Annotated in this window: 90 protein-coding genes; 54 read left to right on the top strand and 36 right to left on the bottom strand. The window is 73.3% G+C overall.

Annotated elements, in window-relative coordinates; all coding sequences use genetic code 11:
* From AVP42_RS09690 to AVP42_RS09670, 5 genes are all read right to left on the bottom strand, one after another.
* Positions 1-1,017 (bottom strand): serine/threonine-protein kinase (locus AVP42_RS09690; RefSeq protein WP_067948475.1); only part of this gene is annotated, 1,017 nt, incomplete at its 3' end.
* Between the two features lie 47 nt (positions 1,018-1,064).
* A complete protein-coding gene (locus AVP42_RS09685; RefSeq protein WP_067948473.1) occupies positions 1,065-1,904 on the bottom strand; it encodes an exodeoxyribonuclease III in 840 nt (279 codons plus the stop codon).
* A 108-nt stretch (positions 1,905-2,012) separates the two neighbouring features.
* Positions 2,013-3,542, bottom strand: coding sequence for a cell wall-binding repeat-containing protein (locus AVP42_RS09680; RefSeq protein ID WP_082847143.1), 1,530 nt, complete (start codon positions 3,540-3,542; stop codon positions 2,013-2,015).
* A gap of 135 nt (positions 3,543-3,677) precedes the next feature.
* On the bottom strand, positions 3,678-4,193 hold the full coding sequence (locus AVP42_RS09675) for a DUF6328 family protein (protein ID WP_067948469.1): 516 nt from the start codon (positions 4,191-4,193) through the stop codon (positions 3,678-3,680).
* Positions 4,194-4,249: 56 nt separating this feature from the next.
* A complete protein-coding gene (locus AVP42_RS09670; protein ID WP_067948467.1) occupies positions 4,250-4,621 on the bottom strand; it encodes a hypothetical protein in 372 nt (123 codons plus the stop codon).
* 99 nt (positions 4,622-4,720) lie between these two features.
* On the opposite strand from AVP42_RS09670, the gene AVP42_RS09665 reads away from it, so the two are divergent.
* From AVP42_RS09665 to fgd, 4 genes are read left to right on the top strand one after another with little or no spacing between them, the layout of a single operon-like run.
* On the top strand, positions 4,721-5,509 hold the full coding sequence (locus AVP42_RS09665) for a coenzyme F420-0:L-glutamate ligase (RefSeq protein ID WP_067948465.1): 789 nt from the start codon (positions 4,721-4,723) through the stop codon (positions 5,507-5,509).
* A gap of 53 nt (positions 5,510-5,562) precedes the next feature.
* Positions 5,563-6,561 (top strand): TIGR03557 family F420-dependent LLM class oxidoreductase, encoded by a 999-nt coding sequence (locus AVP42_RS09660; protein ID WP_082847142.1) that lies wholly within the window; start codon positions 5,563-5,565, stop codon positions 6,559-6,561.
* Positions 6,558-7,367 (top strand): NTP transferase domain-containing protein, encoded by an 810-nt coding sequence (locus tag AVP42_RS09655; protein WP_082847141.1) that lies wholly within the window; start codon positions 6,558-6,560, stop codon positions 7,365-7,367. Before AVP42_RS09660 ends, AVP42_RS09655 begins: the two co-directional genes overlap by 4 nt.
* Positions 7,364-8,389, top strand: coding sequence for a glucose-6-phosphate dehydrogenase (coenzyme-F420) (fgd, locus tag AVP42_RS09650; protein ID WP_067948461.1), 1,026 nt, complete (start codon positions 7,364-7,366; stop codon positions 8,387-8,389). Before AVP42_RS09655 ends, fgd begins: the two co-directional genes overlap by 4 nt.
* A gap of 78 nt (positions 8,390-8,467) precedes the next feature.
* On the opposite strand, the gene ggt is transcribed toward fgd, so the two are convergent.
* Positions 8,468-10,318 carry a gamma-glutamyltransferase gene (ggt, locus tag AVP42_RS09645; RefSeq protein WP_067948459.1) on the bottom strand — a complete coding sequence of 617 codons (1,851 nt, stop codon included), beginning with the start codon at positions 10,316-10,318 and terminating at the stop codon, positions 8,468-8,470.
* A 141-nt stretch (positions 10,319-10,459) separates the two neighbouring features.
* On the opposite strand from ggt, the gene AVP42_RS09640 reads away from it, so the two are divergent.
* From AVP42_RS09640 to AVP42_RS09630, 3 genes are read left to right on the top strand one after another with little or no spacing between them, the layout of a single operon-like run.
* Positions 10,460-11,683 carry a hypothetical protein gene (locus AVP42_RS09640; RefSeq protein WP_067948457.1) on the top strand — a complete coding sequence of 408 codons (1,224 nt, stop codon included), beginning with the start codon at positions 10,460-10,462 and terminating at the stop codon, positions 11,681-11,683.
* A gap of 10 nt (positions 11,684-11,693) precedes the next feature.
* Positions 11,694-12,674 (top strand): ABC transporter ATP-binding protein, encoded by a 981-nt coding sequence (locus tag AVP42_RS09635; protein WP_067948455.1) that lies wholly within the window; start codon positions 11,694-11,696, stop codon positions 12,672-12,674.
* Positions 12,661-13,599, top strand: coding sequence for an ABC transporter permease (locus AVP42_RS09630; protein ID WP_067948453.1), 939 nt, complete (start codon positions 12,661-12,663; stop codon positions 13,597-13,599). The genes AVP42_RS09635 and AVP42_RS09630 overlap by 14 nt, the downstream gene beginning before the upstream one ends.
* A 9-nt stretch (positions 13,600-13,608) precedes the next feature.
* Here the strand turns inward: AVP42_RS09630 and AVP42_RS09625 are convergent, their stop codons facing one another.
* The 9 genes from AVP42_RS09625 to AVP42_RS09585 all read right to left on the bottom strand — a co-directional run bounded on the left by AVP42_RS09625 (position 13,609) and on the right by AVP42_RS09585 (position 21,699).
* Positions 13,609-14,166, bottom strand: coding sequence for a cyclopropane-fatty-acyl-phospholipid synthase family protein (locus AVP42_RS09625; protein ID WP_067948451.1), 558 nt, complete (start codon positions 14,164-14,166; stop codon positions 13,609-13,611).
* A 6-nt stretch (positions 14,167-14,172) separates the two neighbouring features.
* Complete coding sequence (locus AVP42_RS09620; RefSeq protein ID WP_067948449.1) at positions 14,173-14,799, bottom strand: MSMEG_1061 family FMN-dependent PPOX-type flavoprotein; 627 nt, start codon at positions 14,797-14,799, stop codon at positions 14,173-14,175.
* 78 nt (positions 14,800-14,877) lie between these two features.
* A complete protein-coding gene (locus tag AVP42_RS09615) occupies positions 14,878-15,360 on the bottom strand; it encodes a hypothetical protein (RefSeq protein ID WP_067948447.1) in 483 nt (160 codons plus the stop codon).
* A gap of 38 nt (positions 15,361-15,398) precedes the next feature.
* Positions 15,399-16,289, bottom strand: a complete 891-nt coding sequence (locus tag AVP42_RS09610) for an ABC transporter ATP-binding protein (RefSeq protein ID WP_231878597.1) — start codon at positions 16,287-16,289, stop codon at positions 15,399-15,401.
* Positions 16,286-17,371 (bottom strand): putative F420-0 ABC transporter permease subunit, encoded by a 1,086-nt coding sequence (locus tag AVP42_RS09605; protein WP_082847140.1) that lies wholly within the window; start codon positions 17,369-17,371, stop codon positions 16,286-16,288. The genes AVP42_RS09610 and AVP42_RS09605 overlap by 4 nt, the downstream gene beginning before the upstream one ends.
* Entirely contained in the window at positions 17,371-18,390 is a 1,020-nt protein-coding gene (locus tag AVP42_RS09600; protein ID WP_067948445.1) for a putative F420-0 ABC transporter substrate-binding protein, read from the bottom strand. The genes AVP42_RS09605 and AVP42_RS09600 overlap by 1 nt, the downstream gene beginning before the upstream one ends.
* 110 nt (positions 18,391-18,500) lie before the next feature.
* Positions 18,501-19,538, bottom strand: a complete 1,038-nt coding sequence (locus AVP42_RS09595; protein ID WP_067948443.1) for an NAD-dependent epimerase/dehydratase family protein — start codon at positions 19,536-19,538, stop codon at positions 18,501-18,503.
* 67 nt (positions 19,539-19,605) lie between these two features.
* A complete protein-coding gene (gene cofD, locus AVP42_RS09590; RefSeq protein WP_067948441.1) occupies positions 19,606-20,670 on the bottom strand; it encodes a 2-phospho-L-lactate transferase in 1,065 nt (354 codons plus the stop codon).
* 39 nt (positions 20,671-20,709) lie between these two features.
* Positions 20,710-21,699, bottom strand: coding sequence for a zinc-binding alcohol dehydrogenase family protein (locus tag AVP42_RS09585; protein ID WP_067948439.1), 990 nt, complete (start codon positions 21,697-21,699; stop codon positions 20,710-20,712).
* Between the two features lie 108 nt (positions 21,700-21,807).
* Between AVP42_RS09585 and AVP42_RS09580 the strand changes: the two genes are divergently transcribed.
* From AVP42_RS09580 to AVP42_RS09570, 3 genes are all read left to right on the top strand, one after another.
* Entirely contained in the window at positions 21,808-22,455 is a 648-nt protein-coding gene (locus AVP42_RS09580; RefSeq protein WP_067948437.1) for a phosphoribosyltransferase, read from the top strand.
* A gap of 9 nt (positions 22,456-22,464) precedes the next feature.
* Positions 22,465-23,343: an LLM class flavin-dependent oxidoreductase gene (locus AVP42_RS09575; protein WP_067948435.1), complete on the top strand. Its 879-nt coding sequence runs from the start codon at positions 22,465-22,467 to the stop codon at positions 23,341-23,343.
* A gap of 171 nt (positions 23,344-23,514) precedes the next feature.
* On the top strand, positions 23,515-25,575 hold the full coding sequence (locus tag AVP42_RS09570) for an elongation factor G (RefSeq protein WP_067948433.1): 2,061 nt from the start codon (positions 23,515-23,517) through the stop codon (positions 25,573-25,575).
* Positions 25,576-25,620: 45 nt separating this feature from the next.
* Here the strand turns inward: AVP42_RS09570 and AVP42_RS09565 are convergent, their stop codons facing one another.
* Positions 25,621-27,015: an aminotransferase class I/II-fold pyridoxal phosphate-dependent enzyme gene (locus AVP42_RS09565; RefSeq protein ID WP_082847138.1), complete on the bottom strand. Its 1,395-nt coding sequence runs from the start codon at positions 27,013-27,015 to the stop codon at positions 25,621-25,623.
* Positions 27,016-27,277: 262 nt separating this feature from the next.
* Between AVP42_RS09565 and AVP42_RS09560 the strand changes: the two genes are divergently transcribed.
* The 9 genes from AVP42_RS09560 to AVP42_RS09520 all read left to right on the top strand — a co-directional run bounded on the left by AVP42_RS09560 (position 27,278) and on the right by AVP42_RS09520 (position 37,687).
* On the top strand, positions 27,278-28,126 hold the full coding sequence (locus AVP42_RS09560; protein WP_067948429.1) for a nitrilase-related carbon-nitrogen hydrolase: 849 nt from the start codon (positions 27,278-27,280) through the stop codon (positions 28,124-28,126).
* Positions 28,127-28,239: 113 nt separating this feature from the next.
* Positions 28,240-29,676, top strand: coding sequence for a dihydropyrimidinase (gene hydA, locus AVP42_RS09555; protein WP_067948427.1), 1,437 nt, complete (start codon positions 28,240-28,242; stop codon positions 29,674-29,676).
* 9 nt (positions 29,677-29,685) lie between these two features.
* Positions 29,686-30,702: a TIGR03842 family LLM class F420-dependent oxidoreductase gene (locus AVP42_RS09550; protein WP_067948425.1), complete on the top strand. Its 1,017-nt coding sequence runs from the start codon at positions 29,686-29,688 to the stop codon at positions 30,700-30,702.
* Entirely contained in the window at positions 30,699-31,676 is a 978-nt protein-coding gene (locus AVP42_RS09545) for an ABC transporter permease (protein ID WP_082847137.1), read from the top strand. The genes AVP42_RS09550 and AVP42_RS09545 overlap by 4 nt, the downstream gene beginning before the upstream one ends.
* Positions 31,673-32,521 (top strand): ABC transporter ATP-binding protein, encoded by an 849-nt coding sequence (locus AVP42_RS09540; RefSeq protein ID WP_067948423.1) that lies wholly within the window; start codon positions 31,673-31,675, stop codon positions 32,519-32,521. Before AVP42_RS09545 ends, AVP42_RS09540 begins: the two co-directional genes overlap by 4 nt.
* Positions 32,521-33,333 (top strand): ABC transporter permease, encoded by an 813-nt coding sequence (locus AVP42_RS09535; protein WP_067948421.1) that lies wholly within the window; start codon positions 32,521-32,523, stop codon positions 33,331-33,333. Before AVP42_RS09540 ends, AVP42_RS09535 begins: the two co-directional genes overlap by 1 nt.
* Before the next feature lie 142 nt (positions 33,334-33,475).
* Positions 33,476-34,636 (top strand): ABC transporter substrate-binding protein, encoded by a 1,161-nt coding sequence (locus tag AVP42_RS09530; protein WP_067948419.1) that lies wholly within the window; start codon positions 33,476-33,478, stop codon positions 34,634-34,636.
* A gap of 128 nt (positions 34,637-34,764) precedes the next feature.
* Positions 34,765-36,084, top strand: coding sequence for an aspartate aminotransferase family protein (locus AVP42_RS09525; protein ID WP_067948417.1), 1,320 nt, complete (start codon positions 34,765-34,767; stop codon positions 36,082-36,084).
* Between the two features lie 67 nt (positions 36,085-36,151).
* A complete protein-coding gene (locus AVP42_RS09520; protein ID WP_067948415.1) occupies positions 36,152-37,687 on the top strand; it encodes a CoA-acylating methylmalonate-semialdehyde dehydrogenase in 1,536 nt (511 codons plus the stop codon).
* A 24-nt stretch (positions 37,688-37,711) separates the two neighbouring features.
* Here AVP42_RS09520 and AVP42_RS09515 read toward each other — a convergent pair whose 3' ends face one another.
* Positions 37,712-38,179, bottom strand: coding sequence for a CinA family protein (locus tag AVP42_RS09515; protein WP_067948413.1), 468 nt, complete (start codon positions 38,177-38,179; stop codon positions 37,712-37,714).
* A 67-nt stretch (positions 38,180-38,246) separates the two neighbouring features.
* Positions 38,247-39,035 carry an enoyl-CoA hydratase/isomerase family protein gene (locus AVP42_RS09510; protein WP_067948410.1) on the bottom strand — a complete coding sequence of 263 codons (789 nt, stop codon included), beginning with the start codon at positions 39,033-39,035 and terminating at the stop codon, positions 38,247-38,249.
* 49 nt (positions 39,036-39,084) lie between these two features.
* On the opposite strand from AVP42_RS09510, the gene AVP42_RS09505 reads away from it, so the two are divergent.
* Positions 39,085-39,951: a restriction endonuclease gene (locus AVP42_RS09505; protein WP_067948408.1), complete on the top strand. Its 867-nt coding sequence runs from the start codon at positions 39,085-39,087 to the stop codon at positions 39,949-39,951.
* 4 nt (positions 39,952-39,955) lie between these two features.
* Here AVP42_RS09505 and AVP42_RS09500 read toward each other — a convergent pair whose 3' ends face one another.
* Positions 39,956-40,921: a LysR family transcriptional regulator gene (locus AVP42_RS09500; RefSeq protein ID WP_067948406.1), complete on the bottom strand. Its 966-nt coding sequence runs from the start codon at positions 40,919-40,921 to the stop codon at positions 39,956-39,958.
* Between the two features lie 136 nt (positions 40,922-41,057).
* Here AVP42_RS09500 and AVP42_RS16985 point away from each other — a divergent pair, with 136 nt between their 5' ends.
* The 8 genes from AVP42_RS16985 (at position 41,058) to AVP42_RS09465 (ending at position 49,131) form a co-directional block, all read left to right on the top strand.
* On the top strand, positions 41,058-41,180 hold the full coding sequence (locus AVP42_RS16985) for a hypothetical protein (protein WP_255361433.1): 123 nt from the start codon (positions 41,058-41,060) through the stop codon (positions 41,178-41,180).
* A gap of 191 nt (positions 41,181-41,371) precedes the next feature.
* Positions 41,372-42,796, top strand: coding sequence for a threonine/serine exporter ThrE family protein (locus AVP42_RS09495; RefSeq protein ID WP_067948405.1), 1,425 nt, complete (start codon positions 41,372-41,374; stop codon positions 42,794-42,796).
* 99 nt (positions 42,797-42,895) lie between these two features.
* Positions 42,896-43,465, top strand: coding sequence for an orotate phosphoribosyltransferase (pyrE, locus tag AVP42_RS09490; protein WP_067948403.1), 570 nt, complete (start codon positions 42,896-42,898; stop codon positions 43,463-43,465).
* Positions 43,462-46,266, top strand: a complete 2,805-nt coding sequence (locus tag AVP42_RS17035; protein ID WP_067948401.1) for a septum formation family protein — start codon at positions 43,462-43,464, stop codon at positions 46,264-46,266. Before pyrE ends, AVP42_RS17035 begins: the two co-directional genes overlap by 4 nt.
* 1 nt (position 46,267) lies before the next feature.
* On the top strand, positions 46,268-47,242 hold the full coding sequence (locus AVP42_RS09480) for a ribokinase (RefSeq protein ID WP_067948398.1): 975 nt from the start codon (positions 46,268-46,270) through the stop codon (positions 47,240-47,242).
* A complete protein-coding gene (locus AVP42_RS09475) occupies positions 47,239-48,186 on the top strand; it encodes a nucleoside hydrolase (protein WP_067948396.1) in 948 nt (315 codons plus the stop codon). The genes AVP42_RS09480 and AVP42_RS09475 overlap by 4 nt, the downstream gene beginning before the upstream one ends.
* 11 nt (positions 48,187-48,197) lie before the next feature.
* The gene (locus AVP42_RS09470; RefSeq protein WP_067948394.1) at positions 48,198-48,377 is read left to right on the top strand and encodes a hypothetical protein; all 180 of its coding nucleotides are present in this window, start codon (positions 48,198-48,200) and stop codon (positions 48,375-48,377) included.
* Positions 48,378-48,423: 46 nt separating this feature from the next.
* The gene (locus AVP42_RS09465) at positions 48,424-49,131 is read left to right on the top strand and encodes a CoA pyrophosphatase (protein WP_067948392.1); all 708 of its coding nucleotides are present in this window, start codon (positions 48,424-48,426) and stop codon (positions 49,129-49,131) included.
* 9 nt (positions 49,132-49,140) lie between these two features.
* Here the strand turns inward: AVP42_RS09465 and AVP42_RS09460 are convergent, their stop codons facing one another.
* From AVP42_RS09460 to AVP42_RS09430, 7 genes are all read right to left on the bottom strand, one after another.
* On the bottom strand, positions 49,141-49,938 hold the full coding sequence (locus AVP42_RS09460) for an HAD-IIA family hydrolase (protein ID WP_067948391.1): 798 nt from the start codon (positions 49,936-49,938) through the stop codon (positions 49,141-49,143).
* 62 nt (positions 49,939-50,000) lie between these two features.
* Complete coding sequence (locus AVP42_RS09455; protein ID WP_067948389.1) at positions 50,001-50,345, bottom strand: UBP-type zinc finger domain-containing protein; 345 nt, start codon at positions 50,343-50,345, stop codon at positions 50,001-50,003.
* Entirely contained in the window at positions 50,342-51,988 is a 1,647-nt protein-coding gene (locus tag AVP42_RS09450; RefSeq protein WP_067948387.1) for an FAD-dependent oxidoreductase, read from the bottom strand. Before AVP42_RS09450 ends, AVP42_RS09455 begins: the two co-directional genes overlap by 4 nt.
* Positions 51,989-52,037: 49 nt before the next feature.
* Positions 52,038-52,697 carry a metal-dependent transcriptional regulator gene (locus AVP42_RS09445; RefSeq protein ID WP_067948385.1) on the bottom strand — a complete coding sequence of 220 codons (660 nt, stop codon included), beginning with the start codon at positions 52,695-52,697 and terminating at the stop codon, positions 52,038-52,040.
* Between the two features lie 5 nt (positions 52,698-52,702).
* Positions 52,703-53,608: a metal ABC transporter permease gene (locus tag AVP42_RS09440; RefSeq protein WP_067948383.1), complete on the bottom strand. Its 906-nt coding sequence runs from the start codon at positions 53,606-53,608 to the stop codon at positions 52,703-52,705.
* A 2-nt stretch (positions 53,609-53,610) separates the two neighbouring features.
* Entirely contained in the window at positions 53,611-54,396 is a 786-nt protein-coding gene (locus AVP42_RS09435; RefSeq protein WP_067948381.1) for a metal ABC transporter ATP-binding protein, read from the bottom strand.
* The gene (locus AVP42_RS09430; RefSeq protein ID WP_067948379.1) at positions 54,393-55,310 is read right to left on the bottom strand and encodes a metal ABC transporter substrate-binding protein; all 918 of its coding nucleotides are present in this window, start codon (positions 55,308-55,310) and stop codon (positions 54,393-54,395) included. The genes AVP42_RS09435 and AVP42_RS09430 overlap by 4 nt, the downstream gene beginning before the upstream one ends.
* A gap of 139 nt (positions 55,311-55,449) precedes the next feature.
* On the opposite strand from AVP42_RS09430, the gene AVP42_RS09425 reads away from it, so the two are divergent.
* Both AVP42_RS09425 and AVP42_RS16420 read left to right on the top strand, forming a co-directional pair.
* A complete protein-coding gene (locus tag AVP42_RS09425; protein ID WP_231878599.1) occupies positions 55,450-56,061 on the top strand; it encodes an RNA methyltransferase in 612 nt (203 codons plus the stop codon).
* Positions 56,062-56,117: 56 nt separating this feature from the next.
* Complete coding sequence (locus AVP42_RS16420; protein ID WP_067948375.1) at positions 56,118-56,792, top strand: TetR/AcrR family transcriptional regulator; 675 nt, start codon at positions 56,118-56,120, stop codon at positions 56,790-56,792.
* A 10-nt stretch (positions 56,793-56,802) separates the two neighbouring features.
* Here AVP42_RS16420 and AVP42_RS09415 read toward each other — a convergent pair whose 3' ends face one another.
* The gene (locus AVP42_RS09415) at positions 56,803-57,210 is read right to left on the bottom strand and encodes a DUF2256 and DUF3253 domain-containing protein (RefSeq protein WP_067948373.1); all 408 of its coding nucleotides are present in this window, start codon (positions 57,208-57,210) and stop codon (positions 56,803-56,805) included.
* Positions 57,211-57,301: 91 nt separating this feature from the next.
* Here AVP42_RS09415 and AVP42_RS09410 point away from each other — a divergent pair, with 91 nt between their 5' ends.
* Together AVP42_RS09410 and AVP42_RS09405 are read left to right on the top strand one after the other, a co-directional pair.
* Positions 57,302-58,321 carry a magnesium and cobalt transport protein CorA gene (locus tag AVP42_RS09410; RefSeq protein WP_067948371.1) on the top strand — a complete coding sequence of 340 codons (1,020 nt, stop codon included), beginning with the start codon at positions 57,302-57,304 and terminating at the stop codon, positions 58,319-58,321.
* A 32-nt stretch (positions 58,322-58,353) separates the two neighbouring features.
* Positions 58,354-58,722 (top strand): DUF4440 domain-containing protein, encoded by a 369-nt coding sequence (locus tag AVP42_RS09405; protein WP_067948369.1) that lies wholly within the window; start codon positions 58,354-58,356, stop codon positions 58,720-58,722.
* 4 nt (positions 58,723-58,726) lie between these two features.
* On the opposite strand, the gene argG is transcribed toward AVP42_RS09405, so the two are convergent.
* Positions 58,727-60,154: an argininosuccinate synthase gene (argG, locus tag AVP42_RS09400; RefSeq protein WP_067948367.1), complete on the bottom strand. Its 1,428-nt coding sequence runs from the start codon at positions 60,152-60,154 to the stop codon at positions 58,727-58,729.
* A gap of 236 nt (positions 60,155-60,390) precedes the next feature.
* On the opposite strand from argG, the gene AVP42_RS09395 reads away from it, so the two are divergent.
* The 4 genes from AVP42_RS09395 (at position 60,391) to AVP42_RS09380 (ending at position 64,633) form a co-directional block, all read left to right on the top strand.
* On the top strand, positions 60,391-61,830 hold the full coding sequence (locus AVP42_RS09395) for a S8 family serine peptidase (protein WP_067948365.1): 1,440 nt from the start codon (positions 60,391-60,393) through the stop codon (positions 61,828-61,830).
* A 94-nt stretch (positions 61,831-61,924) separates the two neighbouring features.
* Positions 61,925-62,740, top strand: coding sequence for an NAD(P)H-hydrate epimerase (locus tag AVP42_RS09390; RefSeq protein ID WP_067948363.1), 816 nt, complete (start codon positions 61,925-61,927; stop codon positions 62,738-62,740).
* 56 nt (positions 62,741-62,796) lie between these two features.
* Positions 62,797-63,345: a DUF3151 family protein gene (locus AVP42_RS09385; RefSeq protein WP_197466998.1), complete on the top strand. Its 549-nt coding sequence runs from the start codon at positions 62,797-62,799 to the stop codon at positions 63,343-63,345.
* Between the two features lies 1 nt (position 63,346).
* Positions 63,347-64,633 carry an adenylosuccinate synthase gene (locus tag AVP42_RS09380; RefSeq protein WP_067948359.1) on the top strand — a complete coding sequence of 429 codons (1,287 nt, stop codon included), beginning with the start codon at positions 63,347-63,349 and terminating at the stop codon, positions 64,631-64,633.
* Between the two features lie 58 nt (positions 64,634-64,691).
* On the opposite strand, the gene AVP42_RS09375 is transcribed toward AVP42_RS09380, so the two are convergent.
* Both AVP42_RS09375 and AVP42_RS09370 read right to left on the bottom strand, forming a co-directional pair.
* The gene (locus AVP42_RS09375) at positions 64,692-65,468 is read right to left on the bottom strand and encodes a hypothetical protein (protein WP_067948357.1); all 777 of its coding nucleotides are present in this window, start codon (positions 65,466-65,468) and stop codon (positions 64,692-64,694) included.
* A gap of 156 nt (positions 65,469-65,624) precedes the next feature.
* A complete protein-coding gene (locus tag AVP42_RS09370; protein ID WP_067948489.1) occupies positions 65,625-65,846 on the bottom strand; it encodes an Rv0909 family putative TA system antitoxin in 222 nt (73 codons plus the stop codon).
* Between the two features lie 151 nt (positions 65,847-65,997).
* Between AVP42_RS09370 and AVP42_RS09365 the strand changes: the two genes are divergently transcribed.
* Entirely contained in the window at positions 65,998-66,651 is a 654-nt protein-coding gene (locus tag AVP42_RS09365) for a GNAT family N-acetyltransferase (RefSeq protein ID WP_067948356.1), read from the top strand.
* Positions 66,652-66,768: 117 nt separating this feature from the next.
* Positions 66,769-67,344: a hypothetical protein gene (locus AVP42_RS09360; RefSeq protein WP_067948354.1), complete on the top strand. Its 576-nt coding sequence runs from the start codon at positions 66,769-66,771 to the stop codon at positions 67,342-67,344.
* A gap of 5 nt (positions 67,345-67,349) precedes the next feature.
* Here the strand turns inward: AVP42_RS09360 and AVP42_RS09355 are convergent, their stop codons facing one another.
* From AVP42_RS09355 to AVP42_RS09340, 4 genes are read right to left on the bottom strand one after another with little or no spacing between them, the layout of a single operon-like run.
* Positions 67,350-68,816: a cation acetate symporter gene (locus tag AVP42_RS09355; protein WP_067948352.1), complete on the bottom strand. Its 1,467-nt coding sequence runs from the start codon at positions 68,814-68,816 to the stop codon at positions 67,350-67,352.
* Positions 68,813-69,238 (bottom strand): DUF485 domain-containing protein, encoded by a 426-nt coding sequence (locus tag AVP42_RS16885; protein WP_231878596.1) that lies wholly within the window; start codon positions 69,236-69,238, stop codon positions 68,813-68,815. Before AVP42_RS16885 ends, AVP42_RS09355 begins: the two co-directional genes overlap by 4 nt.
* On the bottom strand, positions 69,235-69,978 hold the full coding sequence (locus tag AVP42_RS09345) for a LytTR family DNA-binding domain-containing protein (RefSeq protein ID WP_067948351.1): 744 nt from the start codon (positions 69,976-69,978) through the stop codon (positions 69,235-69,237). Before AVP42_RS09345 ends, AVP42_RS16885 begins: the two co-directional genes overlap by 4 nt.
* A complete protein-coding gene (locus AVP42_RS09340) occupies positions 69,975-71,201 on the bottom strand; it encodes a sensor histidine kinase (RefSeq protein ID WP_067948349.1) in 1,227 nt (408 codons plus the stop codon). The genes AVP42_RS09345 and AVP42_RS09340 overlap by 4 nt, the downstream gene beginning before the upstream one ends.
* 180 nt (positions 71,202-71,381) lie before the next feature.
* Between AVP42_RS09340 and AVP42_RS09335 the strand changes: the two genes are divergently transcribed.
* The 15 genes from AVP42_RS09335 to AVP42_RS09265 all read left to right on the top strand — a co-directional run bounded on the left by AVP42_RS09335 (position 71,382) and on the right by AVP42_RS09265 (position 84,028).
* Positions 71,382-71,759, top strand: a complete 378-nt coding sequence (locus AVP42_RS09335) for a DUF485 domain-containing protein (RefSeq protein ID WP_067948347.1) — start codon at positions 71,382-71,384, stop codon at positions 71,757-71,759.
* Complete coding sequence (locus AVP42_RS09330) at positions 71,759-73,372, top strand: cation acetate symporter (RefSeq protein WP_067948346.1); 1,614 nt, start codon at positions 71,759-71,761, stop codon at positions 73,370-73,372. Before AVP42_RS09335 ends, AVP42_RS09330 begins: the two co-directional genes overlap by 1 nt.
* 299 nt (positions 73,373-73,671) lie before the next feature.
* Positions 73,672-74,661, top strand: coding sequence for a DMT family transporter (locus AVP42_RS09325; protein ID WP_369798137.1), 990 nt, complete (start codon positions 73,672-73,674; stop codon positions 74,659-74,661).
* 67 nt (positions 74,662-74,728) lie between these two features.
* Positions 74,729-75,088 (top strand): GntR family transcriptional regulator, encoded by a 360-nt coding sequence (locus AVP42_RS09320; RefSeq protein ID WP_067948344.1) that lies wholly within the window; start codon positions 74,729-74,731, stop codon positions 75,086-75,088.
* Positions 75,085-75,990, top strand: coding sequence for an ABC transporter ATP-binding protein (locus AVP42_RS09315; protein ID WP_067948342.1), 906 nt, complete (start codon positions 75,085-75,087; stop codon positions 75,988-75,990). Before AVP42_RS09320 ends, AVP42_RS09315 begins: the two co-directional genes overlap by 4 nt.
* A complete protein-coding gene (locus AVP42_RS09310) occupies positions 75,987-76,760 on the top strand; it encodes a hypothetical protein (RefSeq protein ID WP_067948340.1) in 774 nt (257 codons plus the stop codon). The genes AVP42_RS09315 and AVP42_RS09310 overlap by 4 nt, the downstream gene beginning before the upstream one ends.
* 191 nt (positions 76,761-76,951) lie before the next feature.
* Positions 76,952-77,161 carry a heavy-metal-associated domain-containing protein gene (locus AVP42_RS09305; protein ID WP_067948338.1) on the top strand — a complete coding sequence of 70 codons (210 nt, stop codon included), beginning with the start codon at positions 76,952-76,954 and terminating at the stop codon, positions 77,159-77,161.
* Positions 77,162-77,298: 137 nt separating this feature from the next.
* The gene (locus AVP42_RS09300; protein WP_197466997.1) at positions 77,299-78,159 is read left to right on the top strand and encodes a hypothetical protein; all 861 of its coding nucleotides are present in this window, start codon (positions 77,299-77,301) and stop codon (positions 78,157-78,159) included.
* Entirely contained in the window at positions 78,156-80,447 is a 2,292-nt protein-coding gene (locus AVP42_RS09295) for a cation-translocating P-type ATPase (protein WP_067948334.1), read from the top strand. Before AVP42_RS09300 ends, AVP42_RS09295 begins: the two co-directional genes overlap by 4 nt.
* 19 nt (positions 80,448-80,466) lie before the next feature.
* Positions 80,467-80,847: a chorismate mutase gene (locus AVP42_RS09290; RefSeq protein WP_157356779.1), complete on the top strand. Its 381-nt coding sequence runs from the start codon at positions 80,467-80,469 to the stop codon at positions 80,845-80,847.
* Positions 80,844-81,812 carry an SDR family NAD(P)-dependent oxidoreductase gene (locus AVP42_RS09285; protein WP_067948332.1) on the top strand — a complete coding sequence of 323 codons (969 nt, stop codon included), beginning with the start codon at positions 80,844-80,846 and terminating at the stop codon, positions 81,810-81,812. Before AVP42_RS09290 ends, AVP42_RS09285 begins: the two co-directional genes overlap by 4 nt.
* Positions 81,809-82,027: a hypothetical protein gene (locus AVP42_RS09280; RefSeq protein ID WP_067948331.1), complete on the top strand. Its 219-nt coding sequence runs from the start codon at positions 81,809-81,811 to the stop codon at positions 82,025-82,027. Before AVP42_RS09285 ends, AVP42_RS09280 begins: the two co-directional genes overlap by 4 nt.
* Complete coding sequence (locus AVP42_RS09275) at positions 82,024-82,443, top strand: pilus assembly protein CpaE (RefSeq protein ID WP_067948329.1); 420 nt, start codon at positions 82,024-82,026, stop codon at positions 82,441-82,443. The genes AVP42_RS09280 and AVP42_RS09275 overlap by 4 nt, the downstream gene beginning before the upstream one ends.
* A gap of 228 nt (positions 82,444-82,671) precedes the next feature.
* A complete protein-coding gene (locus tag AVP42_RS09270) occupies positions 82,672-83,214 on the top strand; it encodes a hypothetical protein (RefSeq protein ID WP_067948327.1) in 543 nt (180 codons plus the stop codon).
* Positions 83,215-83,233: 19 nt separating this feature from the next.
* Complete coding sequence (locus tag AVP42_RS09265) at positions 83,234-84,028, top strand: alpha/beta fold hydrolase (protein WP_197466996.1); 795 nt, start codon at positions 83,234-83,236, stop codon at positions 84,026-84,028.
* Positions 84,029-84,042: 14 nt separating this feature from the next.
* Here AVP42_RS09265 and AVP42_RS16880 read toward each other — a convergent pair whose 3' ends face one another.
* Complete coding sequence (locus tag AVP42_RS16880; protein ID WP_231878595.1) at positions 84,043-85,029, bottom strand: NUDIX domain-containing protein; 987 nt, start codon at positions 85,027-85,029, stop codon at positions 84,043-84,045.
* 236 nt (positions 85,030-85,265) lie between these two features.
* On the opposite strand from AVP42_RS16880, the gene erm reads away from it, so the two are divergent.
* Positions 85,266-86,090, top strand: coding sequence for a 23S ribosomal RNA methyltransferase Erm (erm, locus tag AVP42_RS09250; protein WP_067948325.1), 825 nt, complete (start codon positions 85,266-85,268; stop codon positions 86,088-86,090).
* Between the two features lie 65 nt (positions 86,091-86,155).
* On the opposite strand, the gene purL is transcribed toward erm, so the two are convergent.
* The gene (purL, locus tag AVP42_RS09245) at positions 86,156-88,468 is read right to left on the bottom strand and encodes a phosphoribosylformylglycinamidine synthase subunit PurL (protein ID WP_067948477.1); all 2,313 of its coding nucleotides are present in this window, start codon (positions 88,466-88,468) and stop codon (positions 86,156-86,158) included.
* Between the last annotated feature and the right edge of the window lie 350 nt (positions 88,469-88,818).

The following is an 88,818-nucleotide window of genomic DNA, read 5'->3' as shown; positions in this document are numbered from 1 at the left end:
GACCGGCGCCGTCGGTGCGCCGCCGACCCGGGTCGCGGGCAGCACGCGCGTGTCGCCGAGCGACCCGGGCGGGTGCGTGAGCGCCGTCGCCGCGGTCGCCGCCGACGCGTCGCCGCCGGGGGAGGCGTCGGAACGCACGCTGATGTCGAGGGTCTGCGCCGCGAGCGCGACGTCGAGCGCCGTGGGCCGGTCGGCGGCGGCGCGGGCCGTCATCGCGGTGAGCAGGTCGACCCAGTCGGGGCCGAGCGTCGAGGGGACCTCGGGGTTGCGCACGAGACGTGCGCTCGCCGACTCGAGGGCGGGCCCCGGGAACGCCTGCACCCCGGTCAGCGCCTCGAGCATCACCAGACCGAGCGAGTAGATGTCGGCCGCGCTGCCGAGCGCCTCGCCGCGGACCTGTTCCGGACTGAGGTAGCCGGGCGTGCCGATGATGCGGCCGGTCGCGGTGAGGCGCGACTCGTCGAGCAGCCGCGCGATGCCGAAGTCGGCGAGCTTGGCGTTCCAGCGCCGCGTCGGCAGGTGCGCGGGGGCGAGGAGCACGTTGGCCGGCTTCACGTCGCGGTGCACGATGCCGCGCGAGTGGATGACGTGGAGGCCCTCCGCGAGATCGGCGAGCATCCGTGCCGTCTCCTCCCGGGCGATCGGGCCGGAGCGCAGGATCTCGCGCAGGTCCCGGCCCTCGACGAGCTCCATCACCAGGAACTCCCGATGGGTCACGGGATCCTTCGCGGCGTCGTAGAGGGTCACCAGCGACGGATGCGTCAGGCTCGCCAGCAGCGCCGTCTCCGACTTGCGCCGATCGGCGTCGTCGATGCCCTCGGTCGACGGCGAGAACACCTTGACCGCCACGCGCCGGCCGAGCGCGAGGTCGTCGGCGCGGTAGACCGCGGCCATGCCGCCGCGGCCGATGAGCCCGTCGATGCGGTATCGGTCATCGAGGACGGCGTCGAGCAGCGGATCCGCCGTGCCGGCGGCCGACGGCACCGGCTCGGGGAGGTGTTCGGTGGGGGAATCCATCAACAGGAAGGGTAGCCCCGATGGCTGGGAGCGCTACGGGGTTGCGTTCACCCGAAGATCATCGGAACGTCCTCGTCCTCCTCGGCGAGGTCGAGGTCGACGAGCACGGGCACGTGGTCGCTGGGGCCGTCGCCCTTGCGTTCGTTGCGGTGGATCGAGGCATCCGTCACCGCATCGGCGAACGCGCGGGAACCGAGGATGAAGTCGATGCGCATGCCCTCGTTGCGCGGGAACTTGAGCTGCTTGTAGTCCCAGTACGTGTAGCCCGTCGGCACGATGGGGCGGACGACGTCGACCACCCCGGCCTGCTCGAGCGCCGCGAACGCGGCCCGCTCGGCCGGCGACACGTGGGTGGTCAGGCCCTCGACGACGACCGGATCGCCGTTGTCGTCGTCGGTCGGCGCGATGTTGAAGTCGCCCATGAGCGCGAACGGGCGCTCGGGATGCGCCGCGGTCTCGGCCCGGGTGTGCTCGGCGAGTGCCGCGAGCCAGTCGAGCTTGTAGACGTAGTGCGGGTCGCCGAGCGACCGGCCGTTCGGCACGTACAGGCTCCAGAGGCGGACCCCGTCGACCGTGGCGCCGATCGCGCGCGCCTCCTTCGGCAGGTCGGGACCCTCCTGGCCCTTCAGGAAGCCCGGCATGCCGGGGAACTCGATCGCGACGTCGTCGATGGGTCGGCGGCTCGCGATCGCGACGCCGTTCCACTGGTTCAGGCCGTGGATGGCGAGCTCGTACCCCGCCGCCTCGAACGCCTCGTGCGGGAACTGCTCGCGCGTGCACTTGATCTCCTGCATCGCGAGCACGTCCACGTCCTCCCGCACCATCCAGTCGACGACCCGGCCGTAGCGGGTGCGGATCGAGTTGACGTTCCAAGTGGCGATGCGCATGGGTTCCAGCCTAGGGTCGCGCGGCGACGGCCCGTGCCGGCGGGAACGACGACGGGCGCGCCTCTCCGTGGAGGCGCGCCCGTCGCGATCAGGTGCGGACCGGCTCGATCAGCAGGCCCGGAACGGCTGCCAGTTGCCGTAGTACAGCGGCTGGTAGTAGCCCATGACGAACGCCTCGTAGACGCCCAGGTAGTCGATCAGGCCCCGGGTCTCCGCGGTCGTGCACGTGTCGGGCGTGATGAACAGCGGCGCGCCGACCCAGCCGGCCAGCGGCGCGGCCGCGAGCGCGTCGGGGAAGTTCGATCCGCTCGCGAGGAACGCGTAGATCGCCCAGCTCCCGTCCCAGACCGCGGTCGCGATGGCGTCCGCGGTCGCGTAGCGGGTCGCTCCGCCGAAGCGCTCGAGCCACTCCACGGAGGCGATCGACCAGATGCCCGACTCGATCCCCTTCGACACGGCACCGGTACCGCCCGCGATGCCGACGGACGCCGCGCCGAGGTTCGTGATGGCCGTCCGCGACGCGGCGTCCAGCGAGGTCGCGGTGCCGGGCAGGATCAGCACGGGGATGTCGGCGGCCGCAGCGGCGCCGCTCGCCGAGAGCGCGTCGGGGAAGTTCAGGCCCGAGGCCACCCAGACGGCGTCGGAGGTCCCGAAGGCGCCCGCGACGATCTTGCGGGAGGTGTCGTAGCGGTCGGTGCCCGCATAGCGCTGGAAGCTCGGGGCGAGCGTGCGCAGCGTCTTCTCCACGTTCGCCGACACCGCGCCGGTGCCGCCGGCGACGTAGATCTTCGCCGGCTTCAGCCGCTTCAGCTCGTCGAGCACGACCGTCGGGATCCCGGTGCCGGGCACGAGCAGGAGCGGCCCACCGCAGTGTGCGGCGGCCGGACCGGCGCTCAGGGCGTCGGGGAAGGCGAGGCCGTTCGCGATCCAGACGCACGCCACGCCCTCGTCGAACGCGGACTGCGAGGCGGCGACGGAGGTGGCGTAGCGGTCGGCTCCCGCGATGCGGTCCTTGAGGAGCGGCTCGAGCTCCTCGTTGATGCCGGTGCGCGCCTGGCCGTCGGCGACGATGACGTGCTCGGCCCATGCGACCACCTGGGCGTCGCGGTAGAACTCGGGCAGGCCCTTCGGCGTCGCGGCGGTGTCGTAGGCGAGGAGCAGGTACTCCCCGGCGGGAAGGCCGCTCAGGGTGTACGCGCCGTTCGCAGCGGTCGTGGCGGTCGCGACGAACTCGTAGTCGTCGATCCCGGCGTCGTACCGGTGCGCGTCGATCGCGCCCGTGCTGAGCGGATACCCGCCGACCCCGGCCGACCAGTACGTCAGGACGCCGCTGATGCTCGCGGTGCCGTTCGCCTCGGTGGTCGTGGCCTGGGCCGCCCGGAGACCGGCTCCGCCGGGGGTCGGGGAGGACTCGAGGAACGCGAGCGGCGAATCCGCGGCCACCTTGGCGCGGAGGCCCTCGGGAATCGCCGACGAGTCATCGACGGTCGAGTCGGCGGACGTCGCATCGACGAGGGGAGGAGCGGTCAGGTCGGCGGTCTCATCGGCGTGGGCCGGCGCGATGCCGGTTCCGAGGAGGGCCAGGGCGGCGACGAGCACGGCGGCGCGACGCATCCCGGCCATGGGCGCAGGGGCCATGGAGGGTCCGTTCGGGTCAGGGTTGGAGGGCGATCCGGACGGACCGCCAGCCAATGTTAGGGGTCGCGAGCCGCAGCACCGGAGTCCCCGAACGGGGGACGCGCGCGAACGCCGCGAGCGTGAGCGGAAGGCGCGTCAGCGCTGCTTCGGCTCGCGCTTGCCGATGCGCGGCACCACGATCCAGAAGACGAGCAGCAGCACGAGCGAGACGCCGCCCGCGATCCACCCGGCCTCCTGGTTCACGGCCACGTCGAAGATGAGCATCGCGACGCCCGCGGCCACGAGCGAGACCACGACGAGCAGCGCGAGCAGCAGCACGTTGGCGATGCGCACGACCCTTTCCTTCTGCTTCTGGCCGCTGAGCTCCCGGTGCAGGATCACGGGCGCGAGCCCGAGCATGGTCGCCGTCGTCGCGAGGACCACGAGCACCAGGTAGAGCGTGACCTCGTGCCGCTGCAGGTCGGCGAACTTGGGCTGGAAGGCGACCGCCAGCAGGAAGCCCGTGATCAGCTGGGTGCCCGTCATCACGACGCGCAGCTCCTGCAGGATGTCGTTCCACTTCCGGTCGAGGCGCTGCCCGGGCGTCTCGTTGCGCAGCTCCCGCGGATCGCCCTGCTGCGTCAGCCCGTCGGCCCCGAAATCAGTCGTCATGAAGCGGATGCTACTGCCGCGGCATCCGCTCGGCACAGGCCCTTGTACTCGGTACGTCAGCCCGAGATCGGGCGCACGCCCGACGAGCTGATCGACGCGCCGATCCAGAACGCCGCGATCATCAGGACGAGGCCGACGAGCGGCACCCAGAACGCGATGCGGCGCAGCACGAGCAGCACGATCGATCCGACGAGCGCGAGGAACCCGACGAGGACGACGCCGCCGACCGCGGTGAACGCGCCCGTGGTCATCACGTCGTAGTCGCACGTCGACGACGCGCCGCAGGAGTCGCCGCCGAACGCGAGCAGCAGGAACGCGAAGAACCCGAGGAGCAGGCCGCCGCCGACCAGAAGCACCAGCAGCACGATCGTCAGCACGAGGTCCCACACGATCACCGGGCGCCGCCCGGGCGCGGTCGTCTCGACCACTGGTCCACCTCCCGCGGCGCTCGCCGGCGGAGCGCCTCGTGCGCAGTCTGACAGCGCCCGCCGCCTGCTGCCAAGATGTGGGGAGGGCCGACGGGAGGGATGCACGTGCGGTACAGCATCGAAGGCGTCGAGGGGCTGCCCGAGATCACGGAGGGCGACGACCTCGCGGCGCTCATCGTCGAGGCGCTGCCCGAGCCCCTCGCCGACGGCGACATCCTCGTCGTGACCTCGAAGATCGTCTCGAAGGCCGAGGGTCGCGTGGTGCGCGCGGACGACCGCGAGCAGGCGATCACCGACGAGACGGTGCGCGTCGTGGCGACCCGCCGCACGGGCGACTCGGTCACCCGCATCGTCGAGAACCGCCTCGGCGTCGTGGGCGCAGCCGCGGGGGTCGACGCGTCGAACGCCCCCGAGGGCACGGTGCTGCTGCTGCCGGTCGACCCCGACGCGTCCGCTCGCTCGCTCGCCACCGGCATCCGTGCCCTCACCGGCGCCCGCGTCGGCGTGCTGCTGTCCGACACGCTCGGCCGGGCGTGGCGCGAGGGCCAGACCGACATCGCGATCGGCGCGGCCGGCGTGCACGTCTTCGACGACCTCCGAGGGCAGACGGACGCCACGGGCAAGCCGCTCGCCGTCACGATGCCGTGCGTCGCCGACGAGCTCGCGGGCGCGGCCGAGCTCGTCAAGGGCAAGGCCGCCGGCGTACCCGTCGCGGTCGTGCGCGGACTCGGACGCCTCGTCGGCGACCTCGACCTGCCGGGCGCCCGCACGATCGTGCGGCCCGCCGACCGCGACCTGTTCCGGCAGGGTGCCGACGAGGCGTACGACGAGGGCTACCGGGCCGGATTCGACGAGGCCCAGGCCGAGGGGCCGCTGCGCGGCGCCTGAGCGGATCCCGCCGATCGGGTGTCCCCGCCTCGCAGTCGGGGCAGGATGGAGGGGTGCCAGTCCGAATCGGCTACGCCGCGATGCTCGAGCAGTTCGCTCCGTCCGAGGCGATCGCGTACGCCGAACTCGCGGAGCGGCACGGCTTCAGCGGCGTCATGGCGACCGACCACTTCCAGCCGTGGCTGCCGCAGCAGGGGCAGTCGGGACACGTGTGGAGCGTGCTCGGCGCGGTGGGCGCGCGCACGACCGGCGACTTCGGCCCGGGCGTGACGACGCCGACGTTCCGCACGCACCCGGCGGTCGTCGCGCAGGCGAGCGCGACCCTCGCGTCGATGTACCCCGGCCGGCACTGGCTCGGCATCGGATCGGGCGAGGCGCTCAACGAGCACGTCGTCGGCGAGTACTGGCCCGAGGCGCACGAGCGCATCGCGCGCATGTTCGAGGCCGTCGAGGTGATCCGCAAGCTCTTCACCGCGTCGATCGCGGGCCGCGAGGTCCGGCACCACGGGCCGCACTTCCGGCTCGAGACGACCCGGCTCTGGACGATGCCCGAGGTCGCCCCGCCCATCCTCGTCGCGACGGCCGGGCCGGTCACCGCTCGCCGTGCGGGCAAGGTCGCCGACGGGCTCATCACGACGGGTGCGCCGTACGACCGGCTCGCGGCCCTCGTCGCGCGCTTCGCCGAGGGCGCCCGCGAGTCCGGACGCGACCCGAGCACGCTGCCCCGCGTGCTGCAGCTGCACGTGTCGTGGGCGCCGACCGACGAGGAGGCGATGCGCAACGCGCTGACCGAGTGGCCGATCGGCGGCATGCGCTTCTCGCGCAGCGACATCCGCTCGCCCTTCGAGTTCGAGCAGCTCGCCCGCACGGTGCGACCCGAGGACTTCGAGGGGCGCATGCTCGTGACGGCCGACCCCGACCTGCACCGGGCCCACATCCAGCGTCACCTCGACCTCGGCTTCGACCGCATCTACCTGCACAACGTCGGCCGCAACCAGGCCGAGTTCCTCGAGGTGTTCGGTCGCGACGTGCTCCCGGGGCTGCGCGCGTGAGCGGCATCGGGCGAGCGGATGCCGCGGGCTGGACCGTCGTCGTGCCCGTGAAGTCGCTGAGCGGGGCGAAGACCCGGCTCGCGCCCGAGCTCTCGCCGGCGGAGCGCGCGGCGCTCGCCCGCGCGTTCGCGCTCGACACCGTCGACGCGGCCGCCGCCGCCGAGCGCGTGACCCGTGTCGTCGTCGTGTCCGACGAGCCCGCGATCGAGCTCGCCCTGCGCGAGACCGTCGGCGTCGACGTGGTCCCGGAGGTGGGGCCGCGCGGCCTGTCCGCCGCGATCGCGCACGGCGTCGCCGTCGCCCGCGCCGGCCTGCCGGGATCTCGTGCGGAGAACGGGGCATCCGTCGGCGTCGAAGACCCCGTCTCTGCGCGAGACGCGCGCGGTGTGGCGGTGCTGCTGGGCGACCTGCCGGCGATGCGCAGCCGCGACCTGGATGCGGCGCTCGAGGTCGCGGCGCGGCATCCGCTCGCCTTCGTGCCCGACGCCGAGGGCACCGGCACCACCCTCGCGAGCGCCCGCGCCGGGGAGGAGCTCGTCGCACACTTCGGCGCCGACTCCGCCGCCCGGCACGCCGCCGCCGGATTCGTCGACGTCGTCGCGGAGCACCCCGGGGCCGTCGCGCCCGGGCTCCGCCGCGACGTCGACACGGCCGCCGAGCTCGCCGAGGCCGTCGCGCTCGGCACCGGCCCGCGCACCGCTTCGGTCGTGCGCACCCTCTCCGACCTCGCCGGGGCGCCCGCGCCGCGGCGTCCGTTCGACCCGCAGGCCACGCCGGCCCGCGCAGACAGGAAGGCAGCATCGTGACCCTGACCCTCGGATACAAGGCCAGCGCCGAGCAGTTCGACCCGCGCGAGCTCGTCGAGATCGCCGTCGCCGCCGAGGCCCACGGCATGGAGTCGGTGTGGACGAGCGACCACTTCCAGCCATGGCGGCACACCGGCGGGCACGCGCCGTTCTCGCTCACCTGGATGGCCGCGGTCGGCGAGCGGACCTCGACCGTGAAGATCGGCACGAGCGTGATGACGCCGACGTTCCGGTACAACCCCGCCGTGCTCGCGCAGGCGTTCGCGTCGCTCGGCGTCATGTACCCGGACCGGGTCATCGCCGGCTTCGGCACGGGCGAGGCGCTCAACGAGATCGCGACCGGGTTCCGCGGCGCGGGCGAGCAGGACTGGCCGGAGTTCCGCGAGCGGTTCGCGCGCCTGCGCGAGTCGGTGCGGCTCATGCGCGCGCTGTGGAACGGCGAGCGCGTGAACTTCGAGGGCGAGTACTACTCGACCCACGACGCCTCCATCTACGACAAGCCCGAGGGCGGGGTCCCCGTGTACATCGCCGCGGGCGGGCCGACCGTCGCGAAGTACGCCGGGCGCGCGGGCGACGGCTTCATCTGCACGTCCGGCAAGGGTGCCGAGCTCTACGTCGACCAACTCATCCCCGCCGTCAAGGAGGGTGCCGAGGCCGGCAAGCGCGACTACGACGCGATCGACCGGATGATCGAGATCAAGCTCTCGTACGAGGAGGACGAGGACGACGCGCTCGAGAACTGCCGGTTCTGGTCGCCGCTGTCGCTGTCGAAGGAGCAGAAGCACGACATCACCGACCCCGTCGAGATGGAGCAGGCGGCCGACGCGCTCCCGATCGAGGAGATCGCCGGCCGCTGGATCGTCGGCAGCGACCCCGACCAGGTCGTCGAGGAGATCGGGCAGTACCTCGACTGGGGCTTCAACCACCTCGTCTTCCACGCGCCCGGACACGACCAGCGACGGTTCCTCGAGCTGTTCGAGCGCGACCTCGCGCCGCGCCTGCGCGCCCGCGCGGGCGCGTGACCCCGACGGACGCCTGACCGCGGCGCCCGCCTGACCCCGACGGGCGCCTGACCGCGGCGCCCGCCGGGGCGCGCGCGGTCAGGGCGCCGGCTTCAGCACCAGCCCGGTCCCGCCGCCGCGACGCTCGGGCTCGGCGGCCGCGGTCATGAGCCCGTCGGCGTCGACCTCGATCGCCGCCGCTGCGCCGATCTCGGCGGCCGACGTGCCCGCCGCCCCGACGAGGGTGAGCTGCTGCCCGTAGGGCGCGAGCGCCGCCTGGTACGCCGCGATGAAGTCGGCCTCCGCGAGCGTCGCCGCCGTGTTGCGCTGCGTCGCGCGCGGTGCCGCGACGGCCTCGGGCATCGTCATGCCGAGGTCGATGCGGTTCACGAGGATCTGCGCGACGGTCGTGATGATCGTCGACCCGCCGGGCGTGCCGACGACGTAGCGCACCTCGCCGTCCTCGAGCACGATCGTCGGCGACATCGACGAGCGCGGGCGCTTGCCCGGCTCGACGATGTTCGGGTCGGTCGGGTTCGGCACGAAGCTGAAGTCGGTCAGCTCGTTGTTGAGCAGGAACCCCCGCCCGGGCACGGTCATGCCCGAACCGCCGGTCTGCTCGATCGTGAGCGTGTACGCGACCGCGTTGCCCCAGCGGTCGACGACCGAGAGGTGGGTCGTCGAGACGCCCTGATCGGCGGATGCCGCAGCCGCCGCGGCCTCGCAGCCGGTCGCCCCGAGGTCGCCGGGCGCGACGGGCTTGGCTGCGGCCTGCTCGGGGTCGATCGCGCACGCGCGCGAGTCCGCGAACTCCTGGCTGAGCAGCGTCTCGGTCGGCACGTCGACGAACGCCGGGTCGCCGACGTACGCGTTGCGGTCGGCGAAGGCGTGCGCCGTGGCCTCGAGGAACAGGTGCAGCGCCTGTCCCGTGTCATCCGCCGACAGGTCGAAGTTCTCGAGGATGTTGAGCGTCTCACCCACGGTGGTGCCGCCCGACGACGAGGGCGCCATGCCGTAGACGTCGAGGCCGCGGTAGTCGACGTGCGTCGGCTCCTGGAAGAGCACCTCGTACTCGGCGAGGTCGTCGGCCGTCATGAACCCGGGGTACGCCGGGAGCGTCGCGCCGTCGGTCGTGACGGGCTCCTGCACGACGGCGGCGATCTCGTCGGCGATGGGTCCGTCGTAGAAGACCTCGGTGCCCCGGAGCGAGATCTGCCGCAGCGTCGTCGCGAGGTCGGGGTTGCGGAACGTCGAGCCGACCTTCGGCGCGTCGCCGCCGGGCAGGAACAGCTCGGCCGTGTCGGGGAACTGCGCGAAGCGGGCCGCGTTGTCGAGCGTCTGCCGGCGGAACGTCTCGTCGACCTCGAAGCCGCGCGTGGCCAGCAGGATCGCGGGCTTCAGCACGTCGCGCAGCGACCGGGTGCCGTACTCGTCGAGCGCCGCCTCCCACGTCGCGAGCGTGCCGGGTACGCCGACCGACAGGCCCGACGACACGGCCGAGGCGAAGGGGTAGGGCGACCCGGTCGCCGGGTCGATGAACGCGTCGCTCGCCATCGCCGCGGGCGCCGTCTCCCGTCCGTCGATCGTGGTCACCTCGCCGGTCTCGGCGTCGAAGTGCACGAAGTACCCTCCGCCGCCGATGCCCGCGCTGTACGGCTCGGTCACGCCGAGCGCCGCAGCGGTGGCCACGGCCGCGTCGGCTGCGTTGCCGCCCCTGCGCAGCACCTCGAGCCCGGCTCGGCTGGCCTCGGCGTCGACGGATGACACGGCTCCGCCGGTCCCCGTCGAGGTCGCCGGCGAAGGCGGGGCCGGACGCCCCGCGGCGACGGCCGTGGCCGCGGGCGCCGCGGTGGCCGGCGTGGCGGCGACCGCGCCGACCAGCGAGACGGCCGCCGCGACGGCGAGGGCGGAACCGCGGATCGCGGTCCTGCGGTGGACGAGCTCGACCATGAGACATACCCCCCGAACTGGTGACAACAGTGGTCCGCACCTTAGACCCGTCCGAGGTCGGCGGCAACCGATGGCGGACCGGATCCTGTGGGTTCACCGCGCTCCGGCCGCGGCGGCCCCGGGCGGGCGTAGCCTGATGGCATGAGCCCACGCGCCACCGGGCCGAACCGCGCCCGCGTCCTCGTTCCGGCCATCGGCGTGCCGATCGCGATCGCCGCCGCCGTCCTCGTGCCGATGCAGGCGACCGCCGCCGTCGACCTGCCCGACAAGACCGTCGAGGAACTGCTCGAGTTCGTCGAGGCGAGCGACGTCGAGTCGCTCTCGGGCACGATCGAGCAGCGCTCCGAGCTCGGCCTGCCCGACCTCGGCGCGCTGACCGGCGGGAGCAGCGGGGGCAGCGCGGGCAGCGGCGGCGACGAGACGGATGCCGCGGCATCCGCTGCGCTCGAGGAGCTCATCGCGCTGGCCACCGGCAGCTTCGACGCGAAGGTGTACCTCGACGACGACCGGGCGCGGCTGCAGGTGCTCGACCGGATGGCCGAGCGGAACGTCTACCTCGGGCCGGACGAGGCGTGGTTCGTCGACTCCGAGACGCAGACCGCCACGCGGCTGACCGTGCCCGCCGACGCCGACCTCGAGGGGATCGAGGCGGACCTGCGGGCGAAGGCCGACGAGGCGAAGGCGAAGGCCGAGGCCGAGCTTCCGGAGGGTGCGGAGCTGCCGACCCCGCAGCAGCTGCTCGACCGGGCGCTCGAACGGCTCGACGAGACGACCGAGGTGTCCGTCGGCACCGACGGCCGGGTCGCCGGGCGCGACGCGTACGAGCTCGTGCTCGAGCCGCGCACCGACGAGACGCTCGTCGGCGAGATCCGCGTGGCCATCGACGGCGAGAACGGTGCGGCCCTCGCGGCATCCGTCACCGCCCGCGGGGCGAGCGATCCGGCGTTCTCGACCGGGTTCACCGACGTCTCGTTCGCCGCGCCCGACGCTGCGGTGTTCGCCTTCGAACCCGCCGACGGGTTCACCGTCACCGAGCAGGAACTGCCCATCCCCTCCGCAGAGGAGTGGGCGCAGTGGCAGGCTGACGCCGAGGCGCGCGCCGAGGGCGACGACGGGGTCGCCCCCGACGCGCACGGCGACCGGCCCGTGGTGCACGGCGAGGGCTGGGCGACCGTGGTCGAGATGGACGCCGAGGGCGGGCTCGCCGAGGCATCCGCGGCACTGGAGGCCCTGACCACCCCGGTCGACGGCGGTCGCGCGCTGCAGACCTCGCTGCTGTCGGTGCTCCTCACCGACGACGGCCGCGTGCTCGCCGGGTCGGTGCCCGTCGACGCGCTCGTCGAGTACGCCGCGTCGGGCCGCTGACGGGGCGCCGGTGACCGAGCTCGCGATCGAGACGCACGGGCTCACCAAGCGCTTCCGCGCGCAGACCGCCGTCGACGGCATCGACCTCGCGGTGCCGCGCGGGTCGGTGTTCGGCTTCCTGGGCCCGAACGGATCGGGCAAGACCACGACGATCCGGATGCTGCTCGGCCTCGTCGGTGCGACCGCGGGGCAGGCGCGCGTCCTCGGCGGCGACATGCCGCGCGCGCTGCACGACGTGCTGCCGCGCGTCGGCGCGCTCGTCGAGGGGCCCGCGTTCGCGCCCTTCCTCTCGGGCGCGGCGAACCTCCGCCGCTTCGACGCCGCCGACCGGCACGCCCCGCCCGCGACCCGCGCGGACCGCGTGGCCGCGGCGCTCGACCGCGTCGGCCTCGCGCACGCTGCGCGCAAGAAGGCCGGCGCCTACTCCCTCGGCATGAAACAGCGACTCGGGCTCGCGAACGCGCTGCTCATGCCGCGCGACCTGCTCGTGCTCGACGAACCCACCAACGGCCTCGACCCGCAGGGTACGCGCGAGGTGCGCTCCCTGATCCGCTCGTTCGCGGCCGACGGCACGACGGTGTTCGTCTCGAGCCACCTGCTCGCCGAGGTCGAGCAGCTCTGCACGCACGTCGGCGTCATGAGCGCCGGTCGGCTCGTGGCGCAGGGCACGCTCGAGGAGTTCCGGCGGTCCGGCGAGTCGCGCGTCGAGGTCGTCACGCCCGATCCCGGGCCGGCGCGCGCGACGCTCGAGCGGCTGGGCCTGGCGACGGATGCCACGGGGCCGGCGCACGACTCCGACGCCGCATCCGATGCGCTCGTCACGGCGCGGTTCACCCACGACGACGGGATCGATGGCGCCCCGCCGGCCGACGCGATCGTCGCCGCGCTCGTCGCCGACGGCGTGCGCGTGCGCGGGTTCGCCGTGCGGCGCACGAGCCTCGAGCAGCGCTTCGTCGAACTCACGGGGGAGGGCTTCGATGTCGTCGCCTGAGCCGGATCTCGATACGGGCGCTGCGCGCCCTGCTCCGTCACCGACCGTGGAGCGAGCAGAACGCGAAGCGCCCGTATCGGGACCGCGACCCGCTCCGGGATCGAGACCCGCGCTCGGCCTCGCACTGCTCGGCTCCGAACTGGTGACCCTCTTCCGGCGCTGGCGCACCTGGGCCATGCTCGCCGCGCTCGCGCTCATCCCGATCCTCATCGGCATCGCCATCCGACTCGCCGGGCCCGCCGGCCCCGGGCGCGGACCGGCGTTCCTCGACCAGATCGCCGGGAACGGCCTGTTCGTCGGCGTGACCGCGCTCGTCGTCGCGACGCCGCTGTTCCTGCCGCTCACCGTCTCCGTCGTCGCGGGCGACACCATCGCCGGTGAGGCGAGCCTCGGCACCCTCCGCTACCTCGTGATCGCCCCGGCCGGCCGCATCCGCCTGCTCGTCGTCAAGTACCTCGTCGCCGCGGCCTTCTGCGTCGCCGCGGCGCTGACCGTGGTGGTGGTCGGCACGCTCGTCGGCTGGGCGCTGTTCCCGATCGGGCCGGTCACGCTGCTCTCCGGCGGGCAGATCTCGGTCGGCGAGGGGCTGCTGCGCTTCCTCGCGATCGGCGCGTTCGTCGCCGTGTCGATGCTGGGCCTCTCGGCGATCGGCCTGTTCGCCTCGACGCTGACCGTCGTGCCCGTCGGTGCGATGGCGGCGACGGCGATCCTCGCGGTGACCGCGCAGATCGTCGGCGCCATCCCGCAGCTCGAGTGGCTGCACCCGTTCCTGTTCACCGACCGCTGGTTCGACTTCGCCGACCTGCTGCGCTCGCCGCCGTCGTGGGAGTCGTTCGCCGACAACGCCCTCCTGCAGGGCGCCTACGCGGTGGTGTTCGGCGGCCTCGCCGCGTGGCGGTTCGCGACGCGCGACATCCTCTCGTAGCCGGCACGATCACCCGGCGACGGGGGCTGCGGTGCGCTCGGCGAGGATCCCCGAACCGTGCTCGGCCGCGAGGCGGTCGGTCACCGAGAACCACGGCGTCGCCCGGATCGCCGCCTCCACGCCGTCGAGGTGCCCCGCATCGGCGAGCGGCACCGGACCGATGCCGTAGGCGATGAGCAGGCGACCGCCCGGCCGGACGGCGGCGGCCAGCGCCCGCAGCTCGGCGACCGCGGCCGAGGTCCAGAACACGTTGACGTTGACGCCGAACGCGGCGTCGAACGGGCCGAGCGATGCGTCCAGCGTGGCCAAGGGGGTCAGTACCACCTCGACGGACGCCGCGGCGTCGGCGACGCGCTCGCGGATGCGCGCCACGGCGGTCGCCGACCGGTCGATCGCCACGACGGGTGGCCGCCCCGTGGCATCCGTCGCCGCCAGGCGCTCGAGCAGCAGCCCGACCGACGCGCCCGTGCCCGAACCGATGTCGAGCACGCGTTCGCCGGGCTGCGGCGCGAGCACGTCGACGGCCCAGCGCACGCGCTCGGGGACGGATGCCGCGTCGGTGCCCACGCGCGCCTACCCGTAGATCCGCTCGGCGTACGACGGGCCGTAGTACTCGTCGAGCTCCTCGAGCGGGGCCGCGGGCTGCTCGATCGCCTTCGCGATGAGCGCACGGCGTCGCACGGCCTCCGGATGCCACGTCTCGGGCTCCCACGTGCGCGAGCGCAGGAACGCCTTCGAGCAGTGGAAGAACACCTCCTCGACGTCGACGACGAGCGCCAGCTCCGGCCGGTGGCGCCGCACGACCAGGTCGTCGAGGAAGGGCGCATCGCGCACGATCGTCGCGCGCCCGTTGATGCGCAGCGTGTCGCCGCGGCCCGGCACGACGAACAGCAGCCCCACGTGCGGATTGCGCAGGATGTTGCGGAACCCGTCGACGCGCCGATTGCCGGGCCGCTCGGGCAGCACGATCGTGGTGTCGTCGAGCACGAGCGCGAATCCGGCCGGGTCGCCCTTCGGCGACACGTCGAGGCGGCCGGCATCGTCGCTCGTCGCGACGAACGCGAGCGGTGCCGCGGCGAGGAACTCCCGGTCCACCTCGTGCAGGCGATCGCGCGTCTTCTCCGCGACGCGCGGCAGCGGCGTGCCGACGATCGCCTCCAGCTCGTCGACGGTGGTCACCGGGATACCGCGCTCGCTCATGGCCCCATCCTGCACCCGGGCTCGGCTCGAGCACAGACCGGCGGTGAGCGGATACCGCGACGCGAGCGGATGCCGCGGCTAGGACGCCGCGGGGCGGCGCTCGCCGAAGCTCGGCGGCAGCTTGCAGAGGTCGTAGAAGTACCGCTTCGGGGAATCCTCGTCGGTCACGTCGACGTCGACGTTCACGCCCGAGTGCGGCAGGTCGTCGCCCGCCAGCGTCCACACCGTGAAGTGCCAGACGCCGCGGACGGCGTCGTTCAGCAGCCGTCGTCCGTCGACGACCAGCACGGCGTCCTCGTCCGCGCCGGGCAGCGTGCCCGCGCGGAACGGCTCGATCGTGTCGCGGCGCAGCGTCGCCTCGTCGACGTCGCCGAGCGAGACCCGCACCGCGTGCTGGCCGCGCTCGCCGAGGATCGTCGCGAGGTCGTCCGCGAACCTCGCGGCGGGCGCGTCGGACGCGCCCTCGACCGCGACCAGGCGCCGCCCGCGCCGCGAATTGTGCAGGAACTCCTCCGCCACCGATTCGACGAGGACCCGCCGGTTGTCGCTCAGCCCGCTCATGGCCTCAGGCTACGCCCGACGAGCCGCGCGTCACCGCCCTACGGCGCGAACCCCTCCGGCCCGCCCGGGCCCGCGATCACGGATGTCGCCGCCGCGTCGGCCCCGTCCGTCGACGCCGCGGCGGCATGCCCGTCCGCCCGCTCGGCGAAGGCGATGAGCGGCCGACCGGTCGACGGATGCCGGAGCACGTGCGCCTCCACGCCCCACACCGTGCGGATCAGCTCGGGCGTGAGTACCGCCGCGGGCGGCCCGGCGGCGACCACGGCGCCGTTCGCGAGCACCACGACGTGGTCGGCGTACGACGCCGCGAGCGACAGGTCGTGCAGCGCGGCGAGCACGCTGAGCCCGTCGTCGGCGAGGCGACGCAGCAGGCCGAGGGTTGCGAGCTGGGCGCGGATGTCGAGGTGGTTCGTCGGTTCGTCGAGCAGCAGGAGCTCGGGCTCCTGCGCGAGCGCCCGGGCGAGGTTCACGCGCTGGCGCTCGCCGCCCGAGAGCTCGTCGTAGCGGCGCTCGGCGAACTCGGCGGCGCCCGCGGCGAGCATCGAGCGCGCGACGATCTCGCGGTCGCGCGACGTGTCACCGCCCCACGCCGACTGGTGCGGGATCCGTCCGAGCCCGACGACGTGGTCCGCCCGGAGGCCGGTCGGCGCCTGGACGTCCTGCTCGACGAGCGCGATCCGGCGGGCGCGCTCACGGCGGCGCAGCGAGACGAGGTCGTCGCCGTCGAGGGTGAGCGCCGCGACATCCGCTGCCTCGACGCCCGCGACCAGGTGGAGCAGCGTCGACTTGCCGGCGCCGTTCGGGCCGAGGAGCGCCCCGACCGCGCCGCGGGGGACGGTGATGTCCACGCCGTCGACGACGAGCCGCGAGCCGCGTGCGAACGAGACCCGGGACGCCTCGAGGCCCGCTCCGGGCCGCAGCGCGCTCACGGGGTCCTCCGGGCGCGCAGCATGAGCGCCGCGAAGACGGGCCCGCCGACGAGGGCCGTGAGGATGCCGACCGGCAGTTCGCGCGGGTCGAAGAGCGTGCGGGCGCCCGTGTCGACCCAGATCAGGAACACCGCGCCGGCCAGCGCCGACAGCGGCAGCAGCGCGCGGTGACGCGAGCCGACCACGAGTCGCACCGCGTGCGGGAGGATCAGCCCGACGAACCCGATCGCGCCGCTCACCGCGACGAGCGCACCCGTGAGCAGGGCCGTCGCGACGAGCAGCAGCGCCCGCGTGCGGGGCACGTGCACGCCCAGGGCGGATGCCGCGGTGTCGCCGAACGCGAAGGCGTCGAGCGTGCGTCCCGTCGTCAGCAGCGGCACGCCCACGAGGAGCAGCGCGCCTCCGGCCAAGACGACGGCGGCCCAGTCGGCGCCGGACAGCGACCCGAGCAGCCAGTTGAGGATCTCACGGTAGCTGTCGTTCGTGGCGCTCCAGAAGATGACGAGGCTCGTGATCGCGCCGAACACCGCCGAGACCGCGAGCCCGGCGAGCACGGTGGTCGTCGGGCTGAGCCCTCCCGCGGCCCGGGCGAGACCGAGCGTCGCCGCGAGGGCCGCGAGCGCCCCGGCGAACGCCGCGACCGGCAGCGCCACGGCCAGGCCGAGCACGAGCACCACCACCGCGCCGACCGACGCGCCCGACGAGAGTCCGAGCAGGTACGGGTCGGCGAGCGGGTTGCGGGTCAGCGCCTGCATGACGACGCCGCAGATCGCGAGGCCCGCGCCGACCGCGGCGGCGGTGAGCACGCGCGGCATCCGGAGCTCCCAGACGATGCCGTCGCGCAGCGGCGACAGCGTCGCCTCGCCGAGTCCGAGGTGCGCGGCGATCGAGGCGAGCACGTCGGCCGGTGCGAGCCCGGCGGGGCCGATGGTCACGGCGAGCACGACGGATGCCGCGAGCAGCCCGATGAGCGCGAGGCCCGCGCCGATCGCACGCGCGGGCCCGCCGCGCCGCGCGGCGCGCGCGGGTCGACGGGACGCCGCGCCCGCGGCATCCGTCGACCTGCTCGCCTGCACCGTCATCAGAGCGCCCCGAGCTGCTCCACGATCGCGGCGACGGCGTCGACGTTCCGCACGCCGGCCTCGGTGGCGGGGAAGTCGACGATCACGTAGCGGCCCTGCTGCACGGCCGGCATCGCGGCGGTCGCCGGGTTGCCCTCGAGCTTGGCGATCTTCGACTCGGCGGTGTTCCAGGCCGCGTCGACGAGCACGATCACGTCGGGGTCCGCGTCGACGACGGCCTCCCACGACAGCGAGGTCCACGAGTCGCGCACGTCGGCGACCACGTTCTCGAGCCCGGCGGCCTCCATGATCATCTGCGGCGCACCGGTGCCCGCGCCCACGAACGGCTGGTCGTCGCCCGACGAGTACCAGAGCGCGGTGAGCCCGGCGTCGCTCGGTTCGATGGCGTCGAGTGCGGCGCGCTGCTCCGCGACGAGGTCGGCCGCGGCATCCGTCACGCCGAAGATCTCGCCGGCCTGCTCGAACCCGGCGAAGACGCCGTCGAAGGTGAGCGGATCGGGCCGGTAGCCCTCGCCCTGGCACGCGGCGGGCGCGACGTAGGTGCGCACGCCGAGCTGCTCGAGCGTGGCCCGGTCGCCCGCGCCCTCGGCGGTGAGGTTCGACTCCCATCCGGCGAACACGAGGTCGGGCTCGGCGGCGAGCGTCGCCTCCTGCGACGGCACCCGGTCGGAGAGCGTCTCGATGCCCTCCGCGGCGTCGGCGTACTCCTCCGGCACGGGTCCGTCGGTGAACGCGGCGCCGACGATGCGGTCCTCCAGGCCGAGCGCGAGCAGCAGCTCGAGCGTCGACGACTTGATGGTCACGACGCGCTCGGGGGCCTGCTCGAACGTCACCTCGGTGCCGCAGTTGTCGATGGTGAGCGGGTACCCGGACGCGGCGGCATCCGTGGTGCCCTGCGAGTCGGTGCCGGCGTCGGCGCTGGCGGCGCACCCGGCGAGCAGGGCGACGGATGCCGCGGCGGCGACGATCGCGCCGGAACGACGGACGGCGCGGCGGGCGGGGCGGGGCGATGCGGGCATGGAACCTCCGGGATGGCGTGCGTGTTCGGGATCCCGACAGACGTCGGCGAATCGCGGCCCAATCCCGGGCCGACCCCACCGGTCAAGCCCGACCGGCGGTCCGGACCAGTCTATGCCGATGGCGGCGACGACGGGGAGAGTGGCGGCGAGGCCAGCACGTGGGCGCCCTCGCCGATCCCGTCGAGCACCTCCCGCAGCGCCTCGGTCGATCGGTGCCTGGGCTGCCAGCCGAGCTCGGTCCGCGCCCGCTCGGTCGACATGACCGGCACGGTGGCCGCGAGGTCCAGCCAGCCGGGGTCGGTCGCGTGGATGCCGAGGGCCCAGCTCGCCCACACCGCGCTCCGGGCGACCTCGAACGGCACCGGCACGACGGCACGGGCGCCCAGCACGCGGCGGAGCGCCTCGGGGTCGAGCACGGGCTCGGCGGCGATGTTGAACGCCCCGCCGGCGCGCTGCTCGACGATGCGCCTGATCGCGTCGCCGAGGTCGTCGGCGTGCACCGCCTGGCCGACGGCGCGACGGGGGACCGGCAGGACGGGCAGGCGGATGCGGCCGAGCCACCGACTCGGGCGGTGCCGGCCGATGAAGAGGCGCGCGAGCTCGGCCGCGGCATCCCGCTGGAACACGAACCCGGGTCGCACGCGGGTGAGGCGCACCTGCGGGTGGTTCCGCTCGAGGGCGTCGAGCATCCGCTCGGTCGCCGCCTTGTGCCGGCTGTAGTGCGACGTGTGCACGCCGCCGGTCGGCCAGCGCTCGTCGACCCGGGTCGCCTTCGGGCCGGGACTGTACGAGGCGACCGAGGTCACGACGACGAGGTGCGGCACGCCCGCGTCGACCGCCGCGGCGATCGCGTGCCGATGCCCGTCGACGTTGGTCGCCCGCATGACGCGCTCGCGCCGGTTCGGCTGGAGCAGCCAGGCGAGGTGCACGACCGCGTCGGCGCCGGCGAAGAGCCGGGCGAGCCGCCCGCGCGAACGCGGGTCCGAGACATCCGCCTCATGCCACTGCACGCCCGTGTACGGCGCCGTGCCGGCGTTCGGTCGCCGGCGCGCGATGCCGACGAGCTCGTGCTCCTGCTCCGACTCCTGCAGCCGCCGCAGCAGGCCCGTTCCCACGTTGCCGGTCGCCCCGACGATGACGATGCGCATGCGTCCGCCTCCGATCTCCGGGCGACGCTACGGGTCGCGGCGCTCGCCCGCGCGGGGTTGACGCGGATCAGCGGCCGGTGCGCACGCGTTCGGCGAGGTCGAGCGCGTCGCCGGCGAGCGCGGCCGACGTGTCGAGGTCGCGCATCCAGAGGGGCACGGATGCCGCGGCGATGCCCTCGCCCTCGAGCGCGGGCACCGCGGCCGCATCGGTCTCGTCGACGAGCCACCCGTCGAGCAGGCCCGTCGCCGCAGGGTCGACGTCGGCGGCGCGACGTGCGCCGTAGTGCCGGGCGACGGCCGCGGCATCCGTCTCGACCCCGATGGCCGACAGGCACGCGTCGGCCATGCCGCGCACCACGCGCCCGCCGATGATGGGGGAGACGCCGACGACGGGCGCCGCGGTCGCGGCGACCGCCTCGCGGATGCCCGGGACGGCGAGGATCGTGCCGATCGACACCACCGGGTTCGACGGGGCGAGCAGGACGACGTCGGCGTCGGCGATGGCCGCCTCGACGCCCGGTGCGGGTCGTGCGGCGGCGATGCCGTGCTGCGTGAAGCCGAGGGCGGGGATCGCGGCGCGGTGCCGGGTCCACCACTCCTGGAAGTGGAGTTCGTCGCGCCCGTCGGCGTCGGGCGACGCGGGGTCGATGCGCACGTGCGTGTCGACCTCGGCGTCGGTCGCCGGCAGGAGCCGGACGCCGAGCGCCCACCGCCGCTGCAGCCGGTCGGCCACCTCGGAGGGCGTGAGCCCGTCGCGCAGCCACGACGTGCGCGCCAGGTGCGTGCCGAGGTCCAGGTCGCCGAGCGTGAACCACGGCCAGCCGACGCCCCACTCGCGCAGCTCGGCCGCGACGCGCTCGGTCTCGCCCGCGCGACCCCAGCCGCGCTCGACGTCGTTCACGCCCGCGAGGGCGTACAGGAGGGAGTCGAAGTCGGGCATGAGCCGCACGCCCGCGAGCCAGAGGTCGTCGCCGGTGTTCACGACGACGGTGAGCTCGGCGGCGGTCGCCGGCGTGCCGTCGGCGGCGGGCGTCGCGCCCGGTCCGGCCGGCCACCGTCGCGCGCACTCCTCGCGCAGGCCGCGCACGAACCGGGCACCTCCGACCCCGCCCGCGAGCACCGTGATCCGCATCGCTCCACGCTATCGCCCGCGCCCAGGCCGTCTCCCTGATCAGGCGTCGCGCACGAGCACGAGCGAACCCGACGCCCGCCCCGAGCGCAGGTCGTCGACCGCCTCGGGCGCCCGGTCGAACGCGTACGGCGTCGCCGTCGCCCGCAGCCCGAGCGTGCGAGCGACCCGCAGGAACTCGTCGCCGTCGGCCCGGGTGTTCGCGGTGACGCTGCGCAGGTCGCGCTCGAGGAACAGGTGCTCGGCGTAGGTCATCGCCGGGACGTCGCTCAGGTGGATGCCGGCGACCACGACCGTGCCGCCGCGCGTCGTCGCACGCAGCGCGACCGGCACGAGGTCGCCCGCGGGCGCGAACACGATCGCCGCGTCGAGCGGCTCGGGCGGGTCCGCGCGCTCGTCGCCCACGAAGGCCGCGCCGAGATCGCGCGCGAGCTCGCGGTTCGCCGCGCCGCGGGTCATCGCCGCGACCGTCGCCCCCGCCGCCATCGCGAGCCGGGCGGTCAGGTGGGCGCTCGAGCCGAAGCCGTAGATGCCGAGCAGCCCGCCCGGCGGGAGGTTCGCGCGCCGCAGCGCCCGGTAGCCGATGATGCCCGCGCAGAGCAGCGGGGCGATCGCCACCGGGTCGGCGTCGGCCGGCAGCGGGTAGGCGAACGCTTCGGAGACCGTGGCGTACTCGGCGTATCCGCCGTCGGCGTCCCAGCCGGTGAACGTCGCCGCCGGGCACAGGTTCTCGCGGCCCGAGCGGCACCACCGGCACGAGCCGCACGTCGAGCGGAGCCAGGCGATGCCGACGAGGTCGCCCTGCCGCACCCGCTGCACGCGCGGACCGACGCCGACGACGCGCCCCACCACCTGGTGGCCGGGGACCACGGGGGAGCGGTGGGCCGCCAGCTCGCCGTCGATCACGTGCAGGTCGGTGCGGCACACCCCGCACGCGACCACCTCGACGACGAGCTCGTCGCCCGCCGGTTCGGGATCCGGCAGCGGCGATGCGGTCAGCGTGCCGTCGCCCGCCGTGATCCAGCCGTCCACCGCGATCCTCCCGCCGTGCCGTCGTCCTCCCAGTCTGTCGAGCCCGCCCCCGGGGCCGAGGGACCTCCGACCCCTGCCCGCGACATCCGTCGACGCCACCATGGAAGGGTGTTCCGCGATCGGGCCGATGCGGGGGCCCAGTTGCTCGCTCGACTGGACCGGTTCCGCGGCGAGGACGCCGTGGTACTGGGACTCCCGCGCGGCGGCGTGCCGGTCGCGGCCGAGGTCGCCCGCGGCCTGGGCCTGCCGCTCGACGTGATCGTGGTGCGCAAGCTCGGCCTGCCGCACGAGCCGGAGGTCGCCATGGGCGCGATCGGCGAGGGCGGAGCACGCCTCGTCGACGCCGAACTGCTCGGACAGGCCGGCGTGTCGATCGCCCAGCTGTCGGCGGTGGAGCGGCGCGAGCGCGACACGCTCGAACGACGCGTCCGCCTGCTCCGGCGCGGCGCCGACCCGATCCCGCTCGAGGGTCGCACGGCGATCGTGGTCGACGACGGCCTCGCCACCGGGTCCACCGCCGAGGTGGCGTGCCGCGTGGCGCGAACCCTGGGCGCCCGGCGCGTGGTGCTCGCCGTGCCGGTGGGGCCGACGGATGCCGCGGCGCGGGTGCCGTCGGCCGACGAGGTCGTGTGCGTCGAGACCCCCGCGTCGTTCCACGCGGTCGGGCAGCGCTACGAGGACTTCTCGCCGACGAGCGACGAGGAGGTCGCGGCGCTGCTCGAAGCCGCCCGGCGCAGGACGGGGCGAACGGCGTAGCGTTGCGGCATGCCCGACTACGGCCAGCCCATCGAGTTCGGCACCTTCATCACGCCCTCGGCGCTCGACCCGCAGCGCACCGTCGCGCTCGCCGTCGCCGCCGAGGAGGCCGGGTACGAGTTCGCCACGTTCCAGGACCACCCGTACCAGCCGAGGTTCCTCGACACCTGGACCCTGATGGGTTGGGTCGGCGCGCGCACGAACCGGATCCGCATCTCGGCGAACGTGCACAACCTGCTGTTGCGTCCGCCGGCCGTGCTCGCGCGCGCCGCGGCATCCCTCGACCTGCTCACCGGTGGCCGCGTGGTGCTCGCGCTCGGCGCGGGCGGGTTCGCGCAGGCCGCCGAGGCGATGGGTGCGCCGGCCCGCACGCCGGCGGAGTCGGGCGACGCGCTCGCCGAGGCGATCGCGGTCATCCGCGAACTGCACGACACGGATGCCGCGGGCGGAGTGTTCCTCGACCACCGCTTCCATCCCATCCGCGGGGCCAAGCGCGGGCCGGCGCCCGTGCAGCGGCCGATGCCGATCTGGCTGGGGGTGCTGAAGCCCAAGGGCCTCCGGCTCGTGGGACGCGCGGCCGACGGGTGGCTGCCCTCGCTCGGGCGTCTCGAGGACGGCACCGCGTCGCTCGACGCCGGGCACGCCATCATCGACCGGGCGGCCACGGCCGCGGGGCGGGACCCCCGCGGCATCCGTCGACTGCTGAACATCGGGCCGCGCGAGGCGCGACCCGACGTCATCGCCGACCTCGCCACCCGCCACGGCGTCTCGACGTTCATCGTGACCGGCGACGACGAGGCGTTCGTCGCCGACGTCGCCGCCCGGGTCGTGCCCGAGGCCCGGGCGCTCGTCGCCGACCGCCGCGCCGCCGCACCGGTGGTCGAGTAGCCGCCGAAGGCCGCGTATCGAGACCGGGACCGCTGACCGCCGCGCCGCCGCACCGGTGGTCGAGTAGCCGCCGAAGGCCGCGACTCGAGACCCGGGACCTCCGACCTCTGGCGTTCGCGGCGCGACCGCGCGACGATGGACCCACGGATCCGCAGCGGCGCGGGAGGCCCCATGAACGACGCATCGACTCCGACCCACCGGACCATCGCCCTCGTGGGCGCGGCCGGATCGGGCAAGACCACCCTCGCCGAGGCGCTGCTGCATCGCGCCGGCGCCATCCCGAGGGCGGGCAGCGTCGAGAACGGCACGACCGTCTGCGACCACGAGCCCGAGGAGATCGCCCGCCACACGAGCCTCGGGCTCTCGCTCGCCTGCTTCGACTGGACCGGCCCCGACGGCACGGCGTACGCGGTGACGCTCGCCGACACCCCCGGGCATCCCGACTTCGTGGGCGGCGTCGACGCGGCGCTCTCGATCGCCGATGTCGCGGTCGTCGTCGTGAGCGCGGTCGACGGCGTCACCGGCGGCACGCGGTCCGTGTGGGCCGCTGCCGAGGCCGCGGGCGTGCCGCGCGTGGTGGTCGTGACGCAGGAGGACAAGGCTCGCGCCGACTTCCGCCGCGTGCTCGCCGAACTGCGCGACGCGTTCGGCGACCACCTGTGGGCACTCGAGCTGCCGCTGGGCGAGGAGGCCGGGTTCCGCGCGATCGCCGACGTGCTCAGCGAACAGGCGCACGTGTACGACGACACGGGCCACCACCACGACGAGCCGCTGCCGCCCGAGGCGGCGGACGAGGAGCACCGGATGCACGTCGAGGTGACCGAGGACATCGTGTCGCACGACGACGCCCAGCTCGAGGCGTACCTCGACGGGCAGGAACCCTCGGTCGCCGAGCTCGAGCGCACCTTCGCCCGCGAGGTCGCGGCCGGCGAGGCCGTGCCCGTGCTCGTGTGCTCGGGCGTCACCGAAGCGGGGGTGGACCGCGTCGCGGATCTCGTCTGCGAACTCACGCCCGCCGCCACCGATCGCGACGGGCGCATCCGTGTCGGGGAGGGGACGGGCGGCGCCGAGGTGAAGGTGGCGCCGAACCCGGCGGGCGAGACCGTCGTCCACGTGTTCCGCACGGTCGCCGACCCGTTCGTCGGCCAGGTGTCGATGCTCAAGGTGCTCTCGGGCACGCTCCGCACGGGCGACAAGCTGCGCAACGCCACGACCGGCGCCGACGAGCGCATCCACGGGCTGTTCCGGCTGCGCGGCAACGAGCACCTCACGGCGGGCACGCTCGCCGCGGGCGAGGTCGGTGCGGTCGCGAAGCTCACCGGGTCGCCGTCGGGTTCGCTGCTGTGGTCGCGGCCCACCGGCTCGGCGCGCCCGGCGACGCTGCCCGAGCGGCCGCCGGTGTACGCGGTGAGCCTCGACCCGGCCTCCCAGTCCGACGACGAGAAGATGTCGGGCGCGCTCTCACGGCTCGTCGCGGAGGATCCGACCCTCGTGGTCGACCGTGCCGGCGACCAGACCGTGCTGCGCGGCCTCGGCGACACCCACCTCGCCGTCGCCGTGGAGCGGCTCGCCCGCGTCTTCGGGGTGCACGTGAACACCGGTCCCGCGCCCGTCGCGTACCGGGAGACGATCGCGGGCTCGGCGCAGGTCGAGGGCAAGCTCAAGAAGCAGTCGGGCGGGCACGGGCAGTTCGCCGTCGTGCAACTGCGCGTCTCGCCCCTGCCGCCCGGAAGCGGGTTCGAGTTCGTCGACTCGGTCACGGGCGGCGCGGTGCCGCGCCAGTACATCGGCGCCGTCGAGAAGGGCGCCCGCGACGCGCTCGCCGCGGGCGGACCGCAGGGGCACCCGGTGGTCGACGTGCGCGTCGAGCTGTACGACGGCAAGTCGCACTCGGTCGACTCGTCCGAGATGGCGTTCCGCACCGCGGCATCCATCGGGGTGAAGGCGGCGCTCGCCGAGGCGGGCACCGTGCTGCTCGAGCCCGTGTCGGCGGTGACGGTGACCGTGCCGAACGACCTGCAGGGCGCGGTGCTCACCGACCTGTCGGGCCGTCGCGGACGCGTGCACGCGACCGAGGCGGCCGACGGCGGACGGGCCCGCGTCGTCGCGCACGTGCCCGAGGCCGAGCTCGCGCGCTACGTGCTCGACCTGCGCTCGATCACCGCCGGCCAGGCCGAGCTCACGATGTCCCCCGACCACTACGCCAAGGCCCCGAACCACTCCCGCGCCTGACCCGCGCCGCGCGGCTCACCTGCCTCGCCCGGGACGGGGCGACGATCAGTAACCGCCGGCCGCGAGGTGGCGGGCCGCGCTCGCGAGCGCGTCGGCGACGGATGCCGCATCCTCGCGCACCACGCCCACGGTGACCCGCACGAACTCGCCCTCGGGCCCGCGGCGCGCCCCCGCGACCACGGCCCCGCCCGCCGACGCGGCGAGGAACGGCGTCCCGCCCGCGACCCGGATGCCGGCCGCCGCGAGCTGCACGAGCGTCGACCGCTCCGACAGCACGGGCATCCACAGGTTGATCCCGTCGGCGTGCGCGACCGGCACCCCGCGCGAGCGCAGCGCGTCGCCGAGCGCGCGCTGGCGGGTGTAGTACGCGCGCCGGGCCTCGGCGACGGCGTCGATCGCGGCGCCATCCGTGAGCAAGTCGAGCAGGATCGACTGCAGCAGCCGCGAGGTCCAGCCCGGGCCGAGCATGCGCCGGGCCATGATGCGGCCGACGAGGTCGCGCGGACCGCCGACCGCGGCGATGCGCAGGTCGGGGCCGTGCGACTTGGCGAAGCTGCGCACGTGCACGACGCGGTCGGGCAGGTGCGTGCCGAGGGTCACGTCGCCCTCGGTCGAGATGAGTCCCGAGTGGTCGTCCTCGATGACGACGAGGTCGTCCACGCCCTCGGCCGAGCGGATGACGCGCGCGAGCGCCTCCACGCGCTCGGGCGTCATCGACGCGCCCGTGGGGTTCTGCGCGCGCGGCTGCAGGAGCACCGCGCTCGGTCGGCGCCGCAGCGCCGCCGCGAGTCCGTCGGGCGACATCCCGTGCTCGTCGATCGCGACGGGGACGGCCTCGGCGCCGAGCAGGTCGAGCAGGTCGAGGAACGGCGGGAACCCGGGGTGCTCGACGACGACGCGGTCGCCGAAGCGCACCACCTGGTCGAGGGTGCGCGAGATCGCGTCGAGCGCGCCGTCGACGACCACGAGGGCCTCGGCGTCGCTCGGCCACGACCGGCGCAGCACCGCGGCGAGCGCGGGGAGCACGGGCTCGTCCTGGTAGCTGCCGACGTCGGCGCGGGCCGAGATGCGCGAGATCGCCGCGCCGAGCGGCGGCAGCAGGAGCGGGTCGGGCGTGCCGCGCGACAGGTCCAGCCGCACCGGGTCGTCGGGTGCGGCCATGCCGCGCATGCGCGTGGCGGGTCCCTCGGCGGCGCCGCGACGCACGAAGCTGCCCGCACGACCCCGTGACTCGATCAGACCGGCGCGCGCGAGGGCCTGCCAGGCCTGGCTCACCGTGGCCGGGCTCACCCCCAGTTCGGAGGCCAGCTCGCGGACGGTGGGCAGGCGGGCGCCGCCGGCGAGTTCGCCGCTGTTGACCAGTCGTGCCAGGTCTCCCGCGATGCCGCGCGGGGTCGTGTCGTCGAAGGGCGCGAGCGAGCGCAGCTCGGTGACATCCATGCGAAGAGCAGATCCCACCATTGCCTCCTCACGCAGCAGGGGACAGGATGTTTAACCACCGCGTCACAGACTGAAACACAAGGGAAATGTTCACGCCGAAGAATAACAGAACGGGTCGCAAGCCCCGTTCGGCACCCGTCGCCGGCCCGCAGCCGACGACGGTCCTCGGCACCATTGCTCGGCGTCGCGGCACGCAAGGCAGGCACTAGTCCCACGGCCTGTCCAGCGGGCGGCAACGGCGCCGACCGACTCAGGAGGCAACATGACGATCGTTCGAGCGGCCATCACCCAGACGACCTGGACGGGCGACAAGGAGTCGATGCTCGACAAGCACGAGCAGTTCGCCCGGCAGGCCAAGGAGCAGGGCGCCCAGGTGATCTGCTTCCAGGAGCTGTTCTACGGTCCGTACTTCGGCATCACGGAAGACGTGAAGTACTACGACTACGCCGAGCCGGCCGACGGGCCGATCGTGCAGCGCTTCGCGAAGCTCGCCAAGGAGCTCGGCATGGTCATGATCCTCCCCATCTACGAGGAGGAGCAGCCCGGCGTGTACTACAACACCGCGGTGGTCGTCGACGCCGACGGCGAGATCCTCGGCAAGTACCGCAAGCACCACATCCCGAACCTCGAGAAGTTCTGGGAGAAGTTCTACTTCCGCCCCGGCAACCTCGGCTACCCGGTGTTCAACACCGCCGTCGGCCCCGTGGGCGTCTACATCTGCTACGACCGGCACTTCCCCGAGGGATGGCGCGAGCTGGGCCTGAACGGCGCGCAGATCGTCTTCAACCCCAACGCCACCAAGCCCGCGCTCTCCAACCGCCTCTGGGAGATCGAGCAGCCCGCCGCCGCGGCCGCCAACGGCTACTTCGTCGCCGCACCCAACCGCGTCGGCAAGGAGGACAACGAGTACGGCGACCTCGCGGTGACGTTCTACGGCAAGAGCCAGTTCGTCGACCCGCGCGGCAACCTCGTCGGCGACTACGGCTCCGAGGAGCACGAGGAGGTCGTCATCCGCGACCTCGACCTCGACCTCATCCGCGAGGTGCGCAACACGTGGCAGTTCTACCGCGACCGCCGCCCCGACTCCTACGAGGCCATCCCGAAGCCGTAACCCGACCGAGTCGGTGATCGAGTAGCGAGCGAAGCGAGCGTACCGAGATCGCGTCACCGGGTCTCGATACGGCCGCAGGCGGCCTACTCGACCACCGGGAACAAGGAGAAGCAATGACGACCACCCTCATCTCCGGCGGCACCGTGGTGAGCGCGACCGGGCGCGTCGAGGCCGACGTGCTCGTCGACGGCGAGCGCATCGTCGCCGTGCTGCAGCCCGGCAGCGAGCTCATGGGCACGGATGTCGCGGCATCCGTCGACCGGGTCATCGACGCCACCGGCAAGTACGTGATCCCCGGCGGCATCGACGCGCACACGCACATGCAACTGCCGTTCGGCGGCACCGAGGCATCCGACACCTTCGAATCGGGCACGCGGGCCGCCGCGCACGGCGGCACCACCTCGATCATCGACTTCGCGGTGCAGACCTACGGCCAGCGCATCGAGGACGGCCTCGCCGCCTGGCACGAGAAGGCCGGCGGCAACTGCGCGATCGACTACGGGTTCCACCAGATCGTCGGCGACGTGAACGAGGCGTCGCTCGCGGCCATGCGGAAGCTGCCGGACGAGGGCATCACGAGCTTCAAGATGTTCATGGCCTACCCCGGCGTCTTCTACTCGGATGACGCGCAGATCCTCCGGGCGATGCAGGTGTCGCGCGACACGGGGCTGCTGACGATGATGCACGCCGAGAACGGGCCCGCGATCGACGTGCTCGCCCAGCAGCTCATCGACCAGGGCAAGACCGACCCGTACTACCACGGCATCGCCCGAGCGTGGGAGATGGAGGAGGAGGCGACCCACCGCGCGATCATGCTCGCGAAGCTGACGGGCGCACCGCTCTACGTGGTGCACGTGTCGGCGAAGCAGGCGGTCGAGCAGCTGGCCTGGGCGCGCGACCGCGGCCAGAACGTCTACGGCGAGACCTGCCCGCAGTACCTCTACCTGTCGCTGGAGGACCAGCTCGGCGCGAAGAGCGACGAGTGGGGCGCGTTCGAGGGCGCGAAGTGGGTGTGCTCGACGCCGCTCCGCAGCCGCGCCGAGGGCCACCAGGACTCGATGTGGCAGGCGCTGCGCACGAACGACCTGCAGATGGTCTCGACCGACCACTGCCCGTTCTGCATGAAGGACCAGAAGGAGCTCGGCCTGGGCGACTTCCGCAAGATCCCCAACGGCATCGGCTCGATCGAGCACCGCATGGACCTCATGTACCAGGGCGTCGTCACGGGCGAGATCACGCTCGAGCGCTGGGTGGAGCTCACGAGCACGACCCCGGCGCGCATGTTCGGGCTGTACGGCACGAAGGGCGTCATCCAGCCCGGCGCCGACGCCGACATCGTCGTGTACGACCCGAACGGCCACACGTCGATCGGCTTCGAGAAGACCCACCACATGAACATGGACTACTCCGCATGGGAGGGCTACGAGATCGACGGCAAGGTCGACACGGTCATGAGCCGCGGCAAGGTCGTCGTCGAGGACGACACGTACGTCGGCGCCAAGGGCGACGGGCGCTTCCTCAAGCGCGGCCTCAGCCAGTACCTCATCTAAGGAGCACGGATGGAATTCGGAGCGGTCCTGCAGACCAACCCCCCGGCATCGCGCACGATCCAGCTCGCGAAGCTCGCCGAGGTGCACGGCTTCAGCCACGTGTGGACGTTCGACTCGCACATCCTCTGGCAGGAGCCCTACGTCATCTACAGCCAGATCCTCGCGCAGACCCAGCGCATCAAGGTCGGCCCGTTCGTGACGAACCCGGCGACGCGCGACTGGACGGTCACGGCATCCGTCTTCGCGACCCTCAACGAGATGTTCGGCAACCGCACGGTCTGCGGCATCGGCCGGGGCGACTCGGCGGTGCGCGTGACCAACGGCAAGCCGACGACGATGACGGAGCTGCGGGAGTCGATCCACGTGATCCGCGAGCTCGGCAACTCCCGGCCGGTCGAGTACCACGGCTCCACCATCCGGTTCCCGTGGAGCAGGGGCTCCGAGCTCGAGGTGTGGGTGGCCGCCTACGGGCCGATGGCGCTGCGGGTCGCGGGCGAGGTCGGCGACGGGTTCATCCTGCAGCTGGCCGACCTCGACATCGCGGCGTGGATGATCAAGACCGTCCGGGATGCCGCGGAGAAGGTCGGGCGGGACCCGATGTCGGTGAAGATCTGCGTCGCCGCGCCGATGTACATCGGCGACGACTGGGGGCACATGCGCGACCAGTGCCGGTGGTTCGGCGGGATGGTGGGCAACCACGTCGCCGACATCGTCGCGAAGTACGGGGCGCACGGCACGGTGCCCGACGCGCTCACCGACTACATCCGCGGGCGGGAGGGGTACGACTACAACACGCACGGCAAGGCCGAGAACGACCACGTCGACTTCGTGCCCGACGAGATCGTCGAGCGGTTCTGCGTGCTCGGGTCGGCCGACCAGCACATCCAGAAGCTGAAGGCCCTCGCCGAACTGGGCGTCGACCAGTTCGCCGGGTACCTCCAGCACGACAACAAGGAGGAGACGCTGCGGGTCTACGGCGAGACCGTGATCCCGGCGCTCTCCGAGCACGTCGCGGCGAAGTCATGACCGACCTGCGCGAGCGCGAGACGGCGGACGCCGTCCCGGGAGGCGTGCCCGGCGGCATCCGCTCGGCCGGGCGCGCCGGGCGCGTCGGACGCTCGCGTCGCGCCGGCCGGACCGCCGCCGCGTGGGCCTGGGGCCTCGTCGGCATCCTCGCCCTCGCCCTGCTCTGGGAGGGCTACAAGTTCCTCGCCCCGGCGGACGGCGTCGTGATCGCGGGCACCAGGGTGCTGCCGCGCTCGACCGACCTCGCCATGCCCCACGTCTGGGACATGATCGCCCGCCTCGCCGAGCCCGTGACGCGCTCGCCGTCGGCGCAGCCGCTGTGGCTCGTCGTGCTGCTCGCGGCGCTCACCACGCTCGGCATCGCCGCCGCCGGGTGGCTCGTGGGCGTTGTGGTCGGCATCGGGCTCGCGCTCGTCATGCAGCGGTGGCGGATCGCCGAGTGGGGCCTGCTGCCCTGGATCGTGCTCAGCCAGACCGTGCCGCTCATCGCGTTCGCGCCGGTCGTGAAGAGCTGGGGGTCGCGCGTCGAGATCGGCGCGTTCGAGTGGCAGGACTGGATGTCGGTCGCGCTCATCGCCAGCTACCTCGCGTTCTTCCCGATCGCGGTCGGCGCGCTGAAGGGCCTGCAGTCGCCCGACCGCATCCACACCGAGCTCATGCAGACCTACGCCGCCGGCTACTGGCAGACCCTCGTCAAGCTCCGGTTCCCCGCGGCCGTGCCGTACCTGCTCCCGGCACTCCGGCTCGGCGCGGCGAACGCCGTCATCGGCGCGGTCGTCGCCGAGGTGTCGACGGGCCTGCAGGGCGGCATCGGCCGCATCCTCATCCAGTTCGCCGGGCAGGCCTCCGGCGACCCCGCCAAGGCGTGGGGCCCGATCTTCGGCGCGATCGTGCTCGGCCTCGTCGCCGCGGGCTCGGTCGCCCTGCTCGGCGCCATCCTGAAGAACTACCGACGATCCGAGGAGTCCGCATGACGGAGGCCACCCCCACCACGCCCGACTCGACGGCCGCCGTCGAAGTGCGCGGCGTCGACAAGGTGTTCGAGACCCGCACCGGCCAGGTGCACGCCCTCGACGCCATCGACCTCGTCATCGCGCCGGGCGAGTTCATCTCGCTCATCGGGCCGAGCGGATGCGGCAAGTCCACCCTCATGCGCCTCATCGCCGACCTCGACGAGCCCACCGGCGGCACGCTCACCGTCTTCGGCAAGACCGCCCGCCAGGCCCGGCTCGACCAGGACTACGGCATCGCGTTCCAGCAGGCGGGCCTGCTGCCGTGGCGCACCGTCGCGGCCAACGTCGCCCTGCCGCTCGAGTTGCACGGCGTCGGCTCCGCGGAACGACGCAGCCGCGTCGAGCACCTGCTCGACATGGTCGGCCTGTCGGACTTCGCCGACCGGTACCCCGACCAGCTCTCCGGCGGCATGCAGCAGCGCGTCGCGATCGCCCGCGCGCTCGCCGAGCAGCCGCGCCTCCTGCTCATGGACGAGCCGTTCGGCGCGCTCGACGAGATGACCCGCGAGAAGATGCAGACCGAGCTCGTGCGCATCTCCGCCGAGACGGGCGCCGCCGTCGTGTTCGTCACCCACTCGATCCCCGAGGCCGTGTTCCTCTCCGACCGGGTCGTCGTCATGTCGCCGCGGCCCGGTCGCATCCAGCAGGTCGTGCCCATGCGGCTCGGCGCGGAGGCCGAGCGGGCCGCGCGCACCGAGGAGCTCCGCGAGGAGCGCGCGTTCTTCGACATGGTCACCGCGGTGCGCGAGGCGCTGCACGGCGGCTCGCCCGTGTCATCCGGCCCGCGTGGGGTGGAGACCCGCTGATGAGCGCGACGACCGCCGGGCGACCGACCCGCATGAGCCCCCGCACCGAGGCGACGCTGCGCGTCGTCGCGCCCATCGCGGTCGGGCTCATCGTGCTCGGCGCCTGGCAGTTCCTCGTCAGCGTCGTCGGCGTCTCCGACTACCTGCTGCCGAGCCCGGCGTCGATCATCGAGCAGTTCGTCGCGTTCTTCCCGTCGATCCTCGCCGCGACCCTCATCACCGGGACCAACGCCCTGCTCGGACTCATCGTCGGCTCCCTGCTCGGCATCCTCCTCGCCTCGCTCGCCGCGCGCTGGAAGGTCGTCGACCGGATGAGCGCCCCGATCGTCGCGGCGCTCGCCGTGGTGCCGATCGTGGCCCTCGCGCCCGTGCTGAACTCGATGTTCGGCGCGGACAGCCAGTTCGGCCGGCAGGCCATCGCCGCGCTCGCCTCGTTCGTGCCGGTGTTCATCAACACCCTGCGCGGATTCCGGCAGACCCAGCCCGTGCACCGCGACCTCATGAAGGCGTACGCCGCGAACTCGCAGCAGGTGATGCGCGTGCTGACGCTGCCGACCGCGGTGCCGTTCGTGCTCACCGGCATCCGCATCGCCTCGTCGCTCGCCGTCATCTCGGCCCTCGTCGCCGAGTACTTCGGCGGCCCGCGCGGCGGCCTGGGATCGCTGATCTCGACCTCGGCGGCATCCAGCGCCTATGCGCGCGCGTGGGCGTACGTGCTCGCCTCGATCGTGCTCGGCCTCGTCTTCTACCTCGCGACGCTGGCCCTCGAACGGCTCGTGCTGCGCCGCGGCCCAGGCGGAGGTGCGCGATGACGCGCCCGGCGCCGGCCCCGCGGCATCCGCTCGCCCGCACCGCCCACCACGCGGTCAGGCGCAGGCGTCCCTGCCCTGCAGGGGATGGCACCACCATCACCACCAGCACCATCGCACGCACCGGGAACCAGGAAGGACCGACATGAAGCACAGCACACGCCGCGGACTCGCGGCCGGAGCGTTCGCCGTCTCGGCGGCACTGCTCCTCTCCGCCTGCGCGGGCGGCGACTCGGGCGACGGCGGCGGCAACGGCGCCACGGGCGGGGGCGAGGGCGACCTCACGCCCGTCAAGCTCCAGCTCCAGTGGCTGCCGCAGGGCCAGTTCGCCGGCTACTTCGCGGCCGTCGAGAACGGCTACTTCGAGGAGGAGGGCCTCGAGGTCGAGATCATCCCGTCCGGTGGCGACATCGTGCCGCAGGACGCGCTCGCCAACGGCGACGTCGACTACGCGATCGCGTGGGTGCCGAAGGTGCTCGGCTCGATCGAGCAGGGCGCCAACCTCACCAACATCGCGCAGATCTTCCAGCGCTCGGGCACCCTGCAGGTGTCGTGGGCCGACTCCGACATCTCGTCGGTGGCGGACTTCGAGGGCAAGAAGATCGGCTCGTGGGGCTTCGGCAACGAGTGGGAGATCTTCGCGGCCATGGCCGCGGAGGGCCTCGACTCGTCGACCGTCGAGATCATCACGCAGGACTTCAACATGAACGCGTTCCTGCAGGGCGACATCGACGCGGCCCAGGCCATGACCTACAACGAGTACGCGCAGCTGCTCGAGACGGTGGACCCCGACACGGGTGAGCTGTACACGCCCGAGGACTTCAACGTCATCAGCTACGAGGACACCGTGGGCGCCATGCTGCAGGACGCGATCTGGGCCGACACCGAGCGCCTCGAGAGCGACGAGGAGTACCAGGAGACCACGGTCGCCTTCCTCAAGGCGGTCATCAAGGGCTGGGCCTTCGCGCGCGACAATCCCGAGGAGGCGTCGGAGATCACGATCGCGGCCGGCTCCGGCTGGGGCCCGAGCCACGAGCTGTGGATGGTCAACGAGACCAACAAGCTCATCTGGCCCGCCGAGAACGGCATCGGCGTGATCGACGAGGAGGCCTGGAACCGCACGGTCGAGGGCGCCCTGTCGGCGGTCAACGAGTCCGGTGCGAGCCCGATCACGGAGGAGCCGCCCGCCTCGGCGTGGACCAACGAGTACATCGAACGGGCCATCGAGGAGCTCGGCGACGAGGTCGACACGACCGGCGAGTCCTTCGAACCCATCGAGGTCACCCTCAACGAGGGCGGCAACTAGCACCACCCGGTGGTCGAGTGGGCGCGCAGCGCCGTATCGAGACCCGTGCAGCGATCTCGGTACGCGTCCGGCTCCGCCGGGCGCTACTCGACCACCGGAACCCGAACCGCACGAAAGGCAGCGACGCCATGACCGACAACCTCACCGAAGGGCTCGACCAGCTCGCACGCGAACTCGACGCCGAGCACGTGTTCCACTCGTGGTCGGCGCAGGGCAGCCCGCCTCAGCTGGTCATCGCGAGCGGACGCGGCACGACCGTGTGGGACCACGCGGGCAAGGAGTACCTCGACTTCTCGAGCCAGCTCGTGAACGTCAACATCGGCCACCAGCATCCGGCGGTGGTGCAGGCCATCACCGAGCAGGCGGGCCTGCTCGCCACGGTCGCCCCGTCGGCCGTGAACCTCGCGCGCGGCGAGGCGGCCAAGCGCATCGTCGCCCGCGCCCCCGAACGGCACTCCAAGGTCTTCTTCACCAACGGCGGCGCCGACGCCAACGAGAACGCGATCCGGATGGCGCGCCTGCACACCGGTCGCGACACGGTCCTGTCGACGTACCGCTCGTACCACGGCAACACGGGCGCGGCGATCGTCGCGACCGGCGACTGGCGCCGCGTGCCCAACCGCTTCGCGCGCGGCCACGTGCACTTCTTCGGGCCGTACCTGTACCGCTCCGAGTTCTGGGCGACGACGCCCGAGGAGGAGTCGGAGCGCGCGCTGCACCACCTGCGGCGCGTCGTCGAGGCCGAGGGCCCGGCGTCGATCGCGGCGATCCTCGTCGAGACCGTCCCGGGCACGGCTGGCGTGCTCATCCCGCCGCCCGGCTACCTCGCAGGCGTCCGGGAGCTCTGCGACCGGCACGGCATCGTGCTCATCGTCGACGAGGTGATGGCGGGCTTCGGCCGTACCGGACGCTGGTTCGCGTTCGACGGCTACGACGTGACGCCCGACCTCATCACCTTCGCCAAGGGCGTGAACTCAGGCTACGTGCCCGTGGGCGGCGTCATCATCTCCGACGAGATCGCCGCCGACTTCGACGAGCGCGTCTTCCCGGGCGGGCTCACCTACTCGGGCCACCCGCTCGCGATGGCCTCGATCGTCGGCTCGATCGATGCCATGGAATCCGAGGGCATCGTCGACCATGCGCGCGAGGTCGGCGCGGAGGCGATCGCGCCCGCCCTATCGGAGCTCGCCGAGAAGCACCGCGTCATCGGCGAGGTGCGCGGGGAGGGCGTGTTCTGGGCGATGGAGCTCGTCGCCGACCCCGAGACGCGCGAACCGCTGCCGGCCGCCGAGATGGGCCGCATCAAGGGCGCGCTCGTCGAACGCGGCCTGCTGCCGTTCATCGCCGACAACCGCATCCACGTGGTGCCGCCCTGCGTGGTCACCGCCGACGAGGTCGCCCAGGCGGCGGCCATCTACGACGAGGTGCTCGGCACCGTCTCCCCGTGAGGCGGATGCCGCGGCATCCGTCGCCGTCTTCACCGACCCGAACCACTCGACCGGAAGGAAGAGCATCATGACCGACACCCGAACCGCCCCCACCGCCGAGGGCACCGCGACCGCCGAGGTCGTCGAGCACTGGATCGACGGGGCGCCCGTCCCCGGCGAATCCGACCGCACCGGACCCGTCTACAACCCGGCGCGCGGCGTCGAGCAGCGGCGGGTGCGCTTCGCGACGACGGCCGACGTGGATGCCGCGGTGCAGGCCGCGGCGCGCGCGTTCCCGATGTGGCGCGACACATCGATCGCCAAGCGCCAGCAGGTGATGTTCGCGTTCCGCGAGCTGCTGAACGCCCGCAGCGACGAGCTCGCGGCGATCCTCACCAGCGAACACGGCAAGGTGCTGGGCGACGCGGCGGGCGAGATCTCCCGCGGGCTCGAGGTCGTCGAGCTCGCCTGCGCCATGCCCGCGTACACGAAGGGCGAGTACTCCGAGAACGTCTCGACGGGCATCGACGTCTACACGCTGCGCCAGCCGCTCGGCGTGGTCGGCGTGATCAGCCCGTTCAACTTCCCGGCGATGGTGCCCATGTGGTTCTTCCCGCTGGCGATCGCGGCGGGCAACACCGTCGTGCTGAAGCCCAGCGAGAAGGACCCGTCGGCGTCGATCTGGCTCGCGCGCCTCATGCAGGAGGCCGGACTGCCCGACGGCGTCCTCAACGTGGTGCACGGCGACAAGGTCGCGGTCGACGCGCTGCTCGAGCACCCTGCGGTGCGCTCGATCTCGTTCGTCGGCTCGACGCCGATCGCGCAGTACATCTACGCGACCGCCACGGCGAACGGCAAGCGCGTGCAGGCCCTCGGCGGCGCGAAGAACCACATGCTCGTGCTGCCCGACGCCGACCTCGACCTCGCCGCCGACGCCGCCGTCAACGCGGGCTTCGGCTCGGCGGGCGAACGCTGCATGGCCATCTCGGCGGTCGTCGCGGTCGACTCGATCGCCGACGAGCTCGTCGCGAAGATCAGCGAGCGGATGTCGCGACTGCGCACCGGCGACGGCACGCGAGGCTGCGACATGGGGCCCCTCATCACGCGCGAGCACCGCGACAAGGTCGCCGGCTACCTCGACGTGGCGGCATCCGACGGCGCCTCGGTCGTCGTCGACGGACGCGACCCGGACGTCGACGGCGAACCCGACGGGTTCTGGATGGGACCGACGCTCATCGACCGGGTGCCCACGTCGTCGGCGGTCTACCGCGACGAGATCTTCGGGCCGGTGCTGTCGGTCGTGCGGGTCGACGGCTACGAGGAGGGGCTCGACCTCATCAACTCGTCGCGGTACGGCAACGGCACGGCGATCTTCACCAACGACGGGGGTGCCGCACGGCGCTTCCAGCGCGAGGTGACGGTCGGCATGGTCGGCATCAACGTGCCGATCCCGGTGCCCGTCGCGTACCACTCGTTCGGCGGCTGGAAGGACTCGCTGTTCGGCGACGCGAAGGCGTACGGCCCGCGCGGCTTCGACTTCTTCACGCAGGAGAAGGCGATCACGAGCCGGTGGCTCGACCCGAGCCACGGCGGCCTGAACCTGGGCTTCCCGCAGCACGACTGAGGCTCGGCGGCGCGGCGCCCTCGCTCAGGCGAGGGTGTCGCGCACGAGGCGGAGCGCGGCGAGCACGGTCTGCTCGACGACGGCCGACGGGTCGCCGTCGAAGCGCCACGCGGCATCCGTCACGGTCTCGCCGACGCAGATCGCGGCGAACACGGTGCCCGGGTCCAGGTCCTCCTCGGGTTCGGGCCCGCCGACGCCCGTGACCGCCACGGCCACGTCGGCGCCGAGGAGCCGTGCGGCGCCCGCGGCGAGCTCGCGCGCGCACTGCGGCGTGAGCACCGACTCGGCGGTGACGCCGAGCACCTCGCGCTTGACGCGCTCGTCGTAGGCGACCACGCCGCCCGCGAACCACGCCGACGCCTGCTCGCCGCGCCCGAAGGCGCTCGCGATGGCCCCGGACGTGAGCGATTCGGCCGCGGCGACCGAGATGGACCGGTCGCGTGCGAGCCGGCCGATCTCATCGGTCAGGGACTGGAGGTCGTCGTCTGCCATGGGCCCATTCTGCCGAGCGGCACCGCGATCGGCATCGGGTTGACGGGGTCGCGCCGCACGTGGGCGTTCAGCGCGACGAGGCCGACCGGGCGAACTCCGCGACGGCGCGACGGGCGTACGGCGTCTCGATCGATGCGCCGATGGTCCTCGCCTCGTCGTCGAGCGCCTCCTGGAAGGGCCGGCCGAGGCCCGAGTGCATGAGGCGCTTCGTCTGGCCGAACGCGCTCGTGGGTCCGGCGAGCCAGGCGGATGCCACGGCGCGGGCCCGCGCGTCCAGCGCGTCGGGTGCGACGACCTCCGCGACGAGCCCCCAGTCGAGCGCTTCGGCGGCGGTCAGCGTGCGCGACGTGAGCGTGAGCTCGAGCGCGCGCCGCACGCCGACGGCCTCGGGGAGGAGGGTGCTCACGCCGCAGTCGGGCGTGAGCCCGATGTCGGCGTACCGGCTCGCGAAGGTCGCCCGGTCGGAGGCGATCACGACGTCGGCGACGAGCATGAAGCCGAGTCCGCCGCCGGCGACCGGGCCCTGCACCGCCGCCACGATCGGCTTGGTGCTCTCGCGCAGGATGCGGTGGCCGTCGTGGATGCGGTCGGCGAGCCGCCGCACGACCTCGCCCGCGGGCTCGTCGCCGTCGCTCGCGAGCGCGGACATCGCGAGCACGTCGCCGCCGGCGCAGAACGCGCGCCCGTTCGCGTCGAACAGCACGGCGCCGATGTCGTCGCGGTCGGCGATCTCGTGCGCGAGGTCCTGCCACCGGGCGATCGCCGCCGGGTCGACCGCGTTGAGCCGGGCGGGGCGATTGAGCGTCACGTGCGCGAGGCCGTCGCGCACGTCGAACAGGATCACGTCGTCGGGCATCCTCGGATGCTACGCGACCGGTGTCGTATGCCGCTCGTAGTATGCGTGCGTGCTGACCGAGCCCCTCCACCACGCCGCGGTCGAACTCGGGCGGCGGCTCGGCGCGCGCGTCCCGCTCGGCCTCCCGGCCGCCGCGGCGAGCGAGACGGTCGCGAGGGCAGCGGCCGTCGCGGCGCCGCGCATCGTCGCCGAGGCCGGGCCACCGCGACCGGTGACATGGTGGTGGTGGGTCGGGTACGCCGGAGCATGGGCGGTCGCGTGCGGCGCCGCGTCCTCGCTCGTCGACCGGCCCGGGTTCCCCTGGCCGCTCGCGGCCGGGCCGGCGGCGTTCGCGGTGCTGCTCGTGGTCGCCGCGGTGCTCGTCGCCGTGGTGCAGCGCTGGCTGCGCGAGTCGCACGACGACCGTGCGGCATCGCTCGCGCGCGCCGTCGCCGAGCTGGCCGCCCGCGTGGGCCTGCTCGAGGCGCAGCGTCCGGGCCGAGCCGAGCCGGCGTTCCCGCTCGCGGTGGCGTGGCCGCGGCCGGCGCCGCAGCCCTACGGGGTGTCGCACCGAGGCGCCGAGCAGCTCGTCGCCGACTGGATGCGCCACCTCGGGGCGTTCGACGCCGAGGTGACCCGGTTCACGGCCGACGGCGGCGTCGACGTGGTCAGCGCGCACTGGATCGCACAGGTCAAGAACCTCGCCGAGCGCACGGCGGTGCCGGTGGCGCAGGTGCGTGAGCTCGCCGGCGTCGCCGCCCACGACGGCCGCCGCGCCCTGTTCTTCACCTCGGGCACGTACACGGCGGGCGGGGTGGCCTTCGCCGATCGGGCGGGCCTGAGCCTGTTCGAGTACCACGCCGAGGGCGGGGCGCTCCGAGCCGCGAACGCGCACGCGCGGGTCGTCGTGAGCGAGGGGCTGCGCCTGTCGGTGTGAGCGCCTAGGTGGCCGCGGACGCCTCGCCCGCAGGCTCCGCGGGGGTGCCGCGGGACGGGTGGCCGTACGCCTGCTCGAGCCGTGCCGCTCGGTCGACGATGACCTCGAGCACGGTCCGCACGGCGAGGCGCTCCGCGACATCCGGCCGCACCAGGGCGAAGATCTGGCGAACGGATGCCACGCCACGGAGCGGCTTCAGCACGATGCCCTCAGGCAGCGCCCCCGAGGTGTAGCGGGGGACGAGCGCGATGCCGTGGCCGGCCTGGATGAACGCCTCGACGATGCGCATGTCGCTGAACCGCTGGCTGATCTCGATGCGGCCGGTGGTCGCCTGCTCGATCGCGTGGAGGATCCGCTCGAACGGGTACCCGCTCGGCACCCCGAGCCAGGTCTCGCCGACCACGTCGGCGGGCGTCACGAGCGCGCGGTTGGCGAGCCGGTGCCCGGCGGGGAGGCCGACGTCGAGCGGCTCGGTGAGCAGCGGCAGGGCGCGCAGGCCGCGGCCGCCCCACGGCAGCTCGCCCGGCATGGTGTGGGCGAGCACGATGTCGTACTCGTTGGCGAGGTCGGGGAACTCGGCCAGTTCGGGGTCGAGGTCGGTGGCGCGCACCACGAGCCCGGTCACGGCGCGGAGGTCGGTGAGCACCTGGGGGAGGAGGGTGGCGCCGACCGTCGGGAACGTGAGGAGCGTCACCTCGCCGCTCGGGTGGTTGCGGAACTCGTCCCACAACGCCGACGCGCGCTCGAGGGCGATCGCGACCTCCGTCGCGGAGCGGGCGAGCGCCTGGCCGGCGCTGGTGAGCACGACGCCGCGACCGACCCGCTCGGTCAGCGGCATGCCCGCCTCGCGTTCGAGCACCTTGAGCTGCTGGGAGACCGCCGACGGGGTGCGGCCGGTGGCCTCGGCGACGGCGGTCACGCTGCCGCGCTCGGCGAGCTCGCGGAGGAGGTCGAGACGGCGTACATCCATGTAGCAATGCTACATCGTCCGTGTAGTTTCGTAAGATTGTGCTGAACGGTTTACTCCGTCACAATTGAGGGGTCGGACACGTGCAAGGGCGCACCCAGTCGCCCGACATTCCAACGATCTCTCGAAAGGAACCGCCGTGTTCAGCCTCACCGTCCTCCTCATCAGCGCCTCGATCGCCGGCGTCGTCGGCTCGGTCCTCGTGACCGCTCGCGACGGATACCGTCGTCAGCCGCGCGAGACGTTCGCGCGCACCGTCTGAGTCGCGCGACCGCGGAGCCCCCGGGCTCCGATGCAGGGCCGCCGCGCGGGGGAGGGACACCCCGCGGGGCGGCCCTTCGTTCGTCTGCGGCCGCCCTCGACATCCGCGTGCACCGCCGATAGCGTGACGACACCCGAGCAGCTCGGGTCACCCCACGCGACCCGGGCCCGAGCGACTGACGGAGCGAGCGGATGCCCATCACCCCCACCCCACCCGAACGCCCCGACGCCGAGGGCGACGCCCACCGGGCGCCCGTCGACGACCCGGCCGTCCTGCGCACCTTCCTGCTCGGTCTCGCCGAGGGCATGACGGCCTCCCAGGAGTCGGTGGACCGGATCCGCGCCGACGTCGTGCAGATCGCGCGTGCCTACGGCCTCGACGACGTCGACCTGGTCGTGCTGCCCACGATCGCGTTCGTGCAGACGGGCCGCGGCGACACCGCACGCGTGGCGCTGAAGTCGGTGCAGGCGACGTTCCGCTTCGACCAGATCGCCGAGATGGGTCGGCTGCTGCGCGAGGCCCGCGAGGCGGCGATCTCGCCCGGCGACGGCATCCGTCGCCTCAACGAGATCGGCGCGATGCCGCCCACCCGGCACTGGTTCATGCGGACCCTCGGCCACGCCATGCTCACCGCCGGGCTCGCGCTGCTCCTCGCTCCGAGCTGGCAGGCCGCGGTCGTCGGCTTCGTCCTGGGCGCGCTCATCGGCGTGGCGAAGCTCGTGCGCTCGCAGACGCTGACGCTCGTCCTGCCCATCGTCGCGTCCTTCGTGTGCGCGCTCATCGTCTTCCTCCTCGCGCCGTACGTCGAGCTCGGCGACCCGCTGCGCGTGCTCATCGCGCCACTGGCCACCTTCCTGCCCGGCGCCCTCCTCACCACGGGCGTGCGCGAGCTCGCGGCCGGGCAGATGGTCGCCGGGACGTCGCGGCTGGGCGCGGGCCTCGTCCAGCTCGGCCTGCTCGCGTTCGGCATCCTGACGGCCGGCACGGTGGTGGGCGTCGGCAACGAGGACTACCTCCCGCTCGACGCGTCCACGACGCTGCCGTGGTGGGTCGCCGGCATCGGCCTCGCCCTGTACGGCCTCGGCAACTACCTCCACTTCGCCGCCCCCGGTCGCAGCTACGGCTGGGTGCTCCTCGCGCTCGTGGTGGCGTACGGGGCGCAGCAGCTCGGCGCCCTGGCCTTCGGCTCGGCGGTGAGCGGGCTCATCGGCGCGCTCGTCGTCACGCCGTTCGTGCTGTGGATCGAGGACCTGCGCCGCGGCGGCGTGCCGTCGCAGATGATCTTCCTCCCGGCCTTCTGGGTGCTCGTGCCCGGGGCGTCGGGCGTGATCGGCGTCACGGAGGGCGCGGTCGCCGCCTCCGCCGGCATCGCCGACTTCTCGGCCGCGTTCGTCACGGTCATGTCGATCTCGCTGGGCGTGCTCATCGGCTCGGCGCTCTACCGGTTCATGCGACGCAGCGCGCAGGAGCTCTCCGAGTTCCACATCGACCTGCCCACGGTGCTCGCGCCGTCCGACGAGCCCGTGCTCTCGCGCATCGCGGAGGCCACGACGACCCGTTCCTCACGGCGGCGCGACGAGGAGCGCCGGGAGGGCGAGCACCGCGACGGTCGCTGAACGGATGCCGCAACCGGGCCGTCCGCCCGTGCCCGGCGGCCCACGAGCCCCGAGAATCCGACCCCGCGGCACTCAGGGACCACGACGTAGAGTATTCGGGTGACTTCCCGGAACCCCCAGTCCGCCGAGGCCCGCCGACAGCTCATCGAGTTCATCTCGAGCGAGGCGGTGTTCCACGGCGACTTCACGCTCACCAGCGGCAAGAAGGCCACGTACTACGTCGACCTCCGCAAGGTGAGCCTCGACCACCGCGTGGCGCCGCTGATCGGGCAGGTCATGCTCGACCTCATCGCCGAGGTTCCGGAGGTCGCCGCCGTCGGCGGCATGACGATGGGAGCCGACCCGATCGCCACCGCGGTCCTGCACCAGGGTGCGGCCCGCGGGCTCGCCTACGACGCCTTCGTCGTGCGCAAGGAACCGAAGGACCACGGCCGCGGCAAGCAGGTCGAGGGGCCGGATGTCGCCGGCAAGCGGGTCATCGTGCTCGAGGACACCTCGACCACCGGGGGCTCGCCGCTCAAGGCGATCGAGGCCCTGCGCGCCGTGGGCGCGGAGGTCGCCGCGGTCGCGGTCGTCGTCGACCGCGACACGGGCGCACGCGAGGTCATCGAAGCCGCGGGGGTTCCCTACCTCGCGGCCATCGGATTGAAGGATCTGGGACTGTCATGAACCGACGCGACGGACGCCACGACTCGGACGACATGAACGACGCCGACTGGCTGCTCAGCCAGCTGGGCAGCGGCCGTCGCCCCGACCTCGAGGGCCGCCAGGCTCCCCAGCCGCCCGTCGCACCGCCCCAGCAGCCGGCCGAGCCGGTCTCCCCGCCGCCCATGGAGCGACCCCGCCGCCGCAGCGAGGAGTCGCTCGACTGGTTCTCGCTCGCCGACGCCCAGTCCGAGACGGATGCCGCGACGCGGGAGCTTCCCGTCGTGGGCGAGCCGCTTCCGCCGCGCGCGGAGCCGCCGCGGCAGGCGCCCGCTCCGACGTGGGAGCCGCAGGCCCCGGCGTGGAACCAGCCTCCCGGCTGGGACGACCGCCGACCTCCGGCGACGCCGCGCGACCCGCAGCGGCCCGACGACCGGCTCACGTCGGTCGAGCCGCCCGTGGGCGGGGCGCCCGTGCCGCCGGCCTTCGGCGGCCCGCAGGCACCGCCGCCCGGCCCGGTCACCCCGCCGGCGAACTTCGCCCTGACCTGGGGCGAGCAGCCCATCGAGACCGAGGACGGTCTCCGTGCGGCGTTCCGCCAGCTCTCGGACCCCGCGGAGCCGCCGCCGCAGCGACCCCGCGACGACCGGCGCCCGGTCGAGCCGCACCGCGACGAGCCTCCGCTCGACCCGCGCGACGTGCCGGGATCGGCCGACTCCCCGTTCGCGGGGTTCACGCCGCCTCCGGTCGCCCGGCAGTCCTTCACCCCGGTGACCCCGCCCGCGGGCACCGCCTTCCCCGCGGCCCGGACCGATTTCGACGACCAGCTCTGGTCGGCGCTCAACGAGGACCCGGCGGCCGCCGGTGCGGCCACGCGCGACGACCGGGTTCCCGCATCCGACGATGGCCGGGGCTACTCCGACGAGCAGGCCTACGCCGACGCGTCGGGCCAGTACGACGACCACGAGTTCGACCAGCCGGGGTACGACCCGCGGGCGCACGAGCCGCAGGGCTGGGACCAGCAGGCGTACGACCAGCAGGGCTACGCCCAGCCGGGCTATGACCAGCAGGGCTACGACCAGCAGGGCTACGACCAGCAGGGTTCCGACACGCGGGCCTACGACCAGCAGGGTTCCGACACGCGGGCGTACGACCAGCAGGGCTGGGACCAGCGGGCCGCCGCCGAGCCGGTTCAGGACGAGCAGGCGTATGCCCAGCAGGGTTGGGACCAGCGGACCCCGGGCGAGCACGCGTACGACGACCACGCCGACGACCAGCAGGGCTGGGATGACCAGCGGGCCGCGGGCGAGCGGGTTCCGGACGAGCCGGCGTACGACCGGCAGGGCTGGGACCAGCAGGACCGTGATCACCAGGGCTCCGACCGGGACGGCTGGGGCCGGCAGGAGTACGACCGGGAGGCTCGGTACGACGAGCCCCGCTCCGAGCAGCCCGCGTACGACGAGCAGGACGGCTCGCCCATGGCGCGCGAGATGGCGCAGGCCGGCTACTTCTGGAACCTCACCCCCGACCCGACGGCGCCCGATCCCAAGGCCCCGGTCGAGGACGACCGGCCGGGTCCCCGCCGACGCGGGGCGTCCGACTCCGACTCCGACGCCGCACCGGCCGGACGGTCGCGCGACGACCGGGATGCGCGCTCCGGAGACGACGACCGTTCCCCTGAGCCGTACCCCGCGGTCGACCAGTGGGATCCCATCCCCGACGACGGCATCGCGGATGACGCGGACGTGCCCTCCGACCCGCGTGAGGCCGAGTACGGCGATCGCGACCACCGGGACGATCGCGAGTACCGGGACGACCTCGAGTACCGGGACGATCGCGAGTACCGGGACCCCCGCGACGAGTGGGCGGATGCGCCGTACGACCGCGACGACCGCCGCGACCCCCGGGACGACCGCGCCCGCGGATTCGCGTACGACGGCCCGCACGACCGGGACGCCGTCGACGACGAGAGCGATGACGACGGCCTCGCCTCGCTGTTCGGCGGTGCCGGCTTCGGCGCCACGGCGCCGACCCCCCTCGTCGGTGGTGCTGCGGCACAGCGCGATCGCGACGTCGACCCGTACGACGCCCGCGACGACCGATACGCCCGAGACGACCAGTACGGCGCCTACGCGCGCGATGACCGGTACGGCCGCGATGACGATCGGTACGACCGGTACGGCCGCGATGACGACCGGTACGCCCGCGGTGACCGCGGCGGTCGGGGCGGCCCGGCGGCACCGCGGACGCGGGACGACGACGACGACCGGGGCGGGCGTTCGCCGGTGAAGCTCCTCGCGTGGATCGCGGGCGGCCTCGCCGCCGTGCTCCTCGTGGTCGCGGGTATCGCGTTCGGCGCCCAGCTGCTCCGAGGCGGAGGAGATGAGACCGCCGACGGCGGAGCCGGCGGGGCGACGGAACCCACGGCCATGCAGCCGCCGGGTACGTACGCCTGGAACGAGCTCTTCGGCGGCGAGTGCCTCGAGCCGTTCGAGGGTCCGTGGGCCGAGGAGTTCACGGTGATCGACTGCGCGACGCCGCACGCCGCCCAGCTGGTGCTCCGCGGCGAGGTCTCCACCGACGAGGCGGCGCCCTTCCCCGGTGAGGCGGAGGTCGAGGCACAGGTCGCGGCCCTCTGCGGTGCCGAGAACGTCATCGACCCCGATATGGCGGCGATGGCCGGCGACCTGCAGGTCGAGGGGTCCTACCCGGTGACCGAGGAGCAGTGGGCCGCGGGCGAGCGCGACTTCTACTGCTTCGTCACCCGCCGCGGCGGTTCGCCGATCACCGCCGACGTGCAGGGCACGGCCGGGCAGCAGGGCTGACGTGGCCGAGGCGGGTCCCGCTGGTGGCGGGGGCCGGCACGGCGCCGTCGTCGTGTTCGGCTCGGTGAACGTCGACGCGACGAGCTACGTCGCGGACTTCCCGCGCCCCGGCGAGACCGTGCATTCCCGGGACTTCCGGGTGGCGCTCGGAGGCAAGGGGGCGAACCAGGCGGTCGCGGCGCACCTCGCCGGGGCCGGCGTGGAGCTCGTGGCCCGGCTCGGCGACGACGCGAACGCCGAGGTGGCTCGCGCCGCGTTCGCTCGGTTCGGGCTGCCGACGGACGCCGTGGGGGTCGTGCCCGGCGAACCGACGGGCATCGCGCAGATCACCGTCGCCGAGTCGGGCGAGAACACCATCATCGTCACGGCCGGCGCCAACGCGTCGTTCGACGCCGACGCGGTGCGGTCGGAGGCGGCTCGGCTCGACGGCGCCGCACTCGTGCTCACGCAGGGTGAGCTCCCGGTGCGCTCCATCGAGGCGATCGCGGCGGCGAGCGACGCCGCGGGCGTCCGCTTCGTGCTCAACCTCGCCCCGCCGGTTGCCGTCTCGCGGTCGGCCCTCGCGGTCGCCGATCCGCTGGTCGTGAACGTCCACGAGGCGCGCACGCTCGGCCTGGGCGAGGGGCTCGCCGATGACGCGTCGGCCGAGACGTGGCGGGATGCCGCGGCATCCGTCGTCGGTGCCCTGGCCCGCTCGATCGTGGTGACGCTCGGCGACCGCGGCGCCGTGGCCGCCGATGCGACCGGCTCGTGGAGCGTGGCGGCGCCGCGCGTCGCCGCGGTCGACACGACCGGGGCGGGGGATGCCGCGACCGGCATGCTCGCCGCGATGCTGGCCGAGGGACGCGCCCTGCCCGACGCGGTGCGCGCCGCCGTCGCCGCGGGCGCGCTCGCCGTCCAGGGGCGGGGCACCGTGGATTCCTATGCGGGCCGCGACGACGTGCTCGCGCTCGCCGACCGGACGGAGGCCGTGTGACCATTCCCGTGATCGTCGACTGCGACCCGGGCCACGACGACGTCATGGCGCTGTGGCTCGCGGCGGGCCACCCGGCGCTCGACCTCGTCGCGGTGACCACCGTCGGTGGCAACGTGCCGCTCGAGCACACGAGCCGGAACGCCCGCGTCGCGCTCGCCGTGGCCGGGGTGGGCGACGTGCCCGTCGCCGCGGGCGCGAGCGGGCCGCTCGCTCGCGAGCTGTCGACGGCCGAGTGGATCCACGGCGAGAACGGGCTCGGGGGGCCCGAGCTTCCCGACCCCGACACGTCCCCGACCCGCGTGCCGCTCGATCCGCGGAGTGCGACGGAGCTCATCGCCGACACGCTGGAGGCGGCATCCGAGCCGGTCGCCATCATCGCGACGGGGCCGATCACGAACGTCGCGATCTTCCTCCGCGAACGTCCGGACCTCGCGGACCGGGTGCGCGAGATCGTGTGGATGGGCGGCTCCACCGAGCGCGGCAACGTCACGCCGTACGCCGAGTTCAACGCCTGGGTCGACCCGGAGGCGCTCGACCGGGTGCTCGGCAGCGGCATCCGCTTCACGATGGTCGGGCTGAACGTGACGCACCGCGCGCTCGTGACCACCCGCGTGCGGGAACGGCTGGCGGCGGTGGGCAACCGCACCGCCGCGTTCGGCGACGAGCTGCTCGAGTTCTTCTGCCGCACCAACGACGAGGTGTTCGGCATGCCCGACGGTCCGCTGCACGACCCGGTGGCGGTGGCCGTGCTCGCCGACCCGGACGCGGTCGAGGTCGTGCACACCCGGCTGGACGTGGAGCTCGTCGGGTCCGAGACCGTCGGGGCGACGAGCGTCGACCTCGACGGCATGCTCGCCCGCGAACCGAATGCGAACGTGGCGGTCGGGCTCGACGTCGAGCGCTTCTGGGCCGCCGTCGAACTGGCCTACGGCCGGCTCGGCTGAGCGGAGCCGTCGTGGACTGGACGTTCTGGGTCGGCGGCGCGGTCATCGTCGTGCTCGTCATCGTGACGCAGGTGTTCCTGCACGAGAGCCGGTGGTCGCAGCGGTGGCGGCCGGAGGAGCCCGACGAGCGCGACGGGACGGACCGCTCGGATCCTCCGGGCGACGCCGACGGCCCGGGCGGCCGGTCGTAGGCGCCGCGGCATCGGGGATCACGGCCGCGCGGGCTACCCTCGACGGGTGACCTCACGCGACGACGCTTCCGCATCGGCGCGGGCGCAGCTCGCGGCGCTCGTCGACGACCCGGCCGTGCACGACCTCTGGCAGGCCGTGCGCGAGCCCGTCGGCGACGACGCGCGGCCCGCCGCGGTGCTCGTGCTGTTCGGCGTGCTCGACCACCTGCCGAGCGACCACGAGGCGCAGGCGCGCGCGGTCTCGCGCGACCTCGACGTGCTCCTGCTCGCGCGCGCGACCACGCTCCGCTCGCACGCGGGCCAGATCGCCTTCCCCGGCGGCCGCGTCGACGACGGCGAGGCCGGCCCGGTCGCCGCCGCGCTCCGGGAGGCGCGGGAGGAGACCGGGCTCGACCCGGCGGGCGTGGAGGTGCTCGGCACGCTCGGCGAGATCCCGCTCGCGTACTCCCGCCACGTGGTGACGCCGGTGCTCGGGTGGTGGGCGGCGCCGACGCCCGTCGCGCCCGTCGACCGGGCCGAGTCGTCCGCGGTCTTCCGCACCCCCGTCGCCGACCTGCTCGACCGGGCGAACCGGTGCACCACCGTCATCCGTCGCGACGACCGCGAGTGGCGCGGGCCCGGCTTCACCGTCACGGCGGGCGGGGCGGAGCGGCTGGTGTGGGGCTTCACGGGGCTCGTGCTCGACGCGATGTTCGACCGCCTCGGGTGGACCGAACCGTGGGACGCCGACCGGGAGCTCGAACTGCGCCCCTGACGGCGGCGGCTAGAGCTCGACCTCGACCGGCTCGGCCGGCACGAGCTCGGCCACTCCCGTGAGGATCTCGTCGGGCCGGAACGGGTACTTCTCGATCTCGGCCTGGTCGCTGATGCCGGTCATCACGAGGATCGTGTGCAGCCCGGCCTCGATGCCCGCGACGATGTCGGTGTCCATGCGGTCGCCGATCATCGCCGTGTTCTCGGAGTGCGCACCGATCTTGTTCAGCGCCGAGCGGAACATCATCGGGTTCGGCTTGCCGACCACGTACGGCTCCCGCCCGGTCGCCTTGGTGATGAGCGCGGCGATGGCGCCCGTGGCGGGCAGCGGGCCCTCGGCGGACGGGCCCGTGGCATCCGGGTTGGTGACGATGAACCGGGCGCCGTTGCCGATGAGGCGGATCGCCTTCGTGATCGCCTCGAACGAGTAGTTGCGGGTCTCTCCGACGACGACGAAGTCGGGGTTCGTCTCGGTCATCACGAAGCCCGCGTCGTGCAGCGCGGTGAGGATGCCGGCCTCGCCGATGACGAACGCGGTGCCGCCCGGCAGTTGCTGGTGGAGGAAGTCGGCCGTGGCGAGCGCCGAGGTCCAGATGCGATCTTCAGGAACGTTGAGCCCCGACGCGCGCAGGCGCGCCGACAGGTCTCGCGCGGTGAAGATCGAGTTGTTCGTGAGCACGAGGTACGGGGTGCCGGTGTCCTCCCAGTGCTGCAGCAGCGCGGCCGCGCCGGGCAACGCGTGGTTCTCGTGCACGAGCACGCCGTCCATGTCGGTGAGCCAGGACTCGACCTCATCACGCTTCGCCATGCGCACAGCCTAGGCCGCGCAGATCACAGCCCGATGAACAGCGGATGCCGCGGGCCGGCCCCTCACCCCCGGTGCAGCAGCGACTTCCAGTCGGGCGGCACCTTGCCCTCGGGGCCGGGGGCGGGCTGGTCCTCGGGCCGGGAGAACGGCGGGCTGAGCGGGACCCGCCGCGCCGACGCGCCGGCCTTGTAGTCCCAGAACCAGTCTTCGCCGGGTTCGAACGAGGTCGCGACGGCGTGCCCGGCGTCGCGGGCGTGGCGGCTCGCGTGCTGCTCGGGCGACGAGTCGCAGCATCCGACATGGCCGCACTCGACGCAGCGACGCAGGTGCCACCACCATCCGCCGCCTTCGAGGCATTCGACGCAGCCCGTGCCGGAGGGCGGCGGAGCCGTCTGCTGGTCGGTCATGCGTACACCTCCGTGGTCGCGAGCGCCTGGTGGACCGAGGCGACGGCGCTCGAGCCCTCGCCGACGGCCGCCGCGACGCGCTTCATGGATCCGCGGCGCACGTCGCCGGCGGCGAAGACGCGCGGCACCGAGGTCTCGAACGGCAGCGGCATCCGGCCGAGGTCGCGCCAGCCGTCGCCGAGCGCGACCACGTCGGCGCCCGTGCGAAGGAAGCCGTGCTCGTCGCGTTCGAGCCCGGCGAGCCAGTCCGTCGCGGGCACGGCGCCGATGAAGCAGAAGAGTCCCGTGCAGTCGACGGTCTGCTCCGTCGTGCCGCGGAGCGTGACGGCGGTGAGGCGGTCCTCGCCGTGCAGGGCCGTGACCTGGGTGCCGGTGTGCACCTCGATGCGGGGATCCTCCCGGATGCGGTCGACGAGGTAGCTCGACATCCGCTCGGACAGGTCGTTCGAGCGGACCACGAGGCGGACCCGGCACGAGTTCGCGGCGAGGGCGAGCGCCGCCTGGCCGGCCGAGTTGGCCCCGCCGACGACGACCACGTCGGACCCCGCGACCTGCCGGAGCTCGAGGGCCGTCGCGGCGTGGTGGATGCCGGCGCCCTCGAAGTCGTCCCACCGCTCGAGAGGGAGGCCGCGGTAGGCGACGCCGGTCGTGACGACGACGGCGCGGGCGCGCACGATCGCTCCGTCGGCGAGGAGGAGGCGGTGCACGCCGCCCTCGGGGTCGAGGCGCACGACCGGACACGGCGCCGCGATCCGCACGCCGAACTTGAACGCCTGGAGCGACGCCTGCGAGGTGAGGGCGTCACCGCTCACGCCGAACGGGAAGCCGAGGTAGTTCTCGATGCGCGAGGTCGTCGCCGACTGGCCGCCGGGGGCGACGGCATCGAGGAGCACGGTGCGCAGGCCCTCGGACGCGCCGTAGATCGCCGCGGCGAGCCCCGCCGGCCCGGCGCCCACGACCGCGAGGTCGAACTCGAGGTCGTCGTCGGCGGTGTAGGCGAGCCCGAGCATCTCCGCGATGCGGCCCGGCGTGGCGTTGTGCACCGGCTCGCCCTGCACGAACGCGACGGGCAGGTGCTCGCGCGTGAAGCCGTGCGACCACACGTCGTGGTCGAGGGCCGGGTCGTCGACGTCGACCCAGGTGTGGGCGAGCTCGAGTCGCTCGGCGTAGCGGCGGAGCGCCATCGACTCGGGCGAGCCCGTCGAGCCCACGATCTTCAGGGTCCACGCCGCCGGCCCGTGCCGCAGGAGTTCGCGGCGCGCCCACAGCGTGCGCAGCATGAGGTCGCACAGCTCGTCGTCCTCGGCCATCAGGCGCTGGAGCGCGTCGTGGTCGACCCGCAGCACGCGGCCCGGCTGGGTGACGCGCGAGGTGAGGAACGCGCGCTGCCCGTTCAGCAGCCCGAGCTCGCCGACGAAGGTGCGGGGCCCGAGCACCGCGAGCCGGGTCTCCTCGGTCCACGAGAGCGCGTCGCGGACCACCTCGACCTCGCCCTCCTCGACGAGGATCAGGTCGTACCAGCGGTCTCCGGTGCGGAACAGGACATCGCCGACCTCGGTGGCCTGGGGCACGCCGTAGCGACGCAGCCGATCCCATTGGGCATCGGTGAGTTCGGGCCTGATCTTCTGCTTGGTGCGACCCATGTGGCCATCCTCGCCCACGATGTGCGCGAGCGGGAGGGGGTCGGACGAATCAGGCGGTGATCCAGATGCCCGCGGCGGCGGCGCGAGCGATGGTCCGGCCGGTGTCGCCCACGGTCACGGTGACCGCTGCGGGGTCGGCGGCATCCGTCACCCGCAGTTCGCTGCCCGGCCCGACGCCGGCGCCGTCGAGCTCGCGGAGCACCGCCGGGTCGCGGTCGCTGATGCGGATGACGCGGCCCACGTGCCCGGCGACCGCCTCGTCGAGGCGCACCGAGGGCTCGGAGACCAGGCTGCCGTCGGCGGCGGGGATGGGGTCGCCGTGCGGGTCGCGCTCCGGTCGCCCGAGCCGCTCGTCGATGGCCTCGAGCAGGCGGTCGGAGACGGCGTGCTCGAGGATCTCGGCCTCGTCGTGGACCTCGTCCCACGCGTAGCCCATCTCGCGCACGAGCCACGTCTCGATGAGCCGGTGGCGGCGCACGACGGCGAGGGCGCGGGCGCGCCCGGCATCCGTCAACCGGATGGCGCCGTAGGGCACGTGCTGCACGAGCCCCTGCGCGGCCATTTTCTTCACCATCTCGGTGACCGACGACGGCGCGACGCCGAGGGCGGCGGCGAGTCCGGACGGCGTGATGGGCTCGGACTGCCACTCGGTGTGCGCGTAGACCGTCTTGAGGTAGTCCTCGACGGCGGGGCTGGCGGAGGCGGGCATCGGCCTCACCCTACCCGCGCGGGGTCGGGCTGCGAGACCGCGGCCGCCGTGGCCGCACGACGCCGTCGCGCGGCGAGCACCCGGCGCCCGACGACGCCGTGCCGGGGAGCGAAGAGGTAGGCGAGCGCGAACGCGACGCCCATCGTGAGCACGACCATGCCGCCGGATGCCGCGTCGAGGTAGTAGCTCGCGTAGATGCCGACGATCGCGCAGACCGCGGCGATCGCGGGCGCGATCACGAGCATGCGCGCGAAGCGGTCGGTGAGCAGGTAGGCGGTCGCGCCCGGGATGATGACCATGGCGACGACGAGCACGACGCCGACGGCCTGCAGCGCGACCACGACCGTGAGCGCCAGCAGCGCCAGCAGCAGCGCGCCCAGCGCCTTGGGGTTCAGGCCGATCGCGTGCGCGTGGGTGGGGTCGAACGCGTACAGCGTCAGGTCGCGCCGCTTCAGCACGAGGATGGCGAGGGTGACGGCGCCGAGCACGAGCACCTGCACGAGGTCGGCGGCGCTGACGCCGAGCAGGTTGCCGAAGAGGATGTGCCCGAGGTCGGTCTGGCTGGGCACGACCGAGATGAGCACGAGGCCGAGCGCGAAGAGGGTCGTGAAGACCACCCCGATCGCCGCGTCGCCCTTCACCCGGCTCGTCGCACGGACGAGGAAGATGAGCGCCACCGCCCCGAGCCCGAACACGAGCGCGCCCACCGCGAACGGCGTGCCGAGCAGGTACGCCAGCACGACGCCCGGCAGCACGGCGTGGGAGACGGCGTCGCCCATGAGCGACCATCCGATGAGCACGAGCCAGCAGCTCAGCACGCCGCAGACGATCGCGGCGGTGACCGTGACGAGGAACGCGCGCTGCATGAAGTCGTAGCCGAGCGGCTCGAGCAGGAAGTCGACGACGGGCATGGTCAGTCCTCCGAACGGCCGGTGAGGTCGAGGCCGAACGCGCGCGCGAGCTGCTCGGGCTGCAGCGCCTCGTCGGGGCTGCCGTGCAGCAGCACGCGACGCAGCAGCAGGATCACCTCGTCGGCGAGCCGGGGCAGCGCCTCGAGGTCGTGCGATGACACGAGCACGGTCGCGCCGCCGGCCGCGAGCTCGCGGAGCAGTTCGCTGATCGTGCGCTCGCTCGGCCGGTCGACGCCCGCGAACGGCTCGTCGAGCAGCAGCACGTCGGCGCCCTGGGCGAGGCCGCGCGCCACGAACGCGCGCTTGCGCTGGCCGCCCGACAGCGCGCCGATGCGCCGGTCCGCGAGGTCGGCGAGCTCGACGCGCTCGAGGGCCTCGGCGACCGCCGCCCGGTCGGCGGGGCGGGGCCGCCGGGTGAAGCCCTGGTAGCCGTATCGGCCCATCATCACGACGTCGTGCACGCTGAGCGGGAACGCCCAGTCGACCTCCTCGCTCTGCGGCACGTACCCGACCACGCCCGCCCGCCGGGCCTGTCGCGGAGTGCGTCCCGCGATCGCGACGCTGCCGCGGTCGGGATGCACCGTGCCCATGATCGCCTTGAACAGCGTCGACTTGCCCGATCCGTTCATGCCGATGAGTCCGCACACGGTGCCGCGCCGGAGCGTGAGGCTCACGTCGTCGAGCGCGAGCACATCGCCGTAGTGCACCGTGAGGCCGTGCACCTCGAGGGCCGGGGCCTCGTCGCCGGCCGGGGCGTCGGGTCGAGCGGATGCCGCGGGCCCGGTCATCGCGCGCCGCCCGTGAGTCCGTCGGTGATGACCTCGACGTCGTGCCGCAGCAGGTCGAGGTAGGTGGGCACCGGCCCGCCCGGCTCGGAGAGCGAGTCGACGTAGAGGACGCCGCCGAATGCGGCATCCGTCGCCTCGACGACCTGCTGCATGGCCTCGTCGGACACCGTCGACTCGCAGAACACCGCCGGCACCCCCAGGTCGTCGACGAACTCGATGGTGCGCGCGATGGACTTCGGGGTGGCCTGCTGCTCGGCGTTCACGGCCCAGAGGTACTGCTCGGTGAGCCCGGCGTCGCGGGCGAGGTAGGAGAAGGCGCCCTCGCAGGTGACGAGCGCGCGCTGCGACTCGGGCAGCGCCGCGAGCTCGGCCACGAGCTCGTCGTGGACCGCCTGCAGTTCGGCGCCGTACGCCTCGGCGTTCGCGGCGAACTCGTCGGCGTGCTCGGGGGCCAGCTCGGCGAACGCCTCGGCCATGTTGTCGGCGTAGACCTGGACGTTCAGCGGCGACATCCACGCGTGCGGGTTCGGCAGGCCCTCGGCGGAGCCGTCGGCGATCGGGATGGGCTCGACGCCCTCGCTGACGACGACGTGCGGCACGTCGAGCCCCTCGACGAACTGCGCGAACCACGCCTCGAGGTTCAGCCCGTTGTCGAGGATCAGGTCGGCCCCGGCCGCCCGGCGCAGGTCGCCCGGGGTGGGCTCGTACCCGTGGATCTCGGCGCCGACCTTCGTGATCGACTCGACGCGGAGGCGGTCGCCCGCGACCTCCTCGGCGATGTCGGCCAGCACGGTGAAGGTCGTCAGGACGACGGGGCGGTCGTCGCCCTCGCCGTTCGCGGCCGAGCCGCTGCACCCGCTCAGCGCGAGTGCGGCGGCGGTGAGCAGGGCGGCGACGGCGGCACCTTTCGGCATACCGAAATCGTACCGGATTTTCGGTGTACCGAAACCGGCGTTCCGCGTCGACCGCGGCGGCTAGCGTAGGGGCGTGGGCGACGAGCGAACGGATGCCACGGGCGGAGCGGTCGGCGACGACGCGCACCCCGAGCCGCAGCTGCCGCTGCACGGCGTCGGCCCGTGGCCCGGCGGGCGCGAGGCGTGGCCCGCCGACGAGCGGTACGACCCGGAGCTCCTCGAGCACGGCGACCGCCGCAACGTGGTCGATCGATACCGGTACTGGCGACTCGACGCGATCGTGGCCGACCTCGACACGAGCCGGCATCCGTTCCACGTGGCCATCGAGAACTGGCAGCACGACCTCAACATCGGCTCCATCGTCCGCACCGCCAACGCGTTCGCCGCCGAGACCGTGCACATCGTCGGGCGGCGCCGCTGGAACCGGCGCGGCGCGATGGTCACCGATCGCTACCAGCACCTCCTGCACCACCCGGAGGTCGCCGACCTCGTCGCCTGGGCACGCGCCGAAGGCCTGCCGATCGTCGCCGTCGACAACGTCGAGGGCTCGCAGCCCGTCGACACCGCCGACCTGCCCGAACGCTGCATCCTGCTCTTCGGCCAGGAAGGACCGGGGCTCAGCCCCGAGGCGCTCGCCGCCGCCGACCTCGCCGTCGAGATCACGCAGTACGGCTCCACCCGATCGATCAACGCCGCCGCCGCGGCCGCGATCGTGATGCACGAGTGGGTCCGACGGCACGCCCGGCACTGACCCGCGCCATCCGCCGGCAGTGTTGGCCGCGCGGACAAGACCACTACGATGGGCGCGTGGCCACCCGACTCGATCCGGCGCAGCGACGCGAGCAGATCCTCGCGGCGACGCTGCGGCTCGTCGCCCGCGACGGGTTCGCGCGCGTCACCCTCCGCGACGTGGCCGCCGAGGTCGGCGTCGTGCACGGCCTCATCCGCCACTACTTCGCCACCCGGGAGCAGCTCGTCGCCGCCGCGTTCGACGCGGCCGTGCTCGGCGAGCTTCGCGCCGACGCCGAGGTCGAGGAAGGCCTCGAACCGGTCGCCGCGCTCGCCGACTGGCTCTCGACCACGCCGCGCGGCCACTACCTCGTGTGGATCGACGCGTGGAGCGAGGCGCCCCGCAATCCCGAGCTGCACGCGGCGCTCACGCGCCATCACCGCGACTCCGACCGGCACCTCGCGGGCGTCATCCAGCGCGTGGTCGACGCCGGCCACGCCACCAGCGCCGATCCCGCCGCCGACGCGCGCATGCTCACCGCACTCGTCGACGGCGTCGCCGTGCAGCACCACGCGATCGGGCTGATCGACGAGGCCGAAGCCGACCGCATCGTCTTCCGCGCCGCCGAGGAGCACCTGAAGATGCAGCCCGGCGCGCTGTCGCGCACGCGGCCCACGCCCACCCGCGGGCTCTGGGCCACGCCGCCGGCCGCCGCCGGCGCCCCGGTCGCGGTCGCCGAACCCGGCGACTGAGCACGCGCGCTCAGCGCGGTGCGCGGCGGATGCGGATGGGCCCCTTCGCCGTCGACGGGTCGACCACCTGCCCGCGCTGCGTGATCTCGACCTCGCCCGCGGCCACGAGCCGCCGCGCGGCCCGCCGCGCCGGCTCCATCAACTCGCGCCACCTGTCATCGCCGCCGATGCGCCGCGCCGCCTCCGAGGGGCAGATCGTCGCGCATGCCGCCCGCTGGGCGAGGAGCGCCCGGATCTCCTCCTCGAGCTGCCGATCGACCGCCCGGACGCCGCGCCGACGGCACGCGTCGCTGCAGTGGCGCACCGCATCCCAGTCCCGCGCCCACTTCGCACGCCACTCGATGCGGCGGCCGCACGACGCGCACGTCCGCTCGTCGACGGATGCCGCGGCATCCGCCCCGCCCCGCTGCCGACCCATGCCACGCAGCCTGCCCCGCCCACCCGCGCGTTCGCTGAGCGCCCCGGCGCGCCCGGCACCCGCCGCCGCCGTGCCGCCCCACACTGGACGCGTGCCGCTCATCGACAACGCCGTCTACCGCGACGGACACCGGGTCGCGAACCCGCCCACCCTCCAGGAGACGTTCGAGACGCTCGCCGAGCACCCGGGCGGATTCGCCTGGATCGGGCTGTACCGGCCGACCCCCGACGAGCTCGCGGCGCTCGTGGACGAGTTCGGGCTGCATCCGCTCGCCGCCGAGGACGCCGCGAAGGGCCACCAGCGCGCCAAGCTCGAACGCTACGGCGACACGCTCTTCGTCGTCCTGCGGCCCGCCCGGTACCTCGACGCGACCGAGGAGGTCGAGTTCGGCGAGCTGCACGTATTCGTCGGCACGAACTTCGCCGTCACCATCCGGCACGCCGAGGCGCCCGACCTCGCCCGGGTGCGCCGACGGCTCGAGGCGGCCCCCGAGCTGCTCGCGCGGGGCACGGAGGCCGTGCTCTACGCCGTGCTCGACGAGGTCGTCGACGAGTACGCGCCGGTGCTCGCCGGCCTCGAGAACGACATCGACGAGATCGAGCAGCAGCTCTTCGACGGCGACCCGGCCGTGACGCGCCGCATCTACGACCTCGCCGCCGAGGTCATGGACTTCCAGCGAGCGACGCGCCCGCTCGTCGGCATGTTCGAGGCCCTCGAGCGCGGCTTCGAGAAGTACCGCGTCGACCTCGAACTCCAGCGGTACCTGCGCGACGTGCTCGACCACGTGCTCCGCATCGTCGACCGCGGCGAGGCGTACCGGCAGCTGCTGCAGAACGCGCTCGCCGTGCACTCGACGCTCGTCACCCAGCGGCAGAACGACGAGATGCAGCGCCTCACCGAGACGAGCCTCCGGCAGAGCGAAGAGGTCAAGAAGATCTCCAGCTGGGCGGCGATCATCTTCGCGCCCACCCTCATCGGCACCGTGTACGGCATGAACTTCCGGCACATGCCCGAACTGGAGCATCCGCTCGGCTACCCCGCCGCGCTGCTCGCCATGGTCGCGCTCGCGGTCGGACTCTACGTCGTCTTCAAGCGCCGCAACTGGCTCTAGGTCGACCCCGGCCGGGCCGGTAGCGTGGCCGCATGACCGAGATCACCGATGATCTGCCCGCCCGCCTGCTGCACGAGGAGCACGCCGGATGGCGCGCCATCCTCGCCGGACACGGGGGAGCGCACTACACCCGCGCGATGACGCGTGACGGGATCATGATCGTCGAGGGCGCCGCGCTCGGTCGCGACGACATGATGCGGGCCTTCGCCAGCGCGCCCCCGTGGGACTCCTACGAGATCCACGAGCCCGCGGTCGTGCGCCTGGGCGAGCACGCCGGCATCCTCGCCTACCGGGCCGTCGCCCGTCGCGGCGACGAGGTGGCGAACCTGCGGATGTCGACCACCTACCTGTACGACGACGGGGCGTGGCACGTGGCCGCGCACCAGCAGACGCCGGCCTGACGCGTCAGTCGGTGCCGAGGTCGAACGCGGCGGCCTCGTTCGCGGCATCCGTCGCGGCATCGAGGTCGGTCTCGGCCTCGCCCGCGAGGATCTCCGCCGCGCGGCCCGCGGCGATCTCGCCCACGAGCTGCGCGGTCGCGCCGCCGACGATGCCGAGCTGCGCGTACTGCTCGAGACGCGCGCGCGAGTCGGCGATGTCGAGGTTGCGCATCGTGAGCTGGCCGATCCGGTCCTCCGGACCGAACGCCTGGTCGCCGACGCGCTCCATCGAGAGCTTGTCAGGGTGGTAGCTCAGTGCCGGGCCGCTCGTGTTCATGATCGTGTAGTCGTCGCCGCGGCGCAGGCGCAGCGTGACCTCGCCCGTGACGGCCGAGGCGACCCACTTCACGATCGACTCCCGCAGCATGAGCGACTGCGGGTCGAGCCAGCGGCCCTCGTACATGAGACGGCCGAGGCGGCGACCCTCGTTGTGGTAGCTCGCGACGGTGTCCTCGTTGTGGATCGCGTTGAGCAGCCGCTCGTACGTGATGTGCAGCAGCGCCATGCCGGGGGCCTCGTAGATGCCGCGCGACTTCGCCTCGATGATGCGGTTCTCGATCTGGTCGCTCATGCCGAGCCCGTGGCGGCCGCCGATGCGGTTCGCTTCGAGCACGAGCTCGACCGGGTCGTCGAACTCGACGCCGTTGATGGCCACCGGGCGACCCTCGACGTAGCGGACTGTGACGTCTTCAGGCTCGATCGCGACCGACTCGTCCCAGAAGCGGACGCCCATGATCGGCTCGACGATCGTGATGCCCGCGTCGAGGTCCTCCAGCTTCTTGGCCTCGTGCGTGGCACCCCAGATGTTGGCATCGGTCGAGTACGCCTTCTCGACCGAGGCGCGGTAGGGCAGGTCGCGCGCCTGCATCCACTCGCTCATCTCCTTGCGGCCGCCGAGCTCGGTGACGAACGCGCTGTCGAGCCACGGCTTGTAGATGCGCAGGCGCGGGTTCGCGAGCAGCCCGTAGCGGTAGAACCGCTCGATGTCGTTGCCCTTGTAGGTCGAGCCGTCGCCCCAGATGTCGACGCCGTCCTCCATCATGGCGCGCACGAGCAGCGTGCCCGTGACCGCGCGACCGAGGGGCGTGGTGTTGAAGTACGTCTTGCCGCCGCTGCGGATGTGGAACGCGCCGCACTGCAGCGCGACGAGCCCCTCCTCGACGAGCGCGGTCTTCACGTCGACCAGGCGGCTCAGCTCGGCGCCGTACTCGAGCGCGCGACCGGGCACCGCCTCGACGTCGGGCTCGTCGGGCTGGCCGAGGTCGGCGGTGTAGGTGCAGGGGACGGCGCCCTTCTCACGCATCCACGCGACCGCCACGGAGGTGTCGAGACCTCCCGAGAAGGCGATGCCGACGCGTTCGCCGGCGGGCAGGGAGGTGAGGACCTTCGACATGGCCTCAAGCCTACGGGAGCCGCGGATTGCTCGCGTTCGCGTGACGAGCGGCGGCCCGGGGCCGGAAAACGGATGCCGCGTCCGCGCCGATGTCCCCCGGACGGGGGTGGTCGTGGGTAGGCTCGCCCTCACCGGTCGCGCAGCGCCATCGTCGCCGCCGCGTCGCATCCACTGGACGGACCGGGCCGCCGGCCGACCCGACCGGGGGCATTCCGCACTCTCGAAACGGAGACAGGATGAGGAACCACAAGGTGATCGGCGCGGCTTCCGCCGTCGCCCTCGCCGTCGGTCTCGTCGGCACGGCGATCGCGCCGGCCGCCGCGACCGGACCGGAGCACACCTACCTCGTGCTCGCGCCGCAGGGCGCCGGCACGAAGGCCGCCGCCGCGCGCGTGGCCGCCGCCGACGGCACCGTCGTCGCGACGTACGACCAGATCGGCGTGCTCGTCGCACGCTCGTCGAGCACGGCGTTCGAGCGCGCCGTCGCCGGGCGCGGCGTCGAGGCCGTCGCCAGCACCGACGGGCTCGGCACCGTGCTCGACGAGGGAGAGATCGTCGAGACGGTCGACTCGGCCGTCGTGGAGGCGACCGGCGACCCGACGGGCGAGCCGCTCTGGACCCGCCAGTGGGACATGGCGCAGATCGACGTCCCGGCCGCGCACGCGGTGACCACCGGCGACCCGTCGGTCGTCGTCGGCGTGCTCGACTCCGGCATCGACGCCAACCACCCCGACCTCGCCACGCAGGTCGCGAAGGACCAGAGCGCGTCGTGCATCGGCGGCGTCGTCGACCGCAGCCAGGCCGCCTGGAGCCCCACCACCTCGTCGCACGGCACGCACGTGGCCGGCACGATCGCCGCCGCCCTCAACGGCGTCGGCATCTCGGGCGTCGCGCCCGGCGTGAAGGTGGCGTCGGTCAAGGTCGTGAACGACGACGGGTACATCTACCCCGAGGCGGCGGTCTGCGGCATCCTGTGGGCGGCCGAGCAGGGCATGCCCATCACGAACCACAGCTATTACATCGACCCGTGGGAGTTCAACTGCCGCAACGACGAGCGCCAGCGGCCCGTGTGGCTCGCGGTGCAGCGTGCGCTGAAGTACGCCTCGTCGAAGGGCGGCCTCGCGATCGCATCGGCTGGCAACAGCAACGTCGACCTGCAGCACAAGTTCGTCGACTCGGGCAGCCCCAACGACGGCAGCGCCCCGGTCGAGGACCGCACCATCAACGGCGCGTGCGTCGACCTGCCCGGCGAGGCGCCGGGCGTCGTGACGGTCTCGGCCGTCGGCCCGGCCGAGGTCAAGAGCTACTACTCCTCGTACGGCCAGGGCGTCGTCGACGTGACGGCTCCCGGTGGCGACAGCCGCTGGCGCAACCCGGCGGTCTCGACCGCGACCGACGCCGTGCTCTCGACGATCCCGGGCGGCGGCTACGGCTACTCGCAGGGCACCTCGATGGCCGCGCCGCACGCGTCGGGCGTCGCCGCGCTCGCGCTCTCGGCGCACCCGGGCATGAAGCCGGGCCAGCTGGCGTCGTTCCTCGAGCGCACCGCCACGCCGATCGCCTGCCCGGACGGGGTCTTCGAGCTCCGACCCGGCTACCCGGCGACCTGCACGGGCGGCCAGCGCAACGGCTTCTACGGAGCCGGCAACGTCAACGCGCTGAACGCGGTCCAGTGACGCGCTGACGTCACCGCCGGCGGGGCCGGGTCCATTCGGGCCCGGCCCCGTCGCCGTGTCGGCGGGTCGGCGGGTCGCGCGTAGGGTCGGTCGCATGAGCAGCGACGCATCCGGTTCCGCCTCCGCGCCGTCACCGCACGCCGGCTACACCGCCGAGCAGGTCCGCGCGGCCGAGCGGCCCCTGCTCGACGCGGGCGAGCCGCTCATGCGGCGCGCCTCGACCGCGCTCGCCGAGGAGATCGCGCGCATGCTCGACCTGCCCGAGGCTCCCGACGACGACGAAGCCCCCGACGGCGACGGCAGCGACGACGGCGACGGCGAGGCGACGGATGCCGCGGGGCGGCCGATCGTCGTCGTGCTCGCCGGATCGGGCGACAACGGCGGCGACGCCCTCTTCGCCGCCTCGCACCTCGCCGAGCGCGGCGCCGACGTCCGCATCGTCGCCACGGGGTCGAGCCTGCACGAGGAGGGCGCCGCCGCCGCCCGACGCGCGGGCGCCGCCGACCTCGACCCCGACGCTGACCCCGACGAGTTCGAGCGGGTCGTGCGCCTCGCCGACGTGCTCGTCGACGGCATCCTCGGGATCGGTGCGGCCGCGAGCCCCGCGCTCCGGGGCCGGAGCCGCGAGGTGGTCGCGCGCGTGCTCGAGCTGCTCGGGCCGCGCTGGGCGGCCGACGTCGGCGGTGCGCCGCGGCATCCGCTCGTCGTCGCCGTCGACCTGCCGAGCGGCATCTCGCCCGACGACGGCAGCGTGCCCGACCCGACGGTGCTGCCCGCCGACGTCACGGTCACGATGGGCGCCGTGAAGGCGGGGCTGCTGCGCGAGCCGGGCGCGCGCTTCGCCGGCCGCGTCGTGCTCGTCGACCTGGGGCTGGGCCCCGCGCTCGAGGGAGTGCCGCCGGTGGACTGACCGGGCCGCCCGCGCGAGCTCCCGGGGCGCCGAAACCCCATGCGTTACGGTTGAGTGTGACTCAGGAACAGACCCCACCGGAGGCCGAGGCGGTGCTCGCCGATGAACCCGAGGTCCGTCGGGCGCTGACCGAGGGCGACCGGGCGGCGGTCGCCGGAGTCGTGACCGCCCACCCCGCGTCCCCGCTGGCGTGGGCCGAGCTCGCCGACCTGGCCGATTCCGAGGGGCGGGCCCTCGACGCCTTCGCGTACGCCGTGGTGGCCGTCGACCTCGCCCGCGAGCAGCTCCGAGCGAGCGGATGGCGCGACGGCCAGCCCGTCCCGTGGTCCGCCGAGTCCAACCGCGCCTACCTGCGGGCGCTCGACGCGGAGCGCCGGTCGGCCGAGCGACTCGGCCTGGACGAGCGCGCCGAGCGCGCCGCCGCCGATCTCGCCGCGGCCGACGGCGAAGCGGCCGCGCGCATCGCCTCGGAGTTCACGCCCACCCAGGTCATCACCATCGTCGGGGCCGGAGCCGGTGCGTTCGCGCCGGTCGTCGGCACCGAGGCACGCACCGGCGACCCCGTCGCCGAACCGAACGCCGCCGACGCGGCAGGAGAGGACTGAGATGCCCGCGGTCGTACTGATCGGTGCACAGTGGGGCGACGAGGGCAAGGGCAAGGCGACCGACCTGCTCGCCTCGCGCCTCGACTACGTCGTCAAGTTCAACGGCGGCAACAACGCCGGGCACACGGTCGTCGTGGGTGACGAGAAGTACGCGCTGCACCTGCTGCCGAGCGGCATCCTCACGCCGGGGGTCACGCCCGTCATCTCCAACGGCGTCGTCGTCGACATCGAGGTGCTGTTCGAGGAGATCGAGGGCCTCGAGACGCGCGGGGTCGATACGTCGAAGCTGCGCATCTCGGCCAACGCCCACGTCATCACGCAGTACCACCGGACGCTCGACAAGGTCACCGAGCGGTTCCTCGGCAAGCGGCAGATCGGCACCACCGGCCGCGGCATCGGGCCCACCTACGCCGACAAGATCAACCGCGTCGGCATCCGCATGCAGGACCTGTTCGACGAGAACATCCTGCGGCAGAAGGTCGAGGGCGCCCTCGACCAGAAGAACCACCTGCTCGTGAAGGTCTACAACCGCCGCGCGATCGGGGTCGACGAGGTCGTCGACGAGCTGCTCGGGTACACCGAGCGGCTGCGCCCGATGGTGACCGACACGTCGCTGCTGCTGCACCGCGCGCTCGAAGCCGGCGAGACCGTGCTGTTCGAGGGCGGGCAGGCGACCATGCTCGACGTCGACCACGGCACCTACCCGTTCGTCACCTCGTCGAACGCGACCTCGGGCGGCGCCGTGACCGGGTCGGGCATCGCGCCGAACCGCATCGACCGGGTCATCGGCATCGTCAAGGCGTACACGACGCGCGTCGGCTCCGGGCCGTTCCCCACCGAGCTCTTCGACGAGTGGGGCGAGTTCCTCGCCGACAAGGGGCACGAGTTCGGGACCACGACGGGCCGTCGTCGCCGCACCGGATGGTACGACGCGCCCATCGCGCGCTACACCGCCCGCATCAACGGCGTCACCGACTTCGTCCTCACCAAGCTCGACGTGCTGACCGGCATCGACCGCATCCCGGTCGCGGTCGCGTACGACGTCGACGGCGTGATCATGGAGGAGGTCCCGGTCTCGCAGTCGGACTTCCACCACGCCAAGCCCGTGTACGAGGAGTTCCCCGGCTGGACCGAGGACATCTCGGGTGCCCGCAGCTTCGAGGACCTCCCGGCGAACGCGCAGAGCTACGTCCGCGAGCTCGAGGCGATGTCGGGCGCGCGGTTCTCGGCGATCGGCGTCGGACCGGGCCGCGACGAGATCGTGCAGCTGCACGACCTGCTGGACTAGCGGCGCCGGGCGTCCCGGCCGTCCTGCGCGACCGGGAGGCCGTGCCACCCTGCGGTCGTCAGGCCGGTGAGCCCACCGCGGTGGGGGCCTGCTCGTCCGTCGCCGCGGGTGCGTCGGCGGTGGCCGAGCCAGCGGCATCCGTGCCGTCGCGCCGACCGAACGCCAGCGACAGCGAGTACGTGACGATGAGGGCCATGACGGCGATCTCGCCGCCGTCCTCGAGGGCGATGAAGATCGGGTCGATGACCGGCGCGTCGATGAAGGGGGCGTGCACGATGTCGACGGCCACCCCGAAGAAGGCGAGCGCCCCGTAGAGCACGGCGCCCGTGACGGCCATGCGACGCGCGTCGCGTCGCGCGAGCCGGTACGCGACGGCGAAGACCACCACGACCGCGAGGCCCACGGCCGCGAGGTAGAGCGCTTCGCCCAGGTGCGTCGCAAGGCCCTGCAGGTAGACGACCTCGCGGTCGAACCACTGCCCGAACCCGGTGCCCATGCGCTCGTGGAACTGGAAGTAGTCGTCGGCGAGCAGGTACGCCGAGAACACGGCGAAGGCGACCAGGATGGGCGCGCGGCGGCGGGTCGCGGCGATCGCGAACAGCAGGACGCTCCACCCGGTGAGCATCTGGAAGAACAGCTCGGCGTAGCCGCGCTCCGCGCCGAGGTTGAAGAACGGATGCCACGGCGCGCCGATGAGCTTGTGGGTGAGGTGCGCGGCGACGAACGCGGCCGTGGTGCCCCAGAGCAGCAGCAGGATGCCGCCCGCGAGGGGCTCGTCGAGGCCGAGGGCGGTGCGCGAGCGCGCGAACCTCGACTTGGGGGCGCGGATCTCCATCGATCGTCCTCTCGGCGGGGGGGGCGTCCATGCTCGCACACCACCGTCACGCGATGTTCACGCGCAGGACGACTCGGGTTCACCGCGGCGGGCCGGCCACGACGAGGGGCGGATGCCACGCGGCATCCGCCCCTCGGATCGTGGACGCGCGCCGGCCTAGGGCTCGGTGCCGATGGACTTGTCGAGGTTCGCGCGGACCTCGTCGACCTTGGCGTCGTGCTCGTCGGGCGTGACCTTCTTCGCCGCTTCGGCGACGGCGTCGAGGACCTTGTCGCTGACGTCCTCGGCCTGCTGGCTGTTCAGCGCCTCGTTGATCTTGTCCTTGTTGTCCTCGACGAACTGCTGCGCGTTCTTCGCGAGGTCGTCCAGTGCTCCCATGTCCCCCGGTCCCTTCTCTGCGATGGGTGATTCCGGGGTCATCGTACGGCGAGCGGATGCCGCGATCGCGGGTTCCACAGCGAACGCTCGGGACCGCGGCATCCGCCATCGCGACGCGGCCGTCGGCACGGCCGCGTGCCAGACTCGGACGGTGCCCGCGACCCGCCCCGCCGCCCAGCCGCTCGTCGGCCGGGCGGTGACGCTCAGCCCGATGACCGTCGCCGACGTGCCCGCGCTCGAGGCCGCCATCCGCCGCCCGGAGGTGTTCGCGAGCGGCTTCGGCGGCGGGCCGTCGTCGTTCCCCGCCGATGCCGAGGCGTTCGCGACGTTCGCCCGTCGGTCGTACACCCCGGCCGACGACGCGCTGCCGTTCGTCGTGCGGCTCCGGGGCGGACCCGACGACGGCGCGGTCGTCGGCGCGACGAAGCTCGGCGACCTTGATCTGCCGAACGAATCGGCCCACCTCGGCTGGACCGCCTACGACCCGCGCGTCTGGGGCACCGTCGTGAATCCCGAGGTGAAGCTGCTCCTGCTGGGGCTCGCGTTCGACCACGGCTTCGGGCGCGTCAAGCTGCAGGCCGACGCCCGGAACGCGCGGTCGCGTGCCGCGATCGAGAAGCTCGGCGCTCGGTTCGAGGGCGTGCTGCGACGGCACCTCGCCCGGCCGGACGGCACCTGGCGCGACACGGCGGTGTACTCGATCCTCGTCGACGAGTGGCCGGGTGTTCGATCCGGCCTCGAGGCGCGACTGGCGGGGTGGGGCGACCGGCCCGTCGAGCTCGCGACGGACGCGGCCGCCGGGTAGCGGCATCCGTCGCTGCGCCGGTCGATCGAGGCCGGCCCGCACGGCTCCCCGGGTAGCGGGCGGATGCTGCGGCGGGGGACCGGACGCTGGTACCGTTCTCGCAGTCAGGAGTCGAGGATGCTTCACCTGGAGCAGGTCGGTACGGCGCTGCTGACCGGCCTCTGGACGCCGCTCGTCGTCGCCCTCATCACCGCCGCGGCGAGCGTCACGATCGCGCTCGCGAACGTGCGCGCCGACGACCTCAGGCGCGCGGAGCGACTGGGGCAGGTGCTCGCCCAGATGGATCCGTCGCCGGAGCGCGAGGTGGTCTCCACCGTGCGCGACGACCTCGCCGTCGCCTGGGCGCTGCGCGAAGCCGCTCCCGTCGACCGGCGGATGCGACGCGCCGCCGTCGTGCTCGGGGTGCTCGGCGCCGTCGCGCTGTTCGGCGCGATCATGGTCGGCCTCTACGTGGGCCTCGGCTACGGCCGGGTGAGCGACTGGTTCTTCTGGGTGTACTACTCGGTGGGGCTCGCCCTCCTGCTCGGCTCGGCGCTGCTGCGCCGGTTCGCGCGCCGCCATGCCGACGCGTGGATCGCCGAGGAGCGGGCGCGTCGCGGCCTCCGACCGGCCCTGCACACCGGGGTCGCATCCGAGCGGACCACGAAGGCGCCCGGGGAGTCGGCGCCGAGTTCCGACCGGCCCGCCGACTGAAGCGCTCAGGCGCCGCCCTGCTCCGGCAGGTGCAGGCGCGCGAGGAACGCGTCTACGCCCCGCGGCACGCGCCGCCGGTCGGCACGGGAGACCAGCACGGTCACGAGCACCGCGATCGGCACGGTCCAGGCGGCCGGCTGCTCGACGAGCGGGCGGATGCCGGGCGCCGCCGCCGCCACGAACGTGCTGCCGAGGATCGCCGCCGCCGACAGCACGGCGCCGGTCGCCATGCCCGCGATCGCGCCGCGCGCGGTGAGCCCGCGCCACCAGATGCCGAGCAGCAGGACCGGGCAGAGCGTCGACGCGGTGAACGCGAACACGAGGCCGACGCTGCCCGCGAGCCCCGCGGGCTCGGTCGCGAGGGCGACCGCGAGCGGGACGGCGGTCGACGCGAACGCCGCGATGCGGAAGCCGCGCACGCTGCCGCCCAGGAGGTCCTGCGAGATGACGCCCGCCACGGAGACCACGAGGCCCGACGACGTGGAGAGGAACGCCGCGAACGCGCCGCCGATGACGAGGGCCGTGAGCAGTTCGCCGGCGATGCCGGGCACGAGCCGGTCGGGCAGCACGAGGACGAGCGCGTCCGCGTCGCCCGGGGTCGCGAGGTCTGGCGCGAAGGTGCGGCCGAGCAGCCCGAACGCGGTCGGGAAGAGGTAGAACGCCGACAGGAGCACGAGCACGATGAGCGTCGTGCGTCGTGCCGCCGGGCCGTCCGGGTTCGTGTAGAACCGCACGAGCACGTGCGGCAGCCCGAGCGTGCCGAGCAGCAGGGCGACCATGAGCGAGATCGTGCGGTATACCTCGAGGGAGCCGGGCCCGGCGTCGGCGGGGAACGCCGCCGACGGTGCGAGCTCGGGTTCGATCGCTCCGGTGACCATGAGCAGCGCGACGACCGGGATCGCGAGCGCGGCGAGCTTCAGCCAGAACTGGAACGCCTGCACGAACGTGATCGACCGCATGCCGCCGGCCGCGACGACGACGGCCACGAGCACCGCGACCGCGACCGAGCCGACCCAGCTGGGCAGGCCCGTCGTGATCCGCACGGTGAGTGCCGCGCCCTGCAGCTGCGGCACGATGTAGAGCCAGCCGATCACCACGACGAGCACGCTCGTGACGCGCCGCACGGCGGACGACTCGAGGCGGGCCTCGGTGAAGTCGGGGATCGTGTACGCGCCCGAGCGTCGCAGCGGCGCCGCGACGAAGAGCAGCAGCATCAGGTAGCCCGCGGTGTACCCGATCGGGAACCACAGCGCCGAGGCCCCCGTCAGCAGGATGAGCCCCGCGATGCCGAGGAAGGACGCCGCCGAGAGGTACTCGCCGCCGATCGCCGACGCGTTCCACCACGGGCGGACCGTGCGGCTCGCGACGTAGAAGTCGCTCGTCGTGCGCGAGATCCGCAGGCCGTAGACGCCGATCAGCACCGACACGGCCGCGACCGCGACGATCGCGGCGTAGCCGACGGCGGGGTTCACGCCTGCTCCGCGAGCGAGCGGTACCGGGCCTCGTTGCGCTGGGCCGCGCGCACGTACAGCGCCGCGACGCTGATCGCGAGCGGGTACACGCCGAGCCCGAGCAGCAGCCAGGACACGGGCACGCCGGCGACGAACGTCTCGTCGAGGGCGGGCAGCAGCGCGATGCCGATCACGAACACGGCGGTCGCCGCGACGAACCCGCCCGCGCAGATCAGCGCGAGGCGCAGCTGCGACCGGATGAGCGACCGCACGTACATCGCGTCGACGTCGCCGCTCCCGCCCGGGCGGGTGCGGGCGATCGAGGGGCGAGCGGATGCCGCGGGCGCGCCGGTGCGCGGGGCGGTGACGCGGACGCGGGCCGGTCTCGAGACGGGCGCTTCGCGTCCTCCTCGACCACCGGGGGGCGCCTCGTCGTCGGTCACGGCCGGGCCCGCGGGGTCACCTGGTCGAGCCGCTCCCGGAGCCCCGGCAGCAGTCGACGGCTCACCGGCAGCTCCGCCTGCCCCACCACGACCGTGGGGCGCTCGCCGCCGAGCCGGACGCGCGTCACGTGGGGGAGCGCCACCAGGTACGAGCGGTGCACGCGCACGAAGCCCGCCTCCGCCCACTGCCGCTCGAGGTCGGACATCGGCACGCGCACGAGATAGCTCGCCTCGTCGGTGTGCAGGCGCGCGTAGTCGCCCTGCGCCTGCACGTACCGCACGTCGTCGCGGCGGATCATCCGGGTCGTGCCGCCGAGCGTCACGGCGATCATCTCGGGGCGCTTCGCCGCGGCATCCGTCGCCCCCGGCTGGGCCTGCCGCATCGCCTCGACGACGCGCGTGACCGACCGCTGCAGGCGCTCGGTGCGGACGGGCTTCAGCAGGTAGTCGACGGCCGCGAGGTCGAACGCCTCGAGCGCCCCCTCCTCGTCGGCCGTCACGAACACGAACGCGGGCTTGTGCTCGAACCGCTGCAGCGCTCGCGCCAGGTCGAAGCCGGACAGTCCCGGCATGTGGATGTCGAGGAACGCCGCGTCGACGGGTTCGCGCGTGAGGATGCGAATGGCCTCCGAGCCGGAGTTCGCGCGGTGGATCGTGCCGATCCGCGGGTCCTGGCCGAGCAGGAACGCGAGCTCGTCCACGGCGGGCTGCTCGTCGTCGGCGATGAGGACCGAGATCACGGCACCAGTCTCCCATCCGGCTCGCCGCGCGTGGCGACGTCGACGGATGCCGCGGCCCGGCCGGGCTGCGACTTCGGCACCCGCATCCGCACGAGCGTGCCCGCGCCCACGTTCGTCTCGACGACGAGGCCGTGCTCGTCGCCGTACACCTGCCGGAGGCGGGCGTCGACGTTGCGCAGTCCCACGTGCTCGCCCGGCGGGCCGCCCGCGAGCACCTCGGCGAGCCGCTCGGGGTCGATGCCGACGCCGTCGTCCTCGACGGTGATCTCGGCGAACGCGCCGGCGTCCTGGGCGGTGATCGTGATGCGACCGCCGCCCTCCTTGGCCTCGAGGCCGTGCCGCACGGCGTTCTCGACCAGCGGCTGCATCGACAGGAACGGGATCACCGTCGAGAGCACCTCGGGCGCGACCTGGAGGGTCACCCGCAGGCGGTCGCCGAACCGGGCGCGTTCGAGCTTCAGGTACGAGTCGATCGAGCGGAGCTCCTCGGCGACGGTCGTGAAGTCGCCCGCGCGGCGGAACGAGTACCTCGTGAAGTCGGCGAACTCGAGCACGAGGTCGCGCGCCTTGGCCGGATCGGTGTTGATGAACGACGCGATGGCGTTCAGCGAGTTGTAGATGAAGTGCGGGCTGATCTGCGCGCGCAGGGCCCGGACCTCGAGCTCGGCGAGCGCCGCACGCGACGCGTCGAGCTCCCCGAGCTCGACCTGCGCCGCGACCCAGTCGGCGACCTCGCCCGTCGCCCGCACGAGACCGGCCCGGACGCGAGGCGCGAAGGCGACCACGGCGCCGACGACCTCGCCGCCCGCGAGGATCGGCGCGGCCGCGGCATCCGTCTCGCCCGACGGCGACGCGAGGCGCCGCTCGACGTGCGGACGCGCCGACCCCACCGACTCCTCCGCGAGGCGCTCGGCGGTCGGCAGCAGCGCCTCGTCGCCGTCGGCCGCGGCCGGGCCGCCCGACATCACGAGGGCCAGCGTGTCGGCGCCGAGCATGGCGCGCAGGTGCCGGGCGGCCCTCGCGGCATCCGCCGTGCTCATGTCGCCGCGCAGGTGCTTCGCCGCGCTCGAGGCCAGGTGGAGCGTCTGGTACGTCGCCCGTTCGGCGTCGGTGCCGAGCTCCTTCGACTGCACCGCGAAGCGCCGCAGCAGCACCACGACCCCCACGGCGAGCGCCCCGGCGACGACACCGGCGGCGGCGACGAGCAGCATCGACTCGGGCATGCAGGTCACTGTAGCCGTCGTTCGTCGCCGTGCTCCGCCGTTCGTCGCACCGCTTCCGCCGTTCGCCGACGACGAGCGGTCGAGGCCCCCGGCGCGACCCCGGCTTCGTCAGCATGGACGGATCGCGACCGCAGCGACGCGGGCCCCGGCCCCGCCGCACCCCCTCGAAGGAGAGACGCCATGGGCAACGAGGCCCTGAGCGCGGACGTCGACCTGAGCCACGTCGACTATCCCGCAGTGCAGCAATCACCAGAATTCCAAGAGCTCCGGAGCACGCACCGGCGCTTCGTCTTCCCGGTGCTCGGAGCCTGCCTGGCCTGGTACCTGGCCTATGTGCTCCTCGCCGTCTACGCCGTCGACTTCATGTCCACGCGGGTGTTCGGCAGCATCAACGTCGCCATGCTCCTCGGGCTCGCCCAGGTGGTCACGACGTTCGCCGTGACCATGTGGTACGTCAGCTTCGCGAACAAGCACCTCGACCCGAAGGCCGAGCGGATCCGCGACGAGATCGAGACGGGCGTGTTCCTCGACCGCGCCGACGAAGGGGTGGTGCGCTGATGTTCCGGTTCGAAGCGGCAGCCGCCTCACCCGGCGAGCCCTGGCTCAACATCGCCATCTTCGGCGCGTTCGTCGCCGTGACGATGGTCATCGTGTTCCGCGCCAGCCGGAACAATCGCACCGCGGCCGACTACTACGCCGCCGGTCGCTCCTTCACGGGCGGGCAGAACGGTTCGGCCATCGCCGGCGACTACCTCTCGGCGGCGTCCTTCCTCGGCATCGTCGGCGCGATCGCGATGACCGGCTACGACGGGTTCCTGTACTCCATCGGCTTCCTCGTGGCCTGGCTCGTCGCCCTGCTGCTCGTCGCCGAGCTGCTCCGCAACACGGGCAAGTTCACGATGGCCGACGTGCTGTCGTTCCGCCTGAAGCAGCGCCCGGTGCGCATCGCCGCAGCGACCACGACCCTCGTCGTGTGCTTCTTCTACCTCCTCGCCCAGATGGCCGGCGCGGGCGGCCTGGTGTCGCTCCTGCTCGGCATCGGCGACCAGGTCGGCCAGGCGCTCGTCATCACGGTCGTCGGCGGGCTCATGATCCTCTACGTGCTCGTCGGCGGCATGAAGGGCACCACCTGGGTGCAGATCATCAAGGCCGTGCTGCTCATCGCCGGTGCCGGGCTCATGACGGTCTGGGTGCTCGCGATGTACGGCTTCAACTTCTCGACGCTGCTCGACCGCGCGGTCGAGGTCGCGGAGAACCCGGCGATCCTCGACCCGGGCCTGAAGTACGGCGTCTCGGAGCTCGCCAAGGTCGACTTCGTGTCGCTCGGCCTCGCCCTGGTGCTCGGCACCGCGGCCCTGCCGCACGTGCTCATGCGGTTCTACACCGTGCCCACGGCGAAGGAGGCGCGCAAGTCGGTCGTCTGGGCGATCTGGCTCATCGGCATCTTCTACGTGTTCACGCTGGTGCTCGGCTACGGCGCGGCGGCGCTCGTGGGTCCCGAGGTCATCGCCGCGGCACCCGGCGGCCCGAACTCGGCGGCACCGCTGCTCGCGTTCTCGCTCGGCGGGCCGCTGCTGCTCGGCCTCATCTCGGCGGTCGCGTTCGCGACGATCCTCGCGGTCGTCGCGGGCCTCACGATCACGGCGGCGGCCTCGTTCGCGCACGACATCTACGCGTCGGTCGTGAAGAAGGGCAAGCCCGAGCCGGGCGCCGAGGTCAAGGTCGCCCGCCGCACCGTGGTGATCATCGGCGTCGTCGCGATCATCGGCGGCATCGGCGCCAATGGCCAGAACATCGCGTTCCTCGTGGCGCTGGCGTTCGCGGTCGCGGCATCCGCCAACCTGCCCACGATCGTCTACTCGCTGTTCTGGAAGCGGTTCACCACCCGCGGTGCGCTGTGGAGCATGTACGGCGGCCTGATCTCGGCGATCGTGCTCATCGCGTTCTCGCCGGTCGTGTCGGGCTCGGAGACCTCGATGCTGAAGACGGAGGCGATCGACTTCGCGATCTTCCCGCTGTCGAACCCGGGCATCGTGTCCATCCCGCTCGCCTTCCTGCTCGGCTGGATCGTCAGCGTCATCGACAACCGTCGCGAGGACGCCGTGAAGCAGGCCGAGATGGAGGTCCGCTCGCTCACCGGGCTCGGCGCCGAGAAGGCGGTGAGCCACTAGGCTCCGCCGGCCGCCCCGCACCGGGGGGAGCGGGCGGCCGGCGGGAATGACTGCGACGGGGTGGGAATGCCTGCCCTGGCCTCGTCGCCGGCACGACGGGGGCGGATGCCACGGACCGACGGTCCGGCATCCGCCCCCGTTGCGCTGCGCCCGGACGCGCCAGGGGCGGGCCGCGACCCGCCCGCGTCGGCGGTGGCGACGGTGGCGACGGCGATCGAGGCTGCCAACGTTCGGCGGGTTCCAGACATCGCGTCCGGATCCCCTCGTGGAGCGGCACGGGGCGGACGTACCGTGACCCAGTGAGCACGCCCACCCCGACTTCCACGTCCGTCCGTTCGCAGGCCGGCCCCGCGGCATCCGTCGACCGCCGACCCGGCGGCGGGGTGCGCACCTGGGTGCAGTTCCTCGCGGCGGGCCTCGTCTGGGGCGCGAGCTTCCTGTTCATCGCGGTCGCGCTCACGGGACTCTCGTTCACCCAGGTGGCCTGGGCGCGGATCGTGCTCGGCACGCTCACGCTCGGCGTCGTCGTGCTCGTCGCGCGTCCGCACGTGGCCGGCGGGCCGGTGCTGCCGCGCGAACCGGTCGTGTGGCTGCACTTCCTGGTCATCGGCGTCGCCGGGTGCGTCGTGCCGTTCCTGCTGTTCTCGTGGGCGCAGCAGACCGTGACCTCGAGCCTCGCGTCGATCCTCAACGCGACCACGCCGATCATGACCGCCCTCATCGCGACGCTCGCGTTCCGCGTCGAGCGGCTCGACGCGTCGCGGTGGCTCGGGGTGGTCGTCGGCATCGTCGGGGTGGTCGTCATCATCGGACCGTGGCAGGCGGCGTTCGGCGGCGACCTCGCGGGCCAGCTCGCCATCCTCGGCGCGACCGCCTGCTACGGCGTGATGTTCGGGTACACGCGCCGGTTCCTGAGCGGCCGGCCGATCGCGGCGACGACGTTCGCGTTCCTGCAGGTGGGCATGGCGGGTGCCGTCATGCTGCTCCTCACGCCCCTGCTCGCCCTGGGTCCGGTGCGGCTGGATGCCGCCGTGGTCGTGTGCCTCGCGGTGCTCGGCATCGCGGGCACGGGCCTGGCGTACGTGTGGAACATCGCCGTGATCCGCGACTGGGGCCCGACCAACGCCTCGACGGTCACGTACGTCACGCCGGTGGTCGGCGTGGTGCTCGGCGTGCTGATCCTCGGCGAGCCGCTCACCTGGAACGAGCCGGTGGGCGCACTCGTGGTGATGACCGGCATCCTCCTCGCGCAGGGGCGGGTGCGGATGCCGCGGCGCGCTCGCGCTTGACAGCGCCCGGTGTGCATGGTTGGTTAACTACTGAAGTAATTAACCAAGCAACCCGACCGGAGCGCGAATGGACGATTCACGGCCGATCTTCGTGCAGATCGCGGAGCAGATCGAGAACGACATCATCGACGGCGCGGTCGCGGAGGACGCCGCCATCCCGTCGATCAACGAGCTCGCCGCGTTCCACCGCATCAATCCGGCCACCGCGCTCAAGGGCGTGAACCGGCTCGTCGAGCAGGGCATCGTCGCCAAGCGGCGCGGCGTCGGCATGTTCGTCGTCCCCGGCGCACGCGCCCGGCTCATCGAACGACGGCGGGACGAGTTCGCCGCCGACTACCTCAGACCGCTCATCACCGAGGCCGCGAAGCTCGGCATCGGCATCGACGAGCTCGCGGGCATGCTCCGCGAGGAAAGGATCCTGTCATGACCACCACCGTCGCCCGAGCCCGCGGGCTCGTGAAGCGCTACGGGTCCTTCACCGCCATCGACGGCATCGACCTCACGCTCGAAGAGGGCCGCATCTACGGCCTGCTCGGCCGCAACGGCGCGGGCAAGACGACGATCATGCAGCTGCTCACGGGCCAGATCTTCCCGAACGGCGGCGAGCTCGAGGTGTTCGGCCGCGCGCCGGCCGAGCACGCCGAGGTCCTGCGCCGGCTGTGCTTCATCGCCGAGGCGCAGCGCTACCCCGAGGACTTCACCCCGGCGCACGTGCTGACGTCCGCTCCCTGGTTCTTCGAGCATTGGGATGCCGCGTTCGCCGAGCGGCTCGTCGCCGATTTCCGGCTCCCGCTCAAGCGGCGCATCAAGAAGCTCTCCCGCGGCCAGCTCTCGGCCGTCGGCGTGATCGTCGGCCTCGCGAGTCGTGCACCGCTGACGTTCTTCGACGAGCCCTACCTGGGACTCGACGCGGTGGCGCGGCAGATCTTCTACGACCGCCTGCTCGAGGACTACGCCGAGCACCCGCGCACCATCGTGCTCTCGACGCACCTGATCGACGAGGTCGCGAACCTGCTCGAGCACGTCATCCTCATCGACCGAGGGCGGATCCTGCTGGACAGCGACGCCGACGACGTGCGCGGTTCGGCGACGACGGTGGCGGGTCCGAGCACTGCGGTCGAGCGTTTCGTCGCCGATCGCCCGGTCATCGGGCGCGAGGCGATCGGCGGCCTCGCCTCGGCCACGATCGACGGTCGGCTCGACCGCGCTGACCGCCTGCGCGCGGCGGAGCTCGGCCTCGAGCTCGCGCCGGTGTCGCTCCAGCAGCTCATCGTCCACCTGACCGGCACGGAGCTCGCCGGCGCGCCCGAGAAGGAGGTCGCGGCATGACCGCCACCGCAACCGGCCCCGTGCGGGCCGCCACGACCGAGGGCGCGTCGCGCCTCCGACCGAACGAGATCTGGCGCATCGTGCGCCTGCACGCGGTCAACCCGTCGATCTTCTTCGGCGTGCCGGCGATGGTGCTCGGCGGCGCGTGGGCGATCACGATGGTCATCGCGCTGATCCTGCTGGGATCCGGGGTGCCGATGGAGAACACGGGCTTCCGGTACAGCTGGGCGGTGCTCTCGCCGCAGTGGTATCTCATCGTGGTGGGCGTCCAGGCCGTGTCGTACACGTTCCCGTTCGCACTCGGCTTCGGTGCCACGCGCCGCGACTACTGGCTCGGCACGGGCCTGATGTTCGTCCTCGCCTCGGTGCTGTACGCGCTCGCGATCGCGACGCTGCTGCTGATCGAGCGTGCGACCGGAGGCTGGGGCATCGGCGCGGGGATGTTCGATGCGCTCTGGTACGTGGGTGGCGACTGGGCGACCGCGTTCTACTCGACCTTCGCCCTGCAGTTGCTGGTGCTGTTCATCGGAGCCGGGGTGACCACCGTCTTCATGCGGTGGCGCATGAAGGGGATGCTCACGCTGGCCGCCGGCGCGATGGCCCTGATCCTCGGCGTCATCGCCCTGCTGACGTTCACCGAGTCGTGGGAGCCGCTCGGCGACTGGCTGGGTTCGATCGGCGTGGTGGGGGTCTTCTCGCTGCTGCTCCTGACGGCGCTGGCCTGGGCCGGTGCGGGGTTCCTCGTGATCCGACGCGCCACGCCCCGGTAGGGGAGTCCGCGGCGGCGACCACGGCGCGGCATCCGTTCGGGGGAGCGGATGCCGCGCCGTTCGCCGTGCCGACAGGCGGGCCGACATTGCCGGGTCACCGGTTGCGGAATACCCCGGAGGGGTATACGGTTCAGGAGTTGCATACCCCATCCGGGTACTATCGAACCCGGTCCGACCACGAGGAGAACGAGATGACGCAGCGCGAGTACCAGGTGACCGGCATGACGTGCGGCCACTGCGAGCTCTCGGTACGCGAAGAGGTCGAGCAGCTCACCGGCGTGACGGACATCCAGGTGTCCGCCGCATCCGGCACGCTCTCGATCACCGCGCCGTCCGACCTCGACGACGCCGGCGTGATCGCCGCGGTCGAGGAGGCCGGCTACTCCGCCGTGCGCGTCTGACGACGATGCACACGGCAGCCAGGCTGGGGCTGTTCGCGGCGGGCGCGGCGGCGGTCTTCACCGCCGCGTTCGTCGCCGCCCCTCTCGTCATCCCGGCCGATGCCTCGGCCGCATGGACCTCGAACGAGGATGACCACATGACCACCGCAGAACCGGGCCACGGCGACGAGCACACGGGCGCCGCGGCATCCGCCGACGACGTGCGCGGACTCGCCGTCTCGCACGCCGGCTACACCCTCACCGGCCTCCGCGCTCCGGCCTCACCGGGCGAGCAGGGCGAGCTCGCCTTCGGCATCACGGATGCCGCGGGCGCCCCGCTCACCGACTACGAGACCTCGCACGAGCGCGACCTGCATCTCATCGTGGTGCGCACCGACGGCGCGCTCTTCCGCCACGTGCACCCCGTCATCGACGATCGCGGCGAATGGAGCCTCCCGTTCGCCTTCGATGCGGCCGGCACCTACCGCGTCTTCGCCGACTTCGTTCCGGCCGGGCACGGCGAGACGGTGACCCTCACGACCACGGTCGAGGTCGCGGGCGGGTTCGCGCCCGAGCCGCGCACGAGCGACGCGACCGCCGCGACGGTCGACGGCATCACCGTCGAGGTCGAGGGCGAGCTGGTCGCCGGAGCCGAGCGCGAACTCGTCTTCACCGTCACCCGCGACGGCGAGCCCGTCACGACGCTCGAGCCGTACCTCGGCGCATACGGACACCTCGTCGCGCTCCGCCAGGGCGACCTGGCCTACCTGCACGTGCACCCCATGGGCGAACCGGGCGACGGCGTCACCCAGGCCGGTCCCGAGATCTCGTTCATGGCGACCGCACCGACGGCGGGCCGCTACCTGCTCTACCTCGACGTGCAGCTCGACGGTGCCGTGCACTCCGTCCCGTTGGTGCTCACCGCCGGTGCGGGGTCGACGGATGCCGCCGGCGGGGCCGCGCACGACGGCGCCCACGACGGCGCCCACGACGACGCCCACGGGGAGGCGGGCCGATGACCGACGTCACCGCATCCGGCGACCGCGTGATCGAGCTCGAGATCGGCGGCATGACCTGCGCCTCGTGCGCCATGCGCATCGAGAAGAAGCTGAACAAGCTCGACGGCGTCACCGCGACCGTCAACTACGCGACCGAGAAGGCCCGCGTGTCGGCTCCGGCCGGCGTGGGCGAGACCGAACTCATCGCCGCGGTCGAGGCCGCCGGCTACCGGGCCGTCCCGCCCGCGCCGCCCGCCCCCGCTCCGGGCGAAGCCGGTGGCGCGCCATCCGACGCCACCGCCGAGACGCGTGCGGACGTCGAGCTGCGCTCGCTCCGGACGCGCCTGATCGCCTCGGTCGTGCTCGCGGTGCCCGTGATCCTCATCTCGATGATCCCGGCGCTGCAGTTCACCTACTGGCAGTGGGCCACCCTCGCACTCGCCGCGCACGTCGTCACGTGGGCGGCCTGGCCGTTCCACCGGGCGGCGCTCGTGAACCTGCGCCACGGCGCGGCGACCATGGACACGCTCATCTCGCTCGGCGTGAGCGCGGCGTTCGCCTGGTCGCTGTACGCGCTGTTCCTCGGCACCGCCGGCGAGCCCGGCATGGTGCACCCCTTCGAGCTGACCGTCGCGCCGAGCGACGGCGCGTCGAACCTGTACCTCGAGGTCGCGGCGGGCGTCACGATGTTCGTCCTCCTCGGCCGCTACCTCGAGAAGCGGTCCAAGCGCGCCGCGGGCGCCGCCCTGCGCGCGCTCCTCGAGCTGGGGGCGAAAGATGTCGCGGTCCTCCGCGACGGGACCGAGGTCCGCATCCCGGTCGACGAGCTCGCGGTCGGCGACGAGTTCGTCGTGCGCCCGGGCGAGAAGATCGCGACCGACGGCACCGTCGTCTCCGGCCGGAGCGCGGTCGATGCCTCGCTCGTCACGGGCGAGTCGGTCCCGGTCGAGGTCGAGGTCGGCGATGCCGTCGTCGGCGCCACCGTCAACGCCGGCGGCCGGCTGGTCGTCCGCGCGACCCGCGTCGGCGCCGACACGCAGCTCGCGCAGATGGCGCGGCTCGTCGAGGGCGCGCAGGCCGGCAAGGCCGAGGTGCAGCGGCTCGCCGACCGCATCTCGGGCGTCTTCGTGCCCGTCGTGATCCTCATCGCCGCCGGAACCCTCGGCGCGTGGCTCGGAGGCGGATTCCCGCCGGCCGCCGCGTTCACCGCCGCGGTCGCCGTGCTCATCATCGCCTGCCCCTGCGCGCTGGGGCTCGCGACGCCCACCGCGCTGCTCGTCGGCACGGGCCGCGGAGCCCAGCTCGGCGTGCTCATCACGGGCCCCGAGGTGCTCGAGTCCACGCGCCGCGTCGACACGATCGTGCTCGACAAGACCGGCACGGTGACCAGCGGGCGGATGTCGCTCGCCGGGGTCCACCCCGCCGAGGGCGTCGACGAGGCCGAGCTGCTGCGCCTCGCGGGCGCGCTCGAGCACGCCTCCGAGCACCCCGTCGCGAAGGCGGTCGCCGACGGTGCGGCGGCGCGCGTCGGCGGCCTGCCCACGCCCGAGTCCTTCGAGAACCGACCGGGCCTCGGCGTGCACGGCGTGGTCGACGGGCACCTCGTCCTCGTCGGTCGACCCGCGCTGCTCGCCGAATGGTCGATCGAGCCCGATGCCCGCGTCGCGGCATCCGTGGCCGCCGCGGAGGCCGAGGGGCGCACCGCCGTCGTCGTCGCGTGGGACGGCGCCGTGCGCGGCGCGCTCACCGTCGCCGACGCGATCAAGCCCACGAGCGCCGACGCGGTCGCGAAGCTGCGCGGCCTCGGACTCGAGCCGATCCTGCTCACGGGCGACAACGAGACGGTGGCGCGACGCGTCGCCGCCGAGGTCGGCATCGAGCGGGTGATCGCCGAGGTGCTGCCTGCCGACAAGGTCGCCGTGGTCGCCCGCCTGCAGGACGAGGGGCGCACGGTCGCGATGGTCGGCGACGGCGTGAACGATGCCGCCGCGCTCGCGCAGGCCGACCTGGGGATCGCGATGGGCACGGGCAGCGACGTCGCCATCGAGGCGGCCGACCTCACGCTCGTCCGGGGCGACCTGCTGGCCGCCGTCGACGCCATCCGGCTCGCACGGCGGACGCTCCGCGTCATCAAGGGCAACCTGTTCTGGGCGTTCGCCTACAACGTCGCGGCCATCCCGCTCGCGGCGCTCGGCCTGCTGAACCCGATGCTCGCCGGGGCGGCGATGGCGTTCTCGAGCGTGTTCGTGGTCGCCAACAGCCTCCGGCTGCGGGCATTCCGGTCCAGCGCCGGAGGCGTCCGGCCCTGACACGCCGTAGGGTCGAAGCATGACCGCCGAGACCTCCGACCGCGCCGCCGACCCCGCACCCGCCGTGCCCGGGGTCGGCGGCGCCATCGACGAACGCGACGCGGCGATGAGCGAGCTGCTCGGCATCCGCTCGAGCATCGACAACATCGACGCGGCCCTCATCCACCTGCTCGCCGAGCGGTTCAAGTTCACCCAGCAGGTCGGTCGCCTGAAGGCCCGCCACGGACTCCCCCCGAGCGACCCCGACCGCGAGAAGCGCCAGATCGCACGGCTGCGGGCGCTCGCTGAAGATGCCCACCTCGACCCCGCGTTCGCCGAGAAGTGGTTCAACTTCGTCGTCGCCGAGGTCATCCAGCACCACGAGGAGCTCGCGGGCACCGGCGGGTCGGACGAACTGTGACCTGGTACCCGACGTCCGTCCCGTCGCAGGCGGGCCGTTCGGTGCTCGTCACCGGCGCGAACGCGGGCCTCGGGTTCTTCACGTCCGCCCGGCTCGCGAAGGCCGGGGCGCACGTGGTCCTCTCCGGACGCGACCCCGACCGGTTGGCCGCGGCCGTCGCGGCGATCCGCGGGCGCATCCCCGCGGCATCCGTCGAGACCCTCGTCATCGACGTCGCGTCGCTCGACTCGGTGCGTGCCGGCGTCGACCGGCTGCTCGACCGGGCGCCGCTCGACACCGTCGTGCTGAACGCGGGCATGGTGCACACGCCCGCCACCCGCCACGAGAGCGTCGACGGTCACGAGCTCGTGCTCGCCACGAACGTGCTCGGTCATTTCGCACTGCTCGCGGGCACGCTGCCGCACCTCGCGCCGGCCGCCCGCGTCATCACGATCGGATCGCTCTCCACGCGACTGTCGACGTTCCGCACCGACGACCTCCAGCTGCGCCGGTCGTACGACGCGTGGCGCGCGTACGCGCAGTCCAAGATCGCGGCGTCCGCGCTCGCGTTCGAGCTCGACCGGCGGCTGCGCCGTGCAGCGACGGATGCCGCGGAGTCGGTCGGCGCCGCATCCGTCACGCCGCGCGTGCACAGCCTCATCGCCCACCCCGGCTACTCCATCTCGGGTCGCACCCCGCGCGTGCCCGGCGTCAACGAGCCGACGCGCGTCGAGCGGTTCGCCGACGCGCTGCAGTCCCCGTTCGCGCAGGGCAAGCATCGCGGCGCCGACGTGATCGTGCACGCGGCCGCCGCTGACGACGTCGAGGGCGGGCAGTTCTGGGGGCCGCGGTACGAGGTGAAGGGCCCCCCGTCGCTCGGCACCCCCACCCGGACCACGCGCGACCCGGCCATCGGCGCCGCGGTGTGGTCGTTCGCGGAAGAGGCCGTCGGCGCAGCGTTCGACGTCGAGGCGGTCGGCCGATGATCCGGAACCTGGTCGGGCGCTGGTGGTCGTCGCCGCGCACGCGGCTCCGGATCGCGCGCGTGCTCGTCGTCGCGGGCATCGTGCTGGTGCTCGTCGCGTTCGCGACCACCCGCTGGGGGTTCGTCTTCGCGGGCATCCTCCTGATCGGCTTCGGCGCCGCGGCAGGCCCCGCACGCATCCGGCCGCGCGGCGGCCCGGCGGAGCCGCCGCGATGATCAGCCGCGAGCTCGCCCTCCAGCTGCGCGATGTCGGCCTGGTCTGGCATCCGGAGTCGGGCGACCGATTCCAGCTCGACCTGCCGAGCCACGTGGAGGCCGACGTCGAAGCCGACACGTTCACGGTCTCGGACATGACGATCGAGACTCACCGCTACCCGACCGGGACCATCCTCGGCTTCAACGGCACCACCGAGTGGGCGCTCGACTCCGTCGCGATCGCCGACGCGGTGTGGCTCCCGCGAGAGGACCAGCTGCGCGAGCTGCTCCGCGCCACGTTCCGCGGGCTGCGGCGCCTGCCCGACGCGTTCGAGGTGGAGATCGAGCTGGACGGCGCGACCCGCCGCTTCGAGCACCCCGACCCCGCCGAGGCCTACGGGCTCGCGCTCCTCGCCCTGATCGAACGCACCCGCTGACCCCGCTCGCGCGGCGGTTCGCCTCCTGCTCGGCGGTTCGCCTCGTGCTCGGCGGCGCCGAGTGTCCAACGGATGCGGGTACGAACCGGATGAGGCGGCATCCGTTGGACACTCGGCATCGGGGGCGGGCCGAGCGGATGTCGAGGCCGCGGGCCCGAGGGGTCGCAGCTTCACGACCTGATGGGGCGGTCCCCATCGCGCGTGCGATGCGTGCGTAGGCTCGTCGGCATGGACGCTGCGGATGCCTCGGCGGCCGTCGCGCGGGCGCGCGAGGCCGTCGACCGGGCCGTGCGCGAGCTCGCCGCGGCATCCGCCCGCACCGAGACGCTGGCCGAGTACGTGCCGGCGCGACGCGTGCTCGGCGTGCCGCGCGCCCCGCGCATGTCGCCCATCGGCCCCGTGTGGCGCCTCGGCGTGCTGCTGCTCGACGCCGACGGGCGGCTGTACGCCACCGGCCGGGTGATCCGCGCCGAGCGACCCGTGCGGAGGAGCGTCATCGCGGAGTCCGTCGCCGAGCACCGCGCCTACCGCGCCGCGGCGGTGAAGGGCGGCATCCCCGAGGGAGCGACCGTGGTCTTCGACGCCGCGCCGCTCGAACTCGACGAAGCGGCGCTCACGGCCGGATCGGGTCCGCTCGCGCTCATCGACGGACCCGAGGGCGCCGTGCTGGCCGTGCGGTGGAACCCCTCGACGGCCGGGGCGCTCATGCCGCTCGAGCCGTACCTCGCCGAGCGGGTCGAACTGCTCGTCGGCCCCACGCAGGGAGCCTGACCGAAGGGAGCGGATCGCGATGGGGAAGACCGCGATGGAACTGGGCACCGTTCCGCCGGGCCTGCCGTACATCCGGCTGGGGACCGGGCGTCCGCTGCTGTTCCTGCCGGGGATCACCGGCCACCATCGGCTGCCCGAGGGGATGGAGCTGACCTTCCAGACCCGGCCGCTCCGGCCGTTCGCCGCATCCCGTGAGGTGTGGTGGGTGAACCGGCGCGCCGGCCTGCCCGCCCGTGTGACGATGACGGAGATCGCCGAGGACTACGCCGACGTCATCCGCTCGCGACTCGGCGCGCCCGTCGACGTCTTCGGGATGTCGACCGGCGCGAGCGTCGCCCTCGCGCTCGCCGTGGAGCATCCGGAACTGGTACGGCGGCTCGTGGTGCAGGGGGCGTATCGGCTCGGGGACCACGGCCGCCGCATCCAGCAGGAGATGGCACGGGAGCTCAGAGCCGGACGGCCGCGACGGGCGGGCGCCATCGAATCGGAGGCGGTCGCGGCGGGGGCGGTCACCGGCGGGCTCATGCGGGCGATGGGCTGGCTCACCGGCCGGAGCATGTACGGCGGGGAACGGCCGGACCTGCTCGCCGTGATCGACGCCGAGGACGCGTTCGACGTGGGCGATCGCCTGCGTGAGATCACCGCTCCGACGCTCGTCATCGGCGGCGCGCGGGACCGCTTCTACGGCGCCGACCTCTTCCGCGAGACCGCCGAGCGGATCCCCGACGGACGGCTCGTGCTCTACCCCGACCACGGCCACATGGTGCTCGGACGGAGGTTCACGTCCGACGTCCTCGCCTTCCTCGACGCCTGACCTGGGGGGAGCGCTCAGAAGCCGAACGCTGTGACGGCGGGCAGGCCGCCGTCGCGCCAGCCCTCGAGGGCGTACCGCTCGTGGTGCACGAGCCGCTCGGGCAGGGCGTCGAGCGCGAACCACTCGAGCGCGCTCGCCTTGTCGGCCTCCTGCAGCGACGGGATGCCGCGCCATGAGCGGGTGACGAAGAACACGTCGAGCCGCTGGTCGACGGGCAACCCGGTCGCTGCCGTGCGGTGCATCGCCGTGACCGGCTCGAGGTCGCCCTCGTCGACCTCGACGCCGAGTTCTTCGAGGGTCTCCCGGACGGCGCCCGCGAGCACCGACTCGCCCGGATCGACGTGGCCGGCGGCGGAGGCCGCCCACCAGCCGTCGTAGTACCCGGTGCCCTCGCGCTGCTGCAGCAGCACCCGGTCGCCGTCGACGAGGAAGACGTACGCGGCTGGGATGAGCGCGAACGACCCGTGCGCGGCGGCGTACTCGGCGGGGTAGGACTGCGGCTCGTCGACCGGATCGGGCTCCGGCGCGTGCGCCGCCGCCCTCGGTTCGAGGTGGGCCGCGAGGTTCACGAGGGACGACGTGAGCCCTTCGGCGTGGTCGCGAGCTCGGACCCCGTCGGGCACGTCGCGCGCCGCGAACTCGACGAGGGTGCCCTCGGGCGTGGTGCGGAGGCTCCACGTCATCCGCATCGTGCCGCCGAACGCCGGGTCGTCGGACTCGAAGTCGACGAGCTGCTCGATCAGTTCGCCGGGCACGACGCGCGCGATCCGCACCTCGGCGACGTCGGACGCGGCGTCGCTCTTGCCGGGCGCGCCGGCCGCGTCGACATAGGTGAGCACGAGGCGGTACGACCCGCCGTCGCGCAGGTCGAACCGCTCGAACCGCCCCCGCATGCCCTTCGGCGGCAGCCAGGTGAGGAGCGCGTCGGGATCCACGAGGGCGGCGAACACAGCCTCGCGATCGGCGTGGATCAACAGGCTCGCGAGGTCCGTCCGACTCATGCCGCGACCCTACCGGGTGCCGCCGAACAGCGGTTCTGCTACTCTCGACGACCGTGTCATGCATGGCCTTCCAGATGATCATCCGGCCCCGCACCGCCTGAGGCGGAGCGACCGGACCACCTGACCGCTCCTCCGCCTCGGCCCGAATCCAGGGCCGCGGTGCGGATTCGCCGTACCCGGCTGACGATCACCAGCCAGCGGAGCACTCCATGCGACCATCACGACCCCACCGACCGATGCCCGACCGGTCCCCGCACCCGAAGCGGGCATCGCCTGCGCGCCCAACCTCGTCGCCGGCGGGCGGCCGGCACGAGCTCGGGCAGAACTTCCTCCTCGACCGCGCCGTCATCGAGCGGATGACCTCGCTCGCCGCGGCCACGCGCGGTCCCATCGTCGAACTCGGCGCGGGCGGCGGCGCGCTCACCCGCGAACTCGCGCGTCTCGGCCGCCCGCTCACCGCGGTCGAGCTCGACCCGCACCGTGCCGCGGCGCTGCGCCGCGAACTGGGCGGCGCCGCGGACGTCGTGCACGCCGACGTGCTGCGCTGGCCGCTGCCGCGCGAGCCGCACGTCATCGTCGGCAACGTGCCCTTCCACCTCACCACGGCGATCCTGCGGCGCGTGCTCGACGCGGACTGGTGGGGCAGCGCCGTCCTGCTCACCCAGTGGGAGGTCGCCCGCCGTCGTTGCGGCGTCGGCGGAGCGAGCATGCTCACCGTGCAATCGGCGCCGTGGTACCGCTTCACGCTCGACCGCCGGGTTCCTGCGCGTGCGTTCCGACCGGTGCCGTCGGTCGACGGCGGCGTGTTCCGCATCGACCGGCGGCCCGAGCCGCTCGTCCCAACGCGCGAGCGACGGGCGTACCGCGCGTGGGTGGGCGACGTCTTCCAGGGACCCGGGCGGGGACTCGTCCAGGTGCTGGGCCGCACCGGCCGTCCCATCGCGCACGGCCTTGCGCGCCGGATGCTCCGCGAACGCGGCATCGATCCGAGCACGCCGCCGAACCGGCTCACGACCGAGGACTGGGTCGAACTGTGGCGGTTGGCGCGGGACCGGCCGTGAACGACCACGCCGGCCGTGGCCCTCTCGCGAGGACGCCGCGGCCGGCGTGATCCGGTCGTGGGGGTCTAGTAGCCGACGACCGGACCGAAGGCGTCCGCCAGCGGCGCCCGGTTGACCGTGCGGAGCTCGTCGACCGAGACCGTGAACGCGTCCTGCACCTCGAGCGAGCCCGACGCGGCATCCGTCACGCCGATGCGACGCACGGGCACGCCCCGACCCTCGCACAGGCCGCGGAAGCGCACGTCGTCCTCACGCGGCACGGTCACGATGACGCGCGACGCCGACTCCGAGAACAGCGCCGTCGCCAGGTCGATGCCGGCATCCTCGACGACCTCGTTGAGGACCACCCGGGCGCCGACGCCGAACCGCGAGACGGCCTCGGCCAGCGCGACCGCGAGGCCCCCGTCGGACAGGTCGTGCGCCGAATCGATGAGGCCCTCGAGTGCGGCCGCCGCGAGCAGGTCGCCCAGCTGCTTCTCGCGACCCAGGTCGACCATGGGCGGAACGCCGCCGAGGTGGTCGTGCACGACGCCCGCCCACGCGGAGCCGTCGAGCTCGGCGTACGTCTCGCCGAGCAGGTAGATGTTGTGGCCGTCGTCCTGCCAACCCGACGGGACGCGGCGCGCGACGTCGTCGATCACGCCGAGCACCGCGACGACCGGCGTCGGGTGGATCGGCACGTCGCCGGTCTGGTTGTAGAAGCTGACGTTGCCGCCCGTGACCGGGATGCCCAGCTCGAGGCATCCGTCGGCGAGACCCTCGACGGCCTGCGCGAACTGCCACATGACCTCGGGGTTCTCGGGGGAGCCGAAGTTGAGGCAGTCGGAGATGCCCATCGGCGTCGCACCCGTCACTGCGACGTTGCGGTACGCCTCCGCGAGCGCGAGCTGCGCGCCGCGGCGCGGGTCGAGCTGGCAGTAGCGGCCGTTCGCGTCGGTCGCCACGGCCACGCCGAGCCCCGACTCCTCGTCGACGCGGATCATGCCCGCGTCATCCGGCGCCGCGAGCGCGGTGTTGCCGAGGACGTAGTGGTCGTACTGCTTGGTGATCCACGCGGCATCCGCCTGGTTCGGCGAGCCGACGAGCTGCAGGAACTGCGCCCGGAGCTCGTCGCCGGTCTGCGGGCGGGGCAGGTCGGCGGCGGAGTCGGCCTGGAGGGCGTCGAGGTACGACGGGTACCGCATGGGCCGCTCGTAGACGGGCCCGTCGACCGCGACGGTGCGCGGGTCGACGTTCACGATCTCCTCGCCACGCCAGGTGATCGAGAGGCGACCGGAGTCGGTGACCTCGCCGAGCACGCTCGTCTCGACGTCCCACTTCTTCACGACCTCCATGAAGCCGTCGAGCTTCTCGGGACGCACGATGGCCATCATGCGCTCCTGGCTCTCGGACATGAGGATCTCCTCGGGCGTGAGCGAGGGGTCGCGCAGCAGCACGTCGTCGAGCACGATCGACATGCCGCCGTCGCCGTTCGCCGCGAGCTCGCTCGTCGCGCACGAGATGCCGGCGGCGCCGAGGTCCTGGATGCCCTCGACGAGGTCGCCGGCGAACAGTTCGAGGCAGCACTCGATGAGCACCTTCTCGGCGAACGGGTCGCCGACCTGCACCGCGGGGCGCTTCGTCGGGCCGCCCTCGGCGAAGGTGTCGGATGCGAGGATCGACGTGCCGCCGATGCCGTCGCCGCCCGTGCGCGCACCGAACAGCACGACCTTGTTGCCCACGCCCTTCGCATTCGCGAGGTGCAGGTCCTCGTGCCGGAGCACGCCCACGGCGAGCGCGTTCACGAGCGGGTTCTTCTGGTAGACCGGGTCGAACCACGTCTCGCCGCCGATGTTCGGCAGGCCGAGGCAGTTGCCGTAGAAGCTGATGCCCGCGACGACGCCGTGCACGACGCGCGCGGTGTCGGGGTCGTCGATGGCGCCGAACCGCAGCGCGTCCATGACCGCGACGGGGCGCGCGCCCATCGAGATGATGTCGCGGACGATGCCGCCGACGCCGGTCGCGGCGCCCTGGAACGGCTCGATGAACGACGGGTGGTTGTGCGACTCGATCTTGAACGTCACCGCCCAGCCCTCGCCGATGTCGAGCACGCCCGCGTTCTCGCCGATGCCCACCATGAGGTGCTGCTTCATCTCGGGCGTGACCTTCTTGCCGAACTGGCGCAGGTGCACCTTGCTCGACTTGTACGACGCGTGCTCGCTCCACATCACCGAGTACATGGCGAGCTCGGCGCTCGTGGGGCGCCGGCCGAGGATGTTGCGGATGCGCTCGTACTCGTCGGGCTTCACGCCGAGCGCCGCGTACGGCTGTTCCTTCTCGGGCGTCGCGATGGCGACCTCGACGGTGTCGAGCTGCGCGGTGCGGGGCGCCTCGATGATCTCGGCGTCGGCCGCGCCGGGGGCGTCCGGCTGCGGGTACTGGCTGGCAGGCGTGGACGAGGTCTCGATGGTCACGGGTGGCGAGCTCCAGAGGGTGGCGGCGAGCGGATGCCGCGGGGCGGATGCCGGACCCCGCCAGTCTACCGGCCGTGCTCACCTGAGCAGTCGCGAGGTGCTGCCTCCCCTTCTCAGGAGTTCTGCGGCGTGTCGCGTGTCGCAGCGGCGTGTCGTCCTGAGAAACGCCCGGTTCCGGGCCCGGGCTCCTGAAAACGGGATCGGAGCGGCGGATGGCGCGGGCGCGGGCGCGGGGCGCCGCCGTGGGGCGCGGCCGTGGGGCGCGGGCGCGGGGC

It is taken from the genome of Agromyces sp. NDB4Y10 (assembly GCF_001620055.1).
Lineage (GTDB): Bacteria > Actinomycetota > Actinomycetes > Actinomycetales > Microbacteriaceae > Agromyces > Agromyces indicus.
Note: the sequence above shows the minus strand (reverse complement) of the source record. Positions and strands in the feature narration are given on the sequence as shown.

Excerpts from the sequence above, each read along its gene's own strand:
- AVP42_RS09685 (WP_067948473.1), bottom strand. The coding sequence starts at position 1,904 with ATGCGCATCGCCACTTGGAACGTCAACTCGATCCGCACCCGCTACGGC.
- AVP42_RS09680 (WP_082847143.1), bottom strand. The coding sequence starts at position 3,542 with ATGGCCCCTGCGCCCATGGCCGGGATGCGTCGCGCCGCCGTGCTCGTC.
- AVP42_RS09675 (WP_067948469.1), bottom strand. The coding sequence starts at position 4,193 with ATGACGACTGATTTCGGGGCCGACGGGCTGACGCAGCAGGGCGATCCG.
- AVP42_RS09665 (WP_067948465.1), top strand. The coding sequence starts at position 4,721 with ATGCACGTGCGGTACAGCATCGAAGGCGTCGAGGGGCTGCCCGAGATC.
- ggt (WP_067948459.1), bottom strand. The coding sequence starts at position 10,318 with ATGGTCGAGCTCGTCCACCGCAGGACCGCGATCCGCGGTTCCGCCCTC.
- AVP42_RS09640 (WP_067948457.1), top strand. The coding sequence starts at position 10,460 with ATGAGCCCACGCGCCACCGGGCCGAACCGCGCCCGCGTCCTCGTTCCG.
- AVP42_RS09630 (WP_067948453.1), top strand. The coding sequence starts at position 12,661 with ATGTCGTCGCCTGAGCCGGATCTCGATACGGGCGCTGCGCGCCCTGCT.
- AVP42_RS09620 (WP_067948449.1), bottom strand. The coding sequence starts at position 14,799 with ATGAGCGAGCGCGGTATCCCGGTGACCACCGTCGACGAGCTGGAGGCG.
- AVP42_RS09615 (WP_067948447.1), bottom strand. The coding sequence starts at position 15,360 with ATGAGCGGGCTGAGCGACAACCGGCGGGTCCTCGTCGAATCGGTGGCG.
- AVP42_RS09605 (WP_082847140.1), bottom strand. The coding sequence starts at position 17,371 with ATGACGGTGCAGGCGAGCAGGTCGACGGATGCCGCGGGCGCGGCGTCC.
- AVP42_RS09600 (WP_067948445.1), bottom strand. The coding sequence starts at position 18,390 with ATGCCCGCATCGCCCCGCCCCGCCCGCCGCGCCGTCCGTCGTTCCGGC.
- AVP42_RS09595 (WP_067948443.1), bottom strand. The coding sequence starts at position 19,538 with ATGCGCATCGTCATCGTCGGGGCGACCGGCAACGTGGGAACGGGCCTG.
- cofD (WP_067948441.1), bottom strand. The coding sequence starts at position 20,670 with ATGCGGATCACGGTGCTCGCGGGCGGGGTCGGAGGTGCCCGGTTCGTG.
- AVP42_RS09575 (WP_067948435.1), top strand. The coding sequence starts at position 22,465 with ATGCCCGACTACGGCCAGCCCATCGAGTTCGGCACCTTCATCACGCCC.
- AVP42_RS09570 (WP_067948433.1), top strand. The coding sequence starts at position 23,515 with ATGAACGACGCATCGACTCCGACCCACCGGACCATCGCCCTCGTGGGC.
- AVP42_RS09565 (WP_082847138.1), bottom strand. The coding sequence starts at position 27,015 with ATGGATGTCACCGAGCTGCGCTCGCTCGCGCCCTTCGACGACACGACC.
- AVP42_RS09560 (WP_067948429.1), top strand. The coding sequence starts at position 27,278 with ATGACGATCGTTCGAGCGGCCATCACCCAGACGACCTGGACGGGCGAC.
- hydA (WP_067948427.1), top strand. The coding sequence starts at position 28,240 with ATGACGACCACCCTCATCTCCGGCGGCACCGTGGTGAGCGCGACCGGG.
- AVP42_RS09550 (WP_067948425.1), top strand. The coding sequence starts at position 29,686 with ATGGAATTCGGAGCGGTCCTGCAGACCAACCCCCCGGCATCGCGCACG.
- AVP42_RS09545 (WP_082847137.1), top strand. The coding sequence starts at position 30,699 with ATGACCGACCTGCGCGAGCGCGAGACGGCGGACGCCGTCCCGGGAGGC.
- AVP42_RS09540 (WP_067948423.1), top strand. The coding sequence starts at position 31,673 with ATGACGGAGGCCACCCCCACCACGCCCGACTCGACGGCCGCCGTCGAA.
- AVP42_RS09535 (WP_067948421.1), top strand. The coding sequence starts at position 32,521 with ATGAGCGCGACGACCGCCGGGCGACCGACCCGCATGAGCCCCCGCACC.
- AVP42_RS09530 (WP_067948419.1), top strand. The coding sequence starts at position 33,476 with ATGAAGCACAGCACACGCCGCGGACTCGCGGCCGGAGCGTTCGCCGTC.
- AVP42_RS09525 (WP_067948417.1), top strand. The coding sequence starts at position 34,765 with ATGACCGACAACCTCACCGAAGGGCTCGACCAGCTCGCACGCGAACTC.
- AVP42_RS09520 (WP_067948415.1), top strand. The coding sequence starts at position 36,152 with ATGACCGACACCCGAACCGCCCCCACCGCCGAGGGCACCGCGACCGCC.
- AVP42_RS09515 (WP_067948413.1), bottom strand. The coding sequence starts at position 38,179 with ATGGCAGACGACGACCTCCAGTCCCTGACCGATGAGATCGGCCGGCTC.
- AVP42_RS09510 (WP_067948410.1), bottom strand. The coding sequence starts at position 39,035 with ATGCCCGACGACGTGATCCTGTTCGACGTGCGCGACGGCCTCGCGCAC.
- AVP42_RS09500 (WP_067948406.1), bottom strand. The coding sequence starts at position 40,921 with ATGGATGTACGCCGTCTCGACCTCCTCCGCGAGCTCGCCGAGCGCGGC.
- AVP42_RS09495 (WP_067948405.1), top strand. The coding sequence starts at position 41,372 with ATGCCCATCACCCCCACCCCACCCGAACGCCCCGACGCCGAGGGCGAC.
- AVP42_RS17035 (WP_067948401.1), top strand. The coding sequence starts at position 43,462 with ATGAACCGACGCGACGGACGCCACGACTCGGACGACATGAACGACGCC.
- AVP42_RS09460 (WP_067948391.1), bottom strand. The coding sequence starts at position 49,938 with ATGGCGAAGCGTGATGAGGTCGAGTCCTGGCTCACCGACATGGACGGC.
- AVP42_RS09455 (WP_067948389.1), bottom strand. The coding sequence starts at position 50,345 with ATGACCGACCAGCAGACGGCTCCGCCGCCCTCCGGCACGGGCTGCGTC.
- AVP42_RS09450 (WP_067948387.1), bottom strand. The coding sequence starts at position 51,988 with ATGGGTCGCACCAAGCAGAAGATCAGGCCCGAACTCACCGATGCCCAA.
- AVP42_RS09445 (WP_067948385.1), bottom strand. The coding sequence starts at position 52,697 with ATGCCCGCCTCCGCCAGCCCCGCCGTCGAGGACTACCTCAAGACGGTC.
- AVP42_RS09440 (WP_067948383.1), bottom strand. The coding sequence starts at position 53,608 with ATGCCCGTCGTCGACTTCCTGCTCGAGCCGCTCGGCTACGACTTCATG.
- AVP42_RS09435 (WP_067948381.1), bottom strand. The coding sequence starts at position 54,396 with ATGACCGGGCCCGCGGCATCCGCTCGACCCGACGCCCCGGCCGGCGAC.
- AVP42_RS09430 (WP_067948379.1), bottom strand. The coding sequence starts at position 55,310 with ATGCCGAAAGGTGCCGCCGTCGCCGCCCTGCTCACCGCCGCCGCACTC.
- AVP42_RS09415 (WP_067948373.1), bottom strand. The coding sequence starts at position 57,210 with ATGGGTCGGCAGCGGGGCGGGGCGGATGCCGCGGCATCCGTCGACGAG.
- AVP42_RS09405 (WP_067948369.1), top strand. The coding sequence starts at position 58,354 with ATGACCGAGATCACCGATGATCTGCCCGCCCGCCTGCTGCACGAGGAG.
- argG (WP_067948367.1), bottom strand. The coding sequence starts at position 60,154 with ATGTCGAAGGTCCTCACCTCCCTGCCCGCCGGCGAACGCGTCGGCATC.
- AVP42_RS09395 (WP_067948365.1), top strand. The coding sequence starts at position 60,391 with ATGAGGAACCACAAGGTGATCGGCGCGGCTTCCGCCGTCGCCCTCGCC.
- AVP42_RS09390 (WP_067948363.1), top strand. The coding sequence starts at position 61,925 with ATGAGCAGCGACGCATCCGGTTCCGCCTCCGCGCCGTCACCGCACGCC.
- AVP42_RS09380 (WP_067948359.1), top strand. The coding sequence starts at position 63,347 with ATGCCCGCGGTCGTACTGATCGGTGCACAGTGGGGCGACGAGGGCAAG.
- AVP42_RS09375 (WP_067948357.1), bottom strand. The coding sequence starts at position 65,468 with ATGGAGATCCGCGCCCCCAAGTCGAGGTTCGCGCGCTCGCGCACCGCC.
- AVP42_RS09370 (WP_067948489.1), bottom strand. The coding sequence starts at position 65,846 with ATGGGAGCACTGGACGACCTCGCGAAGAACGCGCAGCAGTTCGTCGAG.
- AVP42_RS09360 (WP_067948354.1), top strand. The coding sequence starts at position 66,769 with ATGCTTCACCTGGAGCAGGTCGGTACGGCGCTGCTGACCGGCCTCTGG.
- AVP42_RS09340 (WP_067948349.1), bottom strand. The coding sequence starts at position 71,201 with ATGCCCGAGTCGATGCTGCTCGTCGCCGCCGCCGGTGTCGTCGCCGGG.
- AVP42_RS09335 (WP_067948347.1), top strand. The coding sequence starts at position 71,382 with ATGGGCAACGAGGCCCTGAGCGCGGACGTCGACCTGAGCCACGTCGAC.
- AVP42_RS09330 (WP_067948346.1), top strand. The coding sequence starts at position 71,759 with ATGTTCCGGTTCGAAGCGGCAGCCGCCTCACCCGGCGAGCCCTGGCTC.
- AVP42_RS09320 (WP_067948344.1), top strand. The coding sequence starts at position 74,729 with ATGGACGATTCACGGCCGATCTTCGTGCAGATCGCGGAGCAGATCGAG.
- AVP42_RS09315 (WP_067948342.1), top strand. The coding sequence starts at position 75,085 with ATGACCACCACCGTCGCCCGAGCCCGCGGGCTCGTGAAGCGCTACGGG.
- AVP42_RS09310 (WP_067948340.1), top strand. The coding sequence starts at position 75,987 with ATGACCGCCACCGCAACCGGCCCCGTGCGGGCCGCCACGACCGAGGGC.
- AVP42_RS09305 (WP_067948338.1), top strand. The coding sequence starts at position 76,952 with ATGACGCAGCGCGAGTACCAGGTGACCGGCATGACGTGCGGCCACTGC.
- AVP42_RS09300 (WP_197466997.1), top strand. The coding sequence starts at position 77,299 with ATGACCACCGCAGAACCGGGCCACGGCGACGAGCACACGGGCGCCGCG.
- AVP42_RS09295 (WP_067948334.1), top strand. The coding sequence starts at position 78,156 with ATGACCGACGTCACCGCATCCGGCGACCGCGTGATCGAGCTCGAGATC.
- AVP42_RS09290 (WP_157356779.1), top strand. The coding sequence starts at position 80,467 with ATGACCGCCGAGACCTCCGACCGCGCCGCCGACCCCGCACCCGCCGTG.
- AVP42_RS09280 (WP_067948331.1), top strand. The coding sequence starts at position 81,809 with ATGATCCGGAACCTGGTCGGGCGCTGGTGGTCGTCGCCGCGCACGCGG.
- AVP42_RS09275 (WP_067948329.1), top strand. The coding sequence starts at position 82,024 with ATGATCAGCCGCGAGCTCGCCCTCCAGCTGCGCGATGTCGGCCTGGTC.
- AVP42_RS09270 (WP_067948327.1), top strand. The coding sequence starts at position 82,672 with ATGGACGCTGCGGATGCCTCGGCGGCCGTCGCGCGGGCGCGCGAGGCC.
- AVP42_RS09265 (WP_197466996.1), top strand. The coding sequence starts at position 83,234 with ATGGGGAAGACCGCGATGGAACTGGGCACCGTTCCGCCGGGCCTGCCG.
- AVP42_RS16880 (WP_231878595.1), bottom strand. The coding sequence starts at position 85,029 with ATGAGTCGGACGGACCTCGCGAGCCTGTTGATCCACGCCGATCGCGAG.
- erm (WP_067948325.1), top strand. The coding sequence starts at position 85,266 with ATGCCCGACCGGTCCCCGCACCCGAAGCGGGCATCGCCTGCGCGCCCA.